The following is a 115,343-nucleotide window of genomic DNA, read 5'->3' as shown; positions in this document are numbered from 1 at the left end:
AAATGCCCATTCTTCTCAACGTAAGGCTGATTCCCAGCCAGTTCAGCAAGCTTGGCCTTCTTCTTCTGATCTGTCACCCCAATAATACTATACGCCTGTACATAGCTTGATGTCGAAGCAGCCTGTGCACTTTTGATCAGTGTCAGCACCTCTTCTTCTGTCAAACGCTCGTCTGTAAACGAACGGATGGACCGATGTTTTAATATCGTTTCTATCGTTTTGTTCAATTCGAAGACCTCCTTCACTTGTACTATCATAAGACAAAGACGTATGGCTTTTCAAAAGTTAAAACTCGAATGAAAAAAGACAGTCTATGCTTAGACTGCCCTTACCCGTTTTATTTAAATAAATAACTTTGATATTTCGTTAATTGAACACTTGCGTTATAAGCAATCCCGAATCCAATGAGAACTGACAAGACAGAGCTTCCTCCAAAGCTGATAAATAAGAGCGGAATCCCTGTTACAGGCATCACGCCTATATTCATCCCAATGTTCTGGAACGTATGGATCACAATGAGTGCTGTATATCCTACGCAGAAGAATGACGCAAATCGGCTATAAGGATGGATACGGTCAATCAGTACGACAAGCCGGTAGATCAGGAAGAAAAACATGATCACAACAAACGCACAGCCGATAAAGCCAAAGGCTTCTCCTATAATGGAGAAAATCATATCTGTTTGTGCTTCTGGGACATAGACTTTTAAGTTCTTAACCCCATTCCCAAAAATCTGTCCAGCACCAATAGCCATGATGGCCTGGTCTACTTGATATTTATCAGATCCAGACGCATCCTGAGTCTGCGCTTGGTTGGCTGACGTTGAACTATCAGGTAGCCAAGCGGTAATCCGGTTAATCTGATACTGCTGAATACCAATTGTTTTCGCAACATCAGGGAAGAGAATGATCACGGCTAACACAGCGGCAACTAAAAGCACAATAACGGAACCGATGAGAGAGATCAATTTCCAATTGACCCCTGATAAAAACACCATCACAACCACAATAAACATACAGACAGCTGCCGTACCTGCATCCTGTAAGAAAATAAGTCCAACTGGAACAGCTGCCACCCCGGCAATTTTTAATAGAAGGAAGATATCATCTTCTAATGTACGTTTTCCTCTAGGGCTTGACTTGCCAATAACAGATGCGAGCATCATAATCAAACCAATTTTCATGAACTCTGAGGGCTGAAGTGTTCCGATCCCCGGTATCACAAACCAGCTTTTTGCACCATTTTTAATTGGAGCAAAATCATGACCTCCAATTTGTGCAGGAGCGATTTTCAGAAAAATTAACAGCAGAATGCCGCCTATAAAAATATAGAGGCTTAGCTTTTCTAATTGCTCCAAATCAAAATAATTTATGGCTACAATACATATAACTCCGACCATGTAGTAAATAATCTGTCTGGTCCATGCATTAGATCCATACTGCCCAAACTGACCCGCAGCATAAATCGCAATGACACTGATGGCAAAGAAGGCTAAAAATATAAAAATTAAATCCCCTTGATAGTACGGAGATGTATTCTGCTTGTTCATGAACTAACCACCCTTATTACAAAACATAAAAGCCCTTATTTATATTAGATTGAAATTTTCACAAAAGCAACTCACCTTAAATATGACGGAAGATATATCCGAAAGGTTCCAATCATTTTTCAAAAAATGAAATACTTTTCATCCTAAAAATAGGAAAAAATCCCTCTATACTCTTTCCATTCAACCGATCATGAGTCCTTTAAAAAGATTATTTTACAGATATTAAAGGAAAAATTCAATGACCTATGTGGTGATATGACAAGCAATTATCAAGCCAGTATAAGTTGTACGGAGAGAAAAGGAAACAGCCACTTTCTACGGAATAAGGCCTATTTTCCAATTATTGAGTTTACTTCAAAGTCAATTGTGGTATAATACTTGTAACAAAATGTTCACAATATCTCCTAAAAACAGACACAATTGCATCCTGACCTCTCATTTGATTTGAACATCAACTTACAAAGGAGTTGGATACGATGGATATGTTCTTTGCGTACCTATGTATTGCAACGGCTACACCCCTGTTTTTATGGCTTGAAAACAGAAAAATTGCACTAGCTTCTATTCCACCCATTATGATTATGTGGATTTTCTTCGGTCTTTACATGACAAGCAGTTTATCTCCAACAGGACATACCTTCATGATCGCATTCTTTGCCATTAACGTCATTTTGGCACACATTGCAGCGTTCCTCATTTATGGACTTCCATTCATTCGCAAAAGATTCAGCAGCACCAGATAAATAACGCACCACTTATTGGAATTGGAGGCATAATCAACATTATGATAAAAACCACTCACCTTTGAGAGATGAGTGGTTTTTTTATTATTTCTCTGAATGCTCAGACTGCTTTGGCGCAGAAGGTGAATAACCGTCTTTGCTGTTCTCTCCGTGGCTGTAGTGAGCCGCAAAGATCCAAACAGATCCGATAACGAAGATAATTGCACAAAACAGACCAAACAATGTATTTCCGACTTGAACAGTTCCGTTCTCGCTTTCTGTCATGTGCATAAACATGAATAGCTGCAAGAATGCTTGAATGAAGGCAAAACCAAAGATAATCCATAGTTTTGCAGAACTGCCAATTTCAGCTCCAATGGCAATCCAGAATGCTAAGATTGTTAGCACAATGGATAGGATGAAGCCAACTACGTGTTTCCAAGGGAAGTGTTCGTGCTCTGCTGAGGAATGTGTTTTTCCAGCCATATCACAAAAGCCCCCCTAATCCGATCAAGTAAACAGCTGTGAAAATGAAAATCCATACAACATCAAGGAAATGCCAGTATAGACTTGAGATAAAAATCTTCGATGCTGTTTGTGGAGTTAATCCACGTTTTTTAATTTGGAACAAGACCCCGGTGATCCAGAAGATACCGATCGATACGTGTAATCCGTGAGTTCCTAAGAGTACAAAGAATGCAGACCAATACGCACTTGTATGAATGCTCGCACCCTCATGTACATAATGGAAGAACTCGTAAATCTCAAACCCAACGAAGCCTGCACCTAGAAGCAGTGTCAGAATCGTCCAAATGACAACCCCTTTTGTACTTCCACGGCGCATTTCATGAACGGCAATCCCGCATGTAAATGAACTAACCAATAGCAGGAATGTCATGATCAATACTAGCTTCATATCAAACAGCTCAGCTGGTAAAACGCCGCCAGCTGTTCTGCCATGAAGAACAAAGTAGGTCGCAAAAAGTGTTGAGAATAACACGATTTCCGCGCCAAGGAATATCCAGAAACCAAGGATGTTTAAACGTCCCGTTTCAGACTGATATTCAAGCGGTGCATTTGCATAGCTGCTATCATTATGTCCCATTACTTCTGCGCCTCCTTATTCTTTTTCTCTGTTTCAATCACTTCTTCAACAGGAATATAGTAGCCATCGTCATATTCAAATGAGCGTAAAATCATTGTTGCGAATACACCGATTAAGCCAATAACGCCAATCCAGTACCATTCAAATACAAGACCGAATGCACCAAGTCCGAAGAATGCAGACATGATAAGTGGTCTGCCTGAATTGTGCGGCATGTGAATTTTCTTGAATTCTTTTTCAGGATGAACGTCTACATTGTTTTGCTTCCAATGATGGAATGCATCTGGTGTTGTCACTTCTGGAAGTGCTGCAAAGTTATAATGCGGCGGAATTGCAGAAGATGTCGCCCAGTCAAGAGTACGTCCTTCTCCCCAGCTGTCTCCAGACACTTCACGTTTCGCGTGTCTCCAGCTGTAGTAAATGTTGTAGCAAAGGATGATGAATCCGATACCCATCATAAACGCACCAATTGTTGAAATAAAGTTTAGTGCAGTCCAGCCATCTTCTGGTCCATACGTATAAATACGTCTTGGCATTCCTTGCAGTCCTAAGAAGTACTGCGGGAAGAAACAGATGTTAAATCCGATCATGAATACCCAGAAGAACCATTTGCCGATTCTTTCGTTTAACTTGTAACCAAACATTTTTGGATACCAGAAAACAAGACCAGCAAAACAAGCAAAGACAGTACCTGCGATTAATACATAGTGGAAGTGGGATACAAGGAAGTACGTGTTATGGTACTGATAATCCGCAGCTGCCATCGCAAGCATAACCCCAGTGACACCACCGATAACGAAGTTCGGGATGAAACCAAGTGCCCAAAGCATTGGTGAAGTAAAGCTGATACGGCCTCGATACATCGTAAAGAGCCAGTTAAAGATTTTCACACCTGTTGGTACAGAAATCGCCATTGTTGTAATCGAGAAGAATGAGTTAACCGCTGCACTGTTCCCCATTGTAAAGAAGTGGTGAACCCACACAAGGAAACTAAGAACAGAGATTGCCACAATCGATACAACCATCGCTTTGTAACCAAACAACTGTTTTCTTGAGAACGTCGCAAAGATTTCTGAGAAAATACCGAAAGCCGGCAGGATGACGATATATACCTCAGGATGTCCCCAAATCCAGAAAAGGTTCGCCCAAAGCATTGGCATACCGCCTGCTTCGAGTGTAAAGAATGCAGAACCGAATAAACGATCAAATGTCATAAGTGCTAAAGCAACTGTTAATACAGGGAATGCGAATACGATGATGACAGACGTGATCAATGTTGTCCATGTAAACATTGGCATACGCATAAGCGTCATACCTTTTGTACGCATTTTTAAGATGGTCACCATGAAGTTAATACCTGTCATAAGTGTACCAATACCTGCAATTTGGAGCCCGAGCAAGTAATAGTTCTGTCCAGGTCCTGGTGAGAAATCATTTCCGGCGAGCGGCATGTAACTCGTCCAGCCTGCACTTGGTGATCCTCCAATGACGAAGGAAATGTTGAACAGCATCGCTCCGACCATGAATGTCCAGAAGCTAAGGTTGTTCAAATAAGGAAATGCAACGTCACGTGCACCAATTTGAAGAGGAACGACGACGTTGATTAAACCAATTAAAAATGGCATCGCCATGAATAGAATCATGATCGTACCATGCGTTGTGAAAATTTCATTATAGTGGTTGGAATCTAAAAACGTATTATTAGGAAGCGCCAGCTGCGCGCGCATCATCAGTCCGTCTACCCCACCGCGGAAGAACATAATCACAGCAGCAAGGATATACATGATCCCAAGCTTTTTATGATCAACTGATGTTAGCCATTCTTTCCAGAGCCATTTCCACTTTTTAAAGTAGGTTAAAACAAACACGATAGCAATGGAAGTAAGAGCGATAGAAATTTGCGCACCAAGAATTAATGGGTCTCCAGTTACAAAAAACTCATCCCATTTCAAATGCATAACGGCCTCCTCCTTTCCTTAGTCAGTTTATTCATTATCTAGTTTTCTTTTATAGTTCTTCACATTCTCAAAAGGATCTGTTTTGGAATGCGGAGAAACTGATTGGTAACCTAAACGTTTGCGTGCTTGGAGTGCGTATTCAGAATCCTCTCCATGCTTCGCAAAGGATAAATGTGTTGATGAGAATGTCTGCACATCTGCAGCATCAGGAAGCATCAAGTAGTCATACGTTTTCTTCGTTAACTTTGGTGCTTCTTTCTTTGTTTTGCTTACCCATTTATCATAGTCAGACTGCGTCATCGCATTGACCTTGAATTTTTGCTGAGCAAAGCCCTCGCCTGTGAAGTTGGCGTTTCTTCCTTCATATGTGCCAACTTGATCAGCTTGAAGATATTGTTCCATCTCCATTCCAGCCATCGCATACTTCTCCCCGCCTAGCTGAGGAATCCATAGTGATGCCATTGTATCAGCGGAAGTGATTTTGAATAAAACCGGCTGATCTTTTGGAATGTTTAAGTAGTTCACTGTCTCAATATTTTCCTCTGGATAGCTAAAGATCCATTTCCAATCAACAGCTGTAGCATAAACGACAAGTGGATCTTTATGGCTTGTTGCTTGAGGTGCCTCTTCCAAAGAGTAAATTGTTTTTACAGTTGGAACTGAAAGGGCAGCAACGATTAATATTGGGATCACTGTCCAGATAACTTCTAGAAGCGTATTCCCGTGTATTTCTGGGTTATAAGAGGCGTTTCCAACGTCCTTACGCTCACGGTATTTAACCAAAATGATGGTAAACAGTACAAATACCGCACCAACGATAAAGAGCATGAATCCAATGGATAAAAGGATTAAGTCTTTTTGTTGTGCTGCGACAGGTCCTTTAGGATCTAAAACAGCGATATTGCTGCAACCTCCTAATAAAAAAACACTCACGAGCATCGCTAATAAAAGCATAGGTTTAATGGCTCTGAACAAGAAGATCACCATCCTTCCTTAGATAATGTATAAATTGCTGAATAATTGTGAAAAGCCATCTGCCTTCGAAAACTTTTCTTCCCTTTGTAATGCTATCAAAATCTGTTAGAGTTAGCTTCCCTTTTTTCAAAAGTTCATTTATTTTTCAACAGATTTCTATTAAAATGTCATAAATTCGACATAAATTTATATTATTGCAGACACAATAAATTTCTAGGATTTTGAAAAGTTGAGAGTTGAAGGCAAAGGACAAACAATCAAGAACTTTGTCAAATTTAGGTTTACCACAATAAAAAAGTTTGGTCAAATTTCAATTTAACTTAATGAAATTTTATCTAGGTAAACAATTTCAAAATAGGTATCCCCACATTTAACAAAAACCTTATTCATTTTAACGCAAGTTCACAAGAAAAGAAAGTATCGATCCTCTGCGTATACGCTGTAAGAATTGGTAATGATGCTGAATAAGTGGAATCACGCTAAAGACTTCCAGCAAAAAACCGGCTCAGCGCCGGCACTCTGCATTTATTCATCTCTCACTAAGATGTCTGGTCGTCTATAGATCTCTCCCTCATGTTCAATGTCCATGTACGTCCACTTGCCTGTATACGTTAAAAAGCGGTTTCCCTCTTTTTCTACCACTATCGTATCCTCTGATTTCAGGCCAGGCAATGAAGGGTTCCATGTAAACACTTGATGCAGCTGAATTTCTTCCTTCGATGAGGGAACGGCAATGATTTCCCTGGATACAAATCCCGTCTTTCCCCCTTGATGAAGCTTTTTCCAGCTATCAGGGAAGCCCTCTTTTTCATACTGAGCAATACCTGCTTTCAGTACATCTCCTAATGTCTTACCAGGACGTGTGGTGGCATTCATGACCGTGTCAATTCGTGCAAGCCGCTCTTTGTTCTCTTCAAGCTCTTTTGGAAGCTGACCAAAGTAAACAGACCTTGTGACATTCGCTACGAGCCCGTGCCGTTCTGCGCAAAGGACAACAAGCGCGTGCTTTTGAAGGGCTTTTTCTGTTGGAATCGGGTGACGGTATTGATGAATCCGGTCATCCGTTGCCACAAGCAGGACTTCTATCGTCATCCCTTGCGCAATGGCTCTTTGAGCAACAAGCGAAGCGATATCGTGCTCGGTCTGCCCTGGCACGATTTCTTGACAGACACTTTCTACAATGACCGCTGTTTCATGACAAAGGGTTTCATATTGATTGAGCTGCGAGGCGGTAAGGATCGATCGAATATGCGACAAATCCGGCTCGATCCATTCGAATCCATCCATTTGAATGTCCGCTCCAATTCGTTTACCTTTTGTGAGTTCTTGAATGTAGGGGGCCTCATCCTCATACCAATCCATTGTGACCACCTGAAAGGGATGATCGACATACGCCATTTCCTCTTCAATGATCCGCTTTTCTTCCATTTGATTCACAATGAGGACGAGGTCGTCTTTTAAGACGAGTAGCTGACACACACCCTCCGGCGTATTTAACACAATGTGATTCCTTCTTCCGCCTGTCAGCCAAGAGAAGTTATTTCGCTTTTGAATCAAGATACCATCAAGCTGCTTTTCTTCCATTAGCTCTCTTACTTGTTCAATCATCTAATCACCTGCCTGTTTGAAGTGTTTGAATGAAACGGTTAAATGCTGTTTTCCCTTGCTCAGTTCTTTTAAACACACCCGCCTGCGAGAGAATTCGAGAAAAAATAAGCCCAATTTCTTGTTGTAAAATGGTTTCGGTATTGTCCTCTGTAAAGGTGTTCTCTTCAAGCAGTCGCTTTGCCCATGTTTCGTGTTTCATGATAGCAGGACGGGCTTTGATTTCTTCAAGAGGACTTTCCGATAGCAATGCCTCTTTTAATTGGCTTAATTCCTCTGCTAATCTGCCAGGAAGGACAGCAAGGCCCATGACTTCAATTAATCCGATATTCTCTTTTTTAATATGGTGGACTTCTTCGTGCGGATGGAAAATGCCGTCTGGGTGCCGCTTGTCTGTACGGTTATTACGCAGCACTAAATCTAATTCATAGTCATCCCCATGGCGCCGCGCAATAGGTGTAATGGTATTATGCGGAGTCTCTCCTGTATGAGCGATCAGCCCCACCTCTTCATCTGAATACAACTTCCACTCATGTAAGATAAAGTCTGCTGCGTCTGCGAGCGACTGCCGCTCCCTGCTACGAAGGCGGATCACAGACATCGGCCATTTCACAATGCCAGCTCGCACATCCGGAAAGGCGTTGAGGGAAAAGACTTCTTCCATCTCTGCTTTCGCCATCGGAAATTCATGCGCACCGCCTTGAAAATGGTCATGACTTAATATACTGCCTCCAACAATCGGAAGGTCGGCGTTCGACCCGATGAAATAGTGCGGGTATATAGATATGAAGGAAAGCAGTCGTTCAAAGGTTTTTTTGGTGATGCTCATTGGCTCATGTTTGCCTTTGAACACTATGCAGTGCTCGTTGTAATACACATAAGGTGAAAATTGCAGAAACCACGATTCACCTGAGAGTGTCACAGGAATAATCCGGTGATTCTGTCTCGCTGGATGGTTGATCCGCCCCTCGAACCCAACGTTTTCTTTACAAAGGAGACAAAGAGGGTATTGCTTTTGACTGAGCTTCTTGGCTTCAGCAATGGCTTTAGGGTCCTTTTCCGGCTTTGATAGATTAATGGTGATCTCCAGCACACCATCATCAGTTGGTGTAAACCACTGTACATTTTTGGCGATCCTGCCTGTATGAATATAGTGGGCATGCTGCTGCATCGCATAGAACCAGCTTGTAGCTGCCTTCGGTCCTTCATGCTGGCGTTTTTCTTCAAACTTCGCATAGATGACAGTTGGAGGTGCCACCAAGCAGCCCATAATTTTCGCATCTAGTAAATCACGATACGTATCCGTCCCCTCAGGAATAAGACCTGTTTCTACTGCCCAATCCAGCATCGGCATTAAAATGTCTTCAAGGTCTACGTCTCCTGAGACTGTTCTTGCTTCCGCTTCATCGAGCCCGAGCACCTCAAGCAGCCGATTTCTCGTATAATCGATATCTAGTGGTGTCATCAGCTCCTTATTGATCCCGTATTGAATCAGCTGTTCCAGTTTTTCAAAAATATCAATCGCCATTCCCTCTGTCCCCTCTCTTGACTGCCTTTACGCTTTATTCACTTTGGTAGCCATCTGGATGCTTCTGAAACCAATCCCACGCGCTCTGAATGATCGTATGAAGGTCAGCATATTGAGGTGTCCATCCCAATTCTTGCAGCGCTTTTTCAGAAGAAGCAATCAGCTTTGCCGGATCTCCCGCGCGTCTTTTTGCCACTTGTGTGGGGATGGCATGCCCTGTGACTTTTCTGACGGCTTCTACGACCTGCTTCACGGAGAACCCTGTTCCATTCCCTAAGTTGTAGGTCGCACTGCCTTTTCCAGCACGCAACCGATCAACGGCTAAGATGTGTGCCTCTACTAAGTCCATCACATGAATGTAATCTCTAATACACGTGCCATCCTCTGTCTCATAATCATCACCGTAAATCATGATTTGATCCCGTTTTCCTAAAGCCACTTGCAGAATAATTGGAATGAGATGTGTCTCAGGCTGATGATCCTCTCCGACAAGTCCTTCTGTATGGGCACCAGCTACATTAAAGTAGCGAAGCACCACGTATTCTATTCCATACGCTTGCTCAGACCATTTCAGCATTTTTTCAATCGCTAGTTTCGTTTCTCCATAAGGATTCGTTGGGTTCGTTTCATCCGTTTCAACGATCGGCACACGCTTCGGTTCACCGTATGCAGCAGCAGTTGAAGAAAAGACGATGTGTTTCACATCAAATTCATTCATTACCTGTAGTAAAGCGGTTGCTCCGCCGACGTTGTTGTCATAGTACTTAAGCGGGTCTGTTACACTCTCCCCGACAAGTGAATCTGCCGCAAAGTGCATGACCGCTTCTATTTGATGCGTGTTGAAAACCCGTCTTAAAAAGGCGTGATCTCGCAATTCTCCCTCCTCTAAGACAGCTCCTTCCAAAACAGCTTCTTTGTGGCCTGTCTGCAAATTATCCACTACCACTACTTGTTCGCCTTTCGCTAAAAGAGCCGCCACCGCATGACTGCCTATGTACCCTGCTCCTCCACAAACTAAAATTGTCATCAAACTTCCCCCTTTGTGAGTTCTCTTGCGCCGCCTCCAATTCCAGCTGTGTAAAAAGAGGCTTGAATGCCTGTTTTCTCTTGATATATCGCACCAGTTTCTTCTATAAATGAACCCAGCAGCTCCTCTTTCACAATGCTGATCGTGCATCCGCCAAAGCCTGCACCTGTCATACGGGAGCCAATCGTCCCTGGGTGCCGCCAAGCTGCTTCAGCCAGTGCATCTAGTTCAAGTCCTGTTACTTCATAATCATTCTTTAAGGAATGATGAGAAGCCTTCATGAGCCCACCTAGTTCTTCCATTTTATCATCTTTCAAAAAATTTACCGCTTTCATCGTCCGCTCGTTTTCCGTCACGACATGTCTTGCACGTTTGCGGCATATGTCATCTTTAATCAAGTGGGCAAGCCCCGAAAATTCATCCGCAGTAAGCTCACATAAGTGGGTAATGTCGATTTTTTTCCGAAGATCATTTAAAGCTGATTGACACTCTGCCCGGCGCTCATTGTATTTGGAATCAGCCAGTGTCCGCTTTTTGTTTGTATTGGCGATGACAAGCGCCAGTCCCTCTTGTCGAAACGGACTGTATTCAAAGGCAAGGGTGTCACAATTGAGCAAAATGGCGTGATCTTCTTTTCCAAGAGCAATCGAAAACTGATCCATAATCCCACAATTGACGCCAATAAATTCATTTTCTGCACGCTGTGAAAGAAGGGCAAGATGGGCATGTGATACGCTGAATGAATGCCACTCGTTGATGAAAACTGCGGTGACAAGCTCAATGGAGGCAGAAGAAGACAAACCTGCGCCATTTGGAATATTGCCTCCGTATACAATGTCAAAGCCTTCTTCGATCTTCATCCCTGCTTCGATAAACTGACTGAACACGCCCTTCGGATAATTCGCCCAGCCGTCCGACTCCAAGTAAGCGATTTCAAAAAGATCGAATTCTTTCACACCATCGTCATCAAAGTTCAAGGAATACATTCTCACACGGCCATCTGACCGCTTTGCACATGCTGCATATGTACCGAGAGTGAGCGCACAAGGGAATACATGACCTCCATTGTAATCTGTATGTTCACCAATCAAGTTCACTCTTCCTGGGGCAAAAAAATAACGAAGTTCTTCTCTATCTCCAAATTGCTGGTGAAATGCCGCGCGTAACGTATCGATCATATCCATTCCCCTTTTCTCTTCTGATACTTTTATTTTAGTTGTCCCAGCAGCATTAGTTCAATGGTAAAAAAACCGTTAAAAAATACCCTTTTTTTGCTGTGAATGGTACGATGTGATATGAGGTGTAGCATGATTCTAAATAGAAAAAGGTTGTTTTTTGCTGTGAAGGAGGATTTCCAATTTGAAGAAGGAAGCATTTGCATTTCGTTTTCACCATTCTGATGTGACATTGCCGGCGCAAATCTGGTCTGTTGGCTGGGAAGTTCAATCATCTTCGTTATATAGCTGGAATGGCGTGGAGCGGAAGGATCAGGGCAAGTGCATCTTTCAGCTCACACTGTCTGGACATGGCATGATTGAAATCGGAGAGAAACGTTTCAAAGTGTTGCCGGGTCAGGCCTTTCTCGTGAAAAGCCCAAGTGCCTATCAATATTATTTTCCAGAGGACAGTGAGCATTGGGAATTTCTCTATTTAACGCTTTACGGGGAAGCCTGCGATCTTTGCTTTGACCAATTTATTGACCAAGGAAAGCAGGTCATGCGTTTTCATCCAAATTCCAGACCGATCCGCCTGCTCAAGAACATTTATGATGAAGCCAGTGAAAGACGGATTACCAATCCATTTGAGGGGTCTAGCCTTGCTTATCAATTTGTCATGGAACTGTATTCATATTTGCCAAAGCTTGAGGGACAAATGGAGAAATGGCCCGAGCCCATCGTTCAAGCGGCCTTGTTTGCCAGCCATCATTTTCACGAGGAAATTGGTCCGGACGATATGGCAGCTGCGGCACGTTTGTCCAAAAGTCATTTTACGAGGGAATTCAAAAAGGCCACTGGCTTCACACCTATTCACTATCTAACCAATATCCGGTTAGAAAAGGCGGAAACGTTACTGAAAACAACAAAATACTCGATTGAAGAAATCGCCATACAGTGCGGCTACAGAAATGCGAATTACTTGAATAAAGTCTTTCGAAAGAAAATCGGCATGTCTCCAAAGCAAATGCGGGAAACAAGCGATGCATAATAAAAAGCAGCCGCTTTCACAATTGGCTGCTTCTTTTACGCTTTCGTCAGGTCAACATGAATTCTCCCTTGTCTTAAAACAATGGTCATTTGCGTGTCAGGTGTCATTAAGTTTTCTAAAATGTCCGTTGCCGTTTGAAGCGCAATGTCCATTCGGTTGATCTTTTCCTTTTCTTGTTCCGAAAACGCTTCTGGATGTGCGGTCATTTCTTTGACTAGCCTCAGCACTTGTTCATGCTGCTTTTCTGTTTGCTGATATATGACATCATATAATTCGTCTGGCCTGCTGCTCATTTCACATCACCTATCTTTTTTCATGTGTTAAATCGCATCTTCTTTTGTTTTCTTGAAGACGAACCATTTACTGGCGACATAATTCACGACCACAATCACAAAGTTGACAAGAATTTTTGCGACAGTTTCATTGAGCGCCATTTGGCTCACAAATAAAATCATCAGCCCCAGATCTACACCTAGAGACATGAGACGAACACTAAAAAATGAAGAAAGCTCACGCATAAGGCTTTTCGTATCACGAGCCTTTTGCTTGAAGACATACTTCTTATTGGTGATATAAGCAAAGAGAACAGCAAATACCCATGAAACAACTGTAGCTGTTTTATAATCCATGGAAAACATCTCAACGAATAAGTAGAAGCTGACTATGTTGACAATGGTTGTACACACACCCATCACAAGATACATGACAACTTCTTGATACTTTTGAAAAAGGCTATACATGTCTTTCTTCATTCCTTCTTGGTGGTTTCTGTTTCTTTTAGAATACCATCTTGAGAAGAACTTCCCAAACGAACAATATGTACGTCCTGCACAGATGAAATTTGTTCTACTCGATGGCAAATGTCAACCTAATTGGTTTATATAAGCCAAATGTTTTAGGTCTTTTTCATTATTTTAATTTATAATCTTTTAACTGACTTTACAATTGTTTATTATTAGAAGTAAGAAATCAATATTTATGGGTTTTTTAGTCATTTTTTTAGGAACGTGGTAGGTGATAGATTTTACAAAATAGGTTAAATGTCATCATTTTTCGACAAAATCTATTTTGCGCTGTTTTCATCCACACGTACAGTTACTAGACGGTTTGTTCAAGTCATTGGTTGCAGATGAATATGTCTTATTGAACTGGAGGATATTATGGATACGCAAGTGAAAAGAAGAGTTGACGAAGAGTGGGTTTATTTGATTCAGGAAGCGAAAAAAATTGGACTAGGCATCGAAGAAATACAAGCTTTTTTAACATCCAACGGTGATCAGAAGATGATAAACAAACCGTAAATCAACGCCGTTATCCTTTGTCTTTCAGGCTGCTTTGGCTAAAAGTTCTGACTTGTCAATTGACCTTTTGAAAATCCTTTCATGACGATACGCTACAGTAATTGAACACCCCTTCATACCAATCCCTTCCACTCATGGGGTTCTGTCTTTCTATATTAGGAGGACAGTCCGTTTCCCGTTCTTTATATGATTCCTTTATAGCCGCTATTCATGAAAATTGTCCTTCTCACGTTATAAAACCAAGCTCCCCACCCATATAATAAGCATGAAAACAATGAGAAAGCAGAAAGGTGGGTAGAGCGTGAGTTCAGATTCCCTTTCCTATTATCACCAAAAAAAGGATCAGTATTATCATGGCGTGAACCCGGTCATTGTCAGCCGTATTCGTGAGGAATGGACGTCTTTATTGGATATCGGATGCGGCACAGGCAAGCTTGGAAAAGTCCTGAAACAAAAGGGCCGGACCATTTATGGAATTGAATCGTTTGAGGATGCAGCAAAAGAGGCTGAGCAGGAGCTAGATCATGTGCTATGCGGAAATATTGAACAGATGACGCTCCCTTACGAACAGGAACAATTTGACTGCATCATTTTCGGTGATGTCCTCGAACATTTATTGGACCCGTGGGCCGTTTTAAAGAAGGTTAAACCCTTCCTTAAAAAAGAAGGAGTCATCCTGTCATCCATTCCGAATATCGGTCACATATCAACAGTTTTAGAATTACTAGCTGGCAGATTCACTTATACAGATGCAGGATTAATGGATCAAACACATTTACGTTTCTTCACCCTCCATGAAATTCATGCACTCGTTCATTCAGCAGGCTTTCGTATTCGCGAACTCGAAGCCATTCGCGTACAGCATCCTTCCTATGCAAGCGTGATAAGTGATTTACATGAATTACTCATGAAGCATGGCATTCGTTCAGATTTTCACGAGGCTGCTACCGCCTATCAGTATGTGATTGAGGCGGTTCAGTTTCATGAGTAACCCCACCATCCTATTTGTTTTATGTGTAAATGATGAGTCAATGTTTCATGCTTGCTTTCGGCAGCTCGCCTCACTTCCTGCTCCCCATGGATATCAAGTGGAGGTGTTGCCGATTAGACATGCATCCAGTATGACCTCTGCTTATAATGAAGCGATCACCCATCAAGCTCAGTTTAAAATTTATCTTCATCAAGATACCTTGATTGTCAACCAGCATATGCTGCTTGAGCTGATCCCGCTTTTTTTACAGCATCCATCACTTGGGATGGTTGGGGTCATAGGAGCAGAAAGCGTGCCTGACAATGGGATATGGTGGGAGAGTTCTGATTGCAGGGGGAAAGTCATTGAATATCGTCACGACACCTATCAGCTGCTTTCGTTTGAAAGAGGTCGTCAACAGGTGGAAACACAAGATTATATTAATGCTGCGGCGATTGATGGTCTTTTCATGGCGACGCAGTATGATGTAAAGTGGCGTGAGGATCTCTTTGATGGCTTTCATTTTTATGATGTTTCGCAGTCCTTTGAATTCGTCCAGCAGGGCTATGAGGTTGGAATTGCGAGGCAAGAAGAGCCTTGGTGCATCCACAAATGCGGTGATCATTTTGATGCAGAAACATATGAAAAAACGAGACAAACATTTCTTGCAAATTATCGGTAGAAAGCACCCTTTTCGGGTGCCTTTTTTATGTTATACTGTCATAAACAACCAGATCGTCTCATATGCATTGGAGTACCTTGTCCCTAATTCGTACAAAGGAGGAAACAATGGCAGACAAAAAAGTTCATTATAAGAAGGTTGCCGCTTCAGAGGATTTTCGAAAACTTCTCGAGGAAAAACGCAGATTTATCGTACCGATGACGATTTTCTTTTTTCTCTTTTACTTTTCACTTCCGGTTGCTACATCCTACTTCACCTTTTTGAACATGCCGGCAATTGGCGCGATCTCATGGGCTTGGTTATTCGCCCTCACACAATTTGTCATGACTTGGGTATTATGTGGACTTTATGCGAGAAAAGCAGCTCAGTTCGACAAATATGTAAGCGCTTTAAAAACTGAATCAAGAGGTGATGACGAATGAGCATGACCGCTTTTATTTTATTCATAGCGATCGTAGGGCTCACATTGGTCATCACATATTTTGCTGCGAAGAAAACGAGCAATGCGAGCGATTTTTACACAGCAGGTGGAGGTCTGACTGGATTTCAGAACGGACTTGCCATCGCCGGGGACTATATGTCTGCCGCATCATTTTTAGGGATCGCTGGAATGATCGCGTTAAATGGATTTGACGGCTTTTTCTATAGCATTGGCTTTCTAGTGGCGTATCTTGTCGTTCTTTACGTTGTGGCCGAACCGCTTCGAAATCTAGGGAAATATACGATGGCCGATATGATTGCTGCACGATTTAAGCGTCCTGCCATTCGAGGGGTTGCCGCGTTTAACACAATCACAGTCTCTACTTTTTATATGATTGCACAGCTTGTTGGGGCAGGTGCATTAATCAAACTGCTTCTTGGCATTGATTACTGGATTGCGGTGCTGATCGTCGGTGTCTTGATGACCATTTATGTAGTGTTTGGCGGCATGATCGCAACTAGCTGGGTACAGATCACAAAGGCTGTGCTTCTCATGCTTGGGACACTGATTATTTCACTGCTTGTATTTGCAAAGTTTGATTTTAGCCTGCTGAAGATGTTTGAGGAGATGAAAACAGCGACCCCTCTTGGTGGGGCATTTCTTCACCCGGGAAATAAATATGATGTGCCTTTAGAGACCCTGTCTTTGAACCTTGCTTTAGTGCTTGGGACAGCAGGTTTGCCGCATATTTTGATCCGGTTTTATACGGTAAAGGATGCCATTTCTGCGCGTAAATCTGTTCTATCCGCTACATGGATCATCGGTATTTTTTATTTAATGACGGTTTTCCTTGGCTTCGGTGCTGCTGCCTTTGTTGGAACAGAAGCGATCACAGCAGCAGATGCAGCAGGAAATATGGCCGCTCCACTGCTCGCCCAAGCCCTTGGAGGAGATTTGTTATTTGCCTTTGTTTCCGCTATTGCCTTTGCGACCATTTTGGCAGTGGTAACTGGTCTCGTCTTATCCGCCGCGTCTGCCTTTGCGCATGACTTTTATAGTCAGATCATCCGCAAAGGGACAGCGAGTGAACGAGAACAGGTGAAAGCGGCACGCTTTGCTTCCATCGGCGTGGCCATTCTTTCCATCATTCTTGCATTATTTGCCCAATCCTTAAACGTCGCTTTTCTTGTGTCACTTGCCTTCGCAGTGGCAGCAAGTGCAAATTTACCATTGATTATCTTCACTGTCTTTTGGAAACGATTTAATTCTACGGGTGCCATTGCAGGGAGCTTAACAGGACTGCTGAGCGCACTGATCATCGTCTCGCTCAGTCCAAGCGTCTGGGACCCATCGGGAGCAGCCATCTTTACAGGAGACCCGCTCATCCCGCTGTCGAACCCTGGAATTATCTCGATCCCACTCGGATTCCTTGCGGCTTACTTAGGCACGATATTCTCCTCTGAAAAAGCAGATGAAGACACCTTTACGGAAATTCAAGTAAAGGCACATACAGGCATGCATATGGATACTGACTCATAAGGAAAAGCCGGCAGTGAGCCGGCTTTTTAATAGCGCTGAAATAACTCTGGGTTTTTCGGAACGTTTTCTAAATAAACGATCTTTCCTTTGTCGTCCAGTTCTGCAATGTCAATTCCTTCTGCTGTATAGACACGGCCATCCGAAAGTTTCCCGCAAACAGCCCAGTTCGTTTCATACTTTCCGTCTTCTCTTTTTTTCCATCCATCCCACATATGCTTGATGTCTTCATGCACGTGGAAAAATGTGTTTAAAAACTGTGTAAACGCTTGAATACCAGGCTTCTCGGCACCATTTAAGACAATCATGACATCGTCAGAAAACAATGCTAGCAATTCATTCATTTGCTCCTGCCCTTTTCCCGCTTCATCGTATCGGCGAAAATACGTATCGAGCACTTCCATTATTCATTCTCCTTTATTTACCTGTCATTTCGAAAACAATCGAACAATTTGATTGTACACAATTGTTTCTCTCCTGTCTATTTCCCCGGCAATAAGAAAAGACATGAATTGAGTCAATCCATGTCTCCTACAGGTTAAAGAGATGCTTTTTCTGATGCAACAAGTGATGTCAATTCTGCTGCTGCTTTTCTTGAATCAGCGCTCTGGCTAATGGCGCTAATGATGCTGATACCATCTGCCCCTGCTTGTATGACTGGTGCAGCATTGTCGTATGTGATACCCCCGATGCCAACAATCGGAATATGAAGACCATGACGACGTACTTCAGTGATCAAAGATACTCCTTGGACACTGCGTGTATCCTTTTTCGTTTCTGTTGGATAAACTGGGCCCATGCCGACATAATCTGCGCCGTCCTTCATGGCTTGTTTCACTTCATCTAGGTTATGCGTAGACACACCTAATATTTTATCCCCGATTTTTTGTCTGACGTCTTCTGCATTTGTGTCCTCCTGTCCAACATGAACGCCATCTGCATCAAGGTCTATCGCCAGCTGTACATCATCATTCACAATAAAAGGAACATTTGCCTCTTGGCAAAGCATTTGAAGCTGACGAGCCAATTGTTTCTTCTCTTCTCCTTGCAAGGCTCCCTCGCCCTTTTCTCGAAATTGAAACATGGTGATTCCGCCTTGAATGGCTTCTTTTACGACATCAAGCGGCGGTCTGCTTGTATTCGCTGTTCCCATAATAAAATAAACCGATAATTGCTGTTTGATTTGCTGTTGATCAGCCTTTGTCATGTGAAATTCCCCCTATTTTCCCCATAGTCAACACATCATCGCCATTTGTGTATGAGAGTGCATTTAACAATTCCATTTGAAAGGTTCCTGGTCCTTTATCCTTTGTGTACTGAGCTGCCCTTTCAGCTGCGACACCATAAAACAGTAATGCAGCTGTTGACGCATGAATCGGCCGTTCACCAGTTGCACAAAATGCCCCGATGACAGACGTCAGTAAACAGCCGGTTCCCGTCACCTTGGTGAGCCATTCATGTCCATTATGAATAGACAGCACGTCCTCTCCATCTGACACCACATCGACTTTTCCTGTGATTACCACAACGGTCTGAAGTGTCCTCGCCGCTTGTTTGGCTAGTGCTGATACATCTCCGTTCGCTGCTTTCGCATCAACGCCTTTTGACTCCCAGCCATCCACTTCAACTAAATGAGCAATTTCTGCACCATTTCCTCTGACAACGGTCATGTTCACTTGCTCTAACAGCTGTTTTGCCGCTTTCGTTCGAAACGTTGTCGCACCGACGCCGACAGGATCTAATAGAACTGGAACACCTTTTTCATTGGCAGCTTGTCCAGCCAAAACCATGGCCTCCACCGTATCCTTGGTCAGTGTGCCAATATTAAGCACAAGCGCATCCGCTAATTGCGCCATTTCAGCCACTTCTTCTTTGGCGTTTGCCATGACTGGCGAAGCGCCTAAAGCAAGCAGTCCATTCGCTGTAAAGTTCGTCACGACTTGATTGGTGATATTATGGACGAGTGGATTTTCCGCTCGAACCTTTTCCAATAAATGAGACGCGTCACTTGTTTTCATCCGTATCGTCCTCCCTTTTACTCTGCTCCCCACACATAGGATTTAGTATGCTTTAACCATTCTCTTGCCGCAAACGACAAATAGCGATCCTTTCGCCAAATGACTCCTAAATGCCATGGGATCGACATGTTTAAAGAAATGACTTTCACCTTTTCAGGATCAAGATCACGGCAGATGCGTTCAGGCAGAAGTCCAATTCCCAAGTTCTCGGCTACCATCTCACTAATGAAATCCCATTGAGACGTTTCATAAATGACATTGGGCCGGAATCCCGCATTCATACATTCATTCAATATCCGGCTATGCAGAACAAAATCTTCTCGAAAGAAAATAAAAGACTCTTCCTTTAAATCAGCTAAATAGACCTCATCACGACCTGCCATCGGATGTGATGGATGCGTCACGAGCTTCATGTCCTCTTTAATAATGGTGTACGTATGAAAAATTTTATCATTTGCAGGCAGAACAATGACACCTATATCTAACGAACCATCTTCGACCCCTTCCTCTACTTTAATAGAGCCGTGCTCCACCAATTGAAATGTGACATCTGGATACTGCTGGCGGAATTCTCCCATGACATTCGGGAAAAAACTCGATCCAATCATCGGCGGCAATCCGATGCGAATATGTCCTTTTTTGACATTCATTAAATCATTTAGCTCGCTCGTTAAATTCTGAAATGATTGTGTGATTTCACTCGCCTGTGTATACATCGTTTGTCCAGCATCTGTCATTTCAACCTGTCGGCCATTTCGATAAAACAACTGCACCCCCAGCTCTTCCTCGAGATTTTTGACCATTTTGGAAATGGTAGGCTGCGACACATAAAGAGATTGTGATGCTTTTGTGAAGCTTTTTAACCTCGCCACTTCTAAGAAATATGTTAAATGTCTAATGTCCACATGACTCATCCTCCCTATAGACAAAAGGAATACTAACTATTCGATATATGTATTTTACCTATAACTGAACGTGCTGTACACTTTAAAGTAAGCTAATCAATTGGAACGTTGTCATGTTTTTGTGAAACAGTGAACAATTTATATAGAAAAAGGAGTGAACAGAAAGTGAAATTGCTCAAAACGCCGCTGATTGCTGTCCTTCAGATTATGGCTTTGTTTGTTTTTGCGAAATTGATGAATGTGCTCGCGGCCTTTTTGCATTTAAGAATTCCGGGCACGATTTTAGGCATTCTGGTCATTTTCTTATTACTTCATTTTAAAATTATTCAATTAAAATGGATTGAACTTGGTGCCGTATGGCTGCTTGGAGAACTGCTGCTATTCTTTATCCCGTCAGCCGTTGGAGTCATTGATTATGGAACATTGCTTTCTCAATCTGGCACAAGTATTGTCCTTGTCGTCTTACTTAGTACCTTTGTCGTCATGCTCTCGACTGGTATCATGACGCAAATGATTGCGAAAAGAAAGGAGCGAAAAAAGCTATGTTAGTTGGCGCACTATTTCTGATCTTAACGGTTCTTTTATATCTCGGATCAAAAGCGGTGTATAAACGGCATCCAAAGGTCTATGTCTCGCCATTACTTGTGACCCCGCTTGTTCTTGTCGTCTTGCTGTTAATCGTCAATATTCCTTACGACGCATACAATCAAGGCGGTAAATGGCTCACGAATATGCTTCAGCCTGCGACTGTTGCTTTTGCCATTCCTTTATATAAGTATTTTCACATTCTGAAGAAGCATGCAGTGGAAATTATTTTGAATGTGGCTTGCGGTTCTGTCATTGCGATCCTATCAACGGCATTTATCGCCAAGTTGTTTCATTTGGATACAGGCCTTATTGAAAGTCTTGTCCCAAGGTCGGTCACAACACCAGTGGCGATGAGTGTGTCAGAAATGATTGGCGGAATGCCGTCCGTTACGGCTGTATTCGTCATTTTAACCGCACTGTTTGGGTCAATCATCGGTCCAATGGTCATTCGTTATTTCCATATAGATAATGACATTGCTATGGGCGTCCTCCTTGGAACAGGTGCACACGGGGCAGGAACATCGAAGGCATTTGAAATGAGCTCCGTCTCAGGGACGATCTCAAGTGTGTCGATGATTCTTTCAGCCATTATTACATTATGTGCAGCACCTCTCCTCATGTCGTTTGCCTTATAAAAAAGCCATTTCCTTTATCGGAAAATGGCTTTTTTTTATGCTTGTATGAAGACAACCTTTAAGTAATTTCCTTCAGGATAATTCTTCGTTGTACGGAAATCCTCAGGAAGTGTATATTCTTCAAGGATACGATAGGTTTGTCCTGATTCTTTAAAGGCCTGCGCAATAAATCCTTTAAATTTTTTCATACCAAATGCACTGCTATTCGTTGATGCCACAATGACGCCGTTCTCAGCTGTGATTTGGATAGCTTCTTTTAATAGCTTCTTATAATCCTTCGCCGCACTGAATGTATGCTTTTTCGTTCGTGCAAAGGAAGGCGGGTCTAAAATGACAAGATCATACGTCCATCCTTTTTTCGCGGCAAACGGAAAGTACTTAAAGACATCCATGACTTTCATATCCTGCCCGTCCAAATCAATATCATTGACTTCAAACTGTTCGGATGTTTTTTTCAAACTGCGGTTTGCGACATCCACACTTGTCGTCCGGCTCGCTCCACCAAGCGCTGCTGCCACTGAGAAAGCGCCTGTGTAAGAAAATGTATTGAGCACGGTCTTTCCTTTTGCGTAACGATCTCGAATTGCTTTTCTCACATGACGTTGATCAAGAAAAATACCTGTCATCGCACCATCATTTAAGTAAACCGCTACATTCATGCCATTTTCTTTCACGATGAGAGGAAATTCACCTTTCTCTCCCTTCACAAAATCATCATCTTCTATATACTGACCAGACGTATCAAATCGTTTCTTTTCATAGATGCCTTTATAGTCTGGATATACGTGCTCAAGTGCAGCCAATACTTCCGCTTTGAATGTATAAACTCCTTCGCTATACCATTGGATGAGATAGAAACCGTCATAATGATCAATCGTGAAGCCGCCGATGCCATCACCCTCTCCGTTGAACACACGAAAAGCGGTTGTCTGTGCATCACGAAATAAATGCGTTCTGCTTTTCGCTGCCTGCTCAAGCTTAGAGACAAAAAAGGCTTGGTCTATTGTTTCGTTGGCATCAAAGGTCAGTACCCAGCCGATTCCTTTATTTTGTACACCATAATACCCTTTTCCTAAAAAAGCGCCTCGCTCATCCACCCATTCAATGAGCTCGCCTTCTTTCACACCGCTTACACGCGATACTGCATCTTTGGAAATGAGCGGATATCCCTTTTTCACTTGTTCTGCAAATGTTTGTTTTAATGAGATTTTTTTCATTTGTGTCATCCTTATCCTAAATTGACTCTCTCTATCCTATCATATGAATGTATACGTTACTTCTATTATGATAAGATGAGGAGAAAAATATCAACACACCATAGAGGAGGCTCTTTTTTTGACGACATTACGGTTAGATCATACAGGTATTATGGTCACAAATATTGATCAGTCCATTGATTTTTATGAAAAGGTCGTGGGCATGAAATTAAAGGATCGCATCACTCATACAAACGGAATCATTGAGCTTGCATTTCTCGGTTTTAAAGATGAGACAGAAACGGAAATTGAGCTCATCCAAGGGTACAGCAGCGACCTGCCATCTGAAGGAAAGGTTCACCATCTTGCCTTTACAACAGACAATATTCATGCTGAATTCAATCGTATTCAAAAGTTGCAAATTGAATTAATTGATGAAGAAATTACGACGTTACCAAATGGATACTGCTACTTCTTTTTCAGAGGGCCAGACCAAGAATGGATCGAATTCTTCCAGCGCTAATATTTCCTAGGAAATGGGGCCAGTTACCTTTATCATCATATAAACTGCGATATTTCTTAGGCTCCATAAAGGAAAAAGAGTAAGAGCATCCATATGCCCTTACTCTTTTTTTATAACACCTTACTAAGAAATGATTTTGTACGCTCATGCTGCGGGTTTCTAAAGAGAGCTTCCGGTTTGTCTTCTTCGACAATATATCCGCCATCCATAAAGATCACGCGGTCTCCTACCTCTCTCGCAAAGCCCATTTCATGTGTGACCACAATCATTGTCATGCCTTCGACGGCTAATTGTTTCATAACTGCTAATACATCCCCGACGACTTCAGGGTCAAGAGCAGATGTCGGTTCATCGAATAATAACACTTTCGGGTCCATTGCCAAGGCTCTTGCAATGGCGACACGCTGTTTTTGTCCACCAGATAATTGGTTAGGGTAGCTTTTGGCTTTGTCTTTTAAGCCGACCTTTTCAAGCAGGTCTATTGCTTTATCGACTGCCGCCTTCTTGTCGGCCCCTTTTACCTTCATCGGTGCGATCGTGATGTTTTCTAAAACGGTTTTATGAGGAAATAAATTAAAGTGCTGAAACACCATCCCCACTTCTTGTCGTACTTTATTGATATTCACCTTTGGATCTGTAATCGTATGTCCGTGGACAACGACTTCGCCAGCCGTAATATCTTCTAATTTATTGAGACATCTTAGAAACGTGCTTTTGCCTGATCCAGAAGGACCAATCACACACACTACTTCCTTTTCTTCGATGACTGCATTAATGTCCTTTAACACTTCGTGATCGCCAAAGGATTTCTTTAAATTTTTCACCGTAATCATACTCATTTGATATCAAATCTCCTTTCTGCGTAGCTAGCCAGTAGAGAAAGTAAATAAATGATCACGAAATAAATGATACCGACAATGAGCCAGACATTCAAAGGATCAAATGTTGCCGATGCTTGTACTTGTCCTCGCTGCATAATATCGGCGATTCCGATAATCGATAAGAGAGACGTGTCCTTCAAGCTGATGATGGCTTGGTTTGTAATCGCTGGAAGCATGCGGCGGAATGCCTGCGGAAGGACGATAAAGCGCATGTTTTGTCCCCCTGTAAAGCCTAAGGAACGTGCAACTTCTGTTTGTCCTTTATCAATGGACTGAATCCCTGCACGAATAATTTCTGAGAAATAAGCCCCTGCATTAATCGCTACTGTAATAATCCCTGCCGGTACTCGATCAAGCGATATGAATTCAAGTGTATTCAAACCAAAGTAAATGAAGAATAGCTGTACGATAAATGGTGTGCCTCGAATGGCATTGACAAAGACGAGTGCGATGAAATTTAAGATTTTAAAAGGTGACAGACGGAATAATGCCACAATTAAACCGATGATAAATCCTAATATGATAGCAACAACAAAGATATATAAAGTGGTTTGCAAACCATCCATTAAATACGGAAATGCATTAATAATCGTGTCCATGTTTCTCCCTCCCTAATTCACATACGGTGCCACATAAAGAAAGCGCGCTCGAAGCGCGCCTCGCTTGTGTTATGACTTCAAATATTTATCAATCATTTTGTCATATTCACCGTTTTTCTTTAGGTTCTCTAGACCTTTATTGATCTTCTTCAATAGGTCTTGGTTTTTCCCCTTCATCACAGAGATACCATACTGGTCTCCATTCAAGCGGTCTCCAACTGTTTTCAATTTTAATTCTTGTTGTGCGATCGCATACGTAATGACAGGATAATCCTCAATTAAGGCATCTGCATTTCCGTTTGAAACTTCCTGGAACATCGATGGGCTGTCATTAAATTGAACAACTTCATACCCATATTTATCTGCGTGATCTGATGCAAATTTTGCACCTGTCGTTCCATTTTTAACAGCTAGCTTTTTCCCCTTTAAATCATCAATTGATTTGATGCTGCTGTCCTTTTTCACAACAACTGTCAGTCCAGCGTCGAAGTACGGATCTGAAAAATCCACCTTCTTCTTACGCTCATCTGTAATACTCATCCCGCCCATACCTACATCAAGCTGGCCTGCCTGCATTGCTGGAATAATGCCTGAGAAGTCCATAGCTTCAAGTTTCACTTTGAAGTCTTGGTCTTTTGCGATTGCATTAATCAGATCAACGTCTATTCCTTCATATTTACCGCCCTTTTCAAATTCAAACGGCGGATATGTTGTATCTATCCCGATTTTATATGTGCCTTTCCCTTCTCCCGAACCGCTGTCCGATTTTGATCCACAGGCTGCCATGACGAGCACAACAATGAGTCCCATGATCAGTAACATCGATTTTTTCATAAAACAAACGCCCCCTATTGTCAGTTTTGTCCGAATATTCGAAATAACAATAATACTATACCACGCTAAAGCTATAGTGTGTGATGTTTTTTATCAATACCAAAGATCCATACAATTCTAGATCAATAGTCTCTTTAAATTTTACTTTTTTTCGAATAACTCATTTTATTCTAAAAGAAGAGTAATTCACAATCATGATGTGAGATAATCTTACGAATAAACGAGACAGTGCCTTGAAAACCGCCGTTTTTTTCTAACATATGATACCAGACTCTTGAATTACCTTCTTCTCTCTATTGATATCGTAATATATTTCTTTCAAAACCCTCTTTTTACCTAAAATAATGTAAGCGTATACAAAATGTGACTAATCCCTATTTCTTTCACTACTGGTTGAATTTACATCAAAAAACATGTTTTACAAATTGCGAGAGAGCGCTTAAAATATAAGAAGGTACTGAATATGGAAAGTGAATTCAGATGAACGGAAATCGAGCTAGATGGATAGATGAGAAAGGAGGATATAAATTGTCAGAAACTGGTGTTTTGTCGTCCGTTGATGTAGCGAATATGTTAAATGACTGGTATGTCATGATGAAAAAAAGAGAAATACAAGGTGCGATCCAGCTAAAAGAAGAGATTCTTCAAGCGTTTGATCGGATGGAAGAGAATCAAGACGTTTTACTTTACTATCAATTGCTAGAGTACCGTTTTAAGGATCTCATCGAAGATACAGCTTCGTTGGATCATAGTCTTTTTGTTGATGAAAATGCGATCCGTACAGATGACATGCTCAGCTACTATTTCTATTTCTTTAAAGGGATGTATGAAATGCGCAGAGGCAATCAGGATACGGCATTTCACCTTTTAAAATTGGCAGAGGATAAATTAGATCTCGTGCACGATGACATTGAAAAAGCAGAATTTCATTATAAAACAGGGTGTCTTTACTATAATATAAGGTCCACGCTTCTCTCCATACACCACTTAAAGATGGCTTCATCTATTTATGACGCAGACCCATGTTATGTGAAAAAATCAATCAGCTGTCAAATGATGCTCGCTTTGAATTATGCTGATCAATCGAAATATGATGAGGCAGAGTCATTATTTGAAGAAGTGATTCATTCACTAGAACAAATGGAAGACCCAGATTTACTTGGTCACGCGTATTGCAATGCAGCCTTTATTAAAAGTCTTAGAAATGAATACAGTGAAGCTGTGCCGCTCCTAGAAAAAGCTTTATTGATCGAGACATTTGAAACGTCTTCTCCAGGCGGCTACTTACTTGCCATGTATGCCTACACAAAAGCACTATTCAAGCTGAAAAAACCTGGTTTGTTCCACTATTATGTACAGCTTTCACTTCAAAAAGCAGAAAATTTAAAACAACGAAACATTTCACTTAAATTATCTATTTTAGAAACACTTATGCTTCAGCCGGACCACATGATGGAGCAAATCAAATCTTATTGTGATCAATTAGAATCTATGAATTTCCTTGTCGATCTTGAAGCCATCTGTCAGGATGCAGCTGCTTACTTAACGGATCTTGGACTTCATGAAGAATCCACTTATTTCTGGAACAAGGCGTTGTCCTTAAAAACTTGTTAAGAATATGGAGTGATATATGATGAAAAAATGGCTTATCACAAGTGCGATTTTGACACTCTTGATAACAGGTGTTTCCATTGGCGCTTCTATCCAAAAAGACAGCCAATCTGCACAAGCTCAAGATGAAGGTTCGATCATTCAAAAGAGAGACCGCGGCACCAATCCTTAAAAATAAAAAAGAGTAGCTGTTATATTCACAGCTGCTCTTTTTTATGCGCTAATCAATTTCTCGTTTAATATTTTGCATTTTTTCATCTAAGTAATGGGCGATATCTGCCGCTTCCTTCAGTTCATCGGTTAGCTGATGAGGGACATCGTTTTGCAGTTTATAATAGATTTTATGTTCAAGACTCGCCCAAAAATCCATTGCTATGGTCCGTACCTGAATCTCAACCTTCACATGCTCCACACGATTCGTTAAGTACACAGGGATTTCCACAATTAAATGAAGACTTCTGTAGCCATTTGGTTTTGGATGTTGAATGTAATCCTTCACTTCAAGGATTTTTAGATCCTCCCTTTGCCTCAATACATCCATAATATTATAGATATCTTGAATAAAGGAGCAGATGATGCGGACACCTGCGATATCATGGATATACTCCTTAGCACATTGTGTTGTGATGTCGCATCCTTTTCTTGCTAATTTATTGACAATGCTTTCAAAGGATTTGATCCGTGATTTTGTATGCTCTATTGGATTGTGTCCATGGATTAAATTATATTCTTGGCTGATAATTGAAAACTTCGTATCCATTTCATCTAATGCAAATTTATATACTAATAATTCATTTTTCCAGTCTTCCATGACGTTTTTCAAATCTTCTACATGAGTTGCTGACATATTCATTTCTCTTTGTCATCTCCTTTTGGGAAACGGCGGCTGCACCGCTTTCCGTTTACTAGACGGAGAAAGGACTCGAAAGGTTTTAAAAAATACGTCGTCAGCCTCGCTGTTTATAATACGTCAGCGCCAGCGCAAGGGCGAGTACAGAGCCTTTCACAATATCCATCGCGTAATAAGGGACTGACATCATCACAAGCCCATTTTGCAAAATACCGATGAGCACAGCCCCAATAAACGTACCAAATGCATTTGGTTTCCCTGCTCCCATGACGGAAAAACCGATAAAAGCTGCCGCTACGCCATCCATTAAATAAGGTGCGCCGGCATTAATTTCCGCTGTCATCACCCTTGATGCCAGCACAATACCACCGATCGCTGCAAATAAAGCCGAGAGCAGATATGCCGCGATTATATATTTGTTTACATGAATACCGGACAATCGAGCCGCTTCCTTATTCCCTCCAATGATGTACATGAATCGTCCGTGTTTTGTATAGGTCATGAAAATATGTGCAAATAGCACAATGGCAGCCATTAAGAGAATGATATATGGCACCTGTCCGATTTTGCTGAAAAAGGCGGGGATTGTACCCGTTGAGAATGTACCGTCAGGCAGCACCATGTTTTCAGAAATGGTCGCCCCTTTCGTATACGTCTGAGCCAGCCCTTGAATGATAAACATCATGGCTAATGTCATGAGCATATCTGGAATTTTCATTTTGACAATCATCAAGGCATTGAGTAAACCAACAATAAGGGCAGCCGCTAGCGCAGAGAGGATCGCAATCAGCGGGTTTTGCGAAAACCACACAAACATAGAAATCACAATTGCATTCGATAACGTTGCGACTGATCCGACTGATAAATCAAAGCCGTTTACTGCCAATGAGATGGTAAGGCCCACCGCAATAATGGTCACAATGGAGATAGACCGTAAAATATTGATGATATTCCCTGATTGCAAAAATGCTGGATTCGCTGCCGCAAATACCACAATCAATATAACAATGGTTAAGATCGTGCCATATCGATAAAAGAAATCAAATAGATGAAAGGATGGCCGCTGTTTTTTAATTTTCTGCACAGGGGTTGAAATTTGTCGTTCACTCATGATTGTCCTCCTGTCGAATGATATAAAAGCTCTTCCTCAGTCGTTGGCGCAGTCATTTCCCAGGCAATGATGCCATCATACAGCACGTAGACTCGGTCTGCGATACCTGCAATCTCCGACAACTCACTTGACGCATAAATCACAGATTTCCCGCGGTCGGCAAGCTCTGCAATCAGCGTGAAAATATCTTTTTTCGCTCCAACGTCAACGCCTTTGGTTGGTTCATCAAAGAGATAGACATCCGCTTCAGCCAGCAGCCATTTTCCTATGGCAATCTTCTGTTGATTTCCACCGGATAGATGCTTCACCTTTGCTTCAAGAGATGGGGTTTTGACGCCAAGTCGTTTGACGATTTCGTCTGCTTCCCGCTTTTCCTTCGAACGATGTAAGAAGCTGAACACCCGTGAGAATGAACGAAGACTTGCAGCCGTTAAGTTCCACCCCACGCTCTCTTCTGTCAGAATCCCTTCCTTCCTCCGCTCTTCCGGCACAAGTGCCATTCCAGCTCTCACGGCTTGATGAGGCGATGTGATGCGAACGGTTTGACCATGAAGCTGCACAGTCCCCGTCTTTTTTTCTGAGGCGCCGAAAAGGGCTTTGCACAATTCTGTTTTTCCAGCACCGACAAGCCCTGCAATTCCGAGAATTTCTCCCTTTTTCACATGAAGATGAATGTTGCGTAATTTATGCTGGTCGTTTAGCTGCTTCACTTCAAGCACAATAGGTGCATCCTTCAAAGGTGTACGGAGCGGGAATTGTTCCTCTAGTGGCGCACCTAGCATTTCTTCAATGACCTGCTGCGGATTCGTGTCTTGAACAAGGTGAGCTGCGACATCGGTTCCATTTCGCATCACTGTCAGCTCATCACAGATGGTGAAAATTTCAGGCATGCGATGGGAGATAAACACAATGCCCGTTCCTTTCTGTTTCAGCCGATCAATCATTGAGAATAACTTGCTTGTTTCTGTATGACTAAGAGGCGCCGTTGGTTCATCTAAGATTAAAATGCTGCATTTGATTGAAACGGCCTTGGCAATGAGCACCATCTGTTTTTCTGCAAGGGTCAGATCACTCACAAGGCGTTTTGTGGAGATGTCGATATCCATTTCTGTTAATAGTTGAGCTGCCATGCGGTGCAGCTCTTTCCAGCCCACAAATGTTTTTTTCTCAATCTCATGCATCATCATATTCTCACCAACACTTAAGTAGGGAACGAGAGCCGTATCCACTTCTTGATGAACCGTCTGCACACCATATGAGGCCGCATCCTTTGGGGTTTGAATAGATGCCGCCTGACCATTGATATGGATGCTTCCTTCATAGTGCGAATGAGCGCCAGAAAGAACTTTCATTAACGTGGATTTCCCAGCACCATTCGCTCCAATCAGCGCATGAACCGTCCCTTTTTTTAATGTGAAATTCACTTGATTCAGCGCTTTTACTCCTGGGAATTCAATCGAAATATGTTTCATACAAACTAGCGGCGAAGTCATAGGTGTCCTCCTTCTCATGATCATCATCTGAAATACGAAACACCCTCTATGGAAAGAGAGTGCACGTCGTTTATTTTGTATAATGCTTCTTCAAGGTCCTCATCCAATCTTCTTCAAAAGCAGTCGATGAGCCGAACCCCTTTACTTCGTCTGCAAGATTGACCATATTGATGGCTTTTCCTGATTGTTGAAGCTGCTTTTGTGAGATGAGGGAGGCCTCAAGGTCATAGGAAGATGGCGTTTTCTCACCCGCTATTTTCTTCGCAAGAATTCTCACGTCAACTGCGCCAATGAGCTTCGGATCAACCGCTGATGTGTACTTCCATGGACTGTCTTTCGCTGTCATTTCTTGAAGATCAGCATTTGACACATCAATCCCGTAAATCTTCACTTCTGTTCTTCCTGCTTCCTTTAGCGCTCTTGCTGCGCCAATGGCAAAGGCATCCCACGTGGCAAAAATAGCGTCAAGTTTACCCTTTGGATATTTATTCAGCATGGCTGCCACTGCATTTTGTGTTTGAACAGATGTATCAGAGGAAGCAATGCCAAAGCGGTCAAGCTCCTTGATCCCTGAATGTTGGTTGAGCGTTTCTTGGTACACCTTGTTTCGTCTCACCATTGGCGGGAAGCCATCTACCCAGAGGTACGCAATATTTGCTTTTCCTTTAAAATCAGACACAAGTGCGTCTAGTGATTTTTTGGCTAATTGTTCGTCATCTTGAGATGTCACTGTGACCCCTTTGATGCCCTTCAGCTTAGGATTCGAATCAAACGCTACAACTGGAATACCCTTCTCTGTGATCTTTTTCACGTCAGCGACGGTCGCCTCGTCATCCCCATGAGAGATGATAAAGCCATCATAGTTTTCTTCAAGCGCCTGAGAGATCGCATCATGGAACTTCGCTGTATCCCCATTTGCTGTGTAGATATCCACCGTAAAGCCCAATGCTTCACCTTCTGCCTTCGTCCCTGCTAAAAACTGTGCTGTATGATCATCCCCTCCAATTTTGCGGATGACTTTAATTTTTGCTCCCTGTCCTTTTGCAAATCGCTTCGGTATATTGTCAAAGGAGACCTTTTCGTTCGCATTTGCCTTTGAGCCTGCGCTTGATCCAGTGCCGCAGCCCGTTAATAGGACGGTCAATACCGTTAATAATACAAAACATGATGTAAAATACTTACGCTTCATTGCTGTTCCTCCTCAAGTTGCTTTTATTTTTCACATCGGAAAACTAGGTAAAACAGTGGGAAAACGCCAGTAAACTATTCTTTTATTTGAAAAAGTGACGAAAAAAAGCCTCTCCTGGAAAGAGAGGCTTGATCACCGTTGCATGAAACATGTATCGGGAAGTCTTCCTCTCTTATCTGTCAAAGCTGTAATAGCTTTGCAGGAATTAGCACCAATTTCTATAGTAGAAACGGTTGCTGGGCGTCATAGGGCCAGTCCCTCTGCCTCTCTTGATAAGAGATCCGTTATGAAATTTTGTTTTAGTTGAAATGTCTTCTTTACTTTAATGTGATGTCACATCAATGTCAATGATTTTTTTGAAAATTTAAAACAATACGATTGTGGTTCTTACATGCTTAACTTCCGATGATTTTCTTAGCTGGTGATGATTTTTTCAGACGAAAATCATATTTTTTCTCATTCACAAATTGTGGATTGAGATGTGCTGATCCTTTATCTTGGCCGCTTTTAGAGAGATACGTTTTGTAGCCTTCCATCCATTTCCCGCGCCATACCCACTGTGATGCTTTCGCACCTTTGCGGTCATCATACACGTTCTTCTGGAAGGTATTCTTTTGATTTACTCCATAAAGATTCACGACTAAGTAATGCGAGGTACTCGCTGTCATGATATTGTTCGTGATTCGATTGTTCACGGCTTGATATTGCATCAACAATTGACCGCCTTCTAAGCCAGCTGTGTCATTTTTGTACAAAATATTATGTGAGATCGTCGTATTTGTTGTTCCGCCCCGCTTCTTATCATAGCCGCCAATTGAAATGCCTGTATAACGGTTCAAATACACTTGATTGTGTTCGATGCGAATGCGATCTGCCATTTTTCCTTTATGTTCACTTGTGACTTCAATCCCAAGGTCATTGTGGTGTGTGATGTTATGATCGATCACAATGTCCTTCCCGCCATCAACATAAATTCCGCCAGCGGAGATGTCTTTGCCATAGGCTGGATTCCCTACACTCGTAATCTCATACACTTTGTTTCTAGATACGACACCATTTCTAACTTGATCGTACTTTTTAGAAGGTGCTACGTTCTCAAAACCAATTAAATCAATGCCTATATTATCTGCGCTTCGGACCGTGTTATGTGTCACACGGAATTTTTTGACGTTCCCATTTAGCACAAGCGCTTCACTGAAGCCAAGCTTTAATTTTTCAACAGTGTTTCCTTTGATTTCAATGTCTTCAATAGCCGCAGGAGCTTTTGTTCCATAGACAGCAATACCGTGCGCATTCCCATTTTTGTGTGTCGTCTGAATGTCATACACTCGGTTGTTGAGGAGTTTGACACCTTTTCCGCTTCCTTTGATGAAAATACCGACTGGTGTCAATTCTTCCTTATTCGTCTTGAGATGTCCCACCGTCAGGCCTTTAAGGGTGATGTAGCTTTTTTGATCGATTGTGACAAGACCGCCATCTGCTTGATTTCCTTTAAGTGAAGCCCCGCTAATGACAGGTTTTTCTTTTCCGTAAGCTTGAAAGACAACAGGTGCTTTCTTTGTCCCTGAATGGCGGACAATCAATTTCTCTTTGTATGTGCCGCCTTTCATGTAAATGGTTGCCCCGGCTTTCGCCATACTTGCCGCTTTTTTCAGCGTGCGAAAAGGTTTTTGCTTCGTTCCCGGGTTTTTGTCGTTTCCGTTTGTCGCCACGTAATAGGAAGTTCCCTGCTTGGCGCCAGCCTCCTCTGTCATCGCTTGACAGCCGAAGCTGATCACGGTCATGAATAAAATGAGTAAAATGCCTGGTATCGCTCGTTTCATCTTGTTGTTTGCTCCTTTCACTTCTCTTCTTCCTTTATCGGTTAAAAAAAAGAGGATTAAAATATGAGAATGCCCCTTGCAATGTACTGGTCAAAAGGTGTATGGTTGAAAGAATATCTTACAGGAAATTCATCCGCTTTTAAATTGTCAGATTAATCAGTTAATAAAGTATTTGGATTTTATTTCTTTATTAAAAAGGGGTGACTTGAGGCAGACTGACGGCAGAGAGAAGGAAAGCGCTTTAACAGATTTTTCTTGTCTGAATTCCAGAAAACCTATTGCTAATATTTTGTGAAGGTATAGAATAGAATCATAATTATTTCATATTATTAGAATTTTCAAATAATCAAACAGCAAGGAGATTTACGATGCCAAAACAACCCATCCGCGTTGAACTTAGTTCAACAAAAAAACCAAAACCTCAATCTGATCAACTTGAATTCGGAAAAATTTTCACAGATCACATGTTTGTGATGGATTATTCCATTGATCAAGGCTGGTACGATCCAAGAATTATACCTTATCAGGCCATTCCAATGGACCCAGCTTCAATGGTCTACCATTATGGTCAATCTGTTTTCGAAGGCCTAAAGGCTTATGTTTCCGAGGATCAAAAAATTCTCTTATTCCGTCCGGAAAAGAATATGGAACGCTTAAACAGATCCAATGACCGCCTGTGTATCCCGCAAATTGATACAGAAACGGTTTTAGATGGCTTAAATGAACTCATTCGCATTGATAAGGATTGGGTACCTGATGCAGAGGGCACTTCCTTGTATATCCGCCCATTCATTATTTCCACTGAGCCATATTTAGGCGTTGCGCCGTCAAGCACGTATAAGCTGCTCATTATCCTATCTCCAGTAGGATCTTACTATAAAGAAGGCATTCATCCGGTCAAAATTGCAGTTGAAAACGAATTTGTCCGTGCTGTTAAGGGCGGGACAGGAAATGCCAAAACAGCTGGAAACTACGCCTCAAGCCTCAAGGCACAGCAAGTCGCTGAAACCAAAGGTTTTTCACAGGTTCTTTGGCTTGATGGAGTCGAGAAAAAGTACATTGAAGAAGTCGGGAGTATGAATATCTTCTTTAAGATCAATGGAGAAATCGTGACGCCTGAATTGAACGGAAGCATTTTAGAAGGCATCACACGTAACTCTGTACTTGAGCTGTTAAAACATTGGGGAATTCCAGTGACAGAGCGTAAAATTTCGATTGATGAGTTAATTGAAGCACATCAATCAGGTGAGCTTGAAGAAATCTTTGGAACTGGAACGGCGGCCGTCATCTCTCCTGTTGGGGAATTAATTTATCACGATCAGCCATATGTGATTCAAGATGGTCAAACAGGTGAAGTATCGAAGAAATTGTATGAGGCCATTACTGGCATTCAAAAAGGAACACAGCCAGATATCTTCGGCTGGACAGTAGAAGTCGACTCGGTCGTCAAACAGGCTTAAGCATGTAAAAGAACCTTTCAGTCATGAAGGGTTCTTTTTTTGTTTATTTACCCCTCCAATATACCTTATAATGGTAATCACACGTATAAGGAGTGATGGTATGTTTTTTACTTATCTACTAGCGTTCTTTGGTATTTGCATCGGATCGATGATCATCGCTACAGGTTTCGATGATTCACCGTTCCTCACCCGCTTTCTATTTAAGTTTCTCGGGATTTCTATCTTTGTTCTTTCCATTACTTTTGTAAAGGTTAGGCGAAAGAGGTTACACAACAAAAAGGCGAAATAGTCTCAGTTGTCCAGTCACCTCCCATCAAATCGTGCTCCAAAATAAGACCGATACACCCACAATCGCCCCTGCATATATCCACTGTTTCCCTTTGATGCTCCGCTTTCTTTCGATCAGTAAAAAGATCTCTGGTAAAAAGACGATAATGATTTCTAGGGCAAAGACAAGATAATAAACAAGCGGCATTGGCTGAAAATCAAAGTCTCTTTCATCTCCACCAATGGTTGCGAAATACATCAAGAGGTTGGTCACTGGAATGGTAAAACAAACGAGCAGGCGGAGAACATAAATCCACACATACTGTCTATGACGAATAAGACCAATAAATGAAGCGATGATGCCATACAAAAACAAGACCACTGTTCCGTAACTCAACAGAGGTTGAACGATAAAGCCGTAAAGCATTAAACCAATTGCAACCATATTCAAACCGTCCTTTCTTTGAAGCCATACATGCTGTTTTTTCTATCATACACTTCTTTCTCCAGTTTCCATATGGGGCAATCATAAAAAACGACCCCTTAAAGGGGCCATTTTTTTATGCATTGACTGATTTGAAGAATTGCGGTAAATATTCACGGTGCGCTTCGAGCATTTCATCTAAAATTTGCTTTGCAATGTCATCAGATGGGACAAGCGGATTGATCGTCATCGCTACAAGAGCCGTTTCGTAATCTCCTGTCACTGCCGCTTCTGCTGCTACACGCTCGAATGATTTGATTTGTTGAACGAGCCCTCTCACAGCTACAGGCAGATCACCCGTCGCTATTGGTTTTGGTCCGTCCTTTGTAATGATACAGTTCACTTCAACCGCTGATTCAGCCGGAATGCTGGCAATCGCCCCTCTGTTCACTGTATTGACTGGTTGGATGTCATGCTTATCATTATAGATGGAGCTGATTAAATTACATGCCGCATCACTGTAATATGCCCCGCCTCTTTTTTCGAGCTGCGGTGGTTTAATGGATAAATCAGGATCTTTATAGAGCTCAAATAATTCGTGCTCGACCTGCTGTACAACCTCTGCCCTTGTTCCTTTTTCTTGGGCTGCTTTTTGCTCTTCTTCCAGCATATCTTTTGTTTTATAGTAATAGCGATGATACGGACATGGGATCACCCCTAAGCCTTTTACAAAAGAAGGTTCCCAGTTTTTCGCTTCAATGTTCTTCATAGACCACTGACTATTCGGATTTCCCAATTCATCGAGCACTTGATCCATGATGCTGACCCCGTCTAAATACACGTCTAATCCATAGACCATGTGATTGAGGCCCGCAAACTGTATCTCGATTCGCTCAACATCTACATCAAGCGCCTTGGCAATCCCCATTTTCATCCCAATTGGTACATTGCATAGTCCGACTACTTTTTTTAGATTCGTGTAGCGCAGCACAGCTTCTGTGACCATGCCCGCCGGATTTGTAAAGTTCACAAGCCATGCATCTGGACAAAGTTCTTCCATATCCTTCACGATGTCTAGAATGACTGGGATGGTTCGAAGTCCTTTAAATAAACCGCCTGGTCCGTTCGTTTCCTGACCGATGACGCCGTATTTAAGCGGGATTCTCTCATCCTTTGCCCGTGCTTCCAGCAGTCCTACACGAAATTGTGTTGTCACAAAATCTGCGTCCTTCAGGGCTTCCCGACGGTCAAGCGTCAGGTGTACCTCAATCGGCAGACCGGCTTTTTCAACCATGCGTTTCGCGAGAGCGCCCACGATGTTTAACTTTTCCTGACCCGCTTCAATATCCACAAGCCATAATTCCTTTACAGGCAATTCATGATATCGTTTGATAAACCCTTCGACAAGCTCAGGTGTATAGCTCGACCCTCCACCTATTGTGACAATTTTGATTCCATCTTTCATGAATTGACACCTCCGAGTTGCTTCATTTTTTCATGGAGCTCGATGATTTCCGCTGCGAGCTCCTTGACGGTCATTGCGTTCATGAGATGATCCTGCGCATGGATCATTAAGAGACTGACGTCGGTCTTTTCTCCTCTAATTTCTCCTTGGATCAGCTCAGTCTGTGCGTGATGCGCCTCATTTAACGCGTCTTGTGCTTCCTGCAATTTTTGCTTCGCCTCATCAAAATTTCCTTGCTTTGCACATGTAATGGCCTCCATCGCGGAGCTTCTGCCATTCCCGCCGTGTAAGATGAGTTGAAACACAATTTGTTCCATTTCCATCGGCCGCATCCCCCTTGTTCTCTCTATTACATGCTGACGACATTTTCATCAGTTGATGCTTTTGTTTCTAGCTCACTTTCTTCTTTTAATTTCTGCTTATCCCACATTCTAAAGAATGGATAGTATAAAGCGAATGACAACGCTAGGTTAATCAGTTGCATGACAGCACCAGAGATTTTGCCTCCTGTGGCGAGATAGCCTGAAATGATGGGCGGCATCGTCCATGGGACAGCAATCCCCGCCGGTTTTGCCACAAGTCCTGTGCTCATTCCGATGTATGTGGTGATGATCATCATGATTGGCGTAAGGATAAACGGAATCAGAAGCATTGGGTTCATGACAATCGGCATTCCAAAAATGATCGGTTCGTTGATGTTAAAGATGGCTGGCCCAATGGCAAGTCGGCCAAGCTGTTTCATTTGTTTACTTCTGGCACGTAAGATCATCGTCAGCACCAAGGCAAGCGTTGCACCGCTTCCGCCGACATTGATGAAGATTTCAAAGAACTGCGCTGTGAAGATATTTGGCAGCACTTCTCCTGCTTGGAATGCGAGACGGTTCTCATCCATCGCACCGAGCCAAATTGGGCCCATGACGCCGCCGACAATGGTTGCTCCGTGAATACCACATGCCCAGAGGAGCATTTGCACACCAATGGCGACAATACTTCCGCCTAAGCTTCCACCAAGAATGGAAAGCGGTGTGCCAATTAAGACCGTGATGATATTATGAATACTCTCAAATGGTGTCATCTCAATCACAAGTCTAACGACCCAGATCAGCGTGATGACCACAAAGCCTGGAATAAGTGCGATAAACGATTTACTCACTGCTGGCGGTACACCATCAGGCATCCTAATGACGATATTCCGCTGGACAATGAATCGGTAAATTTCAGTTGAAAGCATGGCAATAATCATGGCAACGAATAACCCTTTACTGCCCATCAATGTAACTGGAATTCCCCCACCTACCAAGATGGCTTCTGTTGAGCCTTCAGGTGTGAAAGGGACTTGATATGGTGTCGCCAAAAGGAAAGCTGCAACAGCGATCGCACCAGATGATAGGGCATCCACTGCATACTTTTCAGCAAGCCTGTAGGCTATCCCGAAGGTTGCAACAAGTGCCATAATATCAAAGGTTGCATTAACAGGATAGGATAGTTTCGTGGCCCATTCTGCTCCGAAGATACTTGCCATAAAATCGCTGTATCCTGGGATCGGAAGGTTGGCTAAAATGAGAAACAGTGAACCGACAATAATGAGAGGCATGGTTAAAACAATTCCGTCACGCAATGCTTGTAAATGTCTTTGAGCGGCAATCTTCCCTGCAAACGGCATGACCTTCTCTTCTAGAAATCGGTTGAATCCATTCATCCCTTCCGCCCCCTTTATCCGTTCACTAACTGTTCAGCAGATTTTAAAACCTCAGCCCCATTACATATGCCATAATGTACGGTATTAATGACGTCGACTGGAATCCCTTTTTCTTCTCCGAGCTTTTTCATTTGTGGTAATAAATATCGAACCTGTGGTCCTAATAAAAGCACATCGGCTTGATCAATATGACTTTTTGCTGAATCTCCAGATACTGCCCAAATACGATAATCTTTTCCTTGTTCTTGTGCGCTCTTCTCCATTTTTGTGACTAGTAAGCTTGTTGACATACCTGCTGCACAAACCAATAAGATGTTCATGTGTAAACGCCCCCTTTTGAAAGTGTGTAGCTTTTCTTTACACATTCATCATATTATGAAACCGCTTTCATAAATACCTATACTTTTTCCTTTAGGAAGCGGAAAAAGTTAAGATCACACTGTTAGTTCTTGTACGAAGGGGCCTTTTTATACATGATATCGAGCATGTCTTCGAATGTATCACAGGCGATGAGATGCTGAATGAATTTCACATTGTGCACAAGCTCGCCCAGCAGACGGTACATCCCTTTTAAATCTTTGGCATTCTCTTTTTCGACACAAAGCAAGCAGACAAATTGGACTTTTTTCTCTCCCCATATGATCGGTTTTTCTAATGTACATATCGCCCAAAATGTCTCTTCTGTCAGCGGCGTCATAGGGTGCGGAATCGCTGTATAATGCCCGAAGGATGTCGGTGCAGCCTCTTCTCTTTCCATCACAGAAGGTGTAAGTTCTACTGGTGCTAATCCCATATCGATGACTTTTTTCGTGAGAAAGGTGATGACCTCTCCCTTTGTTTGAAAGGCGCGTTTTGTAAAGACCAATTCCTTTTTCATATATTGAGAGGCCAATGTCACCCTTGTTTCACTCGTCAGGGCTTCTTCAATTTTTAAAAAGTCGCCGCCTCCCAAAATGGTGTTCACTTGTATGACTGGAATCGGTAAATCCATCTGAATCGGGACCGTTGTAATAATCAAATCCAGGGCATGTAAAGAGACATGCGGAAGCGAATAAAGCTCTGCTGTTCCTAAAATGGTCAGCTTAGTCCCAAATTGTGACCGCAAACGATCCTGAAGCAGCCTTGCACTCCCTGCACCAGATGCACAGACAATGAGACATTGCTTCGGCGGAACCTCCATTTTTCTCCGCTCTAAAGCCGCACCAAAATGAAGCGCTATATAACCGATTTCATTCTCATGAATACTCAGCCCCTCCTCTTCTTCAAGGACCCTGCTGGCGATAATTCCTGCTTCAAAGGCAAGTGGATACCCCGCCTTTATTTCATCAAGCATCGGATTTCTTAAGTTCATCCCATATTTACACCGGGTCATGGCTGGCTTTAAGTGCAGACTCAGCCCAATCATTAATTCCGCATCACCGGCTAAATCAAGCTGCAGTTTTTGATCAATGGCTTGGAGCATCAGCTGAACAAGACGGCTCGTGTCATCATCCACAATTTGTTTTTGACCGCTCGATGAAAAGGACTGTACCATTTTGGCTGTTCCTAATAAATGAATGGCGATATAGACGATCTCTTCTTGTGGAAAAGAGACGTCCAGCAGTCCTTCAAGGCATTTCACCATTTTTTTAGCAACCTTGTATTCCTTTGCCCGTGGAATCTCATTGATTTCCTCTGGCAAAACAGATACATAGTTTCCGTGTCTAATCCGTTTGCAGGCAATCGCGACATGAACGATTAAATTATTCATGCAAATGTCTGATAGATTCATTCTTTCTTCATTGATATAATCAATGATTGTTTTCTGGATCAATTCCAGTTCATGTTTTGGCAAAATGGTGACTGCCGTGTTCAGCATCGTTTGGCAGGATCGGCGTTCACTGAATAAATATTCTGACATACAATAACGAATTTTCATCTCCGATCCTTTGATCCGGCAGCCTTTATTCGGCTTCGCTTCCAGCTTCAGATCAAAGGGCTCAAGCTTGCGTTTGACCCATTTCATATCGTTACTCATCGTCGATTTACTAATAAACAGCTGCTCCTGTAAGTCTTCCAGTTTCACATAAGACTCTGCGAGAAGCAGCTTTTTTAAAATAAACCGGACGCGCTCCTCCGGAAGGACCGCCAGCGGCTCTTCCTGTTCGACCTCCTCTTTCATAAAACGGCGAAAGGCATTCTCATCGTTGATCAACAGCTCATAGCCAGCTCCTCGAACAGCTGTTACAGCCGCTTGATAAGGAGCGAGACAGTCGTTCAGTTCCTTGATGTCTGTACGAATGGTGCGGCTTGTCACTTGTAAGCTGACAGAAAGCGCAGCGCTTGTGAGCGGGGTCTCCGCTGCCATGAGCTGACTTAAGATGTGCGCCAGTCTTTTACTCAGCATCAGATCAGCCTCCTTATGTAAGGGTGGAGAATCTGCCTTGTCTGGACAGGGTGTATACGCTTGCAGTTCTCTTCATTACTCATATTCTACTGAAAAGAAATAAAAATTGCCAACTCATTTATATGACAAACGCCCCTATTTATACAACAAACCATATCTAATGACCTATGAATCTTTCACCTTCGTATCATCGCCTTTTTTATGAAGAGATCAGCTGCGTAAAGACAATCAAATGTCCCTGTACACGTGATTAAATTGAGCTGCCGTGTAAAAGCATACCCGAAAACGCATGTGGCTTTTCTTCGATAAGTCATGCATGTTGTCATTTAACGCTGCCGTTGCTTGATCAAAATCTTTGCTGCCTTCAATTCCCTTTTGCATCGTGATCACTGCTAAATAGGCATGCTCAGAAAACAGCTGGTCTGGTGCTGCTCGAAGATCGGTTGCTTTATTTGACACCTCTTGTGACGAAGACGTCTTCTTTGCCTCTCCATGCATATGTCCTTCGTGTGCACTTGCGTTATGAGCTGCTGGAAATAGTAATGCTGCGCTAAGCGGAATAGTTAAAATCGCTTTTTTCATGTTCATCTGTTATTGCCTCCTCTTTCCGTTTGTTATGTACTTAACGGAGAGAAGCATGAAATGGATCATTCAAATCTATTATCTTTTTCGTTCAGCGCACAATCGGTAATTCTTGCATAAAAAAAGCCGGATTATCCGGCTGATACGTTACGACGTTTAGATGCTTTCCGTTCTTTATATATTTTTCTCACCACTGGATAAATCACAGGTGCCCATTTGAAAATTTGTTTCAGCCATTTTTTCATTTCTCCCGCGCCTCCTTATTGTCATTCTTACAGGGACGATTCCCCATCTTGTCATGAAATAAACAGGTGCGGGAGAGCAGGAGTTAAATCACGCCTTGTGCGATCATCGCATCTGCCACTTTGCGAAATCCTGCAATATTCGCTCCTACGATTAAGTTTCCGGAGTGTCCATATTCGTCTGCTGTCTCTGTACACTGACGATATATCGTCTGCATCATTTGTTTCAGCTGATCATCTACTTCTTCAAATGTCCAAGACATTCTTGCACTATTTTGTGCCATTTCAAGCGCTGAGACACCTACCCCGCCAGCATTCGCCGCTTTTGCAGGCGCAAATAGAATATCATTCTGTTCAAAAACTTTGACTGCCTGTAGAGTGGAGGGCATATTAGCTCCTTCTCCTACCGCAATGACACCATTTTCCACGAGCTGCTGTGCCTGCATCTCAGATATTTCATTTTGCGTTGCACATGGCAGCGCAATGTCACAAGGAACAGACCAAATTTGTTCGCAATCTTCAATCAATTCAGCATGCGGGTGAATGTCTATGTATGCTCCAATCCGTTGATTGCTCACTTCCTTTAGCTGTTTCACTGTTTCAAGTGAGATGCCTTGAGGATCATAAATCGCTCCGCTTGAATCACTGCAGGCAACGACCTTACCGCCAAGCTCCATGACCTTTTCCATCGCATAAATAGACACATTCCCTGAGCCAGACACAACAACTGAACGCCCTTCAAATTGAAGTCCATGCGCTTTTAACATTTCTTCCATAAAGTAGACCAGTCCATAGCCTGTCGCTTCTTTTCTCGCTAAGCTGCCTCCAAATCCAGGGCTTTTCCCTGTGAGCACACCCGCCTCATAAGCACCGCGCATTTTCTTGTACTGTCCGAACATATAGCCAATTTCGCGTGCCCCTACGCCAATATCACCCGCTGGTACATCTTGATCAGGTCCAATATATCGGCTGAGTTCACTCATAAAGCTTTGGACAAAACGCATGATTTCTCCATCAGATTTCCCTTTAGGATCAAAATCTGATCCACCTTTTCCTCCACCGATCGGCATACCAGTCAGTGCGTTTTTAAAGATTTGTTCAAATCCTAAAAACTTAATAATACTTGCATTGACAGATGGGTGGAAACGAATGCCTCCTTTATAAGGACCGATGGCACTGTTGAATTGAACCCTGAATCCCCGATTGACTTGTACTTTTCCCTCATCGTCTACCCATGGTACACGAAATACCACAAGCCGCTCAGGCTCGATGAGTCGTTCTAAAATGCCCTGTTTTTCATACTCTGGGTGCTTTACAAAAACCGGAACGAGTGATTCTAGAATTTCTTTTACGGCTTGCTGAAATTCCTCCTCACCAGGATTTCGTTTTTCCACCTCCTCTAACACACGGTCGATGTAGCTTTGTGCTGTTTGTGCTGCTCGATCTAAGGTCAACATATCTCATCTGCCTCCTTTGTATATCTTCACACATTTATCTGTTAGATTTTCTAACGCATATTGAGATTAATTTAACACCATTTGTAAAATCTGATCAATACTGATAACAGATGAAAATGATGCCGATTTGAGATGGATCAAGCAGCCGCAGCAATCGCTTTTAGAAAGTATCTCTTACAGAATGACTATTGTGCTAGAAATGATGATGTAGACGTTATATATCCCGCACTCTTTGACAAATAGGTGAATCATGAATGATTTCTAGTTGATCTTCAACCCGAAAAAAAGGCCTAAAGTTTTATAGGCCGTCCGCTCAATCTTTTCGGATCTTCTCTTCTTTTTTTCGATCAGGGTACACGACACAAAGCCAATATAAAATAGAAGACGATGGGAAGTTAATTAAACCGACAATACCCCAAAACCACTTATAACGCCCTCTTTTTTTTGCATCCATAAATAAAAGAAGGCCCTGCGCAAACAATAACGGCAATGCGCACAATAAGATGATCATCTCCGTCTGACTCATAAGGAAGACCCTCCTTTAATGTGTTGATATTCCTTGATGCCGACAACGACGCAGAGCGGCATACTCACTACTTGAAGAAGAATGAAGATGATAGGCAAATGGGTGATGGCAGCGACGAATAGTGCCAGAATGGTCAGACTGATGAGAACGTACGCCAGTACTTCTTGTTTAAAACGCCTTTTCTCTCGTTCCTTCGCCTGCTTCAGCATCATCATGACAGCCTGTTCACTTGGCTCTTTCACTTCAATTTGTTCATCTAGCTGCCGTAACTCTTCCTTTAAACGTTCGGTGAACTGATCTTCTTTCATTGAGACCACTCCTTTCGAATTTTCTTTAATCCATGATGAACCCTCGACTTCACAGTGCCTTCTCTCATAGCGAGCATTGAAGCAATCTCTGGATAAGTAAAGCCATAATAATAGTGCAAAATAATCGGTGCTCTCTCCTGAGCCTTCAATTCGTTTAAAGCATCCCACATCTCATGCCATGTATGGCCCTTTTGCTGAATCTCCCATTTAAAGCGGCGTATCGTCTCTTGATTCGCCTTTTCTTCCCTCAATTGTTCACGTTTTCTTTTCTTCTGGTGATCTAAAAATTGTCTAGATGCAATGGATATGAGCCATGTTGAAAATAAGGAATCTCCTCTAAATGAAGAAAGTTTCATGTACGCTTTCAGCATCGTTTCTTGCATGATTTCTTCTGCCAGCTCTTGTTGAAGGGTGAGCTTCATTATATAACGGTAAAGAAAGGAATAATGATGACGATAAAGGGCTGTAAATGCAGCATCATCCCCCTGTTTTGCCCGCTGAATCAATAATGTCTCTTCTGTCAGCTCCAAACACACCCCTCCTTCCTTTTCTTCTCTTATTCATGAGACGACACGGATGACGATACCGTTCAAAATAGACTTTATTTTTTTAACTTGACTCCTTTTCTCCCTGTTGATCCAGTATTTGATTCATTTTATATCCAATTTTTTCTTATGTAATGATTATGACATTCTTTCGTCCCTAACAAAATGGTGCGTTCGTAATCATCTTGATTTTCTATCAAGCGAAGAGCCTCTCCCTCATAATCACTAGGTCATCCCAATACCTATCGTCAATGATCCTTGTCTCATTTAGACGAAAATAAAATAATCATGGCCTTAGTTTACTAGAAAATCATGGAATACACAGCGCCAATTCTTAGCCGATGATACCTTTTTGCGTGCTATGCTCTTCCTACATTCCGAAAAAGGCGATACTGGCGAAGAAAGGAGGAGCAGTTGAATTGCAGCTTATTTTTGGAAACGTTTACATTAAAACAAAATTGAATGGAGATGTTGACTTTGAAGAAAAAAGTTCCAATGTTAGCTGGTGTGTTAGCGGTTGGTCTCGTGACTTCATTATTTGCACCTAACGGGGAGGCAAAAGCGGCAGCCAAGTATCCAGAAAGCCCTTCTATTATGGCCAATTTTAATCAACAAGGATTCTCCACACTAAATGGCGGTACAACAGGCGGTGAAGGCGGTAAAACCGTCACAGTCAAAACTGGAAATGAACTATTGGCTGCCCTCAAAAGTAAAGGAACAAACGAAAAATTAAAAATTGTTGTCGACGGGACGATTACCCCTTCTAATACATCTGCCAATAAAATCGATGTGAAAGATACAAACAATGTCTCGATCGTCGGCAAAGGCACGAAAGGTGAATTTAATGGAATTGGTATCAAAGTATGGCGTTCCAATAACGTCATTATCCGCAACCTGAAAATCCATCACAGTAACATCGGTGACAAGGATGCCATTGGAATCGAAGGCGCTTCTAAAAACGTATGGGTTGATCATAATGAGCTGTACAACACATTAAACTCTGGTAAAGATGATTATGATGGATTATTTGATGTGAAAAAAGACTCCGACTATATTACCTTCTCATGGAACTATGTACATGACAGCTGGAAAACGATGCTCATGGGCAGCTCTGATAACGACAACTACAACCGAAAAATCACATTCCACAACAACCGTTTTGAAAACCTGAATTCTCGTGTACCATCTATGCGCTACGGGGAAGGTCATGTGTATAACAACTACTATAAAGGCATTCATACCACAGCGATCAACTCTCGTATGGGTGCGAAGATGAGAATTGAGCATAACGTATTTGAAAATACAAATAATGCGATCGGCAGCTGGGACAGCCGTCAAGTCGGTACATGGCATGTCATCAACAACTCATTTATTAACAGCACAGGCAGTCTGCCAACGTCTTCAACAGGTACGTACAACCCTCCTTATAACTACTCTTTGCTTAACGTGAACAATGTCAAATCAGAAGTGGTATCAAATGCTGGTGTTGGAAAGGTAAACCCTTAAAACCACAAAACGTTCGGGCAGAGATCTCTGTCCGAACGTTCTAGTTATTTCATCTATTTATATTGTAGAAAACGGACGATCCATCTCATACAGCTTTTGATAACGGGGGTTTTCTTTCAGTAAATCCTGATGCACCCCCTGCATCTCAATTTGTCCATCTTCAATAAACATAATGCGATCACATGACTCACAGCCAGTGAGATGATGGGTAATCCAAATGACCGTTTTTCCTTTTAACACACGGAAGATGGTTTCAAGCAGCTCACGCTCTGTGCGCGGATCAAGTCCGACGGTGGGCTCATCTAATACAACAATCGGGGTGTTTTGCAGCAAAATCCGTGCTAACGCCATCCGTTGTCTTTCTCCACCTGAGAAACGAATCCCTGTCTCCTGCACACCGGTGTGATAACCCTCTGGCAAGGATTCGATGGTATCGTGCAGCTGCACTTGTCTCGCTGCTTCTTTTACCTGCTCTTCTGTCGCATCTGGAGAGCCTAAGCGAATATTGTTTAAAACAGAAGTATCGAATAAATACGGCTGTTGATTGAGCACTGACACATAGGTGGACACGTTCGCTCGAATGCTTTCTACCGATTTCCCCTGGATACTGACAGCTCCTTGATTTGGCACGACAGCTCCTTCTAACAATTTCAAAATAGTCGATTTTCCTGTACCACTTTTTCCTAAGAGAGCAAGTGATTCACCTTGCTTCAGTGAAAATGAGAGATGCTTTAGCACGTGTTGGTGCGAATCATACCCAAAGGACACTTGATCAAAACAGACAGCTTCACCTTGAGAAGTAGCTGACTGATCCACTGTCTTTCTCTCAAATTCTCCTTCATACGAAAGTTTTTCATAATGATTTAATCTGCTGACAGCATGCTGATAGACTGGAATATCACCTGCTGCATCTGAGAGTGGAAGAAAGGCTTCTGTTAACGGAAACAGAACCAGCACGAAGGCTGCAATTAGTGTGTGTGACATCGAGCCTGACTGAACGACAGAACCGCTCCAATACACGACAAGTACGACAGCTCCCCCAATCATGAGCTGTGCAAAAAACTGGCGCAGGCGGATAAACCGGTGCTTGTCTGCTTCAAGCGCTAACAGCTGCGCTTCTTTCTGTTCATATCCATCAACAAAATCTTTCTGCCTGCCGCTAAACAACCAGTCACTAACGCCCATGACTGCATCTGTTAAATGGCTGTACAGTTCATTTCTGCCTTTTTTCATTTGAATTTGTCTCGCCCGGTTCACTAGCACTGTGACGTATGGGAAAACGAATACGAGAAGTGCCATATAAAGCAGCATCAGTCCAGCAAAAGGCCATGAGAATAGGCCAAGTGCCCCAATCGATGCGGCATATAAAAGCAGCGCACCGATGGATGGAAAGATGGTTTTTAAATAGGCGTCCTGCAGTCTCTCGACATCATCTGACAAGAGCCCAAGCATTTCACCTGTACCCAGCTTTGTCTGTTTCGCACTTCGTTCAGCCAAATCATACAGACGCACTCGCATTTTTTCAATCATTGTCAAAATGAGCTGATGACTCGCCAGTCTTTCTGCATATCGGGCAGCTGAGCGTGAAATACCAAAGGTCCGTACAGCTACAATTGGGACGTAGACCATGAGTATATTCTCAGGTCTTGTGGCAGCTTTTGAAATGAGAAATCCTGACGTATACATCAGCATAGAAGCAGAGAATACCGCAATGGCCCCTAGAAATAAAACCAGCGCAAACAGCTTTTGATTCTCCTTGATATAAGGTATAAACCAGCCTTTACTGACCATGTGTGACCGCCCCCATTTGCTCCTGTACCAATTGATAATACAAGCCTTTTCTTTGCATTAATGATTCATGTGTACCCATTTCTGCAATCGTTCCATGATCCATGACAATGATCTCATCCATGTCTGGCATCCAATGGAGTCTGTGCGTCGCTAAGAACACAAGTTTATCTTCAAACAGCGGAAGCATTGTTTTCTTCAATTCATACTCTGTCTCAATATCGAGATGCGCCGTTGGTTCATCTAATAGCATAATTGACCGCTGGCCCAGCACCGTTCGGGCAAGCGCAATTCTTTGCGCCTGTCCGCCGCTGAGCCCTCTTCCCTGTTCTCCAATGACCTCATCGAGACCATTTGGCAGCTGCGCTACGAGCTGAGATAAGCCAGCTTCACAGGCAGCTCTTTCCACTTCTTCATCTGTTGCATGCGGTTCATAAAAACGAATGTTTTCTCTTAATGTCATGTGAAATAAATAAGGGTGCTGCGGCATATAGACGACTTTCTTTTGCCATTCCTTCATCTGTAAATGAACAAGCGGCTGGCCGTTTAACGTGATTTGACCTGAGGTCGGTTCAACAAATCCGCCGAGCACATCGGTTAACGTCGATTTCCCTGAACCACTGGCACCAATAATTCCGATTTTTTTCTTCCCTTTGACAGTGAGGTCGACATCCTGAATCGAATAAGGGGCATGTTCGTCATGCTGGACACTAACATCTTGCAGGGTGAGCGCAGACTGTTCATTCCACTCATCTAGTTGCACTAATTGTGTCTCCTGCGCGCGGAAGCCCTTTTCTTCTAAAATGACCTGCATCGCTTCATTCGCTTCTTTTCCATTTAGCGTCGCATGATAATCATTTCCCACTTCACGTACTGGCAGGAAATATTCCGGTGCCAGCATGAGCGCCGTCAGAGCCGGCAATAACAGAAGCTCTCCTTCAATTAATCGCAAGCCAAGAAAAACAGCGACGGTTGCAATCGACAGCATGGAAAAGAAATCAAGCGCAAACGATGAAAGAAATGCGACCTTCAGCGTACTCATGGTCGCCTTTCGATATCGCTTTGACACTTCCCCGATATTGCGGGAATGTTTTTTGCTAATGCCTAAGTAACGAAGCGTTTCAAGGCCGCGGAGAGAATCAGTAAAATGATTGGATAATTTCTCATACGATCTCCATTGTTTGGCCGCTTTACGCTGAGCGACAAGACCTAGCAAAATCATAAAGATAATTAAAATCGGCAGCGTCACAATTAAAATGACAGCAGATGTTTCGTCTAATGTCCATACATAGATGAGGACCATTGCCGGTATCACTGCCATGTTCACCATTTTCGGTAAAAATAGCTGTAAATACTGACGATATTGAGCAATTCCCTCCATCGCTAATGTGACAAGCTTTCCTGTCCCTTTTTTCTTTGTGAAAGCTGGACCTAAACGAAAGAGTTGGTCTAACAGCTGTTTTCTGACGTCTGCTCCAATTCGGGAAGAGTACGTAAACATGACCTTCTCCCGAATCAAGGTGAGACCGTGCCGCACCAGAAAGGCAGCAAGAAACAGCAGGACATAAGGCGTTGCCTGCGAAAGGCTTTTCCCGTCAAACAGCGTAGTAATGGCATGTGCCAGCCACTGTGCTTGGAAAATAATACTTGCTCCTTGGATGAGTGACACAATACCTAAGAGGGCAAAAAGCCCCCTCATTCCTTTTAATTGAAGCAAACGTTTATCCATTAGTAGGTCATTGGCTCCTTACCGCTGACACGTTTACGGAAGACGTAATAGCTCCAAATTTGATACCCAAGCACAAAGGGCAGCAAAGAAATGGCAACAATCGTCATCACCGTCAGTGAATAAGATCCGGATGCAGCGTTTTGAATGGTAAGATCAAACGCATGGTTGATTGAGCTAATCATGACGCGCGGGAACAATGCAATGAACAGCATCGTCACTGTCACCATGATGCCTGCACCTGTGAATAGGAATGTCCAGCCATCACGTTCTTTTCTCATAAAGAATAGAGCCGCTACGTAACAAACCACAATCAGGACAGTTAACGGAATGGTGATGATCGGGCGTACCGTATAAATGTCTGTTTCCATGATAGATACACCGACAAATAGGACAAGAACTGGCAGCGCAATGAGCAGGACACGCTGTCCAAGCTTTCTTGCACGATCTCTTAAATCACCTTCTGTACGAAGTGTGACGAAAATCAATCCGTGTAGAAGGCAAAGAACCGTCACAGCTAACCCGCCAATCACTGAATAAAGGTTCACAAAATCCGTAAAACCAGCGTACATGTTCATGTCTTGATCAATTGGCATCCCGCGTAAAATACTTGTGAATAGCACACCGAGTAAAAACGGAGGCAGCAGACTGCCAAAGAAGATGACCCAGTCCCATGCTTTAATCCAAGAGGCTTTCTCAACCTTCCCTCGGAATTCAAAGGCAACTCCGCGCCCGATGAGCGCTAAGAGGAGAACCGCAAATGGTATATAGTATCCACTGAACATCGTGGCATACCAGTGAGGGAATGCAGCGAAAATAGCGCCCCCAGCTGTAATCAGCCAGACCTCATTCGCATCCCAGAAAGGACCAATCGTATTAATTAAAATGCGGCGCTCGTGCGCATCCTTTCCAAGCAGCTGCATGGACATCCCAACACCAAAATCAAATCCTTCTAAGAAGAAAAATCCAACAAACAATACTGCGACAAGAATAAACCAAATCTCGTTAAGATATGCCATGATATGCGCCTCCATCAAATGGATCTGTAGACAGGTCCGTTTCATCCTTTTGATCTGTATCCTCTTCCGAATGTGCACCTTTTTTAATTTCTCGAATGAATAAGTAGGCAAGCAAGATGGCAAGAATCAGATACATCGTCGTAAAGCTAATGACTGAGAATAACAGCATGCCATACGATACGTTTGGCGAAATCGATTGAGCCGTCGTCATCATACCAAAGACGGTCCACGGCTGACGACCAATTTCAGTCATGATCCAGCCGGCTGAATTCGCAATAAACGGGAACGCAATCATCCCTACCATGAAGCGTAAAAACCATTTGTTCGTTTCGAGTTTCTTTCTAAAGCTCAAGTACAAGCCAAGCATACTAGCAAAAATCATCAGCATTCCGGCACCAACCATGATTCTAAAGCTCCAGAATGTGGTTTTCACTGGCGGAATGTAGTCTCCAGGGCCAAACTTTGCTTCATATTCTTTTTGAAGTGTCAGCATGCCTGGCACATCTCCGCTGAACTTCTGATAAGCCAAGTAACTTAAAGCAAACGGAATATTGATCTCCGCAGAGTTTTCTTTTTTATCTGTGTCAATATTGGCAAATAATGTCCAAGCCGCTGGATCTCCACTATCCTTCCAAAGGGCTTCACTTGCTGCCATCTTCATCGGCTGTGATTTCATTAGATGCTTCGCTTGATCATGTCCAGAGAACGCCACACCTAAGCCAGAAATAAAACCGAGTACCATGGCAATTTGGAATGATTTTTTGAAAAAGGCGATTTCTTGTTTTTTGATCATTTTATAGGCACTAACTCCTGCAATAAAGAATGCACCTGTAGCCAGCGCACCAAACAGAACGTGCGGAAATTCAACCCAAAGCTGCGGGTTTGTTACAAGAGCGCCAAAATCATTCATTTCTGCGCGGCCATTTTTAATGACAAATCCAACTGGCTCTTGCATAAATGAGTTGGCGAGTAAAATCCAAAACGCCGAAAAGATCGTACCAAGGGAAACAAGCCAAATACACAATAAATGAATCTTCTTCGGCAGACGATCCCAGCCGAATATCCAAAGTCCAATAAATGTAGATTCAAGGAAAAAGGCCAGCAGCGCTTCAATGGCAAGCGGTGCACCAAACACATCACCAACAAACCTTGAATAATCTGACCAGTTCATCCCAAACTGGAATTCCTGGAGAATCCCTGTCACCACACCTACTGCAAAATTGAGTAAGAATAGATGACCCCAAAACTTCGCCATCTTTTTATAAATCTCTTTTTTCTTGACGACATAAAGGGTCTGCATTAATGCGACGATAAACACCAAACCTATTGACATAGGAACAAAAATAAAATGAAATAATGTCGTTGAAGCAAATTGAAATCTTGCTAAAAACAGCTCACTCACAGCCTTACATCCTCCCTACTTTCACATGCCGAATGATTCGAGATATATATGCTCACCATTTCACAAAATGTTCAATATTTGTTCAATGATTCACAAATAATAGCCTGTTTGAAATGGTTTACTCGGTGAAATTTTACTCTTGCTTTTCATTCGGTTAGTTATTTATACCTGTACTTTACACCCATACGCTTCAAAAATAAAGTAAATTTTACCTAAAAATTGGATGGTATTGTGTCAGTTGTTTGAATACTTTGTCAAAAATATGTGACGAAAAGTAAAAAAATCAAAAACACAGCACTGCTTTTGAGCCGCAGCGCTGTGTTTTCTTTTTTAGGCTTTTTTCTGTAAAGCTGGTCTAGTGACTTGCACTTCATAGTACGTAATTTTGTTTTTTAATAGACCTTCAGGTTTTGCTTTCCCATGAGCGTGTGCATCACCAAATGCCTGGGATTTTGTCCAGTTCACAAAGTCTTCTTTTCGATTCCAGCGGGTATGAATGGTCACTTCATCGTAATCGGTTGTCTGCTGTGTGACCCATACTTCCATGCCTAAAAATCCTTCCATGAATTCTACTTGTCCCTGCTTGTTAAAGCGCTTGACGAGGTGATCGGCACTGCCTTTTTCTACTCTTACCTGGTTGTTGACAATGATCATGTTTTGTTCATCTCCCTTTTGTTGTTGGATCGAAGCGATGGGAATAATGAGCGGATGCTCACCGTCTAAGTGAACCTCAGCCTGAATCCCAAAGACCTCTTTGAAAAAGCTTTCTGTTAATACTTCGTTTGGTGTCCCTATTTGATAAACCTGACCACGCTTCATCGCAATGAGGCGGTCACAATATTTCGCTGCCTGCTGCAGGTCGTGGAGAACCATTAAAATGGTGATCCCATGCGTCTTATTCAGCTGTTTGAGCAGCTCTAGTAAATCAAGCTGATGTGCAATATCTAAGTAAGTCGTCGGCTCATCCAGAATCAAGGTCTCTGTCTTCTGAGCGAGCGCCATCGCAATATACGCCTTTTGCCTTTCTCCACCTGACAATGTATGCAGCATTCTGTTTTCATTGATGCGGCTATTGGTCACATCAAGCGCCCACTCAATCGCTTCTTGATCTGTCTTCGAGCTCTTTTTCCAGATCGAACGATGCGGACTGCGTCCAAGTGCGACCAGCTCCCGTACGGTCATAGATGGGATGGCTGTTCTCGTCTGCATGAGAACGGCGATTTCCTTTGCAATCTCCTGAGCTGTCATCTCTTTTTGCGGTATATCGTGAATGTATATCGTGCCGTTTTCAATCGACGTAAGACGTGCGGCTGCTTTAATAAAAGTCGACTTCCCTGATCCATTCGGTCCAATAATTCCTGTCACACTTCCTTTAGGAACAGCTGCTGAAATAGACGACAGCCGAAAGCCCCCTTGACTGAGACTCACGTCATCCATAGCTATCACATCCAACTTAACCCCTCCCTTTCTTTTTTAATAAATAGAGGAAGAAAGGTGCACCGATACAGGCAAGCAAGATCCCAACTGGCAGTTCAACCGGTGTAAACCATACCCGTGCCGCTGTATCTGCAAAAACCACAAGTACGCCTCCGCCCAGCATTGAGATCGGCAGCAGGTACCGGTAGTCATCTCCAATTAAAAGACGGATAAAATGAGGAACGACAAGTCCGACAAATCCAATTAAACCGCTCACACTTACAGCCGCACCAGCTAAAAGCGCCGCCAGCGCAATTAAGAAAAACCGGGTGCGCTCTACTCTAAGGCCGAGCAGCTGCGCCGATTCATCACCAAGCAAAAGAAGATTTGCCGGCTTGACCGCAAAAAAACAAAGACACAGTCCAGCAAGCGCATAAGGCGACACAAAGCCTAAATGATGCCAGCTCCGTCCATTTAATCCTCCTGATAAAAAAGGCAGAACAGCCTGCACACGCTCACTATAAAGCACCATAAACCCATTCATAACCGCCCCAAGCAGGGCATTGACTGCCACTCCCGCCAAAATCAATTTCAGCGGTGAAACCCCTTGATCAAATGAGAGCATATACACCACAAGTGCCGCTAATAAAGCGCCAAGGAAAGCAGCGGCTGGCAGCAAATACGTGAATTGCGGAAACACAATCATGCTGAGCACAGCAGCCAAGCCGCCGCCAGCGGTCACACCGATGATGCCAGGGTCAGCCAGTGGATTTCGAACGACTCCTTGTAAAATGGCTCCTGATGCTGCGAGACAGGCTCCGACAATAAAACCGATCAAAACACGCGGCAGACGTAAATCCATCACAATTTTCTCATGGACAGGCTGGCCTGATCCCATCAAAGCGGCAAGTAGATTTGGCAGCGATAATTGAACAGAACCTAATGCAAGCCCTAGGCATGCGCCCACACCTAACGAGAAAAATAGTCCAGGTATCAGCCACTTTCGCCTCGACTGCCTTTTTCGAAAATCTAACTCTTCATTCATTTTCATGATGACAATCGCTTCAATCTTTTCTCTAGCTCATCAATCGCTCTCATCACTTCTGCGCCTGGATTCGTCCCAAATAGATCACTAGGTAGAATCTCGACGTGTCCATTTTTGACAGCTTTCACATCGTGCCATGCGGCATTCTGTTTCATTTCACTCATAAAGCCCGCTTTTACATCTTCAGGATTGCTGTGAGTCATAAGCAGAATAAGGTCAGGATCAGCCTCGATGACCTTTTCTGCATTGATTTGAGCGTATTGAGGAAATTTCTCGAGTGCCGGTTCATTCTCAGCGATGTTCGTCCCTCCTGCGATGTGCAGTAAATCTCCGCTTAAGGATTGAGGAAGTGCCGCCATATATGTGCCGGGTGCCCCGTATACAACGAGTGTCTTCACTTTTTTCTGAGGCTGTTTGACCTGCTTTTTCCGCTGATCGATTTGCTTGTTAAGTGCTTTTGCCTTTTGCTGCTTCCCTAGCAAATCTCCGAATAATGTAATTTGATGCTGGATGTCCTTCACTGAATTGGCACTTGTCAAAAGAAGCTGTGAACCAATTCCTTCTATTGTAGAGATGTCCTTGCTGTTTAATTGTTCATTCCCAAGCACAACATCGGGCTTTAAGCTTGTGATGAGCTCTACATCAAATTGATGTGTTGTACCAATTGTTTGGACGGACTTTGCCTGTTGTAAGCTGTCTGGTAATTCGGCGGCCGGACGGCCAACTACCTCACCGCCTAAGGCATACAGAATGCTCATGTCTCCAGTCGATAATGCGACGATACGCTGAGGTGATTCTTCAAACGACAGCGTTCTGCCGGTAAAATCCTTTATCTTCAATTCACCTTGTCCGCTTCCCTTTTCTACAGGTGCCGCCTGACTGCATCCGCCGAGGAGAAGCATCAAGACGAGTCCCGCGAAGATCACATGTGAAAATTTCAACCGTCTGTCTCTCCTTTTCTAGTAAACTTTCTTTAGCTTTGCCTGTACCACGAGACGCCCGTTTTTAGGTGCAAGCACATGATCACAGGTCGATAGAGTGAGGATGAGGTCATCTGTGGACACGTCTGTCTTCGTTTGGTAGATTGATTTTTTCCGCACAGCTTGCAAGTAGTGCGCATATTCGCCTAGATCTTGAAAATCGGTTTGAATATAATCGAAATCCACCGTCGTTTCATACACAGCAAAAATCTCCGCTTCATAACTTTGATACAGCGTATCGTACTGAAATGTCCGGTGCTCATGGAAGAAATCCTTTTTTAAATAGTTTGTGAGTCCAGCGAACATGGATCCATCTCTCATCCGATGCCCGTACACCACAGTATTGGGGCTCTCATGCAAGACGTCATTGCGATAATCCATAAAGATACTACCTGCCCGGGTGTCGTTTTTTAAATAATTGCGGGTTAAGTAGAACGCATTATCACGAGATTGAACGATTGGGTACTGAATCATCGTGTCCTTCATATTGATCCAGCCGACAATGTCGTTGTTCACCTTCCGCAGCTCATCAAATGACGTACGGATGGTCCCCGGCTCCCGGTTTTCATTCATTTCTTGCTCTTGTCCATACATCGTTTGAGCCTTTGCAAGCACCTGACGATTTTGATAATAACCGAACAGTTCTAAACCAATGGCTGTACCGCTATAAAAGAATACACCTAAACAGACGATCGTCAGCATACCCTGCCAGACCCTTTTTCCTCTTTTCACACTGTCTCACCTGCTTTTATATGCCAACTGGCACGATGTACATTCCTGTTTCTACATCCTGTCTAATCGTGACGGACACATCATAAATGTGCCGCACATTCTCTTCTGTTAACACATCGTTTGGCTGTCCTTCACTGATGATCTGTCCATCCTTCATCGCAATGATGACATCGCTGTAGCGGACAGCCTGATTCATGTCGTGCAGCACCATGACAATCGTGAGTCCATGCACGACATTGAGCTCACGGATCAGCTCAAGAATGTCAAATTGATAGTAAATATCCAAATAGGTTGTCGGTTCATCTAAGAAAAGGATCGGTGTTTTTTGCGCAAGTGCCATCGCAATCCATACACGCTGACGCTCACCGCCTGACAGTGAGGCGAGCGGCACCTTTCTTTTTTCCGTTAGCTTTGTACTGGACAGTGCCCACTCTATCGCTCTCTCATCCTCTTCCTTGTCTCCCCCGCGCATCGTCTGGTACGGCGTTCTACCGAATGCCACGACCCGTTCGATCGTTAAATCAAGCGGCGCTTCATTTTGTTGATGGACGACAGCCAGCTTTTTTGCCAGCTCCTTTGGCTTAAATGCATTCAGCGCTTGGCCGTCTAAGTGAATCTGCCCTTTGTTTGGAGCATGATTATTCGCCATCAAGGAAAGTAGTGTGGATTTTCCCGAGCCATTCGGACCGATAATGGTTGTGATTTTCCCCTTTTCAATCTGTGTTGTGACCGATTGAACGATGTCCTTCTGCTGGTCATATGAGAATGACACCTCACGAATGTCCATGGAGACGATCCCCCCTTCTTAGTAAAAAGATCAGAAATGGCCCGCCAATCACGGCCATGATCGTAGAAGCAGGAATCTCATTTGGCGCGACAAGCGTCCTGCCGAGCGTATCCGCCGTCAAAATTAGCAAAGCCCCGCTTAACGCAGAAAATGGAATGAGTACCCGGTGATCCGAGCCGACAAGCCTTCTTGAAATGTGTGGTATAAGCAAACCGACAAAGGCAATCACGCCCGCTACCGCTGCCGTCACCGCCGCAAGCAATACTGCTGTGATGGAAATCAAAAGGCGCATTCTGGTCACACGCAATCCTAAATTTTTCGCTGTCTTGTCCTGTAGAGCCAAGAGGTTGCACCATCTGCTAAAGAAAAGTGCTACGACAAGGCCGACGACGCCATAGACTCCGATTAAACGGACATCTCCCCACGTTTTCATCGTGAGATTCGACTGTCCGGACTGATTGATCGTGATATTGAAATAGCTGCAAATGGTCACAAATGCTTCAGCCAATCCAGTAAACATGGCATTGATGGCGATCCCAACCAAAATCATACGGATTGGGCTTAAACCGCCCTTCCAAGACAGAACATACACGAGGAAACACGCAATGGCTCCGCCTAACACCGAAAATAAAGGAGAGTAGAAATAAAATTGAGGAAGTGCTGTCATCGCCATTAAAGAAAAGAAGCTGGCTCCTGATGAAATCCCAATGACGCCGGCATCAGCTAATGGATTCCTCATGACCGACTGCAGCAGCACACCGGATACAGATAAGGCGGCTCCTGTAAACATTGCGATGAGCACGCGGGGAATTCTCAAATCTTTAATGATGTCTACCTGTGCATGTTGACCGGTGATGAGCCCTTCCAATAATTCAATTGGGGTAACATGAATGCTCCCAGTAATGGCGGAATAAATAAACACGCAGGCCAGTAAGAGACTGACTATCAGAAATAAAATCCCTGTTTTTTTCATCTTGAACGTCCTTTTATCATTCAGATTCGCCGCTTATGACGGATACAACATACGCGTTAGTTCATCTAATGCCTCTGCTGCCTTTAAATTGCCCGTTGTCCCAAATAAGCTTTCTTCGAGGTCATACACCTGGTCTTGCTTGACTGCATGAAAATGCTTCCAGATGTCATTTGTTTTAAATTCTTGATCAAACATGCGGACGACTTCATCTGGCATCCCATGTGCGGCCCGGAGTATGATATCTGGATTGGCTTTTTGTAAATACTCCGTATTGGATGCCAAATACTCCATTTTCTCACCTTTGACGATGTTCTCTCCGCCTGCGATACGCACAAGATCACCAATATATGAGTTCTCTGTCGCCACTAAATAACTGCCTGGTACACCAAGCAAAATCAGAACGGATGGCTTTCGCTTCCCCTTCGTCTTCTCTTGTATGTCTTTCTTTTTTTGTTCAAAATCAGACACGATGCGCTCGGCTTGTTTCTTTCTGTCATACTTTTCCCCGAGCTTCATGATCGCCTTCTCCATGCTGCCAAGGCTCTCGAGATTTAAGTATGTCGCAGGGACACCTGCTTGCTGAAAGGGTGTCTCTAAATCATATTGTAGGGTTGTGACAGACAGGACATCTGTCGGTTGAAGTGATTGGATGATTTCCATGTCTGGGCTCATTGGATTGCCGACTTCTGGCAGTCCTTTGTAACGAGCTGGCAAGGATTTTTGGCTTGTTGGCACCCCGACAAGATCCACCTCTAAAGCATCCATCATCTCCACAGCAGCTACAGTCGTTGCCACAATGCGCGCACTTGATTCTGCGTTTTTTTTGCCTTTCGCTGAGCTTTCTGCTGACTGTGAGCATCCCGATAAGATCACGCATACACTAAGAGCAGCGATCAGGGTACATAGCATTCGATGCTTCAAAAACAGAAGCCTCCTTTCGAAAAAAGAGAGTGGATGCGCCGAGATATACGGCGCATCTCACTTAAACTAAACTATCTATCTTGTTCTTGTTTGATACTTTCTTACGAGTACGAATAATGACCCGCCGAATAAAAGAATATACACCCAAAGAAGAGAGGTATCTCCTGTTTTTGGATTCAGCTGTCCAGACTCAGACTTGGTTTGGTCATCTGATGGAGTAAATGTCAGCTGCTCTGCGCCTGTTTCCTCTGGCGCTAGATTCTCAAGCTGATTTGGTTGAGGTTCGCGATCATTTGGATTTTTGACAAAGCCGATACTCTCATCGTCTCCGATTACCGTAGCAATGCCGCTTCCTTCACCATGTGCAATTCCTTTTGTGTCATAGACAAGTTTGACATCGTACTGCTCATGACAATTCGCAGCTGGAATATCAATTTTTACGCGTGCTGCTTGAGCAGTGCTTAAACTTTTGGCTTCATATTGAATCACTCGTGTGTCTGCTTTTTGATCTGTTTTTGCGACAAGCGTCTCTTCAAACTTTCCGCCTGTTCCTACTTGGAAGGACGTGATGGCTGAGCTGTTTTTCACTGTATATGAAACGAAATGGCGGCCATTTTTCACGACCAATGTCGCAGGGCTCACGACGTAATCGTTCATGCGAGAAGGCTCATCCTTGTCTGCTTTCTTCATTGAGAAAGGAAGCTTGTATACACCATCTTTAAGCTGAGCCGTCTCTTGAGCAGCTCCGCCGTTATTTGTTTCTGTTGTGGGTGTGTTTGGTTTTGGTGTTTCTGGTGCAGCCGGTGTTTCTTCCTTTACCTGTCCGTCCTTAAGTGGAGCGATACTCTTTGCATCAAATTGAAAACGAATGTCGTAGGTTTGGTCATAGTGAGCGGCTGCTACCACAATGTGTACTTTTCCTTTGACCGCTTTTTTCAGATCAGCGACATCAAATGACACTACTCTTGTGTTCTTTGCTTGATCTGTGCTGACCGTCTTCACTTCTTGATAAGAGCCGTTTTTCTCTGTTTTCAAGGAAGCGACAGACGTATGGTCCTTCACCGTAAAGGAAATGGTTTGTTTTCCATTTTTGATTGTTAAGGATGCAGGATGTGAGAAGTATTGGTTCATTCGAGATGCCTCGTCCTCATCCCCTTTCAGCACACTGTAATTGATGCGGTACTCGCCATCTTTTAATTGATTTTGCGCAGAATCATCTGGTTTTGTGCCATTGTTATTGCCTGGTGTTGCCTGATGATCGTCTGGCTTTGTGCCATTTTGATCATCCGGTTTTGTTTCGCTATCGTCTGGCTTTGTGCCATTTTGGTCATCTGGTTTTGTTTCGCTATCGTCTGGCTTTGTGCCATTTTGGTCATCTGGCTTTGTTTCGCTATCGTCTGGCTTTGCAGGTGTAACGAGTGTTAGGCTGCTTTGATCGAATGCAAGCTGTACGTCATACGCTTCGTCATAAATAAAGCCGCCTAAATCCCAGTAGATTTTCACCCAGCCGTTTAATTTGGCTGATAAGTCGGCTACATCAAATTTGATCACACGTGTATTGGCAGTTTCATCCTCACTGACGGTTTCAGTGGTGACAAGAGCGCCATTTTGTTCGACCTTGAAATCTGTCATCTCTTTGCTTTGCTTCAGCGTGACATAGGCAGTCGTCTTGCCATTTTCCACAATCAGCTTAGCTGGCTTTTCTGTATAGGTATCCATCATAGACGCTTCTGTGCTGCCATTTTTTAAAATGGTGAATCCGGCCGTGTATTCACCATCAACAAATGATGCTGCTTGAGCCGTTCCTTGAGGAATCTGAAACGCAGTCAATAAACTGAATAAAACGAGCAGAATGGCTGCCTTTAGATGAAAAAGACGTTTCAAATGGTGACACTTCCTTCCGTTAATGCTTGATGATCCACTTTCTTGCTAAAAACCCGCCTGAGCATAGAGCAAGCACAAGGAGCCACCCTGCCTGGCTTGTATCACCAGTTTGAGGATTCTCTTCTTGTTTTGTCGTGGATGTATCAGATGTTTTAGTTGATTCTTTTGATGGCTGCTGATTTTCTGCTGCACCCGCTGATTTGTTTGTGCTGTTAGACGAAAGCGATTTTATGCTGCTCTCATCGAATTTCAGCTGAATGGTATAATCATGATCATAATCAGCAGATTTGACAGTGACATGAATTTTTGACTTGATTGGTTTAGACAAGCTCTGAGCTTGGAACTGAACAATCCTTGTGTTGGCTTTTTTATTGGTTGAGAGAACCGTTGTGTCAACATAGCCGCCATTTCCCGGGACTTTAAATTCCGTCACCCAACTGCTATTTTTAATGGTCATTTGTACCGTCAGCTTCCCATTTTTAGCAATCACTTTTGCTGGCTTCAGCCAGTAATCATTTGCCATGGAGACCGCATTTCCTTCAGCCTTCAGCACAGTATAATTGACGGAGTATGTACCATCCTTTAACGTGGTAGCCTGTGCATTTGAAAAAGGCAGCATGAGTGCCAATAATAAAGCGGTCATGAAGACTGATAGCCTCATCATTTTTTTCATCAAGCGAATTTCCTCCCTTTCTATTGAACAGATGCTGCATCAAACTTGAGACGGATGTCGTAATTCCCTGTATATCCGATGACCGGTACAGTCACGCTCACTTTTGCTGGTACGACTTCTGTCAGGCTGTTCACGTTGAATTCTACTGTTCTCTTATTCGCAGCTGTGTTTGTACTGATCACCTTGGCATCTTTGTAGACACCTTGATCAAGCGTTTTAAAGCTTGTGATCCAAGAGCTATTCGTTAACGTGACTTGTGCTTTGATTTTTCCATTCTTCACGACAAGCTTGGCTGGTTTTTCAAAATACGTATTCGCTGTTGAAGTCGAATCGCTATCTGCCTTCCATACCACATATTGTGCTGAATGTTGACCATCTGCTAAGCCTGCTGCTGAAGCTGAGCTAACCGGGGCTAGAGCCAATAATAGAACAAAACTAAAGAACAATAATACGTGTGATGTTGAACGAATCGCTTTCATATGAACCCTCCTAAATGATACTGATAATTATTCTCAATGGATAATAAAAAAAATAACCTTCATAAGCGCTGGATCACACTTATAGATGATTATGATAATCATTATCAATTGAGTTGAAAAAATAAATCTTTGCTTCCTAAAAGCCAAAGATGTCTGCTTCTAAATGATGGTTTGACACGTGTTTTAGGCAATCTGTCCCATTCATGATAACATGGCATAACCTCCATTCCATTACAGGGAAAAGAACCCTCTTCTTCTTGATCTTATATGATGAATGAATTTATTGTCAACATCATTTTTCATACTATTGACTTAGATTTCTGGAAAATCGCACAAAAAAATTTCGATCAGACAGTCTGATCGAAATCAATTAGGAATGGACATGTTCCCCTTTTTTGCTGTTTTTACGTTCTAAAGACCAAGCATACATTTCACGAATAATCGGCTCAATTTTCTTCCCTTGCGCTGTTAATTCGTATTCAATCCGTACTGGAATGTCGGGGTATACGTTTTTCTCAACGAGTCCTTCAGCTTCTAAATCCTTCAGCCTTTTTGATAATAATCGTCCGCTGATGTTCATTTCATTTTCAAGCTGACAGAAGCGCTTAGGGCCTGTCAGAAGCTGATTGATGATGAGAATGACCCACTTCTTGCCTAGAATCTCCATGGCATCTGTGATTGGGCAGCCATCTACTTGAGCCATATTTTACTCCCTCCTGCTTTTCTCTCTTTTTTTCATTATAGCACAATTAATTACTTGAAATAAGTCACTAACTATTATATAGTTTAGTTACTTTAAGTAACAAGGTATTCATTTTTATAGATTTTCAAAAACATTTGAACATGCCGATGCATATATCATGAAGGAGATGACCGAGCTTGAAGACAATTGAGGAGCTAAGATTGGGTGTAACAGAGTTACATGTGTCCAGCTTTGAGCGTTCTTTACCTTTTTATACAGACATTTTAGGATTTACAATAGTAGAACAGACGGAATCCACCGTCACTCTTGGAAGCAATGCAAAGGAACCCATTCTTTTGTTAAAAGAGGATGCACAGCTCAAGGAGAAGCCTGATCATGAGCCAGGACTTTATCATTTTGCTGTTTTATTACCTACCAGAAAAAACCTGGGCACATGGCTGGCACATGTGATCAAAAAAGGCTATCCTTTAATTGGAGCAAGCGATCACTTTTTCAGTGAAGCCATTTATTTAAGTGACCCCGATGGCATTGGCGTAGAAATATATGCTGATCGCCCTGAGGACGTTTGGGTAGGTGAGCATGGAGAACTGAAAGGTGGCGGAAATGCACCGCTTGATGGAGATGGTCTCCTGCAAGAAGCCGCTGATACAACGTGGGAAGGACTTCCTGCTGGTACAGTCATGGGACACTTACATTTCCATCTCAACCCAGAAGAAGCTGATTCCTTTTATGTCAATACGCTCGGTTTCCATATCCGAATGGCTCCACCAGCAAGTCTGTTTATCGCCGCTGGTGTGTACCACCATCACCTTGCCTTTAATGCATGGGGACGGGGACGAAAAGGAGCCATTGATCCACGTTTTTCAGGAATTAGAAGCTATACACTGGTATTCCCACAAGAAGCAGACAAACAGTCCGTCGTCGAGCGTCTGACAAAAGCAGGCACTCAAGTGAAAACAACAGGGAAAAGTAACGAATTTGTTGATCCATTTGGCGTTCTCGTTCGTTTACAGATTGAAGAAACAGACAAAAAAGAAGGTGCAGAATATGGACAAACACACAGATCTTAAAACAGCCATTTTAAAAGATAAAATCAAACGAGTACAGCAAGAAGACGGGTATATATATATCACTGGACCCATTAAATTGCCAGTGAATTTAGACGGCAGAACCGTGATGTTCAACTGGTATTCATGGTTAAAAGACGATGGAAAAGAGCCATTGTCAGATGAAGCTTTAATTGAAAGCCTCTCGTCCCGACAGCTTGCCGATCATCAGCAGTCAAGCGTTCTAGTGTATGGGGATTTCGAGCACGCTGACGAAGCCCTTATCCGCATGCATTCCATTTGCCACACTGGTGATATTTTCGGAAGCAAGCGCTGCGACTGCGGGTTCCAATTGAAGCAGTCCATGCGGATGATTGAAGACAATGGTGCAGGTGCCCTGTTTTATTTAGCCAATCATGAAGGCCGCGGTATTGGACTTTTCAGTAAAGCCATGGCTTATATTCTTCAAGAAAACGGCTACGATACAGTAGAAGCGAACGAAGCACTCGGCTTTGAAGATGACACGCGTCAATATGAAGAAGCCATCGCCGTTCTTCAAACACTTCGTACAAAGCCGGTCAGACTCATTACCAATAATCCGAAAAAGACAGATGCCATCAGCCATGCAGGTTTATCTCTTTCTGGACGCATTCCGCTTTGGGGTGATGTCTCGGAGTTTAACGAAAAATACTTGCAGACAAAAATCAACCGCTCAGGTCACATGAAGGCGGAGCAAGAGGTGCGTACGATTGCCACATCATGAGCGATATATGAATCTAGCCCTTGAAAATGCACAGGCAATGAAAGGTCAGACCTCTCCAAACCCGCTCGTCGGGGCTGTGATTGTGCGAGAGAATGAAATTGTTGGTGTCGGTGCTCACATGAAAGCCGGTGAACCGCATGCTGAAATTCATGCACTCAAAATGGCTGGAGACAAGGCAAAAGGAGCCACCATTTATGTGACCCTCGAGCCTTGTTCCCATCACGGCCGCACAGGCCCTTGCGCGGAAGCACTTGTGAAAGCAGGCGTCGAAACCGTTGTCGTGGCAGCGCTTGACCCGAACCCGCTTGTCGCAGGCCGCGGGATTGCCATTTTACAAGATGCTGGCATTCAAGTGATTACAGGCGTACTGGAACAGGAATCCATTCTCATGAATGAAGTATTTAATCATTATATTACGAAAAAAACACCTTTCGTGACGCTCAAGACAGGTATTACCTTAGACGGAAAAATTGCGTCTGCGACATCAGACAGCAAGTGGATTACATCTGAAACATCTCGTTATGATGCTCATCATATCCGCAGTATCAATGATGCGATTTTGGTCGGTGCTCAAACCGTTATTCATGACGATCCTTCACTAACTGCACGGATTCCAAATGGGCATCATCCGATTCGAATTGTCTTAGACTCTAAGCTGTCAACACCGCTGACAGCAAAGATCGTCACTGACCAGACGGCACCTATATGGATCTTTACAACAAAGCAAGCCGATGAGAAGAAACGAGCCGCTTTAGAAGCAGCTGGCGTCAGCGTCTTTATGACAGATAGCGAGACGCGGGTGCCCCTGCAAGAAGTGCTTCAAATGCTGGGAAAAAGAAATGTCTCCTCCCTCATGATTGAAGGCGGCGGCCAGGTCAATGCCTCATTTTTAGAACAGCAGCTTGTAGATAAATTGGTCATTTATATGGCACCTAAACTTATTGGCGGGCGGCTTTCCCCTTCCTTTTTCGGAGGCGAAGGCATACGCCTCATGAGTGATGCCATTGAATTGGATCAACTCTCAGTAGAACCACTCGGGAAAGATATCAAAATAACGGGCTATCCCGTTTATCAATAACGGACGTTCTATCATAGAATAAGGCTGTCTAGAAAATCTAGACAGCCTTATTCTTTTTTTGATTTATCCTAGAAATATCGGAAAATATAGTTGTGCTTTTTACTCCATTCTCTCTAAAAATTCAATTCGATTTCCAAATGGATCATCCACATAGAACCTGATTGCTCCATCTAAGGGCTGATCTTCTTTGATAAGAATGTGATGTTGCATTAAAGTCTCTTTTAGATTTGATAAGTTCTTTACTTGAAATGCTGGATGAGCTTTTTTAGCAGCATGAAATTGATTTTCAATGCCAATATGAAGCTGCTGATTTCCGCACTGAAACCAAACACCGCCACGTTGAACTAAATGACTAGGCTTAGGTATTTCTCTCATTCCTAAAATTTCTCCAAAAAATAAACGTGCTTTCTCTTCACTCCCCTTTGGGGCAGCTAATTGAACATGATCGATCCCTAAGAAATTGGACATACACGTTCTCCTTTCTTTTCACACCATCCAAAAAACATTTGTTTTTAGTATTACGTTTGAGATGTATCCTAGATGATATTGTCGATTCACCGATCATCACCATGAAACTTGTCGTAAAATGTTTCATGTGAAACATTTGTGATTTGATCCCTATCGATTTCCCTCTACCAGCCTGCCAAAGCTTTCGGGTGAAAATCCCGGCGACACGCGGATACGATGCAAGGACATCATGCCCTGTTCCTTCTTCGCATGTCCTGGTTCAGTGGTGACAGCCATTTGATAACCTGCTTCCTTCGCCAGCTTCAGCGTGTCTTCGTTATAGCGCCCGACAGGATAGCTGACCATTCTCGTACGCTGAGAAAATCGCTGATCAAAGAATGCCTTTGATCCTTTTAATTCCTCTTTCTGCTGCTCCTTTGATAAGCGATTGAGCTCTAAATGATGAATTGTATGACTCTCAATCGACAGCCCATTAGCTATCATTTCATCCATTTGATCATCCGTTAAGTGGTTTGGGCGGCCAATGGATTGCTCAATCATGAAAATCGTTGCCTTCATTCCATACTGTTTTAATATCGGAAATGCCTTTGTATAGTTATCGGTATATCCATCATCGAATGTAATGAGGACACACTTTTCACTTGGCTTCGTATTTGTTGTGAAGACGCGGTACGCTTCTTCTGGCGACAGCGTGACATAGCCGTTATCCTTCAGCCATTTCATATGAGCCGCAAACTCGCTCTTTGGTACACGCAGCGAGTTGCCGCTGGAGATGCTGTGATACATTAAAATAGGAAGCTCAACCGGCTCCTTTTGCTCTATCCAGTTTTGTGTATCAATCATTGCCGCTTCTGTCTGCTGAGTCTCTTCTATTTCTTTTGCTAGTAATGGACCCTTTTCCTCTTTGACTACTTGCTGGTTTCCTTCCGTTTGCTCCTTCATTCCCATACAGCCAGAAATGAGCAGCGCCAAAAGACCAACCGCAATTAACATACATGTTTTCTTCATTCACCAATCCTGCTTTCTCTCTATCTATCGAATGATTATAACAGAAATTGGTTACTAGCTGATACCTATTTTGACAGGGCGTTCATTTTTTTACACATTTCGATCATTTCGATGGCAAGCAGATGAATGGTCTCTGTTGTGAGCATTTGATCTTCTGCATGTATCAGCAGTAAAGAAAAGGGAAGCTGCTCACCTGCCGCCTCTTTTTGGATCAGCGACAAGTGCAGGTTGTGGATGCTTCGAAACGCTTCCTCCCCTTTTTCAATCAACTGCTGTGCTTTTTCAAAATCATCTGCTCTTGCTAAACGAATCGCTTCGACATAATGACTTCTTGCCTCGCCTGCATGAGCAATGATTTGAAAGGCTGCTCCCTGCATTTCCTCTAATACCGTCATCTGCTTCTCCTCCAATTACTCAAGATTCATTTGCTAGTTTCAGAGCATGCTCTAGTATTTTTTCCCCGTTCGCTGTTCCGTATAATCTCACATTGATGACATCGACAGGTATTTGATAAGGGGCAGCTGTTTTTTCTGCTGCCTTTTTCATAAAGCTTACTTGCGGTCCAAGTAAAATCACCTGCACATCTTCTCCATGCTCTTCTAATTCATCTGCAATGGCCCCTTCAGGTATGGCGTATATGTCATAATCCAGCCCTTTAGCTTCTGCAGCAGCCTTCATTTTGGACACTACAATGGACGTCGACATTCCTGCAGCACAAGCGAGAATGATTCGTTTCATATCCCATCACTCCTATCGATAGTTGACTTCTGTTTCAATCTTCAGTTCCCTTGTTTTAATTAATGTCTGGTACCAATACGCTGATGCTTTCAATTGGCGATTCCGTTCGTTTTCCAGCTGGATTTCGACTAATCCATAGCGATTTTTAAAGGCATTCATCGGCGAGACATTATCCGTAAAAGCCCACAGCATATAGCCCGTGCAATTGGATCCTTCTGCTTTCGCTTGAAGTGCCCGCTTCAAATGCTGGCTGATAAAGGAAATGCGATACTGATCATCAATGATACCGTCTTCTCTTTTAAAACGTTCTTCCTTTTCCACACCCATGCCGTTTTCAGCCACAAACCACTCAATATTTCCGTATTCTTCTTTTATTCTCATGCCCATATCATAGACAATATCCGGGTAGATTTCCCAGCCTCTGAATGGATTCATTTTTCTTCCTGGAAGCTCAAACATATCGTAATAATAAGACGGATGAAATGGCGTCCCATCGTTCCATGCCTTACTCGGCGCCTTGACACGATGCGGATAGTATAAGTTGAGCCCGACGACATCAACCGTATGATTTTTGATGACCTGAAGCTCTTCCTCTGTCGCATCAAAAAGAATCTCATGCTTTTTCAACACATCGAACAGTTCTTCTGGATACTCTCCTTTGATGGAGGGATCTAAGAACATTCGATTGAAAAACAAATCATATATCCGTGCCGCTTCTTGATCATGCGGGGCAGAGGATCTTGCATACGTCACTTCTGGATTGAGAATCACCCCAATTTTTGCACCTGTCGATTCCTTCAATCCCATCTCCCGAAACAGCTTCACCACTTTTGCTGTTGCCAGCGCTTTATGATAGTTCCACTGCATCCATTTCTTCGTATTTTGCTCAAAGGGATAACGGATAGCATCTAGGTACACGCGTGTTTGGACAACAATCGGTTCATTAAAGCTAAACCAATGCTTAACCCTGTCTCCGTAGCGTTCAAACACCTTTTCCGCATAGAGAACAAACAACTCGACGACATGTTTTGATGACCATCCGCCGTACTTTTCAAACAGCACGGCTGGAAGCTCATAATGCTCTAAGCAAAACATCGGCTCTACACCTGCTGCGATTAATTCATTGATCAGATCATCAATGTAACGAGCGTAGGTCTCATCCACAATCCCCTTCTCGTAATCTGTGAGAAATCTCGACCAATTAATCGATGTCCTGTAATGAGTCAGTCCGATTTCTTTCATAAGGGCTATATCTTCTGGATAACGCTCATAAAAGTTCGTTGCTCCTGCCGGTCCATATCCTTCGTACCACACGTGATACCCGTTCTTATACCATAAATCAATGTACGAATCCTGATGCGCTTGCTTACCCTTCCATCCCTCCGTTTGCCAAGCAGAAGCCGCAGCACCTAGGATAAAATCACTTGGAATCTCGATTCTGTTCATGTCGCCACCTTCTCTTTCCTCGTTTGAACGTGAAGTCCTTCCCAAATCCCTTGCAAATACACAGCCCCAAGCGCTCGATCATATAAACCGTAGCCAGGTCTGCCTGTCTCGCCAAAAACCATACGTCCATGATCCGGCCGGACATAGCCAGCAAACCCCTCTTCAAACAAAGCCTTCATAATTGCCCCCATATCAAGACTTCCTGCCCTTTTTCGCATATTTACGGGCAAGTGAAATGGGATCATCCTCTCCGAACCACCTACATTGCATATTCATTCATGCCTCTCCTTTTATTCTGAATCTGGTACCGCTTCTGGTTTGCGGTTAGACAAGAGAACAAATGGCAAATAGATGAAAACTGCTACTACAATACAGATGAGCTGTGTGATGACAGCTCCCATGCTGCCAGCGGTGGACAGCCATGCATTCACAATCGGCGGTGTCGTCCACGGCACCATCACGACTGCTTTTCCAGCAAACCCTGTAGCTGTCGCAATGTAACCAATCGTCCCTGTCACAAGCGGTGTGACGATAAATGGGATTGCCATCACAGGGTTTAACATAACGGGCAAGCCAAAAATAACGGGTTCATTGATATTGAAGAGGCCCGGCCCAGATGAGAGCTTGGCAATACTTCGCATCTCTTCCCTTCTTCCAGCAATAAAAATCGCAATCAAAAGCCCAATGGTCACACCTGAACCACCGATACTCATATACACATCCCAAAATGGCATTGTGATGATATTCGGAATCTCTTTTCCTTCTTGAAATGCTGTCATATTCACTGCAATCGACCCTAATAAGAGCGGCTCCCGGATCGGTTTGATCATCTGGTTGCCATGGATGCCGATCACCCAGAAAAATTGCGCCACAAACATCAACGTTAAAATCCCCGGCAGACCCTGTACAACACTTTCTAGCGGGCGCTGCACCACGTTATACACTGCTTCATGCAAATAAATGCCTGTCAAACGGTGAAATGCAAAGCCGAATGAACTAATGATCGTAATCGTGATGATCGAAGGAAAAAGTGATGAAAAAGATGTTGCCACATTCGATGGAACAGAGTCTGGCATCTTGATTTGAAGCCATTTCACCTTGGTCAGCTTACAAAAAATTTCCACAGATACGATCGCAATGATCATCCCTAAAAATAAGCTTTTTGGATCAGAAAATTGCCTTGCCAGTACATCTACAACCTCACGCATCGATCCATCAACTTCAAGTAGAAGTGTCGTTGGAATAACAGATATAAATGAAATCAATGCCATCAGCCCTGGGAATAGGGACTTGTGCCCGTTGATTTTCCCAAGCTCTATCCCGATGAGGAACACAGCTCCAATCGTTAAAAAGTTCAGCGTGGCATAATTGATTGCCTTCATGATTGGCTGAAGCTCCGCTAAAAATCTGAATATCTCAAAATGAGCAAGCCCTGTTTCCGGGCTCATGATCATATTTGCCACCAATACAGCAAAAGCCCCTGTAATGATGATTGGCATCAATGTGACAAATGCCTGTTTAATCGCCATAATATATTTCTGGTTCGTGATGCGATAAGCCACATTCCCCATGACGTCTGCCGCTTTCTCCTTGAAGCTCATGATCCGTCTCCCCCTTTGCAAAAACTCGTGATCATCCTCCTTTTTGATGTTATTTTAAAAGCGCTTTCATTAACATCCAATCTTTTTCCTCACAGATGTGGAAATGGGTATCCCGTTTTTTCATTCGGATGCTCCAATACTTGAAGCGCCGCCGTCAGTTCCTCAAATGAAGCGGCCTTGATGAGTTGTTCCACCACTTCCTTGCGCTCTGTCAGCCGCACAAGAAATTGATAAAGCGACTGTAATTCTTTTTGATACGTCTTCTGGATACTCAACAAACAAACGACTTGTACCCGTTCTTCACCCCACAGTACCGGTTTTTTCAACGTGCAGATCGCACAAAACGTGTCATCTGTTGCCGGCTTAATCGGATGGGGAATCGCGACTAAATGACCGAACGATGTCGGTGACACTTGCTCTCTTTCCAGCAATAATTGTTCAAACTCGTCCGGGATGCGATGTTGTTCCTTGAGCACGTTTACGAAAAATTGCAGAACCTCTTCCCTTGATTGAAGGTCTTGGTGGAAAAATGTCAGCGCCGGACTGACATACCGTAAAACCCCTGTATCCTGTGAGTCCTGTACAAACCGTTTCAGCCGCACAAGATCATCGTCACTTAGAATCGTATGTACATCAATTACTGGCACCGGCAACGTGTTCTGAAGCGGAATGGTACTAATAATAAAATCAATGCTTCTCAAATTATACGATGAAAGTTCCCCAACACTTGCAGTTCCAGCGATCTCCAGCCTTCCGCTAAAAGCCGCCGTTAGCTTATGAAGAAGGAGCTGACTGCTAGCGACACCCGTCGCACACACAATAAGGCATCTCTTTCTCACATGCTGTGATTTTGTCCGCTCGATTGCAGCACCGATATGGAGCGCCAAATACCCAATCTCATCCTCATGAATCTCAACCCCTTCTTTTTCTTTCAGCCATCTGCCCATATAGACGCCCGCTTCAAATGCAATGGGATAATGCCTTTTAATGTCCGTTAAATAGGGGTTACGAATGTTCATATCGTACCTAAAACGATGAATAGCGGAACGTAAATGAAGACTTAATCCAACGATTAACTCTTTATCAAATTGAATATCAAGTGACATGTGCTCTTCTACATAAGCAAGCAATTGGTGGGTGAAGCGAAAGTGATCTTCGTCTAGAAGATGAAATAGTGTATGACCAGCATCTCCGTATGCCATCATCTTGGCTCCCATTAAGTGAATCGCAATGTACGCCATTTCAGATAACGGAAAATCAATAGCTAGGACATGCCGAATATCTTCTGCCATTTGTTGAGCCACTTGGAAAACCGGCTGCACTTGAATCTCTTTCAATTCCGTTTCTGGCATCATGACCAGTTTTTTCTCTTCAATTCGTTTGCATGCAATGGCGATGTGGGTCACTAAATTACTCAAACCGATCTCTGACAGATGAAGTCCGCTTGCTTTTGTACGTGAACGCACGATATCCTGAATCAATTGATACGTTTCCTCAGGTAACAGCGCAGAGTTCGCATGCTCTTGCTGAAACACATGCTCAGCCATACAATATCTTAATTTCATTTCATCTCCTGTCAGCCGCAGTCCATATTTAGGGCGGTGTGACACAGAAAGTCCATGTAATGAAAACAAATGTCTGACCGCTTTCAAATCATTTTTCACTGTCGATTCACTCACAAATAATTCCTCTGCAAGCGCGTCTAATTTAATATAGTCTTCTGACAGAAGCAGTCTTTTCAATAGATATGCTACACGGTCTTCAGGCTGATTGGGAATGACCTGTTCCTTTTTTTCGTATCTTCCTCTCAGAGACCTTTTCAAAAATGTACGAAATGCCCCATAATCCTCGACGGTCAATGTATACCCTGCCCCGCGTTTGATATGTAGTGCGGCTCCATGTTCATCCAAAACAGATTTAAGCGCTTTCATATCTGTTCGAATGGTTCGTGATGTGACGCCAATCATGCGGGCAATTTCTTCACTTGTCAGTTCCTGCTCCGCTTGCATCAGTCGTTTCAGAAGCTCCTCCTGACGTAGAGATAGCATGGGCTCTCCTCCCTTGGCATTTACTTTTGCCTATCATCATAAACGAAAATAGAACTCTTTGCCCAGTTTTTCTTTCAAATCGGGAACTACGATATGGCTCATTCGTATGATGATGAAACAAGAGGAGGGATGCATCATGGGTTCTTTTATGTTTGTTGTTATGATCATATTGGCTTCTTTAGGCGCAATCATTGCCCATCTGTTCACATCGAAGAATAAACGTACATCTGCTAAGCGTTCCGCTCATCACAGTTCAAGTACCTATACTGATTCTTATACTCATCACGCTTCTGATGCCTTCTGCGGGGGAGATTCCGGCGATAGTGGTGGTGGTGGATGTGACTAAACAAAAAAACAGCCGCTCGCTTATGAGACGGCTGTTTTATATTTTATTTTAAAGAGCTTTCCAGCCCCGTTCAATTAAATGTTTAACATCTTTTGCGAAATCCTCGCCCTTTTCCATCACGTCCTGGGCTCTTCCGGCAAAATTACTGGCAACAGCCAGCTCCATTTTTTTTAATTCAAAGTGCAAGATTTTTTGATCAATCTCGGTTATATATTTTTCATACTCGTTGTTCACGATGTCGTGCATTACATGGTAGGCATCTTTTCGGTGGCGATGAAAGTCGGTTCCTCTCTCACCTTTCCATGACGAATCTAGAGCAGGCTTCTTGATTTCCTTTATGTCTGACTGCGCAAGATCTTGTTCTGTTCGAATATTGCTTTTGGCTGTCTTTAACCGAGAGATCATTTCGTCAAATTCTGCACGTCTGTTTTCAATTCCCATATGCAGATGGTGTAGCATCTCGGATAAACTCATGTCATCCACCTCTATCGGACCTCATACGAAAGCACAGCGCCAGAGCCTTGGAAGCTATCGACTCACTTGATTTTTCCAAACCTGACATTTCTATCGTTTTGCTTTCATTAAGTATAGTATAAGGTGAAAAGCCTCAGTCTTAAATAGGAAAAAGGTGTCCTTTTGGTGACGCGTTTGGAAGAAAAACGGAATAATGAAAGGTCTTAAATCCTGAATTATATATGATCCTTTAGATCTATAATTCATACCATTCCATGAAATCCATAAGAAAACGATTGCCAATTATTTTGCCGCAATCGCTTCATCCTGTTCTTTTAGGGTTTTCACATTCGAACGCGTGTCCTGGACATTTTTGATTAAGGCTTCTTTAAAACTTGAGACCATTTCGTTCACCTCTGCCTCACGTGCCGTCCACTTGGTCACAAATTCAAGGCTGTTTTCACCTGCTTTATCTGCTGCTTTTTTCATCGTTAAAGCTTCGACTGCTTGGGAGACTTCATCTAGTTGATCCATAACTGTTTGGTAATTTAACTTAATTTGTCCCATCGTGATATCCTCCAGATTTGTTCAGCATGAAGATAGCTTATAAGCTGCTCCATGCTTTTGAGATCAAGCGTTTGGCGTCCTCTACTGCGTCTTCTCCTTTTTCAGCAAGACGTGCGGCGTCTCCAGCTAGGGAACTGGCAAAGGATAACGCGGCTTGTTCAGCTTCTAATGTACTGATTTTGAATTCGATGCGGCTCACGTAGCGTGGGTATTTGTCGTTCACGATCGTTTGCAGCGCATCATGTGCTTCATTCCGCTCTGATTTGAAATCCTGACTTCGCTCACCTTTCCAAGAGGCCCCAAGTTTTGGCTGCTTGATTTGCTTGAGGTCTGTTTCTGCCGCATCTTGTTCACGTTCGACCTTACTTTTCGCCTTTTTAAGTCGAGCGATTTTCTCTTCGATTTCTGCTTTTTTACTTGTAATGCCACCGTTTAGGGCAGACAGCATATCCGATAAGCTCATTATGGGTTCCTCCTCCTGTCAAAAAATAAAAACGCTGCTTAGAGTTCCTCTAAACGAGCGTAAGGTGAATAGCACTTTTTCCAATATTGTTATTATAAGGTTTAAAGACTCATGTTTGAATAGGAATTTGTGCCCTTTTTATGGGATAAATATGCTTTCACTCTCCTTCATACCACATCTTAAGACCTTTTTTATAGGGGGTCTAAAATCACAACCACCTGCTTTGTATGACATATAGTCTCTCGGTCCTAGGACAAACAAAAGCCGCCCAGTGAGGAGCGGCTTTTGCAAACGCTTATGATGCCGATTCTTCTTTTTCTTGTTGATCTTTGACGTACCAAATGAATTTCCCAGTATATCCGTAAATAATCGCAAGACCAATGGCGACAAAGCTCAACCACATAAATGGTAAATAAGAGAATGTCGATACGCCTAGAATTCCCGCCATGTAAATCCCGTTATCTGACCATGGAACCATACCAGACGTAAGCGTACCACCGACCTCAGAGTTTCTGGATAAAACACGTCTGTCTAATTTTAATTTATCATAGCTCTTTTCCATAATTTTTGGCGTAAGGATGATTGATACATACATAGCACAGCCAAAAATATTCGCAAAGAAAGCAACAACTAGCGTGGATAGAGTGACGTTTCCTGCATTATGCAATTTCTTCTCAAACGTAGAGACGATGACTTTTAATACTCCTAAATATTCAAGTACACCACCGAAACCAAGACCGAGGATAATCACCACTAAAGATCCTAGCATATTGACAATACCGCCACGGTTTAACAGGGTATTTAAGAAATCTACATCTGAGTTAATGGAAAAGCCATTATAAGCCGTAGCAAGCGCATCTGCCGGATTCATTCCTTGAAAAGCCATGGCCCAAATCGAGCCTAGGAGGGCACCAATGGCGATAACAGGCATTGAAGGTTTCTTAAATACGAGCAATAACACAACAACTACAGCCGGAATAACCATCCAGATATTAATTGTAAATGTATCATGAAGTGCATTTTTCAAAAACTCTACTTTATCTTGATCAATGTTTCGACCGCCATACATAAAGCCTGTAATCGTAAACATAATCGCTGAAATCACAAAGGCTGGTATGGATAAGACCATCATAGCTCTTACATGCGCCAGCACGTCTACTTTAGAAAGAGAAGCGGCGAGTACGGTGCTATCTGATAATGGCGATAATTTATCACCAAAGTAGGCTCCAGATAAAACGGCACCTGCAACAATTGGAAGCGGAATCCCAAGACCTTCACCAATCGCAATCATGGCAATACCTGCCGTTCCAACCGTCCCCCAAGAGGTTCCTGTTGCAATGGACATAATGGCACAAATAACAAGTGTAGCTAATAAGAAAATGTTAGGATGAATAAATTCTAGGCCATAATAGATTAATGTAGGTACAACCCCACCAGCAATCCATGTTCCAACAAGTGCACCAACAGCAATTAAGATCAAGATAGCATCTAAACCATTTGATATCCCTTTTGTAATCGCATTTTGAAGATCCTTATATGAATGTCCCAATCGAATTCCTAAAGCGATTACCATAAACCATGAGATAAACAATGCTAGTTGAATATCTAATTTGAAGTAAAGAGTAAATGATAAAACAATTGCTAAAAACAAGCCAAGTATAGACACGACCTCTGTCAAAGACGGCAGACGTGGTGATTTCATTTTGTTTCCTCCCTTTGTGCGTGCGTTAAGCGTTTTCAAAATATTGTGAAAAAAGTGTGCCAATTCGAAAGAAAGTGAATTGCCTGTTTTTCTCTATTTCACAGGCAATTCTACATATTAATAAAATAAAATTTTTGATATTATTCCCGTTCTAGCAGTTCTTGTCCTGCAATACCAGGCTTAGTCATCTCGTATGGATTCAAAATAATATCAAGTTCTTCTTCTGTTAACACATCATTTTGCAAGCAAAGATCTCTAATGGATTCTCCACTTAAAATGGCTTCCCTTGCAATTCTAGCCGCGGCTTCATAGCCTAAGTGAGGGTTTACAGCAGTAATGACGCCTGCACTTTTTTCTACATATTCTTTCAAACGTTTTTCATTTGCTTCAATGTCCGCTAAACAATGATCTGTGAATGAACGGAATCCGTTATTCATTATACTAATAGATTGAAGCAAATTAAAGACCAGAACAGGCTCCATCACATTTAACTCAAGCTGGCCTGCTTCAGAGGCAAGACAGATGGTATGGTCGTTCCCAATGACCTGGAATGCAATTTGGTTAATGAGCTCTGCCATGACTGGATTGACTTTCCCAGGCATAATGGATGATCCCGGCTGACGAGCTGGCAATGCAATTTCCGCAAGACCTGCACGTGGACCAGATGCCATTAGGCGAAGGTCGTTGGCAATCTTAGACATGTTCATCATGCATACTTTTAATGCGGCGGACACTTCTGTGTAAGCATCTGTATTTTGCGTAGCATCAACGAGATGCTCTGCGCCTACAAGCGGAAGACCAGAAATATCTGCTAGCTTCTTCACGACGATTTCAATATAACGAGGATCTGCGTTTAGGCCTGTCCCAACAGCTGTTGCACCCATATTCACTTCGTATAAATGCTGCTTTGATTGGTTGATCCGTTTAATATCACGGCTGAGCACGCGGCTGTATGCCTCAAATTCCTGTCCTAAACGAATTGGAACAGCATCCTGCAGGTGCGTACGTCCCATTTTGATTACATGATCAAATTCTTTCGCTTTCTTTTGGAATACGTCCTGCATTGTTTGCATTGTCTCAAGCAGAATGTCTAACTGCTTCAATACAGCAATGTGGATAGCTGTTGGAAACGAGTCATTCGTTGATTGTGACATGTTTACATGTGTGTTTGGGCTTAAATGGATGTATTCACCCTTTTGATGTCCCATGATTTCTAGCGCTCTGTTACCAATCACTTCATTGGCATTCATATTCATCGACGTTCCTGCGCCGCCTTGGATTGGGTCTACAATAAAGTACTCATGCAGCTTGCCTTCAATGACCTCATCAGAGGCTTGTACGATGGCATTTCCAATTCCTTCATATAAACGTCCAACTTCCATATTGGCTTGAGCTGCTGCTTTTTTCACGATGGCAAAGGCTCTGATCAGTTCCTCGTGCATGCGATATCCTGTAATCGGGAAATTTTCTTTTGCACGAAGGGTTTGAACCCCATAATACACGTCTGCCGGAATTTCTTTTTCACCAAGAAAATCCTTCTCATAGCGATAAGTTGCTTGAACCATCTGATATGACCTGCTTTCTATAGAATAGTTAAATCACTAAATCTTCTGCGATTGGCGTTTCCATAATCTTTTTCACTTCTCTTGGGTCTGTTGTTTTACCTAATGCCCACATGAGTTTCGGCACGATGGCCTCTGTGTTCATGTTTCGTGAACGTGCCACCAGTTCTTGATTGATTTTTCGTCCTACTTCATACACGCTCATGTCTTCTCCTTCTTCAAGACACTGAGTTGTGATGACAACAGAAATGCCTTCTTCGAGCAATTCGTTGATTTTCTCTAAAAGGTTTCTTCCCTCGAAAGGAATACCGCCGCTGCCGTAGCTTTCGATCACGACTCCTTTGTACACACCTTTGATTGCATCTAAGAACTCAGGCTTTAGACCTGGATGCAATTTCAAGAGACAAACGTCGGTATTTAAGGATGCGTCTAATTTAAGCGGTTTCATTGACGATCTTTTTACTTTGCTATTGTATTCAATTTGATGGTTTTCAATCGATGCAATATATGGGTAATTAATACTTTCAAATGCATCGTAGCTTTTCGTTCTTAGTTTGATTGCGCGTGTTCCCTGAATGACTCTGCCATCAAACACAACGTACACGCCGCCTACGCCGTCACATGCAAAGCGAATCGCATCGGTGATGTTTTTCTTCGCATCTGTTTTCTTAAACGTAATCGGAATTTGTGAACCTGTAATGACAATTGGCTTATCCGGATTTTGCAACATATAAGATAGAGCTGCTGATGTATAGGCCATTGTATCGGTTCCATGAGTGACGACAAAGCCGTCGTATTGATCATAATTTTCATAAATGGCTGTTGCGATATCCACCCAGTATTCAGGCTGCATATTTGTACTATCTATACTCATTAGGGACTTTGTGTCCATTGTATACTCTGCATTAATTTCGTTTAAATAGCTTAAAAGGTCCTCAGCTTTAACACCTGGAGCCAAACCATTTTCACTCTCTACAGATGCAATCGTCCCACCAGTCGTTAAAAGCAATAATTTCTTCAACAGGTCCACCTCTTTCAGTAAAATTACTTCGTTTGTCACACATATTATAAGCTAGCTTGTGCTATTCTATAATATACGCTTTACGCGTACCTTCATTGCCATTATAGTCACATAACGCGAATTAATCAAGAAATTATTACGCATAACGCGTACATTCCATGTCAAAATATGATATACTGTTGTTGTATATAAAGGAGCGTTCATGTAATGATACTCGATCGTTTAACCACTCTTAGAAAAAAGAAAAAATGGTCTCTCCAGCATACGGCAGATCGCCTAGGTATCGCCAAAAGCACCTATGCCGGTTACGAATCTGGATACCGACGACCTTCGCTTGAAGCAGTGAAGCGGCTGGCTGATTTGTATGATACGTCCATTGATTTTTTACTTGGTAGAACGGACGAGCCAGAGATACAACGTAAAATCTCTGATATCAAAATTGAACTGACGGAAGCAAAAGAAGGAACCATCCTTGTAGACGGTGTTCCTCTAAATGATGAAGAAATCAAACAGCTTGTTGCCTTTATTCGGGCGAAAAACACCCTAAAAGTATAAAACACAGAAAAGAGAGGCCCCTATCAATCGGGTGCCTCTCTTTTCTTTTTTTCTATCAGCTGCTTATGAATAAGGAGAAGACAGCTGACTTAATTCCTCTAACCGCCGCTTCGCTTCTTCTTTATTAAAGGAACTATAATAGCGATAATTCTCATCATCTAAGATGCGGTAATGCTGACTCAGCACATTTTGCTGGAGACGAAATGTGCCTTTTTTTATAGAGGTCCGCCACCAAACCTTTCCACCAATTGTACGTTCAACAGAAAGATGCAATTCATCATGTGCCACGACTTCCAGAATCTCAAGCGGATCATCCCCTAGTGTCCCTTTTAAAATGTCACTATCTCTGAATAATGCACATACGGCCGCCGTTTGCGTCCAGTTGAGGCGCAGCCTATTTTTTTCAACCTGCTGCAAATGCCGTTTCGATAGACCAAGTACCTCAGCCATGCGGTCCTGCGTATAATTCTTTTCTTTTCGAATCCGTGTCATTTGTTCTGTGACGAGGTCGATTACCATCTCTTTATCCATCTCTCATCACCTCTCCGAGTGTTCAGTCTTTACTGACATCATACACGATTTCTTCGAAAAAGTGGCGCCTCATCTTTTAGAATCTTGGCAAATACTACCTAATCGATCTACTCTTCGACCTGACCATGCTGCTGTCTCCAGTTCTCTTGGGCTGCCCGATTTAAATATGGATAGATCTCCTGTTTGACGGTTTGCTCGAATACTTCTTCATCTAAAATACTGTACGCTGGAATCTTGATCAATTTCCCATCAATTTTCCGAATGAGCACATCCATGAAGAGAAAACCCCTTACACTGTACCGATGCCTGCGCATATCAATGGATTGAATGTCTTGGAAAGGGATCGTCCGCTCCCGATGTAGCACAGCGCCATTCTCCCCGCGCTGAATACGAAAAATCACATTTCCTCTCTTCGTAAAAGCCGGCAGAATCATCAAAAAAGAGATCAAGCCATAGACAATGCCTAATAGTCCGCCTAAAAATAAAAACAATGTATAATTCGATTCAAATGTAAGAGCTTCTGAAAACAACCAAATACCGATGATACCGAAGCCGCCCGTTGCTAAGAATGCCCATACCCTTAAAAAGGTCCTGCTCCTCACTTCTATTACTTCACTTGGATTCAAGCGTCATTCTCCTTTTCTCCATTAGAATATAGAACGTAATCCGTCTCTATGAGCCGTCTCAATGCGAAATTCATTTTCTTTTATTCCCGACACAAGCCACGACTGTTTCTCACCTGGAACGACAAATAACATGGACTCCACATCAGGCGTATTGTTTTTGTCGTAGACTACCTTCATAAGGGAGTCCAACTTTCCTTTTCTCGTCTGTACATCAGAAACAAATGCCTGCACGAGTTCTTCGTTCTCTGCTCGATGAAGGAAGGAGGGCCACTCATTCTTCGCCTCACTTGCTTGCTCTAACAGCATTTCAAATTCCTCTGCTTTCAGGGTGATGACAGGTGCAGGGTGATCACTCATCTGTATGTTGAAAAAGGCAGTCACTTGCTCCTCTGCCTGCTGTTCGTCTTTCAGTTTTTGAATCTGATGGACTTGTTGATCATAAAGCGTGTGGTGCGCGTATACGCCCGTCTGTGTCGTATGAAAGGAGGTACTGACTTCTTCATCTACATCCCCAAATCGAGATGCTTTGACGGTGTGAGATGCATCATTCATCGCCTGGATGAAATGACGGTATTCCGCTTTATAACGGTATTGTCTGTTTCGAAATTCAAGTACACCTTTTGCGAGCAAAGAGCGGCACGCAATTTCAAATAAAAACCCAAGGCGTTCGTCCTCTACATCAGGATAATAGGCTTCCTTTAAGGACATGCCCTGTTCAAAATAGCCTTCACTGTAAAAACTAAAGATGAGTTCCTCGATACTTAGACTTAGCTGATCCAACTTGATCTCTCCTTATCCAAAAGAAAATGCACCCTTAAAGAAATCGCCTGCACCTTTAATCAGCGAGTCTGCGGTTTCTTTTGTTTTTTCTATCCCTTTATGTATCACCTGATTTGCCTGATCAATGGTGTCATTGACTGCTTTCACACCTTGACCCGCCAGCTCGAAGGCTTGTCTTCCTTTATCGACCACGGCATGAATAGGGTCCTTTAATTTCACTGCAACCTGCTCAGCAAAACCGGATGTCAGCTTGGCAACTTTTTCTCCTATAAATCCACCGACTGCTGAACCAATGGCTCCTCCGACAACGGTTCCAATCGGACCTGCAAAGCTTCCTAGAGCTCCTCCGACAACGGCACCTGCGACAGATCCGCCAGCGATAAAGACCGTATTATTCACTGCATTTCCAACAGCCTTTGCATTTTCACGCTTGAGAACTTCTGGCTGATCACCGAATTCTGCATAGTTTTCGGCAATTTTCAATCCACAGCCGACCGTTTCCGTTGCACCAGTGACAACCGTTGCAATGATGGCATTTCCTTTCGCGAATCTTGACCCATTTTTCAGAACAGATTTGATAGCAGCCGTGTCCTTCCAATTGATACTTCCTTTTGTAAAATCACGAACGCTATTCGTAAAGGCAACCGTATCGTCAGGATAAAATTTTGTGAATTTCTTATGGACCAAGTCAGCCATCGACCAGCTCGATCGTTTTAATAATTCTTTTTTACTCAGCCAAATCCTTGCTAGCCGGTCAAATCTCGTTCCTTCTACCCGGCTGGTCAGATCAAGTAAAAGCTTTGAATGCTGCGCTGCATACCGGCCATTGTCTTTAATGAAGGTCGTCATCCCAAGCCCGTAGTATTTCGCCTGCATCATCACAATACCAGCTAAGCTCGTGAGTGTCCCATATTGATCATAGATGCTGTACATTTTCCGTAAAATATCGTCTGCTTCGACCATTTTATCTGTTGCATGACGAATCGCAATATCATCACTGCTCAATTTACTGATCAATGCTTGTCCTGCTCCCCATGCATCACCGACACCTGAAAAACAGCTTCTATACCAAGGATCACAGCCTAAAATGAGACCATCCAGTTCGCTATGTAAATCGCGATGCTTCGTTTCAATGACAGACAGCTCGCCTACAACATCATTCGCCAGTCCTGTCAGCTGATCTGGATCAACCACAATATCACGTGCCATCACATCATCACCCTTCTCGGTTTCTTTCTCTCCGTTCTTCTCGTCTCTTTCGCTCAAGCTCTTCCATTCTGGCTATTTCAGCTTTCCGTTCCTCGATTTTGACCGCAGCGTCGCGCAGTTCCTGACTTGTTTCAAGCAAGTCCTTTTCGAATTGATCATAGCGTGCCGTTGTTTCCTCAAAGCTTTGATCAAATTTATTCCTTGCTTCTCCCTGCCAGCCTGATCCTACTGCCTTGAGCCGATTCTCTAGTAGCTGCTTTGACTGCCGAATCTCATCAGCTGCTTCTTGAAACTTTTGAGCGAGTGCCAGCGTTTGACTAGAATCCAACTTTCGCACCCCTTTCTCCCAATTTAACGTACAAATGGATGATTTTATATGTCCTCATTATAAATAAAAAGACACCCAAAAAAATCACCCTAAAGAACCATTCAACACATCATCTAATGAAAGTAGGTCTTTTTCCTCTCTAATTGCCAGAGAAAGCCTTTCTTGTTATGAAGCGCATTCAAGACGTGATAAAATGGACGTATTCTACAAAAGGAGTGACGTATAGATGAAAGAGGAAATGATTCAGCGTTTCACAAGTTATGTGAAGGTAGATACGCAGTCGGATTCAGAAAAGGAAAGCTGCCCATCTACTGAAGGACAGTTGAACCTAGCGAGACAGCTAGTTGAAGAGATGAAGTCCATCGGGATTCAAGAAGTGACAATGGATGAAAACGGCTATGTCATGGGAACGATCCCGTCTAACACAGACAAAGAAGTGCCGACCATTGGCTTCCTGGCTCATATCGACACAGCTACTGACTTCACCGGCAAGAATGTGAAACCGCAGCTTCATGATAACTATCAAGGCGGCGACATCACCTTGAATGAAGATCTACATATCGTTTTATCTCCAGCACAGTTTCCAAATTTACAAAAGTATCACGGACATACGCTGATCACAACAGATGGCACGACCCTGCTTGGTGCAGATAACAAAGCAGGTATCGCAGAAATTATGACCGCTATGCATTACTTGATTAAGCATCCAGACATCAAGCATGGAAAAATTCGCGTCGCCTTTACACCAGATGAAGAAATTGGCAGAGGGCCGCACAAATTTGATGTTGATGCCTTTGGCGCTTCCTATGCTTATACAATTGACGGAGGACCGCTCGGGGAGCTGCAATATGAAAGCTTCAACGCAGCAGGTGCGAAAGTATCAATTAAAGGAAACAACTTCCATCCAGGGACAGCAAAAGACAAAATGGTCAGCGCTGCGAAGATTGGGATGCTCTTCCACAACAAACTACCTTCTGATGAATCTCCGGAATACACAGAAGGCTACGAAGGCTTTTTCCACCTGACGAAATTTGTAGGAGAAGTCGAAGAAGCAGAACTGCAGTATATTATCCGTGATTTTGATAAAGAGAAATTCAACAATCGCAAGGCACTATTTGAAAAAATAGCAAATGATTTAAAAGCCACCTACGGAGAAAACAGTATAAACCTCAGCATTCAGGATCAATATTATAATATGAGAGAGAAAATTGAGCCGGTAAAACATATTGTGGACATTGCCCATGAAGCCATGGAAAACCGCTCAGTAACACCTGTGATTGAACCCATCCGCGGCGGTACAGACGGCTCCCAGCTTTCATATAAAGGTCTTCCAACGCCAAACATCTTTACTGGCGGGGAAAACTTCCACGGTAAATATGAATTTATTTCTGTCGAGAACATGGTGAAAGCAACAGAAGTCATCGTTGAAATCGCACGTTTATTTGAAGAAAAAGCATAAATATGTTTACAACCGTTCCTGTTCGGGAACGGTTTTTTAATAAAAGTTTACAATTTTCTGAAACTTTCATGACATTTATTCGTACTAATAGAGACAACCCCAGAAAAATTCTTCTTGACGAGTGCAATAACTGGAAATATAATAGTTAAAAACAACCAGTATTTTAGACCTAAATTAGAAAATCGGCTAAACCTTAAGAACTAAACCGATTCTGCTGCTTATTTCCAGTTATAAACATCACTCACCCTGTCTACACTTAAAGAATAGGATGAATTGGAGGAATGTCATATGATGATTTTATTGATTATCGCTTCACTTTGCTGCTACTTACTATTCTCTTTCAAAAAAGATAACCGCACACCAAAACGAAAAAGCGCAGAGCTTTCGGAGTTTGAAATCTTTCGTATGCGCCGCCACTACAACGGAAAACGCCGTCACCCTCTAAACGATGCACCTAAACAAGTATAAATCTAAAGAGAGAGCCTCATTAGGGGCTCTTTTTGTTTGAGTAAATAACAAAAAACGACCAGATTCATTGGTCGTTTTTCCTTTTATTTATACACCTTCGCAGGAACTTGAATCACAGGAATTCCTTGATAGAATGGTGCAATTTCATATGGCTGGAAGACAACAGCAATTCCTTTTTTCGTGAAGTAATACTGCGTGTTGTAGTTGATTTCAATGTCATTTTTTTTCAGGTTCGCATAGAATTTGCTTTTATGTTTCTTTGTATAGTTATAGACATAATCTCTAACTTTCGTACGCTTTTTCTTCGTTTTCACAACGTCTGTCAAGAACAGCTGCTTTGTTTTTTTCTTTGTTAACACATAGTTCATGCTGGAAACCATCGTATCCCCATGCATTCCACCGTCATACATGTAATCATAGTTTAAGATACTGAGCTTCTTCCCATTGTTAAATTTCGTTTTGAACGATCTCTCGTAAGTGATCTTTCCGTAGCCTTCCTTTTTCGCTTCGTCCTTCAAGAACAAGTACGTAGAATAAGAGAATGCGATATCTTCTTTTAAATCGCGATTGATGGTTTTCATATGCGACTTGCTTAGGTTTTTCACCTGTGCATATTTGAATGTTTTTTTCTTTTTATAATAGTGTGTGCTTACTTTTGCTTTTTTTGCTTGTTTGGCATCCGCAGATCCAACTGGAGCAAACAACGAAACAATCAGCGAAAAAATGAGCAGGCTGATCGTTAGGCCTTTTTTCATCGTCATAGTAAAAACCCCCATTTTTGTCTATTACCAATTGAGTATACCATGACAAAAGAACCAAAAGAAGCGCTTTTTCCATATTATTCTTCCTTTTCCACTTCGGGTTTGTTTACCGTTTTCATAAGTTCCTGTATGCTTAATGTAGAATGCTAGATGAAGTGTGGTGTTTATCATAGAAGAGAATATTTTTAGTCACATTCGGACGACGTTTCATAGTTTGTCCCCGACCCAAAAAAAGATTGCCAATTACATTTTACAAAACCCTCAGAAAGTTGTGCTTCACTCCATTAGTGCACTCGCTGCTGAATGCAATACAAGTGAAACGACGATCTTTCGGTTCCTACGAAAAATCGGCTATGAATCGTATCAAGTGTTTCGTGTCCATGTCGCACAGGATATTGCGACCAATACGCCTCAATCCATATACGGTGAGATCGAGGCATCCGATAGTGTAGCTGACATTAAACATAAGGTCATAGAGTTAACAACAAACTCTATTCAAGATATGAAGCATATATTAGAAGATCATGCCGTCACGCAATTCATTGAACAAATGAAACAGGCACATAAGACCGTCTTCTTTGGAGCAGGTGCATCCAGCTTTATTGCCGGAGATGCTTATCATAAGTTCCTCCAGCTTGGTTTTGAAGTGAGTCTATGCAGTGATCCGCATATGATGAACATGATTGCAACTCACGCCACGGAGCACGATTTTATCGTTGCGATCTCCCATTCAGGAGAGAGCAGAGAAATTCTTGATGCCGTGCAATTTGCTAAAGAAAAGGGAGCGAAGATTGCCTCTATCACCAGCTATCCGAAATCAGAGCTCGCAAAGCGATCTGACTTTCATCTGCTCAGTTCTTCCAGAGAGACAACCTATCGCTCGGACTCCATGATCTCCCGTATTAACCAGCTTGTGATCATTGATGTACTATACGTCGCCGCTGTTTTAGAGCTAGGATCAAATGCCATTGAAAACGTGAAACGATCTCGATTAGCCGTAGCTAAAAATAAAACATGAACGCAAAAGACCGGAGCTGATCCCGGTCTTTTTTTGTGACTTTTCTCATATTTTCCGTTGACACGTTCCTATCACGTCATGTACATTAAATGAACAATAGTTTATTTCCTACTATAAAATGAATAGGATAGTATATATACTAACAAAAAGAAGAAAGCGCTTTTTGTAAGGGTTTTCTATATAGGAGGCGGACAACGTGACAAAGAAGATTGGATTCATTGGATTAGGTATTATGGGAAAGCCTATGGCACTCAATCTATTAAAAGCCGGTCATACTGTGACTGTTTTTGACCTAAATGAGGAAGCGATTCGAGCGTTACAAGAAGCGGGAGGAAAAGGTGCTGTTTCAGCAGCTGAGACCGCTTCTGAAAGCGATATCATCATCACAATGCTTCCTAAAGGAGAGCATGTAGAGGCAGTCGTTTCAGGTGATCATGGCATTTTAACTACAGCTAAACCTGGAACTGTCGTCGTAGATATGAGCTCAATTTCCCCTGTTACCTCTAGGGCATTAGCTGCTCTTACAAAACAGCATCAGGTGGAATTTATCGACGCACCTGTCAGCGGCGGAGAACCGAAGGCAATAGACGGAACACTTGCCATCATGGCTGGCGGCGAAGAAGCCATCTTTGAGCAAGTGAAGGATGTCCTGCTCGCAATGGGCACTGAGGTCGTATTAGTTGGGACAAATGGGAGCGGGACAACGGCGAAGCTCGCCAATCAAATTATCGTCAACTTAAATATTGCAGCCATGTCTGAGGCGCTCGTTCTTGCCGCTAAATCCGGCATTGCCATTGATAAAATGTATGAAGCCATCCGCGGTGGACTGGCAGGAAGTGCCGTTCTTGATGCAAAGGTTCCTCTCATCTTAGAACGAAACTTTGAACCAGGCGGACGCATCGACATCAACTTAAAGGATTTAACCAATGTCATGGAAACTGCTCATGATATCGGTGTTCCTCTCCCGCTTTCTAGTCAGCTGCTTGAAATCTTCCACGCTCTCAAAGCGGACGGAAAATCAGGGCTTGATCATGGCGGCATCGTTCAATATTACGAAAAAATGGCTCATGTTGAAGTGAAGAAAGGATGAGATGGTCATGAAGAAAAGCACTGACATATTGAATGCCATTCCGAAGGCGGATTCAAAGATCATTCAATCATCATACGAACAAGCACTGAACAGCTTTCATCATAAAGTCATTGTATTAGATGATGATCCAACAGGTATTCAAACCGTACATGGTGTCTCTGTTTTCACCGATTGGTCTGAAGAAAGCATCGAAGCCGGTTTTCTTGAAGACTGCCGCATGTTCTTTATTTTGACCAATTCTCGCAGTATGACAGAGAAGGAAACGGCCGCTGCGCACGAAACAATCGCTTCAACCATTGTGAAGGTAGCTGAACGGCTTGATCAGGATTTCATCATTGTCAGCCGAGGAGATTCTACTCTTCGTGGACACTTTCCGCTGGAAACCGAAGTACTCAGAACGACCATTGAACAGCAAAGCTCACGCCAATTCGATGGAGAGATTCTTCTTCCTTTTTTCCAAGAAGGTGGACGCTTTACGATCAACAATATTCATTACGTTCAAGAAGGACACGAATTAATTCCTGCTGGTGACACAGAATTTGCACGAGACCGCACATTCGGCTTTCAGTCATCTCATCTCGGAGAATGGATTGAAGAAAAGGCAGACGGATCGTTCACGAAAGAGAGCACCACCTACATTTCGTTAGATGATCTACGGGCTTTACGGATTGATCAAATAAAAAGGCAGCTCATGAGTGTGACCGATTTTAAAAAGGTGGTTGTAAACGCTGTGGACTATGACGATGTCAAAGTCTTTGTCACCGCTCTTATTGAGACCATTCAAGCAGGACAGCAACTCATGTTCAGAAGTGCGGCGGCACTTACAAAAGTTCTTGGCGGTATAGGGGATCGTGACTTATTAACAAGACATGACTTGATACAAGAACAAAGCCCGCACGGTGGTCTCATTATGATTGGTTCTCATGTGAAAAAGACAACAGATCAATTAAAAGCGCTTCAACAAAATAAAGAGGTAGCTTTTATTGAATTTAATACCCACCTCGTGCTAAAGCCTGAAGCATTTCAAGAAGAAATTGACCGCGTGATCCAGCAAACTGAAGCACTGTTAGCATCAGGTCAATCTGTAGCTGTTTATACAAGAAGAGAACGGCTTGATCTTGGGAATGATCGTCAGGAGGAAGAATTAAAGCTCTCTGTAAAGATTAGTGATGCTGTGACAAGCATTGTCCAACGTCTCACAATTCGTCCTAAGTATCTCATTGCCAAGGGTGGCATTACCTCCAGCGATATTGGAACTAGAGGACTTCACGTGAAGCGCGCAACCGTAGCAGGGCAGATCAAACCAGGCATCCCCGTTTGGCAAACAGGCGAAGAAAGTAAATTTCCTTTCATGTCTTTTGTGATTTTCCCGGGAAATGTTGGTTCAAAGGATACGTTAAAAGAAGCTGTAGACATACTTGAAGGATAAAGCATAGGGGGTGTTTTTTTCACTCCCTTATGCACCACAAAGGAGGAAGGATCATGTCGTTAGTGTTTATTGGACTTGGCGTTTTGTTATTGCTTTTACTCATGGTTGTCTTTAAGTTAAACGCTTTCATATCTTTGATTATTGTCTCTTTAATTGTTGCTGTTTTAGAAGGAATGTCACCACTAGAAGCGATTGCTTCCGTCGAAAAAGGACTCGGCAGTACGCTCGGGCACCTCGCACTCGTTCTCGGTTTTGGGGCGATGCTTGGTAAATTGATGGCTGATTCTGGCGGAGCTCAGCGTATTGCGATGACACTCATTGACCGATTTGGCATCGGAAAAATCCAATGGGCGACGATGCTGACTGGATTTGTTATCGGAATTGCTCTATTTTATGAAACCGGATTCATTATCTTAATTCCATTAGTCTTTACGATCGCTCAAGCTGCAAGACTTCCTGTGCTTTATGTGGGTATGCCGCTCGTCGCTGCACTCATCACCACACATGGCTTCCTCCCTCCTCACCCAGGGCCGACTGCCATTGCGAATGTCTTTCAAGCAAACATGGGACAAACCTTATTAGTTGGGATTATTTTAGCGATTCCTGCTGTTTTAGTAGGCGGACTTCTCTTTACGAAACTATTTAAAAAAGATCAGTTACACGCGCATATTCCAAAGAACTTATTTAATCCAAAGAAATTTACAGAAGAAGAAATGCCTAGCTTCGGCATTAGCATTTTCACCGCTGTTTTGCCTGTATTACTCATGACATTCAGAGCATTTTTAGAAATTTTCTTCCCGTCCTCCCCAGTACTGCCAACCGCTGAGTTTTTAGGCGAACCTGCGATTGCACTGTTAATCTCCGTGCTGCTTGCTATCTACACGTTTGGACTTGGCAGAGGCAAGAGCATGCAGGATGTGATGAAGTCAATCACAGATTCTATCGGTTCTATTGCAATGATTCTATTAATTATTGCAGGTGGCGGCGCCTTTAAACAGGTGCTCATTGATAGCGGTGTCGATCAATACATTGCAGGAATCATGCAAGGAAGCACGCTTTCTCCACTGCTTCTCACCTGGCTGATTGCTGCAGTCCTTCGTGTATCTTTAGGATCAGCCACTGTCGCCGGTCTCACAGCAGCTGGCATTTCTGCTCCACTGATTGGTTTGACAGGTGTGAGCCCAGAATTAATGGTGATCGCAACAGGTGCCGGCAGTATTACGTTCTCTCACGTGAATGATGCGGGTTTCTGGATTTATAAAGAATACTTTAACCTGTCGATGGCCCAAACCTTTAAAACGTGGACATTGATGGTAACCGTTCTATCACTTGTCGGACTAGCTGGTGTTCTCATCACTGATTTGTTTATGTAGAAAATTAAACAGTTAAAACCATTGACTTTCTCTCTAAAAAGTTGAATAATTATGTTTATTAAGAAAATTGAATCAAAAGGTAACCTTATTAAGAGTGGTGGAGGGACTGGCCCTGTGAAACCCGGCAACCGCTGTTCCTCAGAACAGAATGGTGCTAATTCCTTAAGCAAGCAGATGCTTGTTTGAAGATAAGGCAGAGTTCTCTCAGTATATGATGCTCTTCCTTATCCAAGGAAGAGCTTTTTTATTTGATTTTTAACCTGTAGAAAGAAGGGATTCAGCATGACACAAGTACAAACCATTGGAAAGAAAACAACGAAACCGCCATTTCGCGCAGATCAAGTAGGCAGTTTACTTCGTTCAGAACGTATCAAGGAAGCACGCAAGCAAAAAGCATACGGTACACTGACAGCAGAGCAGCTCCAACAAATTGAAAATGAAGAAATCACTCGTATTGTGGAGAAACAAAAGGAAATTGGATTAGAAGTTGTCACAGATGGCGAATTCAGACGTGCTTGGTGGCATTTTGACTTTCTTGAGGGACTAGATGGGGTCGAAGGATTTGAAGCGGATCAAGGTATTCAATTCCACAATACGACAACTAAAGCGCGGGGCATCAAGGTAACGGGCAAGATCGACTTCACAGATCATCCAATGCTAGAGGATTACCGTTTCCTTCACAGCATCGCTGGTGATCATACAGCTAAAATGACGATTCCAAGTCCGAATATGCTCTTTTTCCGTGGAAAGCTTGAAGAAGGAGTATACGACAGCTTAGAGGCATTCCACCATGATGTGGCACAGGCGTATAAAAAAGCCATCCGTGCTTTTTATGATGCAGGCTGCCGCTACTTGCAGCTGGATGATACGGCATGGGCCGTGTTCTTTTCTGAAAAAGGTCATGAACAAATCAAAGCCTTTGGCCGAGAAGAAGATGAACTGCGTGAGTCATTTGCGAAAACAATCAATGAAGCGGTTGCCGATCGTCCAGAGGATTTAGTGGTCACTATGCACATTTGCCGTGGTAACTTTAAATCGACGTGGGCAGCTGAAGGCGGTTATGAAGCAGCGGCAGAAACAATTTTCGCCGGCTTAGATCTGGATGGTCTCTTTCTAGAGTTCGACGACGATCGTTCTGGCGGTTTTGAGCCCCTTCGCTATGTGAAGAACCCAAACCTCCAAATCGTACTAGGGCTTGTCACTTCAAAATACGGTGAGCTTGAGCCGGCTGAACAGATTAAAAAACGGATCGAGGAAGCGGCTCAATACGTCGACATTAATCAGATTTGTTTGAGTCCACAATGCGGGTTCGCCTCAACGGAGGAAGGCAATCTGTTAACAGAAGAGCAGCAATGGGAAAAGCTTCGTCATGTGATTGAGATTGCAGATCAAGTGTGGAATTCGTAGTCCCTTTGACGAAAAAAAGACAAACCGCAGTATGAACGGTTTGTCTTTTTCTTTTATGCATCTAAATGATCACCATTCGTAGCAATCACTTGCTTATACCAATCAAAGCTTTTCTTTTTCTTTCTATCTAATGTTCCTTTTCCTTCATTATCACGGTCAACATAAATGAAGCCGTAGCGTTTTTTCATTTCAGCCGTTGATGCGCTGACAAGGTCAATTGGGCCCCAGCTTGTATAACCGATCAAGTCTACTCCGTCTGCAATGGCTTCTCTCGCCTCTAGCAGATGGCTTCTGAGATAATCAATTCGGTAATCGTCTTGAATTGATCCGTCTTCTTCTACCTGATCGACAGCACCCAGTCCATTTTCTACGATAAACAATGGTTTTTGGTAGCGGTCATATAGCTGGTTTAGTGTTGTACGAAGTCCTTTCGGATCAATTTGCCAGCCCCAATCACTTGCTTCTAGATAAGGGTTTTTCACGCCTTCAAACAGGTTACCACCAGTCACTTGTCCAAGAACCTCTGGATCTGTACTTGTCACAAAGCTCATGTAATAGCTGAAGCCAATATAGTCCACTGTATGGTTTCTTAGGATGTCTTCATCACCATCTTGGATCTCAATATGAATTCCATTTTCGCGGAAGTATCGTTTCATGTAACCTGGGTAGTAGCCTCTTGCCTGTACATCTGAGAAGAACAATGTTTTACGGTCCTGATCTATTGCAGCAAACATATCTTCTGGTCTTGAGCTGTACGGATAAGTTGTCATTGCTGCAATCATACAGCCGATTTTCGCATCAGGAATGATTTCGTGTCCTGCTTTGACAGCTAAAGCACTTGCAACAAATTGGTGATGCGCTGCTTGATATTGAATGCTTTTCTCGTCATCACCCTCTTCAAATACAAGTCCACCGCCAGTGAAAGGCGCATGTAACACAACGTTGATTTCATTAAAGGTCATCCAATATTTCACTTTGTCTTTATAGCGAGTAAACAACGTTTTCGCATATGTTTCATAAAGATCGACAAGCTTGCGGTTTCTCCAACCACCGTAGTTTTTCACAAGTGCAAGCGGCATTTCATAATGAGAAATCGTAACTACTGGTTCAATTCCATGCTTATGCAGTTCATCGAATACTTTGTCATAAAAAGCAAGGCCTGCTTCATTTGGTTCCGCATCGTCGCCATTTGGGAAAATACGCGGCCAAGAAATAGAGAGTCTGAAGCATTTGAATCCCATTTCTGCAAAGAGTGCAATATCTTCTTTATAGCGATGGTAGAAGTCAATCGCATCATGATATAAGTTTAAGTCTTTCATTGATTCATCGAATGGATGCATAATCCCGTGCGGTGATACATCAGCTGTCGATAAGCCTTTTCCATCTTTATTATAAGCACCTTCAATTTGGTTGCCCGCAACAGCGCCGCCCCATAAGAAACCTTTAGGAAATGTTTTTTCTAACTTGTTCATGTTGAATGCCCTCCTCATTTTCTTCTACACTGACTGTGAGCAGTGTCTCTTGTACTGAAATCGTGCCTTCTGTTTTCGCATCAACTTGTGCAAAATCGTTTGTGTTGGTCACAATAATTGGTGTGGTGACATCATAGCCTTCTTGCTGAATGCCCTCGATATCAAATTCAACGAGCACATCTCCTGCTTGAACAAAATCACCTGACTCTACATGACTTGTGAAATGTTTTCCGCCGAGCTTCACCGTATCAATTCCAACATGAATGAGAAGCTCAGTGCCATGGTCACTCTTTAAGCCAATGGCATGTTTCGTTTGAAAAATGGTTTCAACCTTGCCGTTGAATGGTGCTACTACACGTCCAACTGCTGGGATAATAGCTGTACCTTTACCCATGATTTCATTAGAGAATGTTGCATCATTTACTTGATTTAGCGGCTTTAGTTGACCTTCAAGCGGGCTTTGTACCACTTCATTTTGAAGTGTTACTGTGTCTTTCTTTTCTTCTGGTTTGTCTGCTTTTGTATCATCTTTCACTGGTACATCTTTGAATCCTAGAACAAGTGTCATGATCGTTGCTACGACAAAGGCGATTACTAAGCCGATGATCGAGTAGACAAATGTTGGGCCAATGAATGTCGGGAGACCCGGGAGACCTGCTGATCCAGATATCACATATGATTTTACTTTAAAGATCGACATGAACACGCCGCCTGCTGCTGCACCAATGAGGGCTGCAAGGAACGGTTTTTTCAATCGCATGTTCACACCATACATAGCAGGTTCAGTAATACCCATTAATGCAGTGATACTTGTAGACATCGCCAATGATTTAAATGTTTTGTTTTTTGATCTTAAGAAGACACCGAATGCTGCGCCTGCTTGTGCCATATTTGCTACAAACATCATTGGAAGAATGAAGTCAAAACCGTTTAACGTAATGTTGTTGATCATAATTGGAAGTAGTGCATAGTGCATGCCCGTAATGATCAATGGTGACATGAAGCCGCCGATCAAGAGTCCGGCCAAAATACCTGCATGTTTGAACAATAAATCAATTCCACCTGAAAGGCCATTTCCGATAATCCCACCAAGCGGTCCTACTGCGATAAGCATAATTGGTACTACGACAAGAAGTGTGACCGTTGGAACAAGGATAATCTTCAATGATTTTGGGCTATATTTTTCCGCGAATCTTTCAACATATGAACCGAGCCAGATGGTGAGTAGAATCGGAATGACCGATGAAGAGTACACAACGGCAACCACTGGTAGCCCTAGAAATTCTGTATTTCCTGCGCCTAGTAAAGCCGTTAACTGCGGGTGCAGTGCGGCGGCTGCAATGGCAGCGGCGATATACTGATTTGTGCCAATTTTTTTGGCTACGCTTACAGCAAGCAGAATCGGTAAGAAGTAAAAGGCTCCGTCGCCGATAGCTGTTAAAATTGCATATGTGCTGCTTTTATCCGATATCCACTGGAACGTAAGCATGAGTGCCAAGATCCCTTTGATCATACCGGCACCAGCAATGGCTGGAAGAATCGGTGTGAAGACACCAGAGATAAAATCGAAAAGCTTAGATATCGCATTTTGTTTTGATGCTTCTTCTGTACCGCCTGATTTTACATCTGTTGACAGGCCTGAGTCAGCAATCATCGCTTGATAGACATTTGAAACATCATTGCCAATAATGACATGATATTGACCTCCGCTTTGATTCACACCCATGACCCCGTCTGTTGATTGCAGCTTCTCTTTATCCGCTTTGCCTTCATCGTATAAGTTGAAGCGAAGTCTTGTCATACAATGCGTGACGTGCTTAACATTCTTTTCACCGCCGACAAGCTCTAGAACTTCTTTTGCCGTTTGTTTGTGGTTCATTGTATTACCCTCCAATCGTTGATTAAATCATGATATAGAAAAAACCTAAACATCCATTAATGTCCGAGAAATAGCGATTCAGACATTAATCGATATTTAGGTTTTGCCTGCTTAACCAGTAACAATCCTTCATAGCGATTGATCGTTATTTAATTTTTATAAGTCTTTAGATATAAAAAAACCTAAATCACGCCTTATCAAAGATAGGGACAATGATTTAGGTTTTGCCTGCTTGACCAGTAACAATCCTAAAAGATTGTGGGTTATTTCGTTTATAGTTATAAATTATCATGTTAATTTTATGATGTCAACGCTTTCTTTTTGAATTTATTTTCTTTTTACCACTCTGTCGATATGCAAAGTTAAATATAGCATCTCATCTTCTATGAGACTTCGGTTGTATTCTTTTTGAACATAATCGTTAATTTTTTCAGCACATTGAAAAGCTGCGGTGTTTTTTTCTTTTACTACTTCATACAGGAATTCATTTTGATTTTCCATTTGTGTTTCGTTAAACAGACGCTGCCCAAAAAACTTCAAATGCGTGACAAAACGGAAATAATTTAATGATTCCTCGTCTAAATCGATTTGAAAGTGATACTTGACAATATTTAAAATATCTTGAATGAGTTTGGTAATTTGAATCACGTTCGGCATTTCTTCATTGAGCTCTGCATTGACAATATGCATGGCAATAAAACCAGCTTCATCCTCAGGAAGATGAATGTTGAGCTTGTCCTGAATAATCCGAATCGCTTCTACACCACACATGAACTCTTCTTTGTACAACCGCTTGATTTCCCAGAGCAAAGCATTTTTGATGTCCATTCCTTTTTGATGACGTTCAATAGCAAAGGTGATATGATCCGTCAGTGTCACATAGATGCTGTCATTCAAATTTTTATTAAGGGTTGTTCTCCCATGATCAATAATCGCCTCACACACTTGCATATACTCGATCGGAATATCATAAAGCAGGGTTTTGAATTTTTCTGATATATCTTTATTTTGAATGGAAAATACTTTTTCAATACGTTCTTCGTCAATCGGATCTCCACTTTTCTTTTGAAAAGCGATCCCTCTGCCCATGATGACCAGCTCATGCTGCTCGTCATCATACGCACTGACCACATTATTATTGATTACTTTCGAAATGATCAATTGATACCCCCCAGTACATTCCGCTTTTTCGAGCATCTCATTGTAGATTGATATGTCATGTTATTATTATCTTCAAAAAAGAGGACTTTAAGATGATTTTACATTTTTTTTTGATACGGTCAACTAGAAAGAATGACATATTACCTCTCAAAAATGACGAAATAGGGGTAAAAAAGTCTAAAAACATACACAAAAACACTCTATAAGGAGTGTTTTTTACAAAATCAGGAGCAGTCCCAATTATAGACGACATTCTCGAAATTTTTTCGTTTGAGGTCTTCTGGTTTGATAAAAAAGTTGGCGATTCCGCAATCTCCCCACAACAGATCCACTTCATCATCTGAGTCGATTTGTAATAACAGAACGGTATGTTCCTGATCTTCATAGGTACGCGGGTCTTCTTGTGTAAAGCCTGGATATCCGCCCAATTTATGACCAAAGCCACTCGCTGCATCATGAAATTCATCTAGCAAGGCATCTGCTTCATCTCCATCAATGCCTTCCACATCTTCGAATAGGTCCCAGCTTCGCTTACCTATGACTTTTTCAAAGCGGAAATCTCCTACACTGACCGTTTCGTTTGCCAGTTCACCTGTAATTGCGCCTTCCTTCGTCACAGGAAAATAAAAATCGTCTGGAATTTTCACAAAAGAAAAGTCAGTCAACAACTCTTCTTCTGCCAAGAAAGGTTCCTCAATAAATTTGATCCGAAAATCTTTTTGCTCTTTTTTATGGTCAATATTCATCCCATAAAGATCATCATGCACAGAAATAAAAATTTGCAGAAGCCCTGTTTCTGGATAATCCTTCAGCTTCGGCAGCTGGCCGAAATTAATTTGTGCCAAAAGTTTCATAGGATGTCCTTCACCATCAACTGGATATTCATCGTTTTTGGGGAAGTAAGGATCACCAGCTATTTTGCTGTCGTATGGTCCAGTTTTTCCTTGTTTCATCTGTAATTGAATCATTGGCTGTTCAGTTTGATCTAACATTGTACGGTAAGGTGCTATGATTTCTTGTAGCTTCGCTGATTGTGTCACGATGGTCTTCCTCCTTATGAATAGGTCCTACTGACCAGACTAGTATCTCTTTTTCTATCATACAGAAGTGTACCCTGCCTGTCAGCGATAAATCGGTCAATATCCTAACAACTTTCCCACCTTAAAACGTAAAAAAACCTCCGATTCATCTGGAGGTTTTGGTTGGTATTTTTTATTTCACTTGATAATTCACTAAGTCTTCTGCTAATGCTTTCATCGTTTCATTTGTTTCATGAAGACCTTCAATAACTTTTGTAAACGTGCTTACAAGCTCTGCTTGATGCTCAGAAGAAGCGACAATTTGTGCTATTTCTTCTTCCATTCCTTTAATCGATCCCTGCACATCTTTTAGCGCTGTTTCAATATCAGTCGTCGCTTGTTTTGCGTGAGTTGACAGCTTTCTCACTTCTGTTGCGACCACTCCAAAACCTGCTCCTGCTTCACCTACTCTTGCAGCTTCAATGGATGCGTTCAGTCCAAGTAAGTTCGTTTGATCAGAGATACCTTTTATAAGATTGGACACTTGATTGATTTTAGAGGAATTTTCGACAGTGGTTTTCGTGTTTTGTAGAATTTGTTCACTTGTCGCTTGTAGTTCCTCTGAATGTGCGGCAACTTGCTGTACCATTGCGACTAGTTTTTCGGAAGCTTGGTTGCTCTCCGTCATGATGTGATCTAACCGTTGTTGATTGGTCTGGTCATAGGCCACGCAGAAAGCAGCGACTACTTGATCCGTCTCATCTTTCATTGGAACGGCAACAATATCCATTGGAATTCCGTATACCTCTTTCGGAATTTGGATAAACGATGACTCTCTCCCGTTTTTCAGCATAGAAAAGTTTTCGAACCCCGGAGCTACTGCATCCCCAGCTTTAAACCCTAAGTCAATGTTCCCATGTTGCTGATAATAAAGAACCTTCTCTTTCCCTAAAACAGAAAAGGTTAGTTGCTCTCTCATAGCTAGTCCAATGATTGGTAAAGCGTCTATTATGTTATCAACTCTCTGTGACATTTCGCTCATGTTCATCCTCTCTTTTTCTCTTTACATCCTCTTTATCGGTTCGTTATAAGGTCTATTACAGCCTGTAATGTGCACTAATATCAATCAAATGACCTAAGACATATAAAAAGCCCACATTCTATCAAGAGAATGTGGGTATTTTTAAAAAAAGGACATGCATATCAAGACACTGATACCGATGAGCAAAAGATACATATAATCGATCCATGAAGTGCTGATGACATGGTAATACGTCCGCTCTCTCGCCCCTGTGAAGCCTCGTGCTTCCATCGCAATCGCTAAACGTTCTGATTTTCGTACGCCCTGCGTAAACAGAGGAAGTGCATAACGCATAAAAGCTTTCCAGCTGTTTTTTTGCTTATAGCCTCTGATTTTATGTGCCGCCTTCATTTGCTTTAATTCACTTTGAAATAACGGAATAAATCGGAAGCCGGCAAGCATCCCATACGCCCATTTTGGGGACATTTTGCATTGATGAATCAGGCTCATCATAAATGCCGTCAAGTCTGTTGTGGACGTAAAAAGAAGACCAAATGTCACAAAGCCAAGCATTCTGAAAGCGATGGTGAGTCCATTTCTTAAACTCTCCTCTGTAATATGAAACCACGCCCACTTCCAAACAGTATGATCCCCCTTGCCAAAGGCGGCCATCATCCAAAACACGAGAATAAAAAAGAGCAGATAAGGGACAAGTCTTGTGAAAAGATACTTCATATTCCATCCGCCTAAGACAAATCCAATACCAAGTGCAAACAGCCAGATGAAGAAGGTTGTTTTAGGATCAGATATCGTCATGAGACAACACATCGCAAGCAGATGAGTGAGTAATTTGATAACTGGATTCACTGTGGAAAGAAAGGAGTGATTACTTTGCAATCGTCAGCACGTCCTTTCTTTCAGCAACATAGCGATAATGCAAGGGAGCTCTCAGCTGATAAGCATCGACAAGTTCCTGATTTGAAAATAAATCATAGGGCGTGCCATCATATACATGCTTTCCTTGGTGAAAAAGAAGCACTTGATCGGCACACTTATCGACGAGATCCATATCATGTGTGACCATTAAAATTGTGGTACCTTGGCGTTGACGCTCTTTCAAGCGCCTGATTAATTCCTTCGCTGTTCTTTCATCCTGTCCGAAAGTTGGTTCGTCTAACAATAGGACATCCTGATCAAAAAGGAGCATTGTGGCCACACTCAACCTTCTTTTTTGACCTAAGCTTAAAGTGAAAGGATGAGCTTTTGCATGTTTTTCTAAACCGAACTCTTTCAACAGCTGAATTGTTTTTTCTTGCACAACGGATTCTGGCCAATTACGCTGCCTTCCACCAAATGCAATTTCATCGAACACTGTATCTTGTATGAATTGAAGCTCCGGATTTTGAAATACAAAGCCTGCTTTTTCATATAGTTCTCGGTCAGACCACTGTTTTAGAAGCATCTCTTTTAAAAAAATACGGCCTTTTTTCGCAGGCTCTAAACGAACCAAATGTTTAAGACATGTACTTTTCCCGCTTCCATTTTCCCCAATGATCGCCACCCAATCCCCTGCTTTGATATCAAGCTGAAGATCATTCATAATCCTTTTTTTCCCGTAGCTTAATTGAAGATCTTCTGAGCGAATGATGGTCTCACGCTCAGTCGACGGCACTTGTTTATGCTGCTCTTTTCTCGTTTCAAAGGTTTGCTTAAGCGTGTGACTCATCGGATGAAATGGATCTTGAAGGATCGTAGACCATTTCTCGGGAAATAATTTCGGCCGCCAAATTCCTGCCTCTTTCATTTCTTTTTCATATGTCACGAGCACATTTTTTGGAGACCCATCTGCTAAGATGCTGCCTTGATCGTCTAATAAAATCACCCGGTCCATCCATTCGATGACACCATCTAACACATGCTCTACAAAAATCATCGTTTGCCGCTCATCAGCTGCAAGCTGCTGTAGAAGTTGAAATATCTCCATTCTGCCTGTTGGGTCAAGCTGTGCAGTCGGTTCATCAAAGAACAGGACATCTGGCTCTAACGCTAGTAAACAAGCAAGCGCTAATCGCTGCTTCATGCCGCCAGATAATATGTGAATGTCTGTATTCGGATCGACATCGAGTTGGACTTTTTGCATGAGCTGCTGAATGATGACATCCATCTCTTCACGAGGGACGGAACGGTTCTCTAGGCTAAAGGCAATTTCTTCATTGACGCGGTGCATACAAAACTGGGAATCAGGGTCCTGAAACATGACGCCTGTATGTCTTTGCGATATCAATTCGCCCTGCATGTCTGCTTCTATATGTTCTGGAATGATGCCAGCCAGAACGGAAATGAGTGTGGATTTACCGCTGCCGCTTGGTCCTAAAATAAGCACCTTTTCTCCTTTTTGAATGGAAAGAGAGATTTGATGCAAGACGGGCTGAGGCTGTTCATAAAAACGGACAGTGAGATTATTGCACGCGAGAAATGAATCCATGCTGTTCACCTTTGTTTCGTTTTTCTTTCATGATGGCATATTGATTCAGTACACCGGTTTTAGATAATGCGTCCACCACAACTTTCGCTAAGCATCCGCCCAGTATCATCCCGCTGATGATTTGAGTTATAAGTGTGATGAGTAAAACTTGAGGCGTGTAATAACCAAAGCCATTTGCAACAAGACTGTATGCCATTGCTCCAACAGCTGCAAAGGCACCTGATAGCATCAGTGTCCACATGCGATATCGTTTATAACCAAAAAGAGCAAAGGCGATTTCTGCCCCAAGCCCTTGGCATACACCAATCAGCAGGGCTGAAAGACCAAAGTGGCTGCCTGTCAGTAATTCCACAGCCGCAGCGGCTGTTTCTGCAATCAGGGCAGCTCCCGGCTTTTGGATGATATACGCAACGATTGGACTGGCAATCACCCAAATGCCAAACATGATGTTGCCTCCTGCTGGGCCAACAAGTGCTGTAATTGGTAGGTAAAGTGTGGACCATCCTAAATAGATGACACCACACGCAACGGATAAAATGACAGCAAGGACGACTTCTTTCATCTTCCATGTCATGATGAATGCACCTCCAATGGAACTGGCCACTCTTCCACCGTAAACGCCATGTCCCAAAACTTGTACTCAAGCTGACAGCTTAAGATAAAGTGCTGTTTCATTTTTTCCTTTTCCTTCTCACTTGCTCCTTCCGCCAGCTGATCGAGCCGCTTGCAAAGCTCCACTGTGACAGAGTCGGTTAATCCTCCATAAAACGTGATCCACTCATAAAACGGATGTGACGGGTCAGGCTGCACGTCTGAAAGCATTCGTTTGCCTATTTCCCAATATGTCCAAGGGCAAGGAAGCAAAACAGCAATAATTTCTCCAAGTGTTCCTCCCTGTGCGACTTGCAGCATGTGATGAATATAGTGATGAGCACTCGGCGCCAACGAAGCACCTTGAAGCTCATCGTATGCTACACCTGCCACTCGGCAAAGGTTTTGATGAGGATGTGTCTCACTATCTAGTACAAAAGCCATCTGCTGATGGAAAAAGGCAATGTCCTCTCTATCTGTACACCTGCTGATCGCTGCCGCATAAATTTTAATAAATGCATGTAAGTATTCTGCATCTTGTTTGACGTAATGAATGATCTGTTCTTTTTCAAGCTTTCCTGCTGCCAGTCCTCTGACAAACGGATGCTGATAAATGGCTTCAAATAATGGTTCTGTTTCTTTTCTTAATTGCGTTGAAAATGTCATAAAAAAACCTCCTCTTCTTCAGTTGAATAAATGAAAAAGCCACCCCAAATGGAGCGGCCTTCTTATCAATTCAATCATGAATAAGACAAGGTCCAGCTCCACTTCCCTCCGCTAGTACGAACTAGATCAGGTTCAAAGGGTCCAAGATTTTCTCTTGTCTCAGTCATACATGACTCCCCTAGTGGACTTTTGTCATTTAATTATCTTTACTCTACACATGTGGCGATTTGATGTCAACCGCCTTTCTTAATTCAATGTTTTAATTGATGGCAGCTTCTCGATCCCTGCAGCATAGTAGAAATTAAGGACACTGAAGAAATCAATCGGCTTTCCTGTTTTTAAATCAACGGCTAAAATATGATCGCCGTAATTTGTCAAATCATCAAGGTCTAGGCGTCTTGGTGTTGTCTTCCCGAGTGTATCAACAAAGGTATCATGATAATATTGCCCGCTTGCAAACGATGATTGATGGTACATAAACAATGTCTCCACATCTAAGTAGACGAGAATGGCCTCTGAGGAACTCGCATAAGGAGCTGAGTACGACACTGGTGCCGAAATACTTTTCACTTTCACACTTGAAATCGAATGGGTTCTCTGTTCATATTTTCCATCATATGAGAAATAAAACACACGCTTCCATTCATAATCGGCTGTCTTCGATTGCTTGTTATATACTTTTGTGCCATTTGCAAATACATCACCATTTGCATACTCAGCTACAAAGTATTGCAAGGTTGAAGATAGGGATACAGCCCCTGTAAAATTGGGCGGGTTTTTTGCATTCACTTGTAACGTATAAGAGTCTCCGAAACCTCCGCCGCTTGTGATACCGAATGCGTAGTCACCCGCTGGTAAGTTGGTCAAACCAAGGAGACTGCCTGCCGGCTGAAGCAAGTCCGTCGGGTAGGCTTGTCCTGTTTCATAATCAACAACAAATAATTGAACGAAATAATCGGGATTTGAAGAGGTAATCCGGCTGATGAGTGCCTGAGGTGATGACGTGCTTAAAAACCATAAATCAACTGGGTCATCCTCTGTTAAGACAGCCGATTGGTTGATTGCTAGTCCATCAATGGAGCGTACGGCAGACGTGCGCAGCTTTCCATCTTTAGCGGCTTTTCGTTTGATACTGATTCCGTTTTTCTTATCTACTTTAAAAGATTTTTTCAGTTGCTTCTGTTGGATAGTGGTTCCTTCATCCTGCTTCAAAAACGAGTCTTGCACTTGCTGAATGGTTTTTTCCGTCAGTGGCGACACTTTCCCATCTGATTTTGGCGCTTCTTCTGCTTTTAACGCTGGTGAAAATAAACCTGTTGTCACAAGTAAAACAGACAGTAAAGCTGCGGTGATCTTTACGTAAAATGCTCTCACAGGAACATCCCCTTTTCCCTCATTTGGGTTTTATACCCTGTGATCATTTTACCATTATTCTAGTAATTGTTTTGGTCTTTTTTAGGACATTTTTATAACAAAAAACCAGCCGTATCCGTTACGACTGGTTTTTGATCATTTTATGAAATGGTTTTAACAAACAGGCGTGCTGTTTCTGCACTAGAACCTGGGTTTTGTCCAGTAATGATTTGCCCGTCAACTACAGCGAATGGTGCAAAGGCATCTCCTTTTTCAAACGCTGCCCCTTGCTCACGAAGTTTTGTTTCCAATAAAAATGGAACCTTTGATGTCAGCTGAACAGCTTCCTCTTCTTCGTTTGTAAAGCCTGTGATTTTTTTGCCTTCGATAAATGATTTTCCATCTCGATCTTTCACATCAACGAATGCTGAAACGCCGTGACAAACAGCTCCGACTGCACCATTTTTGTCTGAAATGGCTAAGATTGCATCAGCTACTAGTTGATTAGACGCAAAGTCGATCATTGGGCCGTGTCCTCCCGCAAAGAAGATGCCGTCATAATCAGCTGGGTTCACATCTGTAAGCGCCTTTGTGTCTTGAAGTAATTCATATACATCTTGATATTGCGCTGGAACACCTTCTGGAATAGAATTTTTATCAATAGGGACAGTGCCTCCTTGAATAGAGACAATTTGAACATCTAGTTCATTTTCTTTAAAAATATGAAATGGCTCTGCCAATTCTTCTAGCCATAAGCCTGTTGGATGTCCGTTCATTTCCGAACTGCTTGTCGATACTAATAACACTTTCTTACTCATCTTGATCATCCTTTCGATATAACATGTGGCTATTTTATATTTTACACAATTAAATATCAAGCAATTAAACTTCGATGCAGCTCTTTATGGTATACCCGATTTTCTAAAAAATATAGCTTGACATCAAATCTAATCAATATATCACATTCTATTGGTAAAGAATTTCATGTAAAATTGTCATTGAGTGATATCATACGAGGTAAGATGGATAGTCCTCTCGGGTGTGAGGGGACTTTTAAAGGAGTGGAAAAGAGATGAAAACCTATTCGATTGTGATGATCATCATCACGCTCTGTATCATATTGGCCGTCTTTTTGATGAACCTAACAGGGGTCATGTATGGAAAGATTATTTTGGCTGTTGCCGTTGCTCTATGTCTGACATCCATTATTCGTCTGATGGGTCTTCGAAAAAGATAAAAGCCGCCCTTCACTCGGGCGGCTTTATTTATGGTTAATTTGCCAGGATAAGCGCAATTAATGCAAGCAGCGCTGGTACTCCTTGCTTGATGATGATTGATTTATTAGAGGTCACACCGCCAAATACCGCAGCGATGATCACGCAAAGAATGAAAAATAGCTGAATCATATATCCAACAGTATTCGATCCGAGAATGAGCCCCCAAATGAGTCCTGCAGCTAAAAATCCGTTATAAAGCCCTTGATTGGCAAACATCACTTTTACATTTGGATCCTTTTGCAAGTGTTCTGGCAGCTTAAAGGATCTCTTTGCCATCTTTGATTCCATAAAAAACATTTCTAATAACATAATGACAAGGTGTTCTAATGCGACAATTCCTACTAATATCATTGCTAAAATATTCAATTTAGTTAATTCCTTTCTGATAGACGATCACGAATCTCTATTTTATCCGTGTATAAATCAAAGTCTTGTATTAATTCAAGCGCTTCAGTAAACCGACTTTGTGGAATGTCTTTCATTTTTCTCACACCAAATTCCTTTTTAATAAAAGCCATGATGGTATTGATATGAAGCTTTCCGTGACCATCATACTCCAAATGGCTGCAAAAAGTCTGCATCGTCCCTCTAATCACCTTTAATTGCTTAGCAGTGACACAACTCATTGGTAACGCTCATCCTTTCCTTTGTTTTAACAGCTAAAAAGAACCATGTATGAAAGAAAAACCTTCCAGTCTCTATTATATAATGATTTCATTCGGATATCAAAATAAAAAAGAACAGACATTCGACCAAAAAGCCGCCCTTTTCATCAAAAACATTTTATTACCATATCAAAAAGCCGGATTCATTGGTAGAATCCGGCTTTCTGTTTAGTTACTTTTAGAAATTAATACCTTTCCAACAGAACGATCCTTACTTTGTCCAACGACTTTAAAGGATAGACCGTATGTTGGTACATCACGCCCTGCATCTGGATTATTTGGATTCACATAATTCTTTTTATCACTAAATGTACGAGTCGGGCGAATATAGCGATCTGCCAACGTTAAGCCCGTTGTCGCTGTATAATCAATATTGAGCTTCGTACTTGGATTCAAAGAAAATGCTGCATCATGTACTTGGAAACCTGTGGCAGCAATGGAGCCGTCACTCCACTTCAATACTTGCTGATCTGCATCTACTACCCCAAGGAAACCGTTCCCTGGGTGTTTTCCTACCCAGTTATCACTGTAGGATTGATCGACATACCACACGACCAAACCGTTATTATAGCTCATGAGGCTTGCCCCCCGTTTGATATGCTTTAAGCCTTTATCGACGTCAGCATAAGAGCGCCACTCTAGTAAATAGTATTGAGCTGCATATTGTTTTCCATTAGATTTCGAGAATCCGTTAAAGGTGAAAGTAGACGTGCCCTCGGCATCATCTGACCACACTTTCGTCCCATCTGCAGTGATGTTTAAATCATCTACAAATAACCCTGGCAGTGAATAGCCTGCATCGGTTGTATAGCGGAATTGCAGGTCGATTTTCTTCCCTGCATAAGCAGAAAGATCAAAGGCTGCATCCACCCATCCGTCTGATTTTCCGGCAATTCCATTGCCTTCGTTCGCACCTGCTTCATTTCGATCATTCGTGATGTTACCAGCAATGGTCTTCCATTGATCAGTTCCTGTTTCACGTACTTCTACATACGCATAATCATAATCTTCTTCGATATCGTACCATGCTTTAAATGTAAGCTCTGCTTTGCTCCCCTTCGACAAATCGATACCTGTTGTCGTCATGGTCGCATTTAAATTGTCACCCGTTCCGCTGAAGTACGAATTTTGTCCTTGAGCAGGTTTTGTGACCACAATCTCTTTATCTGGTAAATCCACTCGAACCGCATCATGGTTCGTTCCTTTTGTTGCTGCTTCATCAATCAGCACTGTTTTGCTTTTCTTTAATGTTTTACCATCAATGGTTTGTCCAGTAAGCCAGTTACCGCCATGCAAGTTTTGAAGCATTTCTTTCGCATATGGACTAAAGCCTGTTGGTTCCGTTCCAGGGACTTTACCTGCCCAGCTTCCGCTTGACATGATCGACCAGTATGAAACAGGCTCGCCTCCGCCTGTGTACTGTGTATCGTACTCATCAGGAAGACCAAGATCATGTCCGAATTCATGTGTGAACACGCCTGCCGCGCCATCTTCAGGCTCGATGGTATAATCTAACGCGCCTAATTTCCCACCTTGTCCGACTTCAGATTCAGTGTTTGGAATTTCAAATACATCACCAAGTGACCAGCGGTGCGACCAAATCGCATTAGAGCCAAGTTGTCCGCCGCCAGCTTCTTCACCTACGCCAGCATGAACGACCATCAGATGGTCAATGATGCCGTCTGGCTCGTTATAAACGCCGTCTTCATCAACATCATAGCGGTCCCATTGATCATATTCACCGAGGTCAATATTCGGATCTTTTGCTGCTGCTTCAAGGGCTTCTTTCACCAATTCACGCGGTCTGCCGTCACTGCCTGATTCATCAGGTACGTTCCCGCCATAATAGGCTGCTTCATGCTTAGCTGTATACCAGCCAGCAACTGTTCCACTGACAGTGTAACTGCCGCCAGACTGCTTCTCATAATATTGCTTCATGGATACTTTTCGTTTCCCATCTGGACCGATGTAGCCATTTTTTCCGAAAAGCATGTCTTGGTAGTGCTGTTGATTGTACTTGTCATAGTACATATCAGTCTCTTCTTTTTTAATACTATTATGCTTATAATCTTTAAAATCTACTAATAAAACCAATACCTTATCATTTCGAATATCGCCTTTATACTTTTCCTTTTTGACCGGTTTTACATGATTGCCTTCTTTTCCTTTATGCTTCTTTAACTTTTTCTTTTTGGCTAATTTGTTATGTACCTCTTGTTTGTATTCTTTCAGAAATTCAGGCTCTTCTGTTAAGGTGCTTGCGCTTTGTTTCATGGCAGATTCTTCTTTTTTCTTTAGATATTTCTTTAATGCTTTTTGGGTTTCTGCCTCATTGGCATTCTTTTTGATCTTTCCTTGTTTTTTCAAGGCTTTGATGAGACGGTCTTCATTCACGACACTTGCGTCAAATGGAATACCTGAATAATGACCGCCATCTGAGGATGTTGATTTTTCTGTGGTGTGGGCAGATAGAGGGGTGTTGAAAGCTGCCAATGTGCCTAAACTGAGGACAGCCGTTAGTGCAATGCTCGTCCATTTCCCTTTTTTCATATTGGTTCCTCCCTAATTTGGTAATAAATAATATCTCATTCTAGCATATTCCAATATACTTAAGTCGAAAAACATTTTATTTTCAGAAACTTTGTGGAAAATACACAATACGGGAATGAAACGGGTGGGACAAGGTGTCGAAAATAAAAGAACCCCAGGCGATGAACGGGGGGACTGACACCCGTTTTTGATATAGGGATCAAAACACCTTAATGAAACAGCCCGTTGCCGAAACTCTTTCGGTGACTTTCTGATTTCAAACTGGAGTGGAAGGTTTCGATCGAAGCATTATCAGCGGGCATACCCTTATGGGACATGCTCATGATAATACCTTTTTCCTTAATCTCGTTTTGATCAGCATATTGAAGTGTAGACCGATCCTTGATCACTATGAAGTATGCAGCCTTCTGGCAATGCCTGTATAGCTAATTCAAAGTATCTAGAACAGGAGAAACGTCTTGTTTATCATCAATCGCATAAGTGACTAAATCTTTTATGGTTGGTAGATAAAGCATTTTTTGACCAAATGGTAAATACGTAATATCGGTCACTCATTTTTATGGATTTGTCTTAGAAGAATCTCGTTTCAATTGATTTTCTGCATGTAAAACGGATCGTTAAAAGGCATATTAGGGTGAATTTTGTTGAAACTCTCAAATTTATTTCTATTGACATCAACCAAAAGGTGTAACTATAATGGTTACATCATGTCCAGGTGTAACTGTGTTCGTTACAACTTTTTCTAAGGCTATCCAGCATGAATCAACTATTCACTTTGTTTTGGGGAGGTTAATGATTGAACAATATCCAATTAATTCGCTAAAGAAATATTTATTTATGTATTGGCTACACTCATACATAAGACCTATGTTTTTAGTCATCAATAAAATATAGGGTCTTCTTAAAAAATGAAAAAGGAGAATCATCTAATGTTTAAATTAAAATCAGTCATAGGATTTACTTTGGGTCTTTGTTTCGTGTTATTGCTAAGCGCATGTGCTAGCAATGAAGACACAAAAAATACAGCAACCGATAACAAAAACACAGCGGACAAACAAGCAGTAAATCTTAAAATCACAACGTTCAATCCTGGTGATAAAGGAGTTTTTGCTGTCACTTCTAGCTTGATTGAAGGACCGAAAGAAGTCATTCTTGTCGATGCCCAGTTTGAAAAGGATAATGCAGAGAAGTTAGTAAAAATGATTCACGATACAGGAAAGAAACTGACAACTGTTTATGTCAGTCATAAAGACCCAGATTATTACTTTGGTCTCTCTGCCATTCGTGAAGCATTCCCTGATGTGAAGATTGTGGCAACACCTGAAACTGTTAAGGGGATTAAAAAAACGATTCAGGCCAAAAATGATTACTGGAATCCAATATTGAAGAAAAATGCACCAACAGCTCAGATTATTCCAGATGTTTTAAAGGGAGATAAACTGACAGTTGATGGAAAAAACATCAACATCATTGGACTTGACGGACCAGATCCATCTCACACTTTTCTTTGGGTTCCATCGAAAAAGACAGTTCTAGGTGGAGTACCTGTTTATGAGAATGTATATGTTTGGACAGCAGACAATCAATCTCAAAAAAGTCGTGATCAATGGCGTGAAATTCTAAATCATATTCTTGATCTGAAGCCAGAACGTGTGATTCCAGGTCATTATCTAGGTAAGAGTGCTGAAGATACATCAGCAGTTGTGTTTACCCGTGATTATATTGCAAAATTTGAAGCAGCAGCTAAGAAGGCAGACAATTCAGCTCAATTGATTGCTGAAATGAAGAAAGCGTATCCGAACTTTACGAACACTGGAGACTTAGAATTGAGTGCTAAAGTCATGAAAGGCGAACAACAGTGGCCGTGATGTCATAAATATGATTAACTTCAATTGAATAACTAACTCTGAACCCATAGAAAAACACCTCCAAATTGATTTCAGGTATTCTATACCCGATTTTCAACTTAAAGGTGTTTTTATCTGTCTCACTTTATAGGGTCCAGTCCTGAACGCCTAGGGTGCTTGTTGTTTTTCTATGAAAGCTGCTCACCATGAAATGCAACAACATCAAGTGGAGCGGCTAAGAATTCTTTTGCCTTCGCTACGAAAGCTTGGAAATGTGCACTTGCATTATGGCTCTGAACTGCAGCGTCATCTTTCCACACTTCTACCATTAAAAAGGTATTTTCCTTTTCTGTATCCTTGAACAGCTTGTAGGATACGTTGCCTTCTTCCGCTTGTGAAGCTTTCATTAATGCGTTGATTTCTTCTAGAAATACGTTTTCTTTTTCTGGATGGATCGTCATCCCAGCATGAATAATAATCATATGATCGTCTCCTTTTGAAAAGATATTATTTCCACTCTGTAATGCGTTCAATCGGTAAGCGGTAAGATGCATAGCCTTCATCAGCAGCTTTCCCAATTGATAGCAGCATCACTGGTACATAACGTTCTTTATCCCAGCCAAATGTTTCAGCGATGACTTCTTTATCAAATCCGCCAATTGGATTTGTATCATAGCCGTGTGCACGTGCTGCAAGCATAAGCTGCATAGACACAATTCCACCGTCAATTAAGATTGTTTCTCGGTTGACTTGCTCTGGAAGAACCTCAAAGTGTGCAGTTAGTGCAGCAATTTGTCTTTCTTTCACTTCTTGCGGCATGTAGCCATGCTCTACTGCTTTTGAATAAATTTCATCTAAGTATTCATTGCTTTTCATATCTGCAAATACTGCAATGACAGCTGCTGATGTTGACACTTGAGTTTGGTTGAATTTTGCAAGTGGTGCAAGCTTTTCTTTTCCTTCTGGGCTGTCAATGACCATGAAGCGCCAAGGCTGTGCATTCACTGATGATGGTGCCGTTGTTGCTTCTTCTAGAATCTCTGCCATTTCTTTCTTGCTGATTTTCACAGCTGGGTCATAGTTACGAATGGAGCGACGCCCTTTCATAATATCCATAAAATCGTTTGTTTTTAATGTTGTAGCCATGTTGAAACACTCCTTTAGGTTGTTTGAATCTTTTCGATGTTTTGTTGTATTCGCATGAGCACATCAGTGAGAAGCTTTCGTTCTTCGTCACTTACGTTTTCAAGCATTTCTGAGATAAATCGTTCTTTTTCTTTTTTAGAAGCTTCGATTCTTGTTCTTCCTTCTTCTGTCAGACGAACAAGTGTGACTCGATTATCTTCTGGCTTTCTTCTGCGCGTGACCATTCCTTTTGTTTCTAACTGTTTTAAGTGACGCGTCACAGCCGCACTATCAATATTTACTTTTTTTTGCAAATCTGATTGGCTGATTTCGTCGGCTTGAAATAGCAGTGATAGCAACTCTAGTCTTGATTGGCTGATGCCCGTGCATGCTTCGAACTTCACACCCATCATACGGTTCACGCACTGCAAACGGTATAATACCTCTGCTTCTTCAGAGCAAAATGCAGTCAATGCCATCCCCTCTTTTCTATTCAGATCAATTAGTTGATATATCAATCATTGACTCGTCAACTAATATACACCCATTATTTGATGATTGCAAGAGGTTTGTTTCATAAAGTGAAATTTTTTATCTTAATAGAAAAAGAAATGAACAAAAAAGGACAAAAGCGACGAAGCACTTTTGTCCTTTTTTCTTTATTCTGTGATCACAGTGTGAATGAGAGTTGGTGCATCAGCATGATCTGCGATGCGGATGTTGTCATAAATTTTCTCCATGACATTCGCAACATCTTCACGATTCGCATGCAGTGTCACGAGTGAATCTCCTTTTTCAACACGATCGCCGACTTTTTTGTTCAGCATGATGCCAACAGATAGGTCGATCTCGTCCTCTTTTGTTGCACGTCCTGCTCCAAGAATCATCGCAGCAACACCGATTTCGTCTGCGACGATTTCAGCAACCACACCTGATTCCTTTGCAGGAACGTCGATTTGGTAAGGGGCTTGCGGCAGTTTTTCCGGCTGATCTACAATCGAGCCGTCTCCACCTTGATTTTCTAAGAATTCCTTGAATTTCTCAAGTGCTTTGCCGTTTTTCATGACTTCAATTAGCTTTTCTCTTGCTTCATCAAGTGTCTCTGCTTTTTTCGCAAGAACAACCATTTGACTTCCTAATGTGAGCACAAGCTCGTTTAAGTCTTCAGGACCTTCGCCTCGGAGTGTATCAATCGCTTCTTTCACTTCAAGGGAATTTCCAATCGCTAATCCTAACGGCTGAGACATATCAGAGATGACAGCCATCGTTTGTCTGCCTACGTTGTTTCCGATGCGAACCATTGCTTTTGCAAGCTTCTCAGAGTCTTCAGGTGTTTTCATGAAAGCACCTGCGCCTGTTTTCACATCTAGTACGATTGCATCTGCGCCAGCAGCAATTTTCTTACTCATAATAGAGCTTGCAATGAGCGGGATGGAGTTAACGGTTCCTGTCACATCACGAAGGGCATAAAGCTTTTTATCCGCTGGTGTCAGGTTGCCTGATTGCCCAATGACCGCTACTTTATGACGGTTCACGAGCTCGATGAATTCGTCTTTTGTAATTTCTACGTGGAAGCCTTTAACCGCTTCAAGCTTATCCACTGTACCGCCTGTATGTCCAAGACCGCGGCCAGACATTTTCGCAACAGGTACATCAAGTGCAGCCACAAGAGGAGCAAGTACAAGCGTTGTTGTATCACCTACACCGCCTGTTGAGTGCTTGTCTACTTTAATGCCCTCAATGGCAGACAGGTCAATCGTGTCTCCTGAGTTCGCCATAGCGAGCGTTAAGTCAGCACGTTCTTGATCCGTCATATCTTGGAAGAAAATCGCCATAGCCAAGGCACTTGCTTGGTAGTCAGGAATTGTTCCGTCCGTATATTCTTTGACAAAGAAAGAAATTTCCTCTGAAGATAATTCTTTTCCGTCACGTTTTTTCGCAATGATATCTACCATTCTCATTGTTTTCACCATTCCTTTTTTTAAATTAGTAAATCAAACCGACAACGCCTGCTGTTAAGAAGCTGACAAGTGTTGCACCAAATAGAAGCTTTAATCCAAAGCGTGCAACAACGTTCCCTTGTTTTTCGTTTAAGCCTTTGACTGCTCCAGCAATGATACCAATAGAAGAGAAGTTCGCAAATGATACAAGGAATACAGAAATGATCGCTTCTGTACGAGCAGTGAAATGGAAAGCATCACCGGACAGGATTTGCATTGCCACAAATTCGTTGGAAACCATTTTCGTTGCCATAATGCTTCCTGCTTGTACTGCTTCGCTCCAAGGTACACCAACAATAAAAGCAAATGGGGCAAATACATAACCAAGTACATCTTGGAAAGAAACACCGATAACAGCTGTAAAGATTCCATTAATCATGGCAATTAATGCAACGAATCCAATCAACATCGCAGCGACAACAATCGCTACTTTGAAACCATCCATAATATATTCACCAAGCATTTCAAAGAAGGATTGCTTTTCTTCTTCAACGACTTCGAGCATGTCTTCGTCCTTAGCTACTTCATATGGATTGATAATAGACGCAATAATAAATCCACCAAATAGGTTCAGCACAAGTGCTGTGACCACGTACTCTGGTTTAATCATTTGCATGTACGCACCGACAATAGACATCGATACGGTCGACATTGCAGATGCACATAATGTATAAAGACGCTGCTGAGGTAATAATCCAAGCTGCTTCTTAATAGAAATAAACACTTCTGATTGTCCTAAAATCGCAGACGCGACTGCGTTGTAAGATTCTAGTTTCCCCATACCGTTTACTTTGCTGAGCAGATAACCGATTCCGCGTACGATAAGCGGAAGGATACGCCAATGCTGCAAAATACCGATCAATGCCGAAATAAAGACGATCGGCAGTAAGACGTTGATGAAGAATGTTGATGCATTATCATTCATTAATCCGCCAAATACGAAGTTGATTCCTTCACCGGCATAGCCTAGAAGCAGTTTAAATCCTTTGGCAAAATTACCAATTAAGTAGTTCCCAACACCTGTATTGAGCAGAATATAACCTAAAATAAATTGCAGTACTATCATGACAAATACTGGACGGAATTTTACTCGTTTTTTCCCGTTACTAGCCAGCCATGCAATGGCGAGAATCACCAGCAAACCGATGATACCAATCAAGTATTTCATGTTTTTCCTCCTCGAATGAATTCGTTTACATTAATGCGCTTGTATGGAACAAACCCTATTTCGTAAACAAAGTGCGGAAGAAATTCCCAGAAGTGAGATCCTTCCGCATATGACTTTTTCATCTTTTATGAGTCACGAATGTTATCCTACCATAGGATCGTATGAATTAATAGTCTTTCGAAGGAGCTGATTGGTCCCCTTTGATAATAGAAACGCCTGCACTCGCACCAATGCGGGTAGCGCCTGCAGCTGTCATTGCTTCAACGTCCTCTTTTGTTCTCACGCCACCTGATGCTTTCACACCAATGTCAGGTCCAACTGTTTTACGCATTAATGCGATATCCTCAGCTGTTGCACCGCCTGTACTAAATCCAGTCGATGTTTTCACAAAATCAGCGCCAGCTTTTACTGAAAGCTCACAAGCTTTGACTTTTTCTTCATCTGTGAGTAAGCACGCTTCAATAATGACTTTCACAAGTGCCTTC

The 115,343-nt window shown here is 42.5% G+C and carries 118 protein-coding genes, 3 pseudogenes and 3 riboswitches (2 of these 124 running past the window's edge); of the genes and pseudogenes, 28 read left to right on the top strand and 93 right to left on the bottom strand.

The genetic code is table 11. The annotated features are described in order from the left end of the window. A protein-coding gene (nfsA, locus tag C6W21_RS11270) for an oxygen-insensitive NADPH nitroreductase (protein WP_106050446.1) crosses the window boundary here: on the bottom strand, positions 1-227 show its 5' portion. It extends 523 nt beyond the left edge of the window; the window shows 227 of its 750 coding nt (coding positions 1-227); the start codon lies at positions 225-227; its stop codon lies beyond the left edge, outside the window. A 110-nt stretch (positions 228-337) separates the two neighbouring features. After that, positions 338-1,549, bottom strand: a complete 1,212-nt coding sequence (locus tag C6W21_RS11265) for an FtsW/RodA/SpoVE family cell cycle protein (RefSeq protein WP_106050445.1) — start codon at positions 1,547-1,549, stop codon at positions 338-340. 476 nt (positions 1,550-2,025) lie between these two features. Between C6W21_RS11265 and C6W21_RS11260 the strand changes: the two genes are divergently transcribed. Continuing rightward, positions 2,026-2,292 (top strand): spore morphogenesis/germination protein YwcE, encoded by a 267-nt coding sequence (locus tag C6W21_RS11260; protein ID WP_106050444.1) that lies wholly within the window; start codon positions 2,026-2,028, stop codon positions 2,290-2,292. An 84-nt stretch (positions 2,293-2,376) separates the two neighbouring features. On the opposite strand, the gene qoxD is transcribed toward C6W21_RS11260, so the two are convergent. The 8 genes from qoxD to C6W21_RS11220 all read right to left on the bottom strand — a co-directional run bounded on the left by qoxD (position 2,377) and on the right by C6W21_RS11220 (position 11,653). Next, complete coding sequence (gene qoxD / locus C6W21_RS11255; RefSeq protein WP_007497818.1) at positions 2,377-2,757, bottom strand: cytochrome aa3 quinol oxidase subunit IV; 381 nt, start codon at positions 2,755-2,757, stop codon at positions 2,377-2,379. Between the two features lies 1 nt (position 2,758). Then, positions 2,759-3,376, bottom strand: coding sequence for a cytochrome aa3 quinol oxidase subunit III (qoxC, locus tag C6W21_RS11250; protein WP_034321973.1), 618 nt, complete (start codon positions 3,374-3,376; stop codon positions 2,759-2,761). Beyond that, positions 3,376-5,334, bottom strand: coding sequence for a cytochrome aa3 quinol oxidase subunit I (gene qoxB, locus C6W21_RS11245; RefSeq protein WP_007497822.1), 1,959 nt, complete (start codon positions 5,332-5,334; stop codon positions 3,376-3,378). Before qoxB ends, qoxC begins: the two co-directional genes overlap by 1 nt. Positions 5,335-5,361: 27 nt before the next feature. Continuing rightward, the gene (gene qoxA / locus C6W21_RS11240) at positions 5,362-6,318 is read right to left on the bottom strand and encodes a cytochrome aa3 quinol oxidase subunit II (protein ID WP_106050957.1); all 957 of its coding nucleotides are present in this window, start codon (positions 6,316-6,318) and stop codon (positions 5,362-5,364) included. A gap of 516 nt (positions 6,319-6,834) precedes the next feature. Next, positions 6,835-7,917, bottom strand: coding sequence for a M24 family metallopeptidase (locus tag C6W21_RS11235; protein ID WP_106050443.1), 1,083 nt, complete (start codon positions 7,915-7,917; stop codon positions 6,835-6,837). Positions 7,918-7,921: 4 nt separating this feature from the next. Continuing rightward, positions 7,922-9,442, bottom strand: coding sequence for a UDP-glucose--hexose-1-phosphate uridylyltransferase (galT, locus tag C6W21_RS11230; RefSeq protein ID WP_106056302.1), 1,521 nt, complete (start codon positions 9,440-9,442; stop codon positions 7,922-7,924). A 34-nt stretch (positions 9,443-9,476) separates the two neighbouring features. Further along, complete coding sequence (gene galE / locus C6W21_RS11225) at positions 9,477-10,469, bottom strand: UDP-glucose 4-epimerase GalE (RefSeq protein ID WP_106056301.1); 993 nt, start codon at positions 10,467-10,469, stop codon at positions 9,477-9,479. Then, positions 10,469-11,653: a galactokinase gene (locus tag C6W21_RS11220; protein ID WP_106056299.1), complete on the bottom strand. Its 1,185-nt coding sequence runs from the start codon at positions 11,651-11,653 to the stop codon at positions 10,469-10,471. Before C6W21_RS11220 ends, galE begins: the two co-directional genes overlap by 1 nt. Before the next feature lie 175 nt (positions 11,654-11,828). On the opposite strand from C6W21_RS11220, the gene C6W21_RS11215 reads away from it, so the two are divergent. Next, positions 11,829-12,674 (top strand): AraC family transcriptional regulator, encoded by an 846-nt coding sequence (locus C6W21_RS11215; protein WP_106056297.1) that lies wholly within the window; start codon positions 11,829-11,831, stop codon positions 12,672-12,674. Positions 12,675-12,709: 35 nt separating this feature from the next. Here C6W21_RS11215 and C6W21_RS11210 read toward each other — a convergent pair whose 3' ends face one another. Further along, positions 12,710-12,967, bottom strand: a complete 258-nt coding sequence (locus C6W21_RS11210; RefSeq protein WP_003215318.1) for a hypothetical protein — start codon at positions 12,965-12,967, stop codon at positions 12,710-12,712. A gap of 27 nt (positions 12,968-12,994) precedes the next feature. Further along, positions 12,995-13,378: a GtrA family protein gene (locus C6W21_RS11205; RefSeq protein ID WP_012011676.1), complete on the bottom strand. Its 384-nt coding sequence runs from the start codon at positions 13,376-13,378 to the stop codon at positions 12,995-12,997. A 456-nt stretch (positions 13,379-13,834) separates the two neighbouring features. Here C6W21_RS11205 and C6W21_RS11200 point away from each other — a divergent pair, with 456 nt between their 5' ends. The 5 genes from C6W21_RS11200 to C6W21_RS11180 all read left to right on the top strand — a co-directional run bounded on the left by C6W21_RS11200 (position 13,835) and on the right by C6W21_RS11180 (position 17,587). Beyond that, complete coding sequence (locus C6W21_RS11200; protein ID WP_008345506.1) at positions 13,835-13,975, top strand: anti-repressor SinI family protein; 141 nt, start codon at positions 13,835-13,837, stop codon at positions 13,973-13,975. Between the two features lie 301 nt (positions 13,976-14,276). Continuing rightward, positions 14,277-14,966 carry a class I SAM-dependent methyltransferase gene (locus C6W21_RS11195; RefSeq protein ID WP_106056295.1) on the top strand — a complete coding sequence of 230 codons (690 nt, stop codon included), beginning with the start codon at positions 14,277-14,279 and terminating at the stop codon, positions 14,964-14,966. After that, on the top strand, positions 14,959-15,627 hold the full coding sequence (locus tag C6W21_RS11190) for a glycosyltransferase family protein (protein WP_106056293.1): 669 nt from the start codon (positions 14,959-14,961) through the stop codon (positions 15,625-15,627). Before C6W21_RS11195 ends, C6W21_RS11190 begins: the two co-directional genes overlap by 8 nt. 107 nt (positions 15,628-15,734) lie before the next feature. Continuing rightward, positions 15,735-16,049, top strand: coding sequence for a DUF485 domain-containing protein (locus C6W21_RS11185; RefSeq protein WP_106056291.1), 315 nt, complete (start codon positions 15,735-15,737; stop codon positions 16,047-16,049). After that, positions 16,046-17,587, top strand: coding sequence for a solute symporter family protein (locus tag C6W21_RS11180; RefSeq protein WP_106050436.1), 1,542 nt, complete (start codon positions 16,046-16,048; stop codon positions 17,585-17,587). The genes C6W21_RS11185 and C6W21_RS11180 overlap by 4 nt, the downstream gene beginning before the upstream one ends. 26 nt (positions 17,588-17,613) lie before the next feature. Here the strand turns inward: C6W21_RS11180 and C6W21_RS11175 are convergent, their stop codons facing one another. From C6W21_RS11175 to cidR, 4 genes are all read right to left on the bottom strand, one after another. Beyond that, complete coding sequence (locus C6W21_RS11175) at positions 17,614-17,988, bottom strand: nuclear transport factor 2 family protein (protein WP_106056289.1); 375 nt, start codon at positions 17,986-17,988, stop codon at positions 17,614-17,616. Between the two features lie 134 nt (positions 17,989-18,122). Next, the gene (thiE, locus tag C6W21_RS11170; RefSeq protein WP_106056287.1) at positions 18,123-18,791 is read right to left on the bottom strand and encodes a thiamine phosphate synthase; all 669 of its coding nucleotides are present in this window, start codon (positions 18,789-18,791) and stop codon (positions 18,123-18,125) included. Further along, positions 18,778-19,602 carry a hydroxyethylthiazole kinase gene (thiM, locus tag C6W21_RS11165; protein ID WP_106050433.1) on the bottom strand — a complete coding sequence of 275 codons (825 nt, stop codon included), beginning with the start codon at positions 19,600-19,602 and terminating at the stop codon, positions 18,778-18,780. The genes thiE and thiM overlap by 14 nt, the downstream gene beginning before the upstream one ends. A 17-nt stretch (positions 19,603-19,619) precedes the next feature. Then, a complete protein-coding gene (gene cidR / locus C6W21_RS11160) occupies positions 19,620-20,507 on the bottom strand; it encodes a cidABC operon transcriptional activator CidR (protein WP_106056285.1) in 888 nt (295 codons plus the stop codon). 165 nt (positions 20,508-20,672) lie between these two features. Here cidR and C6W21_RS11155 point away from each other — a divergent pair, with 165 nt between their 5' ends. Both C6W21_RS11155 and C6W21_RS11150 read left to right on the top strand, forming a co-directional pair. Then, complete coding sequence (locus C6W21_RS11155) at positions 20,673-21,056, top strand: CidA/LrgA family holin-like protein (protein WP_012011691.1); 384 nt, start codon at positions 20,673-20,675, stop codon at positions 21,054-21,056. Beyond that, positions 21,050-21,730, top strand: coding sequence for a CidB/LrgB family autolysis modulator (locus C6W21_RS11150; RefSeq protein WP_106050431.1), 681 nt, complete (start codon positions 21,050-21,052; stop codon positions 21,728-21,730). The genes C6W21_RS11155 and C6W21_RS11150 overlap by 7 nt, the downstream gene beginning before the upstream one ends. 35 nt (positions 21,731-21,765) lie before the next feature. Here C6W21_RS11150 and C6W21_RS11145 read toward each other — a convergent pair whose 3' ends face one another. Further along, a complete protein-coding gene (locus C6W21_RS11145; protein ID WP_106056283.1) occupies positions 21,766-22,947 on the bottom strand; it encodes a class I SAM-dependent rRNA methyltransferase in 1,182 nt (393 codons plus the stop codon). Between the two features lie 118 nt (positions 22,948-23,065). Between C6W21_RS11145 and glxA the strand changes: the two genes are divergently transcribed. Beyond that, positions 23,066-23,449 (top strand): glyoxalase GlxA, encoded by a 384-nt coding sequence (glxA, locus tag C6W21_RS11140; RefSeq protein WP_106056281.1) that lies wholly within the window; start codon positions 23,066-23,068, stop codon positions 23,447-23,449. Between the two features lie 110 nt (positions 23,450-23,559). Here glxA and C6W21_RS11135 read toward each other — a convergent pair whose 3' ends face one another. From C6W21_RS11135 to C6W21_RS11125, 3 genes are all read right to left on the bottom strand, one after another. Continuing rightward, positions 23,560-24,288 (bottom strand): amino acid ABC transporter ATP-binding protein, encoded by a 729-nt coding sequence (locus tag C6W21_RS11135; protein ID WP_106050428.1) that lies wholly within the window; start codon positions 24,286-24,288, stop codon positions 23,560-23,562. Beyond that, the gene (locus C6W21_RS11130; protein WP_106056279.1) at positions 24,285-24,929 is read right to left on the bottom strand and encodes an amino acid ABC transporter permease; all 645 of its coding nucleotides are present in this window, start codon (positions 24,927-24,929) and stop codon (positions 24,285-24,287) included. Before C6W21_RS11130 ends, C6W21_RS11135 begins: the two co-directional genes overlap by 4 nt. A gap of 69 nt (positions 24,930-24,998) precedes the next feature. Beyond that, the gene (locus C6W21_RS11125) at positions 24,999-25,763 is read right to left on the bottom strand and encodes a transporter substrate-binding domain-containing protein (protein ID WP_106050427.1); all 765 of its coding nucleotides are present in this window, start codon (positions 25,761-25,763) and stop codon (positions 24,999-25,001) included. Positions 25,764-26,291: 528 nt separating this feature from the next. On the opposite strand from C6W21_RS11125, the gene C6W21_RS11120 reads away from it, so the two are divergent. Next, on the top strand, positions 26,292-27,377 hold the full coding sequence (locus tag C6W21_RS11120) for a Rap family tetratricopeptide repeat protein (protein ID WP_106056277.1): 1,086 nt from the start codon (positions 26,292-26,294) through the stop codon (positions 27,375-27,377). Positions 27,378-27,396: 19 nt separating this feature from the next. Then, the gene (locus C6W21_RS19025) at positions 27,397-27,546 is read left to right on the top strand and encodes a hypothetical protein (protein WP_189318181.1); all 150 of its coding nucleotides are present in this window, start codon (positions 27,397-27,399) and stop codon (positions 27,544-27,546) included. A 48-nt stretch (positions 27,547-27,594) separates the two neighbouring features. Here the strand turns inward: C6W21_RS19025 and ywaC are convergent, their stop codons facing one another. The 5 genes from ywaC to C6W21_RS11095 all read right to left on the bottom strand — a co-directional run bounded on the left by ywaC (position 27,595) and on the right by C6W21_RS11095 (position 33,840). Further along, positions 27,595-28,227 (bottom strand): GTP pyrophosphokinase YwaC, encoded by a 633-nt coding sequence (ywaC, locus tag C6W21_RS11115; protein WP_003215004.1) that lies wholly within the window; start codon positions 28,225-28,227, stop codon positions 27,595-27,597. Positions 28,228-28,321: 94 nt separating this feature from the next. After that, the gene (locus C6W21_RS11110; protein WP_106056275.1) at positions 28,322-29,335 is read right to left on the bottom strand and encodes an ABC transporter permease; all 1,014 of its coding nucleotides are present in this window, start codon (positions 29,333-29,335) and stop codon (positions 28,322-28,324) included. After that, complete coding sequence (locus C6W21_RS11105; protein WP_106050424.1) at positions 29,332-30,828, bottom strand: sugar ABC transporter ATP-binding protein; 1,497 nt, start codon at positions 30,826-30,828, stop codon at positions 29,332-29,334. The genes C6W21_RS11110 and C6W21_RS11105 overlap by 4 nt, the downstream gene beginning before the upstream one ends. A gap of 70 nt (positions 30,829-30,898) precedes the next feature. Continuing rightward, positions 30,899-32,017, bottom strand: coding sequence for a sugar ABC transporter substrate-binding protein (locus C6W21_RS11100; protein ID WP_106056272.1), 1,119 nt, complete (start codon positions 32,015-32,017; stop codon positions 30,899-30,901). Between the two features lie 169 nt (positions 32,018-32,186). Continuing rightward, a riboswitch (SAM riboswitch) is annotated at positions 32,187-32,296 on the bottom strand. Positions 32,297-32,412: 116 nt separating this feature from the next. Then, positions 32,413-33,840 carry a DUF1565 domain-containing protein gene (locus C6W21_RS11095; protein WP_106050956.1) on the bottom strand — a complete coding sequence of 476 codons (1,428 nt, stop codon included), beginning with the start codon at positions 33,838-33,840 and terminating at the stop codon, positions 32,413-32,415. A gap of 368 nt (positions 33,841-34,208) precedes the next feature. On the opposite strand from C6W21_RS11095, the gene C6W21_RS11090 reads away from it, so the two are divergent. Beyond that, a complete protein-coding gene (locus tag C6W21_RS11090) occupies positions 34,209-35,300 on the top strand; it encodes a branched-chain amino acid aminotransferase (protein ID WP_106050422.1) in 1,092 nt (363 codons plus the stop codon). 313 nt (positions 35,301-35,613) lie between these two features. On the opposite strand, the gene C6W21_RS11080 is transcribed toward C6W21_RS11090, so the two are convergent. From C6W21_RS11080 to sigY, 12 genes and pseudogenes are all read right to left on the bottom strand, one after another. Then, entirely contained in the window at positions 35,614-36,012 is a 399-nt protein-coding gene (locus C6W21_RS11080; RefSeq protein WP_106050420.1) for a hypothetical protein, read from the bottom strand. A 115-nt stretch (positions 36,013-36,127) separates the two neighbouring features. Beyond that, positions 36,128-37,456: a 6-phospho-beta-glucosidase gene (locus tag C6W21_RS11075; RefSeq protein ID WP_106056270.1), complete on the bottom strand. Its 1,329-nt coding sequence runs from the start codon at positions 37,454-37,456 to the stop codon at positions 36,128-36,130. Continuing rightward, complete coding sequence (locus C6W21_RS11070; protein WP_106050418.1) at positions 37,453-37,779, bottom strand: PTS lactose/cellobiose transporter subunit IIA; 327 nt, start codon at positions 37,777-37,779, stop codon at positions 37,453-37,455. The genes C6W21_RS11075 and C6W21_RS11070 overlap by 4 nt, the downstream gene beginning before the upstream one ends. 26 nt (positions 37,780-37,805) lie before the next feature. After that, entirely contained in the window at positions 37,806-39,155 is a 1,350-nt protein-coding gene (celB, locus tag C6W21_RS11065; RefSeq protein WP_060597567.1) for a PTS cellobiose transporter subunit IIC, read from the bottom strand. A gap of 14 nt (positions 39,156-39,169) precedes the next feature. Continuing rightward, complete coding sequence (locus tag C6W21_RS11060; RefSeq protein WP_106056268.1) at positions 39,170-39,475, bottom strand: PTS sugar transporter subunit IIB; 306 nt, start codon at positions 39,473-39,475, stop codon at positions 39,170-39,172. A gap of 122 nt (positions 39,476-39,597) precedes the next feature. Beyond that, entirely contained in the window at positions 39,598-41,541 is a 1,944-nt protein-coding gene (locus C6W21_RS11055; protein WP_106056266.1) for a BglG family transcription antiterminator, read from the bottom strand. A 303-nt stretch (positions 41,542-41,844) separates the two neighbouring features. Next, positions 41,845-42,129: pseudogene (locus C6W21_RS11050) on the bottom strand (copper amine oxidase); the annotation flags it as partial. Positions 42,130-42,254: 125 nt separating this feature from the next. After that, complete coding sequence (locus C6W21_RS19260; protein WP_003214702.1) at positions 42,255-42,368, bottom strand: hypothetical protein; 114 nt, start codon at positions 42,366-42,368, stop codon at positions 42,255-42,257. 83 nt (positions 42,369-42,451) lie between these two features. Then, complete coding sequence (gdhA, locus tag C6W21_RS11045; RefSeq protein ID WP_106050414.1) at positions 42,452-43,822, bottom strand: NADP-specific glutamate dehydrogenase; 1,371 nt, start codon at positions 43,820-43,822, stop codon at positions 42,452-42,454. 313 nt (positions 43,823-44,135) lie between these two features. Continuing rightward, the gene (locus C6W21_RS11040) at positions 44,136-44,348 is read right to left on the bottom strand and encodes a transcriptional regulator (RefSeq protein WP_088002567.1); all 213 of its coding nucleotides are present in this window, start codon (positions 44,346-44,348) and stop codon (positions 44,136-44,138) included. After that, on the bottom strand, positions 44,345-44,656 hold the full coding sequence (locus C6W21_RS11035; protein ID WP_106050413.1) for a YxlC family protein: 312 nt from the start codon (positions 44,654-44,656) through the stop codon (positions 44,345-44,347). Before C6W21_RS11035 ends, C6W21_RS11040 begins: the two co-directional genes overlap by 4 nt. Continuing rightward, entirely contained in the window at positions 44,653-45,186 is a 534-nt protein-coding gene (gene sigY / locus C6W21_RS11030) for an RNA polymerase sigma factor SigY (protein WP_106050412.1), read from the bottom strand. The genes C6W21_RS11035 and sigY overlap by 4 nt, the downstream gene beginning before the upstream one ends. Positions 45,187-45,696: 510 nt before the next feature. Here sigY and C6W21_RS11025 point away from each other — a divergent pair. After that, a complete protein-coding gene (locus tag C6W21_RS11025; RefSeq protein ID WP_486187526.1) occupies positions 45,697-46,707 on the top strand; it encodes a pectate lyase family protein in 1,011 nt (336 codons plus the stop codon). A 57-nt stretch (positions 46,708-46,764) separates the two neighbouring features. Here the strand turns inward: C6W21_RS11025 and cydC are convergent, their stop codons facing one another. From cydC to C6W21_RS10950, 15 genes are all read right to left on the bottom strand, one after another. After that, positions 46,765-48,498 (bottom strand): thiol reductant ABC exporter subunit CydC, encoded by a 1,734-nt coding sequence (gene cydC / locus C6W21_RS11020; protein ID WP_106050410.1) that lies wholly within the window; start codon positions 48,496-48,498, stop codon positions 46,765-46,767. Further along, positions 48,488-50,224 carry a thiol reductant ABC exporter subunit CydD gene (gene cydD / locus C6W21_RS11015; protein WP_106050409.1) on the bottom strand — a complete coding sequence of 579 codons (1,737 nt, stop codon included), beginning with the start codon at positions 50,222-50,224 and terminating at the stop codon, positions 48,488-48,490. Before cydD ends, cydC begins: the two co-directional genes overlap by 11 nt. Further along, complete coding sequence (cydB, locus tag C6W21_RS11010; protein WP_106050408.1) at positions 50,224-51,240, bottom strand: cytochrome d ubiquinol oxidase subunit II; 1,017 nt, start codon at positions 51,238-51,240, stop codon at positions 50,224-50,226. The genes cydD and cydB overlap by 1 nt, the downstream gene beginning before the upstream one ends. Further along, positions 51,227-52,642 carry a cytochrome ubiquinol oxidase subunit I gene (locus C6W21_RS11005; RefSeq protein WP_106050407.1) on the bottom strand — a complete coding sequence of 472 codons (1,416 nt, stop codon included), beginning with the start codon at positions 52,640-52,642 and terminating at the stop codon, positions 51,227-51,229. The genes cydB and C6W21_RS11005 overlap by 14 nt, the downstream gene beginning before the upstream one ends. 330 nt (positions 52,643-52,972) lie before the next feature. Further along, on the bottom strand, positions 52,973-54,094 hold the full coding sequence (isdG, locus tag C6W21_RS19390) for a heme oxygenase (RefSeq protein ID WP_106050406.1): 1,122 nt from the start codon (positions 54,092-54,094) through the stop codon (positions 52,973-52,975). A 1-nt stretch (position 54,095) separates the two neighbouring features. Continuing rightward, the gene (locus tag C6W21_RS10995; RefSeq protein WP_106050405.1) at positions 54,096-55,109 is read right to left on the bottom strand and encodes a FecCD family ABC transporter permease; all 1,014 of its coding nucleotides are present in this window, start codon (positions 55,107-55,109) and stop codon (positions 54,096-54,098) included. Further along, positions 55,106-56,044 (bottom strand): ABC transporter substrate-binding protein, encoded by a 939-nt coding sequence (locus C6W21_RS10990; RefSeq protein ID WP_106050404.1) that lies wholly within the window; start codon positions 56,042-56,044, stop codon positions 55,106-55,108. Before C6W21_RS10990 ends, C6W21_RS10995 begins: the two co-directional genes overlap by 4 nt. Positions 56,045-56,062: 18 nt before the next feature. Further along, a complete protein-coding gene (gene srtB / locus C6W21_RS10985; protein WP_106050403.1) occupies positions 56,063-56,815 on the bottom strand; it encodes a class B sortase in 753 nt (250 codons plus the stop codon). A 16-nt stretch (positions 56,816-56,831) separates the two neighbouring features. Continuing rightward, positions 56,832-57,602 (bottom strand): ABC transporter ATP-binding protein, encoded by a 771-nt coding sequence (locus C6W21_RS10980; RefSeq protein ID WP_106050402.1) that lies wholly within the window; start codon positions 57,600-57,602, stop codon positions 56,832-56,834. After that, positions 57,589-58,575 carry a FecCD family ABC transporter permease gene (locus C6W21_RS10975; RefSeq protein ID WP_106050401.1) on the bottom strand — a complete coding sequence of 329 codons (987 nt, stop codon included), beginning with the start codon at positions 58,573-58,575 and terminating at the stop codon, positions 57,589-57,591. Before C6W21_RS10975 ends, C6W21_RS10980 begins: the two co-directional genes overlap by 14 nt. 33 nt (positions 58,576-58,608) lie before the next feature. Then, positions 58,609-59,496, bottom strand: a complete 888-nt coding sequence (isdE, locus tag C6W21_RS10970; protein ID WP_106050400.1) for a heme ABC transporter substrate-binding protein IsdE — start codon at positions 59,494-59,496, stop codon at positions 58,609-58,611. A gap of 75 nt (positions 59,497-59,571) precedes the next feature. Then, complete coding sequence (locus C6W21_RS10965; protein ID WP_106050399.1) at positions 59,572-61,380, bottom strand: NEAT domain-containing protein; 1,809 nt, start codon at positions 61,378-61,380, stop codon at positions 59,572-59,574. A gap of 19 nt (positions 61,381-61,399) precedes the next feature. Next, the gene (isdC, locus tag C6W21_RS10960) at positions 61,400-62,053 is read right to left on the bottom strand and encodes a heme uptake protein IsdC (RefSeq protein ID WP_106050955.1); all 654 of its coding nucleotides are present in this window, start codon (positions 62,051-62,053) and stop codon (positions 61,400-61,402) included. A 20-nt stretch (positions 62,054-62,073) separates the two neighbouring features. After that, complete coding sequence (locus C6W21_RS10955) at positions 62,074-62,532, bottom strand: NEAT domain-containing protein (RefSeq protein ID WP_106050398.1); 459 nt, start codon at positions 62,530-62,532, stop codon at positions 62,074-62,076. Between the two features lie 370 nt (positions 62,533-62,902). Next, positions 62,903-63,235: a winged helix-turn-helix transcriptional regulator gene (locus C6W21_RS10950; RefSeq protein ID WP_106050397.1), complete on the bottom strand. Its 333-nt coding sequence runs from the start codon at positions 63,233-63,235 to the stop codon at positions 62,903-62,905. 176 nt (positions 63,236-63,411) lie between these two features. Here C6W21_RS10950 and C6W21_RS10945 point away from each other — a divergent pair, with 176 nt between their 5' ends. Genes C6W21_RS10945 through ribD form a run of 3 tightly spaced genes read left to right on the top strand, consistent with a single transcriptional unit; the run spans position 63,412 to position 66,122 of the window. Then, positions 63,412-64,305 carry a VOC family protein gene (locus C6W21_RS10945; protein ID WP_106050396.1) on the top strand — a complete coding sequence of 298 codons (894 nt, stop codon included), beginning with the start codon at positions 63,412-63,414 and terminating at the stop codon, positions 64,303-64,305. Then, positions 64,283-65,044 (top strand): GTP cyclohydrolase II, encoded by a 762-nt coding sequence (locus C6W21_RS10940; protein ID WP_106050395.1) that lies wholly within the window; start codon positions 64,283-64,285, stop codon positions 65,042-65,044. The genes C6W21_RS10945 and C6W21_RS10940 overlap by 23 nt, the downstream gene beginning before the upstream one ends. Beyond that, positions 65,031-66,122, top strand: coding sequence for a bifunctional diaminohydroxyphosphoribosylaminopyrimidine deaminase/5-amino-6-(5-phosphoribosylamino)uracil reductase RibD (gene ribD, locus C6W21_RS10935; RefSeq protein ID WP_106056264.1), 1,092 nt, complete (start codon positions 65,031-65,033; stop codon positions 66,120-66,122). Before C6W21_RS10940 ends, ribD begins: the two co-directional genes overlap by 14 nt. A 99-nt stretch (positions 66,123-66,221) precedes the next feature. Here ribD and C6W21_RS10930 read toward each other — a convergent pair whose 3' ends face one another. From C6W21_RS10930 to C6W21_RS10895, 8 genes and pseudogenes are all read right to left on the bottom strand, one after another. Beyond that, positions 66,222-66,590: a VOC family protein gene (locus C6W21_RS10930; RefSeq protein WP_106050393.1), complete on the bottom strand. Its 369-nt coding sequence runs from the start codon at positions 66,588-66,590 to the stop codon at positions 66,222-66,224. A gap of 150 nt (positions 66,591-66,740) precedes the next feature. Beyond that, complete coding sequence (locus C6W21_RS10925; RefSeq protein WP_106050392.1) at positions 66,741-67,598, bottom strand: polysaccharide deacetylase family protein; 858 nt, start codon at positions 67,596-67,598, stop codon at positions 66,741-66,743. Between the two features lie 65 nt (positions 67,599-67,663). Further along, positions 67,664-67,993: a PTS sugar transporter subunit IIA gene (locus C6W21_RS10920; protein WP_034660460.1), complete on the bottom strand. Its 330-nt coding sequence runs from the start codon at positions 67,991-67,993 to the stop codon at positions 67,664-67,666. A gap of 19 nt (positions 67,994-68,012) precedes the next feature. After that, positions 68,013-68,336: a PTS sugar transporter subunit IIB gene (locus tag C6W21_RS10915; protein ID WP_044140307.1), complete on the bottom strand. Its 324-nt coding sequence runs from the start codon at positions 68,334-68,336 to the stop codon at positions 68,013-68,015. Positions 68,337-68,348: 12 nt separating this feature from the next. After that, positions 68,349-69,782 (bottom strand): glycoside hydrolase family 1 protein, encoded by a 1,434-nt coding sequence (locus C6W21_RS10910; RefSeq protein ID WP_106050391.1) that lies wholly within the window; start codon positions 69,780-69,782, stop codon positions 68,349-68,351. Then, positions 69,779-69,988: pseudogene (locus C6W21_RS10905) on the bottom strand (mannonate dehydratase); the annotation flags it as partial. The pseudogene C6W21_RS10905 and the gene C6W21_RS10910, both read right to left, overlap by 4 nt. 84 nt (positions 69,989-70,072) lie before the next feature. Continuing rightward, positions 70,073-71,383, bottom strand: coding sequence for a PTS sugar transporter subunit IIC (locus C6W21_RS10900; protein ID WP_106050390.1), 1,311 nt, complete (start codon positions 71,381-71,383; stop codon positions 70,073-70,075). A gap of 89 nt (positions 71,384-71,472) precedes the next feature. Continuing rightward, positions 71,473-73,431, bottom strand: a complete 1,959-nt coding sequence (locus tag C6W21_RS10895) for a BglG family transcription antiterminator (protein ID WP_106050389.1) — start codon at positions 73,429-73,431, stop codon at positions 71,473-71,475. Positions 73,432-73,567: 136 nt separating this feature from the next. Here C6W21_RS10895 and C6W21_RS10890 point away from each other — a divergent pair, with 136 nt between their 5' ends. After that, a complete protein-coding gene (locus C6W21_RS10890; protein WP_223249577.1) occupies positions 73,568-73,777 on the top strand; it encodes a hypothetical protein in 210 nt (69 codons plus the stop codon). A gap of 48 nt (positions 73,778-73,825) precedes the next feature. Here C6W21_RS10890 and C6W21_RS10885 read toward each other — a convergent pair whose 3' ends face one another. From C6W21_RS10885 to C6W21_RS10860, 6 genes are all read right to left on the bottom strand, one after another. Continuing rightward, entirely contained in the window at positions 73,826-74,251 is a 426-nt protein-coding gene (locus tag C6W21_RS10885) for a YwqH-like family protein (protein ID WP_060597595.1), read from the bottom strand. 282 nt (positions 74,252-74,533) lie between these two features. Then, entirely contained in the window at positions 74,534-74,797 is a 264-nt protein-coding gene (locus tag C6W21_RS10880; protein WP_106050388.1) for a YwqI/YxiC family protein, read from the bottom strand. Between the two features lie 37 nt (positions 74,798-74,834). Continuing rightward, positions 74,835-75,260 (bottom strand): YwqH-like family protein, encoded by a 426-nt coding sequence (locus C6W21_RS10875; RefSeq protein WP_106050387.1) that lies wholly within the window; start codon positions 75,258-75,260, stop codon positions 74,835-74,837. Positions 75,261-75,555: 295 nt separating this feature from the next. After that, positions 75,556-76,962 carry a Na+/H+ antiporter NhaC gene (gene nhaC, locus C6W21_RS10870; protein WP_106050386.1) on the bottom strand — a complete coding sequence of 469 codons (1,407 nt, stop codon included), beginning with the start codon at positions 76,960-76,962 and terminating at the stop codon, positions 75,556-75,558. A 140-nt stretch (positions 76,963-77,102) separates the two neighbouring features. Next, entirely contained in the window at positions 77,103-78,527 is a 1,425-nt protein-coding gene (gene aspA, locus C6W21_RS10865) for an aspartate ammonia-lyase (RefSeq protein ID WP_106050385.1), read from the bottom strand. Between the two features lie 28 nt (positions 78,528-78,555). After that, positions 78,556-79,545: an asparaginase gene (locus tag C6W21_RS10860; RefSeq protein WP_003215391.1), complete on the bottom strand. Its 990-nt coding sequence runs from the start codon at positions 79,543-79,545 to the stop codon at positions 78,556-78,558. Between the two features lie 207 nt (positions 79,546-79,752). Between C6W21_RS10860 and C6W21_RS10855 the strand changes: the two genes are divergently transcribed. Continuing rightward, complete coding sequence (locus tag C6W21_RS10855; protein WP_003214932.1) at positions 79,753-80,100, top strand: helix-turn-helix domain-containing protein; 348 nt, start codon at positions 79,753-79,755, stop codon at positions 80,098-80,100. Between the two features lie 63 nt (positions 80,101-80,163). Here the strand turns inward: C6W21_RS10855 and C6W21_RS10850 are convergent, their stop codons facing one another. The 5 genes from C6W21_RS10850 to C6W21_RS10830 form a co-directional block, all read right to left on the bottom strand. Continuing rightward, positions 80,164-80,631, bottom strand: a complete 468-nt coding sequence (locus C6W21_RS10850) for a helix-turn-helix domain-containing protein (RefSeq protein WP_106050384.1) — start codon at positions 80,629-80,631, stop codon at positions 80,164-80,166. Between the two features lie 107 nt (positions 80,632-80,738). Next, entirely contained in the window at positions 80,739-81,257 is a 519-nt protein-coding gene (locus C6W21_RS10845) for a YfjD family protein (RefSeq protein WP_106050383.1), read from the bottom strand. A 21-nt stretch (positions 81,258-81,278) separates the two neighbouring features. Next, a complete protein-coding gene (locus C6W21_RS10840) occupies positions 81,279-82,037 on the bottom strand; it encodes a hypothetical protein (RefSeq protein WP_106050382.1) in 759 nt (252 codons plus the stop codon). Between the two features lie 12 nt (positions 82,038-82,049). Beyond that, a complete protein-coding gene (locus C6W21_RS10835) occupies positions 82,050-83,246 on the bottom strand; it encodes a DUF6861 domain-containing protein (RefSeq protein WP_106050381.1) in 1,197 nt (398 codons plus the stop codon). 7 nt (positions 83,247-83,253) lie between these two features. After that, positions 83,254-83,574, bottom strand: a complete 321-nt coding sequence (locus tag C6W21_RS10830) for a WXG100 family type VII secretion target (RefSeq protein WP_106050380.1) — start codon at positions 83,572-83,574, stop codon at positions 83,254-83,256. A gap of 226 nt (positions 83,575-83,800) precedes the next feature. On the opposite strand from C6W21_RS10830, the gene pepT reads away from it, so the two are divergent. Both pepT and C6W21_RS10820 read left to right on the top strand, forming a co-directional pair. Then, positions 83,801-85,033 (top strand): peptidase T, encoded by a 1,233-nt coding sequence (gene pepT, locus C6W21_RS10825; protein ID WP_106050379.1) that lies wholly within the window; start codon positions 83,801-83,803, stop codon positions 85,031-85,033. Positions 85,034-85,321: 288 nt separating this feature from the next. After that, entirely contained in the window at positions 85,322-85,501 is a 180-nt protein-coding gene (locus C6W21_RS10820) for a hypothetical protein (protein WP_003215411.1), read from the top strand. 83 nt (positions 85,502-85,584) lie between these two features. Here the strand turns inward: C6W21_RS10820 and C6W21_RS10815 are convergent, their stop codons facing one another. Beyond that, a complete protein-coding gene (locus C6W21_RS10815; protein WP_106050378.1) occupies positions 85,585-86,262 on the bottom strand; it encodes a DUF3298 and DUF4163 domain-containing protein in 678 nt (225 codons plus the stop codon). A 160-nt stretch (positions 86,263-86,422) separates the two neighbouring features. Here C6W21_RS10815 and C6W21_RS10810 point away from each other — a divergent pair, with 160 nt between their 5' ends. From C6W21_RS10810 to C6W21_RS10790, 5 genes are all read left to right on the top strand, one after another. Beyond that, positions 86,423-87,280: a MurR/RpiR family transcriptional regulator gene (locus tag C6W21_RS10810; RefSeq protein ID WP_189318179.1), complete on the top strand. Its 858-nt coding sequence runs from the start codon at positions 86,423-86,425 to the stop codon at positions 87,278-87,280. 196 nt (positions 87,281-87,476) lie between these two features. Beyond that, complete coding sequence (garR, locus tag C6W21_RS10805) at positions 87,477-88,370, top strand: 2-hydroxy-3-oxopropionate reductase (protein ID WP_106050376.1); 894 nt, start codon at positions 87,477-87,479, stop codon at positions 88,368-88,370. Between the two features lie 7 nt (positions 88,371-88,377). After that, on the top strand, positions 88,378-89,799 hold the full coding sequence (locus C6W21_RS10800) for a four-carbon acid sugar kinase family protein (RefSeq protein WP_106056563.1): 1,422 nt from the start codon (positions 88,378-88,380) through the stop codon (positions 89,797-89,799). Positions 89,800-89,852: 53 nt separating this feature from the next. Continuing rightward, a complete protein-coding gene (locus C6W21_RS10795) occupies positions 89,853-91,172 on the top strand; it encodes a gluconate:H+ symporter (RefSeq protein WP_106056262.1) in 1,320 nt (439 codons plus the stop codon). Positions 91,173-91,254: 82 nt separating this feature from the next. Next, positions 91,255-91,367: riboswitch (SAM riboswitch) on the top strand. An 87-nt stretch (positions 91,368-91,454) separates the two neighbouring features. Then, on the top strand, positions 91,455-92,579 hold the full coding sequence (locus C6W21_RS10790; RefSeq protein ID WP_106056260.1) for a 5-methyltetrahydropteroyltriglutamate--homocysteine S-methyltransferase: 1,125 nt from the start codon (positions 91,455-91,457) through the stop codon (positions 92,577-92,579). Between the two features lie 53 nt (positions 92,580-92,632). Here the strand turns inward: C6W21_RS10790 and bglH are convergent, their stop codons facing one another. The 11 genes from bglH to C6W21_RS10735 form a co-directional block, all read right to left on the bottom strand. Beyond that, complete coding sequence (gene bglH / locus C6W21_RS10785) at positions 92,633-94,051, bottom strand: aryl-phospho-beta-d-glucosidase (RefSeq protein WP_106050373.1); 1,419 nt, start codon at positions 94,049-94,051, stop codon at positions 92,633-92,635. Then, entirely contained in the window at positions 94,023-95,930 is a 1,908-nt protein-coding gene (locus C6W21_RS10780) for a beta-glucoside-specific PTS transporter subunit IIABC (RefSeq protein ID WP_106050372.1), read from the bottom strand. Before C6W21_RS10780 ends, bglH begins: the two co-directional genes overlap by 29 nt. Positions 95,931-96,257: 327 nt before the next feature. Continuing rightward, entirely contained in the window at positions 96,258-97,091 is an 834-nt protein-coding gene (gene licT / locus C6W21_RS10775) for a BglG family transcription antiterminator LicT (RefSeq protein ID WP_106050371.1), read from the bottom strand. A 224-nt stretch (positions 97,092-97,315) separates the two neighbouring features. Continuing rightward, positions 97,316-98,131: a YwqG family protein gene (locus tag C6W21_RS10770; RefSeq protein ID WP_106050370.1), complete on the bottom strand. Its 816-nt coding sequence runs from the start codon at positions 98,129-98,131 to the stop codon at positions 97,316-97,318. Positions 98,132-98,303: 172 nt separating this feature from the next. Then, entirely contained in the window at positions 98,304-98,759 is a 456-nt protein-coding gene (locus C6W21_RS19455) for a methyl-accepting chemotaxis protein (protein ID WP_404841036.1), read from the bottom strand. A gap of 534 nt (positions 98,760-99,293) precedes the next feature. Then, a complete protein-coding gene (locus C6W21_RS10760) occupies positions 99,294-100,028 on the bottom strand; it encodes an energy-coupling factor transporter transmembrane component T family protein (protein ID WP_106050369.1) in 735 nt (244 codons plus the stop codon). Then, the gene (locus C6W21_RS10755; protein ID WP_106050368.1) at positions 100,018-101,616 is read right to left on the bottom strand and encodes an ABC transporter ATP-binding protein; all 1,599 of its coding nucleotides are present in this window, start codon (positions 101,614-101,616) and stop codon (positions 100,018-100,020) included. The genes C6W21_RS10760 and C6W21_RS10755 overlap by 11 nt, the downstream gene beginning before the upstream one ends. Beyond that, on the bottom strand, positions 101,591-102,190 hold the full coding sequence (locus C6W21_RS10750) for an ECF transporter S component (RefSeq protein WP_106050367.1): 600 nt from the start codon (positions 102,188-102,190) through the stop codon (positions 101,591-101,593). Before C6W21_RS10750 ends, C6W21_RS10755 begins: the two co-directional genes overlap by 26 nt. Beyond that, complete coding sequence (tenA, locus tag C6W21_RS10745; protein WP_106050366.1) at positions 102,187-102,873, bottom strand: thiaminase II; 687 nt, start codon at positions 102,871-102,873, stop codon at positions 102,187-102,189. Before tenA ends, C6W21_RS10750 begins: the two co-directional genes overlap by 4 nt. An 86-nt stretch (positions 102,874-102,959) precedes the next feature. Beyond that, positions 102,960-103,063: riboswitch (TPP riboswitch) on the bottom strand. Between the two features lie 56 nt (positions 103,064-103,119). Continuing rightward, positions 103,120-104,247, bottom strand: a complete 1,128-nt coding sequence (locus C6W21_RS10740; RefSeq protein WP_106050365.1) for a hypothetical protein — start codon at positions 104,245-104,247, stop codon at positions 103,120-103,122. 140 nt (positions 104,248-104,387) lie between these two features. After that, positions 104,388-105,044, bottom strand: a complete 657-nt coding sequence (locus tag C6W21_RS10735) for a type 1 glutamine amidotransferase domain-containing protein (protein ID WP_106050364.1) — start codon at positions 105,042-105,044, stop codon at positions 104,388-104,390. Positions 105,045-105,298: 254 nt separating this feature from the next. On the opposite strand from C6W21_RS10735, the gene C6W21_RS19020 reads away from it, so the two are divergent. Continuing rightward, positions 105,299-105,463 (top strand): hypothetical protein, encoded by a 165-nt coding sequence (locus tag C6W21_RS19020; protein WP_003214630.1) that lies wholly within the window; start codon positions 105,299-105,301, stop codon positions 105,461-105,463. Between the two features lie 34 nt (positions 105,464-105,497). Here C6W21_RS19020 and C6W21_RS10730 read toward each other — a convergent pair whose 3' ends face one another. The 4 genes and pseudogenes from C6W21_RS10730 to C6W21_RS19245 all read right to left on the bottom strand — a co-directional run. Next, positions 105,498-105,869, bottom strand: a complete 372-nt coding sequence (locus C6W21_RS10730) for a DUF1304 domain-containing protein (protein WP_106050363.1) — start codon at positions 105,867-105,869, stop codon at positions 105,498-105,500. A 5-nt stretch (positions 105,870-105,874) separates the two neighbouring features. Further along, on the bottom strand, positions 105,875-106,129 hold the full coding sequence (locus C6W21_RS10725; RefSeq protein WP_012011773.1) for an ORF6C domain-containing protein: 255 nt from the start codon (positions 106,127-106,129) through the stop codon (positions 105,875-105,877). Positions 106,130-106,336: 207 nt separating this feature from the next. Then, positions 106,337-108,718 (bottom strand): immune inhibitor A domain-containing protein, encoded by a 2,382-nt coding sequence (locus tag C6W21_RS10720; RefSeq protein ID WP_106050362.1) that lies wholly within the window; start codon positions 108,716-108,718, stop codon positions 106,337-106,339. Between the two features lie 245 nt (positions 108,719-108,963). After that, positions 108,964-109,269, bottom strand: a pseudogene (locus C6W21_RS19245) (transposase); the annotation flags it as partial. A gap of 378 nt (positions 109,270-109,647) precedes the next feature. On the opposite strand from C6W21_RS19245, the gene C6W21_RS10710 reads away from it, so the two are divergent. Continuing rightward, positions 109,648-110,586: an MBL fold metallo-hydrolase gene (locus tag C6W21_RS10710; protein ID WP_106050360.1), complete on the top strand. Its 939-nt coding sequence runs from the start codon at positions 109,648-109,650 to the stop codon at positions 110,584-110,586. 167 nt (positions 110,587-110,753) lie between these two features. On the opposite strand, the gene C6W21_RS10705 is transcribed toward C6W21_RS10710, so the two are convergent. The 6 genes from C6W21_RS10705 to deoC all read right to left on the bottom strand — a co-directional run. Then, positions 110,754-111,047 carry a putative quinol monooxygenase gene (locus C6W21_RS10705; RefSeq protein WP_106050359.1) on the bottom strand — a complete coding sequence of 98 codons (294 nt, stop codon included), beginning with the start codon at positions 111,045-111,047 and terminating at the stop codon, positions 110,754-110,756. Between the two features lie 25 nt (positions 111,048-111,072). Beyond that, a complete protein-coding gene (locus tag C6W21_RS10700) occupies positions 111,073-111,711 on the bottom strand; it encodes a nitroreductase family protein (RefSeq protein ID WP_106050358.1) in 639 nt (212 codons plus the stop codon). Positions 111,712-111,725: 14 nt separating this feature from the next. Continuing rightward, positions 111,726-112,169 carry a MarR family transcriptional regulator gene (locus C6W21_RS10695; protein WP_045210167.1) on the bottom strand — a complete coding sequence of 148 codons (444 nt, stop codon included), beginning with the start codon at positions 112,167-112,169 and terminating at the stop codon, positions 111,726-111,728. Positions 112,170-112,349: 180 nt separating this feature from the next. Further along, positions 112,350-113,651: a pyrimidine-nucleoside phosphorylase gene (locus C6W21_RS10690; RefSeq protein ID WP_066031527.1), complete on the bottom strand. Its 1,302-nt coding sequence runs from the start codon at positions 113,649-113,651 to the stop codon at positions 112,350-112,352. 25 nt (positions 113,652-113,676) lie between these two features. Continuing rightward, entirely contained in the window at positions 113,677-114,858 is a 1,182-nt protein-coding gene (locus C6W21_RS10685) for a NupC/NupG family nucleoside CNT transporter (protein WP_106050357.1), read from the bottom strand. A 166-nt stretch (positions 114,859-115,024) separates the two neighbouring features. Beyond that, a protein-coding gene (gene deoC, locus C6W21_RS10680) for a deoxyribose-phosphate aldolase (protein ID WP_106050356.1) crosses the window boundary here: on the bottom strand, positions 115,025-115,343 show its final stretch. The gene runs 353 nt beyond the window's last position; only the last 319 of its 672 coding nucleotides appear in the window; its start codon lies off the right edge, out of view; the stop codon is at positions 115,025-115,027.

The sequence above is a fragment of the Bacillus sp. NMCN1 genome (assembly GCF_002998085.1).
Taxonomy (GTDB): domain Bacteria; phylum Bacillota; class Bacilli; order Bacillales; family Bacillaceae; genus Bacillus.
The sequence above is the reverse complement of the archived record's forward strand: the minus strand, read 5'-3'. Positions and strand labels throughout refer to the sequence as shown.

Excerpts from the sequence above, each read along its gene's own strand:
- C6W21_RS11265 (WP_106050445.1), bottom strand. The coding sequence starts at position 1,549 with ATGAACAAGCAGAATACATCTCCGTACTATCAAGGGGATTTAATTTTT.
- C6W21_RS11260 (WP_106050444.1), top strand. The coding sequence starts at position 2,026 with ATGGATATGTTCTTTGCGTACCTATGTATTGCAACGGCTACACCCCTG.
- qoxD (WP_007497818.1), bottom strand. The coding sequence starts at position 2,757 with ATGGCTGGAAAAACACATTCCTCAGCAGAGCACGAACACTTCCCTTGG.
- qoxC (WP_034321973.1), bottom strand. The coding sequence starts at position 3,376 with ATGGGACATAATGATAGCAGCTATGCAAATGCACCGCTTGAATATCAG.
- qoxB (WP_007497822.1), bottom strand. The coding sequence starts at position 5,334 with ATGCATTTGAAATGGGATGAGTTTTTTGTAACTGGAGACCCATTAATT.
- C6W21_RS11235 (WP_106050443.1), bottom strand. The coding sequence starts at position 7,917 with ATGATTGAACAAGTAAGAGAGCTAATGGAAGAAAAGCAGCTTGATGGT.
- galT (WP_106056302.1), bottom strand. The coding sequence starts at position 9,442 with ATGGCGATTGATATTTTTGAAAAACTGGAACAGCTGATTCAATACGGG.
- galE (WP_106056301.1), bottom strand. The coding sequence starts at position 10,469 with ATGACAATTTTAGTTTGTGGAGGAGCAGGGTACATAGGCAGTCATGCG.
- C6W21_RS11220 (WP_106056299.1), bottom strand. The coding sequence starts at position 11,653 with ATGGATATGATCGATACGTTACGCGCGGCATTTCACCAGCAATTTGGA.
- C6W21_RS11210 (WP_003215318.1), bottom strand. The coding sequence starts at position 12,967 with ATGAGCAGCAGGCCAGACGAATTATATGATGTCATATATCAGCAAACA.
- C6W21_RS11205 (WP_012011676.1), bottom strand. The coding sequence starts at position 13,378 with ATGTATCTTGTGATGGGTGTGTGTACAACCATTGTCAACATAGTCAGC.
- C6W21_RS11200 (WP_008345506.1), top strand. The coding sequence starts at position 13,835 with ATGGATACGCAAGTGAAAAGAAGAGTTGACGAAGAGTGGGTTTATTTG.
- C6W21_RS11190 (WP_106056293.1), top strand. The coding sequence starts at position 14,959 with ATGAGTAACCCCACCATCCTATTTGTTTTATGTGTAAATGATGAGTCA.
- C6W21_RS11185 (WP_106056291.1), top strand. The coding sequence starts at position 15,735 with ATGGCAGACAAAAAAGTTCATTATAAGAAGGTTGCCGCTTCAGAGGAT.
- C6W21_RS11180 (WP_106050436.1), top strand. The coding sequence starts at position 16,046 with ATGAGCATGACCGCTTTTATTTTATTCATAGCGATCGTAGGGCTCACA.
- C6W21_RS11175 (WP_106056289.1), bottom strand. The coding sequence starts at position 17,988 with ATGGAAGTGCTCGATACGTATTTTCGCCGATACGATGAAGCGGGAAAA.
- thiE (WP_106056287.1), bottom strand. The coding sequence starts at position 18,791 with ATGACAAAGGCTGATCAACAGCAAATCAAACAGCAATTATCGGTTTAT.
- thiM (WP_106050433.1), bottom strand. The coding sequence starts at position 19,602 with ATGAAAACAAGTGACGCGTCTCATTTATTGGAAAAGGTTCGAGCGGAA.
- C6W21_RS11150 (WP_106050431.1), top strand. The coding sequence starts at position 21,050 with ATGTTAGTTGGCGCACTATTTCTGATCTTAACGGTTCTTTTATATCTC.
- C6W21_RS11145 (WP_106056283.1), bottom strand. The coding sequence starts at position 22,947 with ATGAAAAAAATCTCATTAAAACAAACATTTGCAGAACAAGTGAAAAAG.
- C6W21_RS11135 (WP_106050428.1), bottom strand. The coding sequence starts at position 24,288 with ATGAGTATGATTACGGTGAAAAATTTAAAGAAATCCTTTGGCGATCAC.
- C6W21_RS11130 (WP_106056279.1), bottom strand. The coding sequence starts at position 24,929 with ATGGACACGATTATTAATGCATTTCCGTATTTAATGGATGGTTTGCAA.
- C6W21_RS11125 (WP_106050427.1), bottom strand. The coding sequence starts at position 25,763 with ATGAAAAAATCGATGTTACTGATCATGGGACTCATTGTTGTGCTCGTC.
- C6W21_RS19025 (WP_189318181.1), top strand. The coding sequence starts at position 27,397 with ATGAAAAAATGGCTTATCACAAGTGCGATTTTGACACTCTTGATAACA.
- ywaC (WP_003215004.1), bottom strand. The coding sequence starts at position 28,227 with ATGAATATGTCAGCAACTCATGTAGAAGATTTGAAAAACGTCATGGAA.
- C6W21_RS11110 (WP_106056275.1), bottom strand. The coding sequence starts at position 29,335 with ATGAGTGAACGACAAATTTCAACCCCTGTGCAGAAAATTAAAAAACAG.
- C6W21_RS11105 (WP_106050424.1), bottom strand. The coding sequence starts at position 30,828 with ATGACTTCGCCGCTAGTTTGTATGAAACATATTTCGATTGAATTCCCA.
- C6W21_RS11100 (WP_106056272.1), bottom strand. The coding sequence starts at position 32,017 with ATGAAGCGTAAGTATTTTACATCATGTTTTGTATTATTAACGGTATTG.
- C6W21_RS11095 (WP_106050956.1), bottom strand. The coding sequence starts at position 33,840 with ATGAAACGAGCGATACCAGGCATTTTACTCATTTTATTCATGACCGTG.
- C6W21_RS11090 (WP_106050422.1), top strand. The coding sequence starts at position 34,209 with ATGCCAAAACAACCCATCCGCGTTGAACTTAGTTCAACAAAAAAACCA.
- C6W21_RS11080 (WP_106050420.1), bottom strand. The coding sequence starts at position 36,012 with ATGGTTGCAATTGGTTTAATGCTTTACGGCTTTATCGTTCAACCTCTG.
- C6W21_RS11075 (WP_106056270.1), bottom strand. The coding sequence starts at position 37,456 with ATGAAAGATGGAATCAAAATTGTCACAATAGGTGGAGGGTCGAGCTAT.
- C6W21_RS11070 (WP_106050418.1), bottom strand. The coding sequence starts at position 37,779 with ATGGAAATGGAACAAATTGTGTTTCAACTCATCTTACACGGCGGGAAT.
- celB (WP_060597567.1), bottom strand. The coding sequence starts at position 39,155 with ATGAATGGATTCAACCGATTTCTAGAAGAGAAGGTCATGCCGTTTGCA.
- C6W21_RS11060 (WP_106056268.1), bottom strand. The coding sequence starts at position 39,475 with ATGAACATCTTATTGGTTTGTGCAGCAGGTATGTCAACAAGCTTACTA.
- C6W21_RS11055 (WP_106056266.1), bottom strand. The coding sequence starts at position 41,541 with ATGCTGAGTAAAAGACTGGCGCACATCTTAAGTCAGCTCATGGCAGCG.
- C6W21_RS19260 (WP_003214702.1), bottom strand. The coding sequence starts at position 42,368 with ATGAAAAAATGGCTGAAACAAATTTTCAAATGGGCACCTGTGATTTAT.
- gdhA (WP_106050414.1), bottom strand. The coding sequence starts at position 43,822 with ATGTTGACCTTAGATCGAGCAGCACAAACAGCACAAAGCTACATCGAC.
- C6W21_RS11040 (WP_088002567.1), bottom strand. The coding sequence starts at position 44,348 with ATGAGTCAGACGGAGATGATCATCTTATTGTGCGCATTGCCGTTATTG.
- C6W21_RS11035 (WP_106050413.1), bottom strand. The coding sequence starts at position 44,656 with ATGAAAGAAGATCAGTTCACCGAACGTTTAAAGGAAGAGTTACGGCAG.
- C6W21_RS11025 (WP_486187526.1), top strand. The coding sequence starts at position 45,697 with ATGTTAGCTGGTGTGTTAGCGGTTGGTCTCGTGACTTCATTATTTGCA.
- cydC (WP_106050410.1), bottom strand. The coding sequence starts at position 48,498 with ATGGTCAGTAAAGGCTGGTTTATACCTTATATCAAGGAGAATCAAAAG.
- cydD (WP_106050409.1), bottom strand. The coding sequence starts at position 50,224 with ATGGATAAACGTTTGCTTCAATTAAAAGGAATGAGGGGGCTTTTTGCC.
- cydB (WP_106050408.1), bottom strand. The coding sequence starts at position 51,240 with ATGGCATATCTTAACGAGATTTGGTTTATTCTTGTCGCAGTATTGTTT.
- C6W21_RS10995 (WP_106050405.1), bottom strand. The coding sequence starts at position 55,109 with ATGAAAATGAATGAAGAGTTAGATTTTCGAAAAAGGCAGTCGAGGCGA.
- C6W21_RS10980 (WP_106050402.1), bottom strand. The coding sequence starts at position 57,602 with ATGGACATTCGTGAGGTGTCATTCTCATATGACCAGCAGAAGGACATC.
- C6W21_RS10975 (WP_106050401.1), bottom strand. The coding sequence starts at position 58,575 with ATGAAAAAAACAGGGATTTTATTTCTGATAGTCAGTCTCTTACTGGCC.
- isdC (WP_106050955.1), bottom strand. The coding sequence starts at position 62,053 with ATGAAAAAAATGATGAGGCTATCAGTCTTCATGACCGCTTTATTATTG.
- C6W21_RS10955 (WP_106050398.1), bottom strand. The coding sequence starts at position 62,532 with ATGAAAGCGATTCGTTCAACATCACACGTATTATTGTTCTTTAGTTTT.
- C6W21_RS10950 (WP_106050397.1), bottom strand. The coding sequence starts at position 63,235 with ATGGCTCAAGTAGATGGCTGCCCAATCACAGATGCCATGGAGATTCTA.
- C6W21_RS10940 (WP_106050395.1), top strand. The coding sequence starts at position 64,283 with ATGGACAAACACACAGATCTTAAAACAGCCATTTTAAAAGATAAAATC.
- C6W21_RS10930 (WP_106050393.1), bottom strand. The coding sequence starts at position 66,590 with ATGTCCAATTTCTTAGGGATCGATCATGTTCAATTAGCTGCCCCAAAG.
- C6W21_RS10925 (WP_106050392.1), bottom strand. The coding sequence starts at position 67,598 with ATGAAGAAAACATGTATGTTAATTGCGGTTGGTCTTTTGGCGCTGCTC.
- C6W21_RS10920 (WP_034660460.1), bottom strand. The coding sequence starts at position 67,993 with ATGACGGTATTAGAGGAAATGCAGGGAGCAGCCTTTCAAATCATTGCT.
- C6W21_RS10915 (WP_044140307.1), bottom strand. The coding sequence starts at position 68,336 with ATGAAACGAATCATTCTCGCTTGTGCTGCAGGAATGTCGACGTCCATT.
- C6W21_RS10910 (WP_106050391.1), bottom strand. The coding sequence starts at position 69,782 with ATGAACAGAATCGAGATTCCAAGTGATTTTATCCTAGGTGCTGCGGCT.
- C6W21_RS10900 (WP_106050390.1), bottom strand. The coding sequence starts at position 71,383 with ATGAGCTTCAAGGAGAAAGCGGCAGACGTCATGGGGAATGTGGCTTAT.
- C6W21_RS10895 (WP_106050389.1), bottom strand. The coding sequence starts at position 73,431 with ATGCTATCTCTACGTCAGGAGGAGCTTCTGAAACGACTGATGCAAGCG.
- C6W21_RS10890 (WP_223249577.1), top strand. The coding sequence starts at position 73,568 with ATGGGTTCTTTTATGTTTGTTGTTATGATCATATTGGCTTCTTTAGGC.
- C6W21_RS10885 (WP_060597595.1), bottom strand. The coding sequence starts at position 74,251 with ATGAGTTTATCCGAGATGCTACACCATCTGCATATGGGAATTGAAAAC.
- C6W21_RS10880 (WP_106050388.1), bottom strand. The coding sequence starts at position 74,797 with ATGGGACAAATTAAGTTAAATTACCAAACAGTTATGGATCAACTAGAT.
- C6W21_RS10875 (WP_106050387.1), bottom strand. The coding sequence starts at position 75,260 with ATGAGCTTATCGGATATGCTGTCTGCCCTAAACGGTGGCATTACAAGT.
- nhaC (WP_106050386.1), bottom strand. The coding sequence starts at position 76,962 with ATGAAATCACCACGTCTGCCGTCTTTGACAGAGGTCGTGTCTATACTT.
- aspA (WP_106050385.1), bottom strand. The coding sequence starts at position 78,527 with ATGGTTCAAGCAACTTATCGCTATGAGAAGGATTTTCTTGGTGAAAAA.
- C6W21_RS10855 (WP_003214932.1), top strand. The coding sequence starts at position 79,753 with ATGATACTCGATCGTTTAACCACTCTTAGAAAAAAGAAAAAATGGTCT.
- C6W21_RS10850 (WP_106050384.1), bottom strand. The coding sequence starts at position 80,631 with ATGGATAAAGAGATGGTAATCGACCTCGTCACAGAACAAATGACACGG.
- C6W21_RS10835 (WP_106050381.1), bottom strand. The coding sequence starts at position 83,246 with ATGGCACGTGATATTGTGGTTGATCCAGATCAGCTGACAGGACTGGCG.
- pepT (WP_106050379.1), top strand. The coding sequence starts at position 83,801 with ATGAAAGAGGAAATGATTCAGCGTTTCACAAGTTATGTGAAGGTAGAT.
- C6W21_RS10820 (WP_003215411.1), top strand. The coding sequence starts at position 85,322 with ATGATGATTTTATTGATTATCGCTTCACTTTGCTGCTACTTACTATTC.
- C6W21_RS10815 (WP_106050378.1), bottom strand. The coding sequence starts at position 86,262 with ATGACGATGAAAAAAGGCCTAACGATCAGCCTGCTCATTTTTTCGCTG.
- C6W21_RS10800 (WP_106056563.1), top strand. The coding sequence starts at position 88,378 with ATGAAGAAAAGCACTGACATATTGAATGCCATTCCGAAGGCGGATTCA.
- C6W21_RS10795 (WP_106056262.1), top strand. The coding sequence starts at position 89,853 with ATGTCGTTAGTGTTTATTGGACTTGGCGTTTTGTTATTGCTTTTACTC.
- C6W21_RS10790 (WP_106056260.1), top strand. The coding sequence starts at position 91,455 with ATGACACAAGTACAAACCATTGGAAAGAAAACAACGAAACCGCCATTT.
- bglH (WP_106050373.1), bottom strand. The coding sequence starts at position 94,051 with ATGAACAAGTTAGAAAAAACATTTCCTAAAGGTTTCTTATGGGGCGGC.
- C6W21_RS10780 (WP_106050372.1), bottom strand. The coding sequence starts at position 95,930 with ATGAACCACAAACAAACGGCAAAAGAAGTTCTAGAGCTTGTCGGCGGT.
- C6W21_RS19455 (WP_404841036.1), bottom strand. The coding sequence starts at position 98,759 with ATGGTACAGCAAGTTGCCGCACATTCAGAGGAACTACAAGCGACAAGT.
- C6W21_RS10755 (WP_106050368.1), bottom strand. The coding sequence starts at position 101,616 with ATGGATTCATTTCTCGCGTGCAATAATCTCACTGTCCGTTTTTATGAA.
- C6W21_RS10750 (WP_106050367.1), bottom strand. The coding sequence starts at position 102,190 with ATGACATGGAAGATGAAAGAAGTCGTCCTTGCTGTCATTTTATCCGTT.
- tenA (WP_106050366.1), bottom strand. The coding sequence starts at position 102,873 with ATGACATTTTCAACGCAATTAAGAAAAGAAACAGAACCATTATTTGAA.
- C6W21_RS10735 (WP_106050364.1), bottom strand. The coding sequence starts at position 105,044 with ATGAGTAAGAAAGTGTTATTAGTATCGACAAGCAGTTCGGAAATGAAC.
- C6W21_RS19020 (WP_003214630.1), top strand. The coding sequence starts at position 105,299 with ATGAAAACCTATTCGATTGTGATGATCATCATCACGCTCTGTATCATA.
- C6W21_RS10725 (WP_012011773.1), bottom strand. The coding sequence starts at position 106,129 with ATGAGTTGTGTCACTGCTAAGCAATTAAAGGTGATTAGAGGGACGATG.
- C6W21_RS10720 (WP_106050362.1), bottom strand. The coding sequence starts at position 108,718 with ATGAAAAAAGGGAAATGGACGAGCATTGCACTAACGGCTGTCCTCAGT.
- C6W21_RS10710 (WP_106050360.1), top strand. The coding sequence starts at position 109,648 with ATGTTTAAATTAAAATCAGTCATAGGATTTACTTTGGGTCTTTGTTTC.
- C6W21_RS10705 (WP_106050359.1), bottom strand. The coding sequence starts at position 111,047 with ATGATTATTATTCATGCTGGGATGACGATCCATCCAGAAAAAGAAAAC.
- C6W21_RS10700 (WP_106050358.1), bottom strand. The coding sequence starts at position 111,711 with ATGGCTACAACATTAAAAACAAACGATTTTATGGATATTATGAAAGGG.
- C6W21_RS10695 (WP_045210167.1), bottom strand. The coding sequence starts at position 112,169 with ATGGCATTGACTGCATTTTGCTCTGAAGAAGCAGAGGTATTATACCGT.
- C6W21_RS10690 (WP_066031527.1), bottom strand. The coding sequence starts at position 113,651 with ATGAGAATGGTAGATATCATTGCGAAAAAACGTGACGGAAAAGAATTA.
- C6W21_RS10685 (WP_106050357.1), bottom strand. The coding sequence starts at position 114,858 with ATGAAATACTTGATTGGTATCATCGGTTTGCTGGTGATTCTCGCCATT.